This window comes from Scandinavium sp. UTDF21-P1B (genome assembly GCF_040750395.1).
In the GTDB taxonomy this organism is placed as follows: domain Bacteria; phylum Pseudomonadota; class Gammaproteobacteria; order Enterobacterales; family Enterobacteriaceae; genus Scandinavium.
The window spans coordinates 1-115,343 of sequence record NZ_JBFLVD010000011.1; the positions used below are offsets into that span (position 1 = coordinate 1).

The window sequence follows — 115,343 nt, forward strand, 5'->3', positions numbered from 1 at the left end:
GATTATCCGTGGCGATTCAGAGCGAGTGGTGCGTTAATACATTGATTTTTATGAATTAAATTATATATTTGCTTAATGCATTGTTATTAGCCAGGCTGCATGTATAAATAGCACGAGCTAAATTATAATTCTTTAATATTCAGTAGATAGGTGGATTAAGATGCGGCTAATTGTCATGCTGTTAAGCTTTATGATCTCCACGCAGATTTTGGCTGGCGAGCTTCCCAAACCTGCCGGGAAAGTCCTGTTAACGCTGTCCGGTAATATAGAAAATACCAATGAAAATGGTAAGGCTATTCTCGATATTGCGAGCCTCGAGAAGCTCGGTATGGTGAGTTTCCAGACCGCCTCTCCCTGGTACAATGGACGCACAACCTTTACGGGTATTCCAATGCAAAAGCTGATGGATTACGTTGGGGCGAAAGGTTCTGTTGTAACGGTGACGGCGCTCAATGACTACACCACCGTTATCCCTCTCAGTGATTTCAAAAAATACAATGTCATTCTTGCCCTAAAAATCAATGGGGAATACATGCGCGTCCGCGATAAAGGTCCGCTATTCATAGTCTATCCCTATGACAGCAAACCTGAACTGAATAATCAGGTCTTTTATTCAAGGTCAGCCTGGCAGGTTAGCAAAATGAGCATTGAGTAGAGGCTCAGAAGAACAACATGAACAGAATACTGGCTGCCATAATATTTTTCCTTTTTATATCCACAGGATATATATCTTTTCTTGTGCACGAAAGGCAGCAAGAGCTACAAAAACTGACGCACTACGCCAATTCATGGTCTGCAGCACAGCTGGTTTCGGAGTATTACCGGTTCGAATCATGGCTTGGTCTTTACACTATCGATGAGTCGATGACACATCGATGATGTGCGCTTACACCTCGATATTATGCTCAGCCAGAGCGATTTGATGAAAGAAGGTGATTTGGGCCAATATATCAATAGCCATAAATCACTTCATGAACTGGCTGTAAAACTCGAAAATACGCTGAATTATCTCGATGCTCACCTTGATACCATGAGTCGCCCGGAACTTCAGGTATATCTGAAGGCCATGTATTCGCTTGATGCACCACTAAGCCGTCTTTCATCCGGTGCTTTAAATAAAGATGTTAACCTGATTAACAACGCCAACAGCAAAATTCAAACTCTGTACTCTGTTTATTCCGCGATTTCAGTGTTGCTAATAATACTGAGTGCGATACTGGGTGTGCTGATTTTTTATCAGAACAGAAATATTTTGAAGGCACATCTTCAGGTCAGGGGACTTGCGGAAGAGCTTCAGAAGTCTAAAGAAAAGCTGCAAATGCAGAATGCCAGACTGGAGTATGACGTTTATCATGACCCTCTTACAGGGATGAGTAACAGGCTGTTTTTCTGGGATAATTTAAACGAAGCCATCAAAATGGCAGAAGGAAATAACAGCGCTGTGACCGTAATGTTATTTGATCTGGACAGGTTCAAGGAAGTCAATGATACCTATGGTCATGATGCGGGTGATATGTTGCTGTGTCAAATATCCCAGCGTCTGGGCTCGATGAGTTTTCATCCCGATACGTTTTATCGCTTAGGCGGGGATGAATTCGCCTTTATTTCTGGCGATCTGACAGAAGGTCACGCTGTTTCGCTGGCCCAAAAAATATGTGATGCTATTAATCAGCCTTACACAATTTATAGCGCGATTATCAATATAACCACCTGTGTCGGTATTGTTAACTCAGAAACAGAACGTCGCTCTGATTATCTCTATAAATTAGCCGACCTGGCCCTCTATGAAGCTAAAAATGAAGGTGCTGGCAGGGTTACTGTCTTCCGCCAGAGAATGTTAGACAAGCTGCAAGAAAGCAGAACCCTTGAGCATGATATGGCCCTGGCGATAATGAATAAAGAGTTCGTGGTTTATTATCAACCGATTGTCGATTCGTTCAGCCGGGAAATTTACAGCTATGAAGCGCTTATTCGTTGGGTGCATCCGCGAAAGGGGATTTTGTCGCCGGATAGCTTTATCCCTGTTGCCGAAAAAACAGGAATGATTAACGAGGTGGGGAAATCAGTGCTTAGCATGGCCTGTCGGGAAGCGGCTTCCTGGGCAGTTCCGGTTAAAATCTCCGTGAATGTCTCTCCTGTCCAGCTAAGCAGCAAAGCCTTTGCCGGAATAGTGCTCTCTGTCCTGAAAGAAACCGGACTCCCGGCTGATCGTCTTGAGCTGGAGGTGACTGAATCATCCCTCTTTATTGAGAGCAAAACGCCGATGAATACCCTTAACAAGCTCAGAGCTCTGGGCGTGCAAATCTCCATCGACGATTTTGGTACCGGATACTCTTCTCTTTCCCGGCTGAGTCGACTTGCGTTCGATAAAATCAAAATAGACAAATCCTTTGTGCAGTCGATATCGACCCAGGAAGACGCCCTGAATATCATCAAACTCATCACCGGCATGGCGAAGTCTCTCAATATGAAGACCGTTGCAGAGGGTGTTGAAACACAGGAACAGCTTGAGAGTCTTCAGACTCTGGGCTGTGATTTCGTACAAGGATATCTGTTTAGTAAACCTCAGCCCTGTGTCGCCGGGGAGATCAGAAATGGTTTAATCCCGAACGGCGCTGCGCGAGGCTGAGTCATCCCCTTCGCCAGCGCCGGCTCCTTGCTTAAAGCCGACATTCACAAGCCCGCATTGGCGTAGGGATTAACTGACGGAAATTCCTGAGGTATAGCTTTAGCCACTCTGAAAATTCGTTCTTCGCGACTTGCATTGTGCCCTGGCATACCAGAGAAACTCTGGCTGGATTTTAGTCAGAAGCTACAGAGAAATGACTGCCTGGCTTTTACTCCGGGATATTTTATGCGGTGTGTCACAAAAACTGCTACACTCCGCTCCTTGCTGACATTATCGTTTTTGTCTTTTTGCCCTGTCACTATCCCCCTGAAAACGATACCTGTCATGGTCGGGGCGGTTCGGAGTTGTTATGTCTTTTGAAACCCTTGGCCTGAATGCTGAGATCCTGCGCGCGATTGCCGAGCAGGGCTACACGCAGCCGACCCCTATTCAGCAGCAGGCTATCCCTTGCGTATTGCAGGGCCGCGACCTGATGGCCAGCGCCCAGACCGGTACCGGTAAAACCGCCGGCTTTACGCTGCCGCTGCTGCAACTGCTTTCCCAGAGTGAACCTCACGCGAAAGGACGTCGTCCGGTGCGTGCACTGATCCTGACACCAACCCGTGAGCTGGCGGCGCAGGTGGGCGAAAACGTTCGCGAATACAGTAAATACCTCAACATCCGTTCGACGGTGGTGTTTGGCGGCGTAAGCATCAACCCGCAGATGATGAAGCTGCGCGGCGGCGTGGACGTGCTGGTGGCAACGCCGGGCCGTCTGCTGGACCTGGAACACCAGAACGCGGTGAGCCTCGATAAAGTTGAAATTCTCGTGCTGGACGAAGCCGACCGCATGCTGGACATGGGCTTTATCCACGACATTCGTCGCGTGCTGGCAAAACTGCCGGCGAAACGCCAGAACCTGCTGTTCTCCGCCACCTTCTCCGACGACATCAAAGCGCTGGCGTCCAAACTCCTGCACAACCCGCTGGAAGTGGAAGTGGCGCGTCGCAACACCGCCTCCGAGCAGGTGACGCAGCACGTGCACTTCGTCGATAAAAAACGCAAGCGCGAGCTGCTGTCGCAGATGATTGGCGAAGGTGACTGGAAGCAGGTGCTGGTGTTTACCCGCACCAAACACGGCGCCAACCACCTCGCCGAACAGCTGAATAAAGACGGCATTCGCAGCGCGGCAATCCACGGCAATAAGAGCCAGGGCGCCCGTACTCGCGCGCTGGCTGATTTCAAATCAGGCGATCTTCGTGTGCTGGTGGCAACGGATATCGCAGCCCGTGGCCTGGATATTGAAGAATTGCCGCACGTGGTCAACTACGAGCTGCCGAACGTGCCGGAAGACTACGTCCACCGCATCGGCCGTACCGGCCGTGCTGCTGCCACGGGTGAAGCGCTGTCTCTGGTCTGCGTGGATGAGCACAAGCTCCTGCGTGACATCGAGCGTTTGCTGAAGAAAGAGATCCCGCGCATTGCGCTCCCGGGTTACGACGTGGATCCAAGCATCCAGGCAGAGCCGATTCAGAACGGTCGCCAGGGGCGTGGTGGTCGCGGTCAAGGCCAGCCTCGTCGTAACGACGCTGGTCAGCCGCGCCGTAGTGACAAACCGGCGGGCAGCGGTCAGCCGCGTCGCAGCGATAAACCGGCCTCCGGAAATGCGCAGCCTCGTCGTGCCGACGGTGAGCAGCCACGCCGCGAAGGCGCTCCGCGTCGTCGCCGTCCGCGTAAACCCGCCGCTACACAGTAATTCCCGAGCATGGCCGCAAATCGCGGCCATTTTTTTTGCCCCCACCGCCGGAAAGTGCCAGAATAGTGGCTGTTTATACAGTATCCGGATTTATTGATGGCACTCACCGCCGCGCTCAAGGCGCAAATCGCCGCCTGGTATAAGGCGCTTCAGGAACAGATCCCCGACTTTATTCCCCGGGCACCGCAGCGGCAGATGATCGCCGACGTGGCGAAAACGCTCGCCGGAGAAGAGGGCAGGCACCTGGCCATCGAAGCGCCAACCGGCGTGGGTAAAACGCTCTCCTACCTGATTCCCGGCATTGCCATTGCCCGGGAAGAGCAAAAAACGCTGGTGATCAGTACCGCCAACGTCGCATTGCAGGATCAGATTTACAGTAAAGACCTGCCGCTGCTGAAAAAAATCATTCCCGAGCTGCGCTTTACCGCGGCTTTCGGCCGCGGACGCTACGTCTGCCCACGCAACCTGACCGCGCTCTCCAGCACCGAGCCGAACCAGCAGGATCTGCTGGCGTTTCTCGAAGACGAACTCACGCCCAATAATCAGGAAGAGCAGAAGCGCTGCGCGAAGCTCAAAGCCGATCTCGACAGCTACAAATGGGATGGCCTGCGCGATCACACCGACCTGGCCATCGACGACGCGCTCTGGGGCCGCCTGAGCACCGACAAAGCCAGCTGCCTTAACCGCAACTGCCACTATTACCGGGAATGCCCGTTCTTTGTTGCCCGCCGGGAAATTCAGGAGGCGGAAGTGGTGGTCGCTAACCATGCGCTGGTGATGGCGGCGATGGAAAGTGAAGCCGTATTGCCGGAGCCAAAAAATCTGCTGCTGGTGCTCGATGAAGGTCATCATCTGCCGGACGTCGCCCGCGATGCGCTGGAGATGAGCGCGGAGATTACCTCTGGCTGGTATCGGCTACAGCTCGATCTTTTCAGCAAGCTGGTGGCGACCTGCATGGAGCAGTTTCGCCCGAAAACCTTTCCGCCTCTTGCCGCCCCCGAGCGGCTTAAAGAGCATTGCGATGAGCTGTATGAGCACATCGTCTCGCTGAACAATATTCTTTCCCTCTATATGCCTGCCGGGCTGGAAGCGGAACACCGCTTTGCTATGGGCGAGCTGCCGGACGAAGTCATGGTTATTTGCCAGCGGCTGGCGAAGCTGACGGAGATGCTGCGCGGGCTGTCGGAGCTGTTTCTCAACGACCTGAGTGAGAAAACCGGCTCGCACGATATCGTTCGTCTCCACCGTATTTTGTTGCAGATGAACCGCGCGCTGGGCATGTTTGAATCCCAGAGCAAACTGTGGCGGCTTGCCGCGATGGTGCAGGCTTCCGGCGCGCCGGTCACCAAATGGGCAACGCGCGATCTGCGCGACGGCCAGCCGCACGTCTGGTTTCACTGCGTAGGGATTCGCGTCAGCGATCAGCTCGAGAAACTGCTATGGCGGCGCGTGCCGCATATCATCGTCACCTCTGCCACGCTGCGTTCGCTGAACAGCTTCTCTCGACTTCAGGAGATGAGCGGGCTGAAGGAGAAGGCGGGTGACAGGTTCGTGGCGCTCGATTCACCTTTCAACCACGTTGAACAGGGCAAAATAGTGATTCCAAAGATGCGCGTAGAGCCGTCGATGGAGAACGAAGAGCAGCATCTGGCGGAAATGGCGGCCTACTTCCGCGAGCAGGTGGAGGAGAAAAAGCATCTGGGCATGCTGGTGCTGTTTGCCAGCGGTCGTGCAATGCAGCGCTTCCTGGAATACGTACAGGATCTGCGGCTTTTGCTGCTGGTACAGGGCGATCAGCCGCGTTACCGGCTGGTGGAGCTGCACCGCAAGCGGGTCGGGGGCGGCGAGCGCAGCGTGCTGGTGGGACTGCAGTCGTTTGCTGAAGGGCTCGACCTGAAGGGCGAACTGCTGAGCCAGGTCCATATCCATAAAATCGCGTTCCCGCCGATCGACAGTCCGGTAGTGATCACCGAGGGTGAATGGCTGAAAAGCCTGAATCGCTATCCGTTTGAAGTACAAAGCCTGCCGAGCGCGTCCTTTAACCTTATACAGCAGGTGGGGCGCTTGATTCGAAGCCACAATTGCTGGGGCGAAGTGGTGATTTACGATAAACGCCTGCTCACCAAAAATTACGGCCCACGTCTGCTGAACGCGCTGCCGGTATTTCCCATTGAGCAACCGGATGCGCCAGAGGGTATAGTGAAAAGCAAACCTAAACCGACTCGTCGCAAGCGGCGTTGAGCCGTCAGGAGCACTGCATGGATTATCGCAATATTATTAAAGAAGTCGGGCGCGGCAAAAATCACGCCCGCGACCTGGATACAGATACGGCCCGTGGCCTGTACGCGCAAATGCTGAAGGGCGAAGTACCGGAACTGGAGCTTGGTGGCATTCTGATTGCGCTGCGCATTAAGGGTGAAGGTGAGGCGGAAATGCTGGGCTTTTATGAAGCGATGCAGCAGCACACCGTCAAGCTGACGCCGCCGGTGGCAAAGCCGATGCCGATCGTTATTCCAAGCTATAACGGCGCGCGCAAGCAGGCTAACCTCACGCCGCTGTTGGCGATGCTGCTGCATAAGCTCGGCTTTCCGGTGCTGGTGCATGGCGTCAGCCACGATCCAACCCGCGTACTGACCGAAACCATTTTTACGCTGCTCGGCATTGAGCCGGCGCTCCACGCCGGGCAGGCGCAGGCGAAACTGGACGGCCATCAGCCGGTGTATATGCCGGTAGGCGCATTCTGCCCGCTGCTGGAAAACCAGCTGGCAATGCGCTGGCGGATGGGCGTGCGTAACAGCGCACATACCCTGGCTAAGCTCGCAACACCGTTTGCCGAAAATGCCGCGCTGCGGCTTTCCAGCGTATCGCATCCGGAATACGTGCCGCGCGTGGGTAAGTTCTTCGCTGATATTGGTGGCCGGGCGCTGTTGATGCACGGCACCGAAGGCGAGGTGTACGCCAATCCCCAGCGCTGCCCGCAGATAAGCCTGATCGACGCAGCCGGTACGCGCGTGCTGGTTGAGCGCGAAGCTGAGGTACGGGAGGCATCGCTGCCGTCTTCTAAAGATCCTGAAGTGACCGCTCGCTGGATTGAACGCTGCGTAGCGGGCGTCGAACCGGTACCAACATCGCTAAAACGACAGATGGCCTGCTGTCTGGTAGCAACCGGCGAAGCGCCTGACTTCGATGCTGCTTTGCAGCGGATCGATGCGCTCTGGTAATTCACAGGCAAAAAAAAGCCCGTCCAGTGGCCGGACGGGCAAAACAAGGGTTAAACAGGTACAGCAGGGCAATGGTCAATGAGGGGTAAAACGTTGTCCGGCGATTATTTGTAGATCACCGCAGTACCGCTGATTTTGTTATTGGTGTTAGCAGACGTAATGCTGTAACCGGTAGCTCCCGCAGCCGCGGCTTTCTCAGCCAGTTTCGCTTCCAGACCGTCCAGGGTGGTTGCGCCTTCCGCAGACACGGTCCCGATTTTGTTCATACTTTGAGCTTCAGCGCTGGAAACCGGCTGAGCGGCAAATACGCCGAAAGAAAGAGCGGAAAGAGCGATGGCAACAGCAGCAGTTTTGATGGTTTTCATGGTTAATCTCTCGCAGGTTATTCTTTAAAAGTGACGTTGTTCCGTCGATGTGATGAGTATCACGTTTTTCTGCGGGAGATAAAATCGAATAGACTTGACAGACTTCATCGAAAAAATTGAACATTAAATAAATTACTGATTATTAATAAAATAAAATCAGAAAACGGTAACGCAACGGTGGAAGTCAATTTGAGGGCACGGATTGCGACTTTTTTCGGCAAAAACTGTGCTCGTAAAGGAAACCGTTTTTGCTGTGTCTGAAGCTATATTTTTGTCAGTGTGTCTGTGTTTTTTGTATGGGCCAGAACTATACACCGTTTTAAATGCGTATTTAAAGTTTTTACTCTTCGGTTTATTTTTTTTTTGTGAAGCAGAAAAAAGAATGCGCCTGCACGAGCGTGAGGCGCATTTCGGTCAGACAGATTATTTGTAGATGGTAGCCGTGCCGTACATTTTGTTATCACCGCTGGCGGAGTTTACCACGAACCCTTTCGCACCCTGTTCATGGGCTTTTTCGGCCAGTTTATCCTGCAGGTCATCTAAAGTGTACGCTCCGGATACCGACACGGTGCCCGCCGGACGTAGTTGTCCGGTATTACCTTGCGTCAGCTGTTGCGGTTCGGCGGATGCCGAGAAAGAGAGCATCGACAACGCACCAGCAGCAACCAGAATCAACAGTTTTTTCATGTGCACATCCTCTCTGTTTCCCACGGGGGATGCGTTAAGTGTAGGCGCTGAAGAAGTGTGATATGCCGCAAAAAATTGATGATGATCTGCTCGTTTTTTGAACGACATTAATTGACAATAAACTGACAAATCAGCCACATACAAGTGGCTGATAAGATTGTGGATTATCGGGCATCCGGGCGAACCAGATCGAAACGCTGGCTTTCATCGATAGTGTAATAAGCCGTTGGACCACCTGCACGCAGTGCGGGTCTGGCTTTGGCGGTCTGGTAAATGCCGTTTTCCAGCAGTGATTCATCAATATGCACCGCCACGACTTCACCCAGCACCAGCCAGGAATCAACTGCGCTGCCGTCGGCGGCGGTCAACTGGATGCATTGCGACAGGCGGCATTCAAAATTCACCGGGCTTTCGGCTACGCGAGGCGCGCGGACGAGGCGGCTTTCTGCAGGGGTTAATCCGGCGCGAACAAATTCGTCTTCGCCGTGGGGCAGGCTTGCGGAGGTTTCATTCATCGCGCTGGCAAGATCGACCGTGGCGAGGTTCCAGACGAATTCGCGCGTTTCAACGATATTGCGCACGCTGTCCTTCCAGCCGCTGCTGGCGAAACCGATGATCGGTGGGCGATAGTTAAAGCAGTTAAAGAAGCTATAGGGTGCCAGATTGCGATTGCCCTGAGCATCTGCCGACGCAATCCAGCCAATCGGGCGTGGGCCAATAATGGCGTTGAGCGGGTCATGTGGCAGTCCATGTCCGTCTGAAGGCTGATAAAAATACATAGCGCACCTGTCAGTTTAAAGGATTATGCAGACTCACTTATTTACGCCACCCGCGTCAACGGGTATCTTACGCTGCCGCAACAGGAGGATGCCATGAATGCCCAAAAGCCGGGGTTACACCCGCGTAACCGTCACCACGCCCGCTATGATTTACCCGCACTGTGCAAGGACACTCCCGCGCTGTCGGCGTTTATCGTCACCAGCCCGACCGGGGAGCAGACCATTAACTTTGCCGATCCCGAGGCGGTAAAAACCCTGAACCAGGCGCTGCTGGCGCACTTTTATCAGGTGAAAGCGTGGAATATTCCGCAGGGCTTCCTCTGCCCGCCGGTACCGGGCCGGGCCGACTATATGCATCATCTGGCCGATCTGCTGGCCGAAACCAGCGGGGGGAAGGTGCCGAACAATGCCAGCGTGCTGGATATCGGTACCGGGGCGAACCTGATTTATCCGCTGATCGGCAGCCATGAATACGGCTGGCGCTTTACCGGAACCGAAGTGAATGCCGAAGCGATTGCCGCAGCGCAGGCCATTATTGAGGCCAATCCGGGCATGAGCCGCCAGATTCGCCTGCGTCGTCAAAAAGATCCCCAGGCTATCCTCAGCGGGGTGATCCACAAAAACGAGCAGTTTGATGCGATGGTCTGCAACCCGCCGTTCCACAACTCCGCCGAAAGCGCCCGCGAGGGTAACGAGCGTAAGCGCCGTAATCTTGGGCAGCAAACTGAGGCGCTGAACTTTGGCGGCCAGCAGCAGGAGCTGTGGTGTGAAGGCGGGGAAGTGGCGTTTATCCGTAAAATGATCGACGAGAGCCGCCAGTTTGCAAAACAGGTGCTGTGGTTTACCACGCTGGTGTCGAAGGGCGATAATCTGCCGATGCTCTATTCCGCGCTGACCGCCGCAGGTGCGGTGAAAGTGGTAAAAAAAGAGATGGCCCAGGGGCAGAAGCAGAGCCGCTTCATTGCCTGGACCTTCCTTGATGAAGACAAACGCCGTCGCTTTGCGGCCCGCGCACGCTGAATGCTGTCGTGCCGGATGGCGCTGACGCATTGGCCGATTACAGCGTTGGCTGATCCGGTAATGGCGGTTCTGATGCCGCTATTGCCGGGTTACCCGGTGCAGGCAAAACCTGATAAGTCTGCACCGGCGCCCGAATATCTGCCTTGTCGAAATGCTTTTTCACCTGGGTATCCAGCGCGAAGCGCACCGTCCACTGTTTCAACGGGAGCGTAGTGAACGAAACCCGCAGCGTGAACGCCGTGTTGGTCAACCCGACCAGCCCCGCAAACGACGGCTCGCCAATCACCAGCCCGCGAATCTCCTCCTGCTCCATGAGCTCTGCTACCGCCGCCTTAAGCGCATCATTGGCTTTATCCACGTCTTCGCTACGGTCGACGTCGTAATTTGCCACTACCGAGCCAATACCACGCACAAAGTTGGCAAAGGTGGTGATAGATGACCAGGGAATGATGTGGTACGCGCCGGTGTCCTGACGTACGCCAACGGAGCGAATTGACATCCGCTCGACGGTGCCGGTGAGTGGCCCGATGGTCACCAGATCGCCGGTATTCATCCCGTTCTCAAACTGAATGAAAATCCCGGTGATGATGTCCTTCACCAGGGTTTGCGAGCCGAAAGAAATGGCGAGACCTAACGCCCCGGCACCGGCCAGCAGCGGGGCGATATTCACGCCAATTTCCGACAGCAGGATCATCACCGTGATGGTGCTGATGACGACCGCCAGCGCATTGCGAAACAGAGTGAGCAGCGTGCGGGCTCGTGCGCTTGGCAGCGGGCGGCCGTGGATATCAGACGCCAGGCGATTCTCGATAAGGCTTGCCAGCAGCGTCCAGCCAATCGCCGAGAAGAACAGGATCAGCGCGATGCGAATCAGCACGTCCACGGTTTTCTCGCCTGCGCCGTTATGCAGCCAGTTCCAGAAATCAAACAATCCCCAGGCGCTTAGCAGCAGCATTACCGCCACGCAGACCGTGAGGATGCGCGCCGCCTTCAGCGAGGCGGATATCCAGCCGTTAAGACGCTTTTGCAGTTCCGGATAGTTGCGCTGGGTCTCCGGCGACAGGGTGATTCTTTTGGCAATCCATCGCGACAGAATACCTGACACAAACGCCGCAATGCCGATAATAGCCAGGCTTTTAACCGACGCGCCCATCATAAATTTCAGGCTGTTGCCCGGGTCGAAGAGCGAGAAGAAAAACAGCACGATAAAGTATGCGCTGGCGAGCCAGTGCCAGACCAGCGCAAAGGCGCGAATGAACAGGCTGAAAAACGCCAGCGAGCGGTTGGCAAGCCCGAGCAGGCTTTCGGTAATCGCTTTCTTGTTGTGAAAAATGAGCCACAGTGCCCAGACGGTGATGCACAGCATGATAATGACGTTAGCGAGCGCGCCGGTCTGTACGTTTATCTGATTTGAAACGATCGGCACCGCGACGATAAGTCCGTAGCCAATCAGCCCGCTCAGCAGGCTCAGGCGCAGGCTCCAGTAACGTGCTGTGTCATTTTGAATGCTGAAAGGGCGCAGGTCCGGCACGCGGGGGCAGAATATCAGGCGCAGAATGGCTTTGAAGAACTCTATCAGCGCAAAGGCGTTCAGGAACAGGCTTTGCTGAAAGGCCACGGTGCGGCTACCGCCGTTGAGCCTGTCGCTCAGCATCTGCCCGACAAACAGCGTCAGGCTGAGCAGCAACAGGTCGATGATTAACGCGGCGGTAATCATCGCCGGGAGGTGCAGCCAGCTGTTGCGATCCCGGTTTTTTTTGCGTCCCCACTGGCCCATTTTGCGATACAGCGGCAGTGCGCCCAGGCGTAGCAGGGCATAGAACGCGAAGACCAGAACCGCCAGCAGCAGAAAGTGAGTGACGGCGTTGCTGAACGTCTGAGCATTGAACGGTTTATGGGGCGCGGTGGAGATATTTCGCCAAAGCTGTGCGAATCGGGTGGACAGCGCTTCGCCGTAGCGGCGGCTTACATCGGTCACGCTTTCCAGTACGGTCTTTTCCTCCGTCACCGGTGGTGGCGTGAGCGTCGGGACTTTTTCCTGCGGTGGCGTGGCGGCGGCAGTGCGCAACTGCTTAATCAGCTCCTGGCGCGACGCATCGTTTTCCAGTACGTCCGCCAGCGCCGCATAGGCCGCTTTTTTCTGAGCGGCATCAGGTTCGCTGGAGGAAGGCTGGCTGGCGGCGGTGGTCACGCCGGGAATCGTTACCGCCTGAAGCGGCGCACAAAACAGCGTTGCAATCAGCAACAGGATCCACGGCACGGGGCCTCCCTTTCAAATCATCAACAAAATGATAAGTATAGTGGGTGGGGAGAAGTGGCTGGATTTTGGGAAAAATCTCTGAGGGAGATGGCAAGTCCTGGGGGCATTTTTTGCCTGATGGCGCTTCCTACATCATTCACTGAGCATGTTGAACTTGTAGGCCCGGCAAGCCTGCGCCACCGGGCATTTTTGTCGTTTATCAGCGATGCTGATTACGAAACGTGCTGCAGAAACTCCTGCAAACGCTGGCTTGGCGGATTGGCAATCAGCGTTTGCGGGTTGCCGTCTTCGGCAATGCGCCCTTTGTCGATGAAAATCAGACGCGAGGCCACTTTCTCGGCAAAGCCGATTTCGTGGGTGACGATGACCATGGTCATGCCTTCTTCAGCCAGATCCTGCATGACCTTCAGCACTTCATGACGCAGCTCCGGGTCGAGCGCGGAGGTTGGTTCATCAAACAGCATCATTTTCGGCTTCACCGCGAGCGCACGGGCAATCGCCACGCGCTGCTGCTGGCCGCCGGAGAGCTCAGATGGGTAGTGATGGCCGCGTTCGGCGAGGCCCACCTTTGCCAGCAGGCTTTTTGCCAGGGCTTCTGCTTCTGCTTTCGATGCGCCGCGCACGCGCTGCGGGCCGAACATCACGTTTTCCAGCGCCGTCAGGTGCGGGAACAGGTAAAACTGCTGGAACACCATACCCGCTTCCTGACGAATCAGGCGCTCATCGACTTTCGGGTTGTTAACCTTCAGGCCATCAACGATCAGATCGCCGCTGGTGACTTCTTCAAGCTTGTTGATGCAGCGCAGGAGGGTGGATTTTCCCGAGCCCGACGGCCCGATAATCACCACCACTTCCCCCTGTTTGATATTCAGATCGATATTGTGCAGCACCTGAGTCTGGCCGAAGTGCTTGGAGACGTTTTTAAATTCAATCACAGGATTTTCATCCTTCTTTCAAGAATGCGAAGCACGATGTTCAGTACCTGAGTGATGATCAGGTAGATGACACCGACGGCGGTCCAGATTTCCAGCGCGCGGAAGTTACCGGCAATGATCTCCTGACCGCTGCGGGTCAGCTCAGCGGCACCGATTACGATAAACAGTGAGGTGTCCTTGATGCTGATAATCAGCTGGTTACCGAGGGCCGGGAGCATGCGGCGCACCGCCAGCGGCATAATCACGTGGCGAATGGTTTCGCGACGGGAGAGGCCAAGCGCCAGGCCCGCTTCGCTGAAGCCTTTATGAATCGACAGGACCGAACCGCGGGTGATTTCCGCGATGTACGCACCGGAGTTGATCATGATGGTGATCACCGCCGCGGTGAAGGTGTCGATACGAATGTCCGGGAAGGCCATCGGCAGGGCGAAGTAAATGTACATCACCTGCACGACGATTGGCGTGCCGCGGATAACTTCGATGAACACGAGGGCGATATGGTTAGAAATCCAGCCGCCATAGGTGCGGGCCAGACCTGCCAACAGGCCAATTACCAGACCGCCAGCCAGTCCGAGGATCGAAATCCACAGAGTCATTTTGGCGCCATCCAGCAGGATTGGAATGGCAGGCCAAATGACGCTCCAGTCAAACTGCATACGTTATATTCCTGTTACCGTGGTTCAAAAACAGCAGGGGCGAAAGGCCGCCCCTGAACTCATGAGACTTCACTAAAGATAATTATTTTGGTTCAGTGCCGAACCATTTTTTGTAGATTTCGTTGTACTGGCCGTTTTCGTGCAGGGTTTTCAGCGCACCGTTCACTTTTTCACGCAGGTCGTCGCTGCCTTTCGGGAATGCGATACCGTACTGCTGTGCTTCCAGCGATTCGCCTACCGCTTTGAACTGACCGTTGCCGGCCGTTTTGATGAAGTACAGAATGTTCGGAGTATCGTGCAGCACGGCGTCAGCGCGGTTGGTGCCAAGTTCCATATAGGCATTGTCGATGTTCGGGAACTGGCGAAGGTCTTTGGTTTTGATGTTGGCTTTCGCATAGTCAACGGAGCCGGTGCCGCTTTTCACTGCCAGCACTTTACCGTCGAGATCTTTCACGGATTTGATGTCGTTGTTGTTGGCTTTAACCATCACCAGCAGGCCGCTTTTATAGTAGCCATCTGAGAAGTCGATCGCTTTTTTACGCTCGTCGGTAATGGTGATTCCGGCCAGCGCCAGGTCGATGTTTTTGGTCTGCAGCGCAGGAATAATGCCGCTGAAATCCATAGGCTTCAGGGTGTAGTTGAGCTTCAGCTCTTTGGCGATGGCTGCCCACAGATCGACGTCGAAACCTACGTATTTGTCACCCTGCTTAAACTCAAACGGAACGAATGCCGTATCAGTGGCCACAACCAGCTGCTTTTCTGCAGCCTGGGAAGAAACGGCGAAGGCCAGAGCCAGTGCGGCCAGTGAAACTTTGAATACAGACTTCATAGCATTTCCTTTTATAACCACGGGGCAATCCCCTGCGAGAATGATTGGTGTATGAAAAAATCATGCCAACTTTACAACCTGTTGTTTTTCAACGAAGCGGTAACGACTGATTGCACGAAAAAGGTGTTATGAAGGTTGTCGTGCACCACAACGAGGCACCGAATTAGTGCATTAAAACGGGTGGATAAGGCATGCTGATATTTAGCGCAACTTAAGCCGATAAAACAATCTTTCGTTAACGATTGTGTGAAGTGATAGTTACAAATGATTTACTTTTTGGAGCGGGGATGAGGACGGGGTGCACCATAGAAGTGCAAAACCCCTCGGAGGAGGGGTTTGGAAAAATAAGAATAAGCTCTCGTTTATTCGATATTGGATTCGATAAACCACAGGAATTTATCGAGGTCGCGTGAGGCAGCGGTAAAGATATCGGCGGTGTCTTCATCTTTGGCTTCACCAACCGCTTTACGCACGTCGTTAGCCACGATGGCGTAACGATCTGCCAGCTCTTTCAGGTGTTCCTGAACGGTATGGATGTCCAGCGGATAGCTTTTCAGTGGTGTTTTATTGTTGATAACCTGAGTGGTCCCCAGCGCCACGCCGCCCAGTTGAACGGCACGTTCTGCCATCGTGTCGAGGTGATCGATCAGTGCCGTGCGGAAGCCGTCCAGCATCTCATGAACGGCAATAAAGTTGGCACCGCGCATATTCCAGTGGGCCTGTTTGGTGATAAGTGACAGGTCAATGAACTGGATCACCTGGCGATTAAGCAACTCAATGGTCGCTTTTTTCTCGCTGTCCGATACATCGTTACGGGTATAAAGCAGATTAGATGTTTTGGTTTTTACCAGTTTAGCGGTACTCATAATCTCATATCCTCTTGATGTCATTGTCCAATGAATTACCGGAAACAAGTATAGCACCGGCTATTCATGCTGCCGGAACGTTCCTGCCTATCAGTTTAATAGCGCACGTGAAATTGAAAGCAGTTAAATCTTTCACAAACAAAGGGATATTCTGATTTTTGTCGGACGATAACGGCCAGATAAGAAAGGTCTGTTTCTGTTTGGAATATTTTCCCCCGTTGAGCATCGAGGCGGGAGATTAAGGACGGCACCGCAGGGAAATATTGCCCTGCGGCAACATTAATCATTAATCGTGATGTTTTCTATCTTACTGTCTCGCCTGAGCGTAAGCGTTGACCCCATCGACGCAATCATAATCGCGAACAGGGCGAGGCTCTGCGTGCCGGTCAACGTTTCGCCAAGGAAAATCATGCCGGAAACCGCCGCCATGGCTGGCTCCATGCTCATCAGCGTACCAAAGGTGCGGGTTGGCATCCTCGTCAGGGCAATCATCTCGAGCGAGTAGGGCAGCGCTGTGGACAACACGGCGATAGCGATGCCCAGCGGCAGAATTGACCACTGCCAGAGCACTTCTCCCGCCTGCCAGGCGCCGATGGGCACAAATACCAGCGCTGCTATCACTGAGCCCATCGCGACCGTCGCCGGGCCGTGTTCTTCACCTGCGCGCTGGCCGGTGATGATGTAGACCGCCCAGCAGGCGCCGGCACCCAGCGCCAGCGCTGCCCCGGTTAAATCGACGTGGGCAATGCTTTGCCCGAGCGGCAGCAGGAACCAGAGGCCCAGAATCGCAAGCAGCACCCAGACAAAATCGATGGGCCGGCGGGAGCCGAAGAGTGCCACCGCCAGCGGGCCGGTAAACTCCAGTGCCACCGCCACGCCCAGCGGAATGCGCTGGATCGACAAATAGAAAAGGAAATTCATCGCGCCAAGCGACAGGCCATACAACAGCAGGGGCAGACGTTGCTCGCGAGTGAAGCGCAGACGCCACGGTTTGAAGACGCAGACCAGAATCAGGGTTCCAAGCGCCAGGCGCAGGGCGGTGACGCCGGGCGCACCCACCAGAGGAAAGAGCGATTTTGCCAGCGCAGCGCCGCTTTGAATCGAACACATGGCAATCAAGATTACGAGGATCGGCAGCCATACCGGAACTTTACGTGACACCCCTGGCATCCTTTCTCCTGTCAATTTTTGTCAAAGGAAGTAAAAGAGGCAGTGTAAATGAATTACCCCTTTCCGGTTTAGCCATTGTTGAAAAAAAGACGCGAAAAGCGTCTTACAATAAAGTTCAGTCGACGGGTAAAAATTCTGTCTGTTTCGGACTAATCTTGGTGATTGCGCTGGTTGTTGGGCGCCATAATGATAAAATCTGCGAAGAAACGGTTGATTATCAACAGGGATTGTCAGAGCTGGAAACGTTTGGTTACACGATAAACGCTCTTAGACAACACAAATCCGACAGAGTTTCTTAACAAATTTTGATATATTTAAAACTTACGGACTTACTTGAAGCACATTTGAGGTGGTTATGAATAAAATTGCACGTCTTTCCGCACTGGCCATTGTTCTGGCTGCAACCGCAGGTACCGCTGTAGCTGCAACTTCTACCGTTACCGGCGGCTACGCTCAGAGCGACATGCAGGGCGAAGCGAACAAAGCAGGTGGTTTCAACCTGAAATACCGTTACGAGCAGGATAACAATCCACTCGGCGTGATCGGTTCCTTCACCTACACCGAGAAAAACCGTAGCGAAGATGGCGTTTATAACAAAGGTCAGTACTACGGTATCACCGCTGGTCCTGCTTACCGCATCAATGACTGGGCAAGCATCTACGGCGTAGTGGGTGTTGGCTACGGTAAATTCCAGGCTAACGACTTCCCTGCAAGCAAATCCGACATGAGCGACTACGGTTTCTCTTACGGTGCAGGTTTGCAGTTCAACCCAATCGAAAACGTAGCGCTGGACTTCTCCTACGAGCAGTCTCGCATTCGTAACGTTGACGTTGGCACCTGGATCGCAGGCGTCGGTTACCGCTTCTAATCACTTCGGTGATAATAAAAAATCCGCCCACGTGGCGGATTTTTTTTGTCTGAGAATTGGCCCGGTGATATTTCGTTTGCATGGGCCTGAGGGAAGTTCCAGGGCCGGATAAGCACAACGTCATCCGGCAATATTTTACCGCGTCGAAGTCTCAAAAACGTCCGTACCAAGGTGGGTGTAATCCACCTTCTGCAGCTGGAAGTTGGTAATGTAAATCGGGCCTGCTTTTTGGTTCGAGACAAAGCGGTAGGCAGGCTTTATCTCTGCTGCCTGAATCCCCGTCCACTGTGAGAAGAAGCTCAGGAAATCATTCGCGGAACGGCGTGCTTTAATGATCCTGTGCGTTTTATCATCGCTGGAAATGACCATAAACGGCACCTGGAAGTTCTGCTGGAACTTGTCGTCGTGGGCCAGATACTGCACCGATTTGCCACGTTCTTTAAATGCCAGCCCGTGATCGGAGAAATAGACCAGCGAGAAGCTGTCTCCGGAATTACGCAGCTGATCGTAGAGCTTGCTTAACAGCTGGTCGGTCTGGGTCATAGTGTAGAGATAGCACGAGGTCTCTTTTGACTGCACAAAGTCGGTATATTTGCCCTGAGTGCGATCGCACGCCTGCGGATGGGAACCCATCAGGTGCAATACGATAAGCTGCGGCTGCGTGCGCTCGGTGGAGAGCACCTGCGCGGTCATCTTCAGCAGCTCTTCATCTTTGGTGTTTTTATCGGCTTCAAAATCACCGTTTTTCAAAAAATGCACTTCGTCAGCGCGCTTCGCAATGCTGGCGATGGCCGTGTCATATTCACCAATCTGCCCCTGATTGGAGAACCACCAGGTCTGGAAGCCTGCGCGGTTTGCCAGGGTTACAAAATTATTCTGATACTGCGGTTTGCCGTCTTCCACGTGGTTGAGCGTCAGGCCCAGCGACTTCTGCGTGGATCCGCTGGCGGAGATGTAGTCGGTGAATAGCGTTCCGTTCACGCTGCTTTCAAATGGCGTGTTATCCCAGTGACCACCAAACGCGCCCATTGCATCCCGGCGCGCGCTTTCGCCAATCACCACCACATAGGTGTGATACTTCGGCTTCACGGCGACCACGTTCCAGGTATCTTTCTGATTCGCAAACTGCGCGAGGCGCGCCTGTTCATCAAGCACCTGTTGGTTGCTGATAGCCACGTCATGGACAAAACGCACAGCGGGGTAGCCGATTTTGCTGAGGCGGAAGACGCCATCCCAGGCAATTTCCTGTACCGGGCGGACAAAGGCAACGCCGAGGCAAAATACGAGGCAAAGCAGCTCAATCTTTCTCCACGGGCGTTTTGCTTCCGGCTTGCGGCGCACTGCGATCACACCGAGGGCGAAGATAAACAGTGAAATAAAATAGCTGTACCACGGGAAGATGGTCAGAATTTCCGTAGATTCTTCTGCGTTGGTCGAATGGAGAGCCAGCAGGGTATTAAAGTTGGGGGCACCATATGCCTGAGCGAATGGGTAATACAACGCTCCCGCAACGGAATAAATGCCCAGCAGGACTTTTTGCGTTCGCGGCAGCGCGCGCCACAGCAGGTGCAGCACGCAGGTAAACGCGACGGTATACAGGAGGCTGAAAGGGTATCCCAGCGCCAGATTCATCAGCAGCGATTGTAAAAAGTAAAATCCGGTCCATGGGCTAAGCGCCAGGCCACGCGCGGCCAGCGTTTCTTTCAGCGTTACGTTCATAGGTCACAATCAAAAAGCCGCCATGTGCGTCCCCTGGCGTCAAAGGGTAAAACCTGCCTGGCAGTGCGTGAGGAATGGGGTTCGTCGAGGCGCTAAAGCTGCAGGGATGCAAGAAGATAAATTTGATGAATAATTCCGTCAACACCTCATAACAAATTGTTTTGAGAGGGCGACTGCAAATCCGGAAAAAAGAAGGGGGTTTTCAGGTCAAACGGTCAGGATAACGGGGAAAGATGACAGCAAAATGAAGCGGCGTACCGCGACGCCGCATTAGCGTGAAGGTTTGTCCTGCTGCGGTTTTCCGTTGATGATGTCGCAGATCATTGAGATCAGCATCAGGCGTACTTTAAAAGGCGAATGGCTAAACACGTGTAAGCACCTCTTGAGTTCGTTCATAAGACCCTCCTGAACTTTCTGCACCTTCGTTCCCTGAAGGATGTTCGTATTACATACAGATATAGCACAGGCTATATTACTTAGCTATGGCTAAAACGTTAATTTTTTGTGCTGAGGTCACTATCCTATACAATAGGGCTTCTTAAATTGATGCATTGACGCGTCACCGCGAAGAGGAAGCACAATGAGTCGTCGCCCGGCCACCCCAGGATTGAAAAAAGTGACGCAGTTAGTGAATGTCGAAGAGCATGTGGAAGGTTTTCGTCAGGTGCGTGAAGCGCACCGTCGCGAACTGATTGACGACTACGTTGAGCTGATTTCCGATCTTATTCGTGAACTGGGGGAGGCGCGCCAGGTCGACATGGCAGCTCGTCTGGGCGTCTCGCAGCCGACCGTCGCGAAAATGTTAAAACGTCTCGCGGGCGTGGGGCTTATTGAACAGATTCCCTGGCGCGGCGTGTTTCTGACGCCGGAAGGCGAGAAGCTGGCGCAGGAGACCCGCGAGCGGCATCAGATTGTTGAAAATTTTCTGCTGGCGATTGGTGTCAGTCAGGATACCGCTCGCCGCGATGCCGAAGGGATGGAGCACCACGTCAGCGAAGAGACGCTCGAACGCTTCCGCCAGTTTACGCTTCAGTCAGGACTGCACGCTGAATGACTCCCCCTTTTCTGCGGTCGCTTCTGCGCGACCGCTTTTTGCATTTGCTGCTGCTCATTGGTATAGCGCTTTCCTTCTTTATTCCATTTCATCCTTCTGCCTGGCCTGCCGCTATCGACTGGCACACCATCATCACCCTGAGCGGGCTGATGCTGTTGACCAAAGGCGTGGAGCTGAGCGGTTATTTTGACGTGCTGGGGCGCAAAATGGCCCGTCGATTTGCTACCGAGCGTCAACTGGCGCTCTTTATGGTGCTGGCGGCAGTGCTACTTTCGACGTTTCTGACCAACGACGTGGCGCTGTTTATCGTGGTGCCACTGACGCTGACGTTAAAGAAATGGAGTGCTATCCCGGTCAATCGACTGATTATTTTCGAAGCGCTGGCGGTGAACGCCGGATCGTTGCTGACGCCGATCGGCAATCCGCAGAACATCCTGCTATGGGGCCGCTCCGGGCTCTCGTTCCTTACCTTCAGCTGGCAAATGGCTCCGCTGGCGCTGGCGATGATGCTGACGCTGGTGCTGCTGTGCTGGTTCTGCTTCCCGGCAAAAGTCCTGCATTTCCAGCGTGGCGATCGCACGCCAGGCTGGAATCCGAAGCTGGTGTGGTGCAGCCTTGCGTTCTACCTTGTCTTTTTATTAAGCCTCGAATTACGTCTCGAACTGTGGGGGCTCGCGGTGCTTGCCGTCGGTTTCCTCCTGCTGGAGCGCCGTGTGGTGGTCAACGTGGACTGGGCGCTGCTGCTGGTCTTTATGGCGATGTTTGTCGACGTGCATCTGATGACGCAGCTGCCTGCATTGCACCATGTGCTGAGCGGCGTGAGCGGGCTGTCGGACGGCGGGCTTTGGCTGACGGCGATTGGCCTTTCGCAGGTGATAAGTAACGTGCCGTCGACCATTTTACTGATTAACTATGTTCCGCCTTCCTTGCTGCTCGCCTGGGCGGTAAACGTCGGTGGCTTCGGCCTGCTGCCGGGGTCGCTTGCCAACCTGATTGCCCTGCGGATGACGAACGATCGCCGCATCTGGTGGCGCTTTCACCTCTATTCGCTGCCGATGCTTCTGTGGGCGGCGCTGGCCGGATTTGGTCTGCTGCTGCTTGTCAGATAATGCTCAATTGTCAGGATTTCCTGGCAAACGGTAAGCAACGTCCTACGTTTAGTAAACGGCGAAATGGTGACGCCGTTTACTTACAGGACCGTTGCAGGCTATGGCAGAGACGAATTCTTCTTCAGAAAATGAACAAAACAGTGACGCAGAAACGCGCAAGCGTCCGGGTAAAAAGCCGCTAATCATTCTCGGGATCGTGGTGGTGGTCATGCTGGTTATCGCCTTCATCTGGTGGTTCCTGACCCGCAACGAAGAAACCACCGACGATGCCTTTACCGACGGAAACGCCGTCACGATTGCCCCGAAAGCGGCAGGTTACGTCACAGAGCTGAAGGTGATGGATAACCAGCGGGTGAAGCAGGGGGATTTACTGGTGGTTATCGATCCCCGCGATAACGCCGCCCAGCGCGATCAGGCCAAGGCGCAGCTGGGGCTGGCAGAGGCGCAGTGGCATCAGGCGCAGGCGCAGCTCGATCTCTCCAAAGTACAATATCCCGCCCAGCGTGACGAAGCCCGGGCCAACGTGCTGAAAGCGCAGGCCGATCTGGCGAATGCCGAAGCGGCGTATCGTCGGCAGCGCGGCGTGGATCCGCGTGCCACCACTCAACAAAATATTGATTCGGCCAACGCGCAACTGCGGAGCGCCCAGGCGGGACTGGCCAGCGCCAAAGCGCAGCTGGAGGTGGCCGACCAGATACAGTTACAGATTCGTCAGCAGGAAACGAACGTTGAGGCGCGTGCCCGGCAGGTCGATCAGGCCAAAGCACAGCTCGAAACCGCCGAGCTGAATCTCTCTTATACCGAAGTGCGTGCGCCGTTTGATGGCTTCGTCACTAAGCGTAACGTCCAGACCGGCACGCTGGTGCAGGCAGGGACGGCGCTGTTTTCGCTGGTGTCGGCGGACGTGTGGGTTACCGCCAACTTTAAAGAGTCGCAGCTTGAGCGAATGAAGCCCGGGAATAAGGTGAGCGTCTCGGTGGACGCATGGCCGGACATGAAACTTGAAGGACACGTCGACAGCATCCAGCAGGGCAGTGGCGCGAAGTTTTCCGCGTTCCCGGCGGAAAACGCCACGGGCAACTATGTGAAAATTGTTCAGCGCGTACCGGTCAAAATCGTGATTGATAAAGGGCTTGATGCGAACCATCCGCTGCCGCTGGGTCTGTCGGTTGAACCGAAGGTCACCGTGGAATGACCGACGTCAGCCATGAAAACTGGCGTCCGGCCAGTAACCCGTGGGCGGTGGCGATTGTCGTCACCCTTGCGGTGTTTATGGAGATCCTCGACACCACCATCGTCAACGTGGCGCTGCCGCACGTAGCCGGGTCGCTCTCCGCAAGCTATGACGAATCCACCTGGGTGCTGACCAGCTACCTGGTGGCGAACGGGATAGTGCTGCCGATTTCCGCCTTCCTGAGCCGCCTGCTCGGGCGCAAACAGTTCTTCATCATCTGCATCGTGATGTTCACCATTTGCTCCTTTCTCTGCGGTATTGCCACCGAACTGTGGCAAATCATCCTCTTTCGCGTGATGCAGGGCTTTTTTGGCGGCGGTCTGCAGCCGACCCAACAGTCCGTTTTGCTCGATTACTTCAAACCCGAAGATCGCGGTAAGGCGTTTGGCCTTTCGTCCATCGCCATTATCGTGGCTCCGGTCATGGGTCCGACGCTTGGCGGCTGGATCACCGACAGCTACTCGTGGCGCTGGGTGTTCTTTATCAATATACCGGTGGGTATCCTGACGGTGCTGGCGGTGTATCAGCTGCTCGAAGATCCGCCGTGGGAGAAAAAGGCCGAAGGCAAGGCGAGCATCGACTGGACGGGCATTGGCCTGATTGCGCTGGGACTGGGCTGTTTGCAGGTAATGCTGGACCGCGGTGAAGACGATGATTGGTTCCACTCTAACTTCATCATCACCTTTGCGGTGCTGACAATCATTGGCATCGTCGGAGCCATATACTGGCTTATTTACGCCCGCAAGCCGGTGGTGGATTTACGCTGCATGGCAGATCGTAACTTTGCCGTTTCCTGCCTGCTGATGGCCGGAATGGCGATGATCCTTTACGGCAGCTCGGTCGTCATTCCCCAACTGGCCCAGCAGGATTTGGGCTATACCGCCACCTGGTCCGGGCTGGTGATGTCGCCGGGAGCCGTGCTGATCGTGTTGACTATTCCACTGGTGTTGAAGCTGATGCCGGTGGTGCAAACGCGCTGGATCATCGCTTTTGGCTTCACGCTGCTGGCGGCGTCGTTTTTCTGGTCGCGAAACCTGACGCCCGCTATGGATTTTGAAACGCTGATGCTCTTCCGCTGCGCGCAGTCGCTGGGGCTGGGCTTCCTGTTTGTGCCGCTCACGACCATTGCGTTTGTGTCGATTCCCCGCCGCCTGAATGCGGACGCCTCGGCGCTGTTTACCATGTTCCGTAACGTCGCCGGATCGGTAGGCATTTCGCTCTCTACGGCGGCGATCACCGAGCGGGCGCAGACCCATAGCGCTTATCTGGCCTACAACGCCACGCCTTTCGACGAATCCTTCCAGCTCACGCTCAAAGAGGTGGCACAGGCGATCCGCAATTTCACCACCCAGGTGGACGATCCGCTGAGCCTGGCCGGTGGGCAGCTGTATAAAGAGCTGATCGCCCAGTCGCGTTTTCTCGCCTATGTTGATGTTTTTACCATTCTGAGCGTGGTCGCGCTTTGCCTGATCCCGTTTTGTTTACTGCTTTCGCCGATCAAAAGCGAAGGCAGCGCAGGAGCACACTGACGATGCACCGAAGTTTAATTCTTACTCTGACCGCTCTGCTGGCAGGCTGCGCCGTCGGGCCAGATTATCAGCCCGCACAGCCCATAACGCCGTCTCACTGGAACGATCCGGGTGATAAATCCGCGCGCTCACAAACGGCCACCCAGGCGGTAAACACCCGCTGGTGGACGTCGTTTAATTCCGCAGAGCTTAACAGCCTCATCGAGAGGGCCATTATCGGCAACCTCTCGCTTCAGCAAACCGCGCTGCGCATCGCCGGGGCGCGCGAACAGCTGAATCAGGCTAACGGCGCGTTCTTCCCTTCGGTGAACGGTAATTTACAGGCGACGCGTCAGCAGCTCGGGGTTAAAGGTGAGCTGAACTCTCAGGGCGTGTATGACCAGATAGACAACGTAGATCCGAATTTAAAAGGTGCACTTCAGCCGTTGACCGAGCCGATTCATCTCTATCAGGGCAGCTTTGACGCCCAGTGGGAGCTGGATTTGTGGGGTAAGGTGCGGCGTCAGGTGGAAGCGGCGCAGGCGCAGCAGCAGGCGGCGATTGAGCAGCGCAACGATGCGCTGGTGTCGCTGGAGGCGGAAGTTGCCCGAGCCTGGCTACAGCTGCGCGGCACGCAAAGCATTATGGCGACCATGAACACGCAGATTGCCAGCGCGCAGGAAACGCTTGAGTTGACCGACAGCCGCCAGAAGGGCGGGCTCTCTCCGCAGATGGACGTGGAAAATGCGCGTGCGCAGTTGGGGACGCTCCAGGCCCAGCTGCCGCAGTATGAAGCACAGGAACGGCAGGCGATGAACGCGCTGGCTATTCTGCTTGGCAAACCGCCGGGGGCGCTGGACGGCGAACTGAGTTCGCCGCAGCCGCTCCCCAAACTCCCGGACGTGGTGCAGACCGGTATTCCTTCGACGCTTGCCCGTCGCAGGCCGGACGTGCGCGAAGCCGAAGCCAATCTGCACGCCGCCACGGCACAAATCGGCGTCTCCGTGGCGGAGCTGTTCCCGAGCCTGACGCTCAATGGGCAGTTTGGCCTGCGTAATACCGAAACTAACTGGCTGACCGACTGGAGCAGCCATTTCTACAGCGTGGGTCCGCAGATTTCGATCCCGATTTTCCAGGGGGGTCGGCTGGTGTCGAGCGTCAAGCTGGCCCGGGCGCAGCAGGGCGCTCAGGTACTTCAGTACCGGCAGACGGTGCTGACGGCGCTGGGGGATGTGGAGAATTCGCTGGTCAGCTACCGCAGCGATCAGAAGCAGGAGCAGGCGCTGCAACACACTATCGATGCGCTGCAAAACGCCTTCGATCTGGCGAACTCCAGCTACAAACAGGGGCTGGCGACGTTTATCGACGTGCTGGATGCGCAGCGCCAGCTGGCGCAGGCCGAACAGCAGCATGCCCAGGCGCAGGTGCAAAGCCGGATCGATCTCGTGGCGCTGTACAAAGCGCTCGGCGGCGGCTGGGAAACGTACCAGAATGTTCATCTGCCGGAGTATTCCGTTTTCGGCGATGCGCCACGTGGATAAGGTTTGGAGAATTGGGCAAGAAATGCGCAGGATCGCCCCATTCGTAAACGCAGGAGTGTCGCTATAACTATTGAACACTCACCACGACATCCCTTGAGGAGAGAGTTATGCGTTACCAGAAATTAGGCAATACCGGTTTGTTTGTCTCTGAACTGTGCCTTGGCACCATGACGTTCGGCGGCGAAGGCGGCATGTGGGGCAAAATCGGCCAGCTGCAGCAGGCCGACGCCGAGCGGCTGGTGGGCAGCGCGCTGGATGCAGGCATCAACTTTATCGACACCGCCAACGTCTATTCGGAAGGGCGTTCGGAAGAGATAACCGGCCAGGCGCTGAAGAACCTGAAGGTGCCGCGTGAAAACGTCGTTGTGGCAACGAAGGTGTTTGGCGAAACCGGCACGGCGGGCGTGAACTCCCGTGGCAGCTCGCGCTATCACATCATCAATAGCGTAAAAGAGAGCCTGCGCCGCATGCAGCTCGATCATATCGATCTCTATCAGCTGCATGGTTTTGACCCGGCCACGCCGATAGAAGAAACGCTCTACGCGCTGGACAACCTTGTGCAGCACGGTCACGTGCGCTACATCGGCGTGTCGAACTGGTCGGCGTGGCAAATCATGAAGGCGCTGGGGATTTCCGACAGGCTTGGTCTGTCGCGCTTTGCCTCGTTGCAGGCCTATTACACCATTGCCGGGCGCGATCTTGAACGTGAACTGGTGCCGATGATGCAGAGTGAAGGCGTCGGATTGATGGTCTGGAGTCCGCTGGCGGGCGGATTCCTCAGCGGCAAATACGGTCGCGACGGGCAAAATGAAGCGGGCGGACGTCGGCTGGAGTTTGACTTCCCGCCGGTGGACAAAGCGCGCGGCTTCGACTGCATCGATGTGATGCGCAATATCGCCGAAGGTAAAGGCGTGTCGGTGGCGCAAATCGCGCTGGCGTGGCTGCTGCATCAGCCGGTGGTCAGCAGCGTGATCGTCGGCGCTAAACGCCCGGACCAGCTGGCGGATAACATTGCCGCGACGGAGATTCGCCTGACGGAAAGCGAGCTGAAGCAGCTGGATACGGTCAGCGCACTGCCGCGTGAATATCCGGGCTGGATGCTGGAGCGGCAAGGGGAGTACCGCCGTAATCAGCTGAAAGGCTAACCTCTCTGTTGCCGGACGGCAATTGCTTGCCCGTTCCGGAAACCCCAGGTTCGAACATTCACAGGCCGGATACGCATCAGCGCCATCCGGCTTTTTTACGCCCGTTTTCCAGCCCTGCTCACAAAAACAGCACAACCTTTTTGCCTGATTTGTCATTTCGCTCTATATGACTAGTCATTAAATTTAAATGACTAGTCATATAGACGGAGAGCGATGATGAAAACACTGCCGAAGGATTTTTTATGGGGCAACTCGGTATCCAGCATGCAGACCGAAGGCGCATGGAACGAAGGAGGGAAGGGCAAATCGGTCTATGACATTCGTGAGCCGAGTGAGTTTGCCTCTGACTGGAAAGTGGCAACGGATTCTTACCACCGCTTCGAGGAAGATTTTGATTTAATGCAGGATCTGGGCATGAACTGCTACCGCTTTCAGATAGCCTGGAGCCGAGTTTGCCCGATGGGCGACGGTGAGTTTAATCAGGAAGGCATCGACTTTTATCACCGCTTTATCGACGGCCTGATTGCCCGCGGCATCGAGCCGATGATTTGCCTCTACCATTTCGACATGCCGCTGGCGCTGGCCGAAGAGTACAACGGTTTTAACGATCGTCGGGTGATGGACGCCTTTGTTCGCTATGGGCAAAAGATGATCGACTGCTACGGCGACAAGGTGAAGTACTGGCTCACCTTTAACGAGCAGAATATTTTCCATATGCCGATCGCCTTCCGGATTTCAGGCTATATGCGCGGTGAGGAAACGCTCCGCGAGCTGTATGAAATCCAGCATCACACCATGGTTGCGCACGTGAAGCTGACGGCGTACCTGCACGAAACCAAACCGGGCAAGCTGATGGGCGGCATGCTGGCACACCAGCTGATCTATCCGGCGACCTGCAAACCGCGCGATATCTTTTGTGCCCAGCAGCATGATGAATTCCTCAACCAGAACCTGCTGCGCGTCTACGCGGGCCAGGGCTACAGCCCTGAAGTGATGGCGGTGGTGAAGCGTGAAGGCTTCGAAGACATCTATCGCGAAGAAGACCTGGCGCTGATTAACCGCAACAAAAATGACTACATGGCGTTCAGCTATTACGCCAGCCGTACGCTTGATACCGACCCGATTCCGGAAGGCACCGAGGTCAATTACTACCTGAAATACGGCGATAAGAACAACCCGTACCTGAAGGCCACCGAATGGAACTGGCAGATTGATCCGCTCGGTTTTCGCACCATCATCACCCAGTACTACAACAACTGGCGCATGCCGGTCTTCCCGATTGAAAACGGCATCGGCGTGATTGAAGAGTGGGATGGGAAAAACATGATTGCCGATGACTACCGTATCGCCTATCACCGCGACCATATCAACGCCATGAAAGAAGCGATATTTGAGGACGGTGCGGACGTCATTGGCTATCTCGGCTGGGGGCTTATCGACATTCTGAGCTCCCAGGGTGACATGCGTAAGCGCTATGGCGTGGTTTACGTCAACCGCGAAAATCACGATCTGAAAGATCTGAAGCGTGTGCCGAAGAAAAGCTACGCGTGGTTAAAACAGGCGATCCGTTCGAACGGCGAAGAGATGTAAGCGCTGTGCAAACCGGGTTACGAGTGAGTCAACAAAAGGTCTGTGCCAATGTCTGATAACGTATCAACCAGTATGCAGTCTTTTACCGATCGCTTCGTGGAGTTTTCGGCGCGTATCGCCAATCAGGTTCATCTGCGTTCGCTGCGTGACGCATTCGCCGGGATCATGCCGATTTTTATCCTGGCAGGGCTTGCTGTGTTGGTGAACAACGTGGTGTTTCCCTGGGTATTTGAGGGCGAAACCCTGGTGCGATTTAAAGTATGGGGCGATGCGATCATCAACGGGACGCTGAATATTGCCGCGTTGCTGATTGCCCCGATGATCGCATGGTCGTTGGCGCGCAATAAAAACTTTGGTAACCCGGTTTCAGCGGTGGTCATCGCGCTGTGCAGCTTCATTATTATGATGCCGATGCAGGTCGATTTGGTGCCCGTCGGCGGTAAGGCAACGGTGAGCCTGACGTCGGTGCTGACGTTTGCCAATATCGGCACTACCGGCATCTTCGCCGGCGTCATTATTGGCCTGCTGGCGACGGAGATTTTTATCCGTATCGCCCAGTTTAAGCGACTGGAGATCAACCTTGGAGCCAACGTACCTCCTGCGGTCAGCCAGTCTTTTTCATCGCTGCTGCCGACAATTCTGACGCTGTCGCTGTTTGCCGTTTTTGCCGCGTTGCTGAAAAACCTGCTGCACACCGATCTTATCCATCTGATTATCACGCTGATTCAGCAGCCGCTCAGGCTTATCAATACCAGCCTGCCGGGCACGCTGTTTATCTACAGCTTCGGCAACTTCCTGTTTACGCTGGGTATTCATCAGGCGGTGGTGAACAGCGTGATTCTGGAACCCTTCCTGCTGATCAACACCAACGAGAATATGCTGGCCTACGCCGCCGGACAGCCGATTCCGCACATCATCAACAATATTTTCGTGCCGACGTTCGGTATGGTTGGCGGCACCGGCAGCACGATTTCGCTGCTGATTGCCATCTTCCTGTTTTCGCGCCAGAAGGCGTCAAAACAGGTCGCGCGTCTGGCGATCACGCCCGGGCTGTTCAATATCAACGAGCCGGTGATTTTCGGCCTGCCAATCGTGTTTAATATTCCGCTGATGATTCCGTTCGTGCTGCTGCCCGCCATCGGCATTTTCTTTGCCTGGCTGTGTACGACGCTGGGATTAATGTCCCGCTGCGTGGTGATGATCCCCTGGACCACGCCGCCGGTCTTAAGCGCCTGGCTGGCAACCGCGGGCGACTGGCGAGCGGTGGTGGTTCAGTTGATAATCATCGTCTTTGGTGTATTCTTCTACCTGCCTTTCCTCAAGATTGCAGAGCGAGTGGCCTTAAAAAACAACGGGATAAATGAATAAATAAGGACGGGCTGTGGCGGCGAAATACCTTACTATCGCGCGGGAAATTAAGAAGCGCATTATCAGCCAGCGGTATCCCGCGAGCGCCCCGTTGCCCGACCAGTTTGCGCTAGCGGCAGAGTTCCAGACCAGCCGCATGACCATCCAGCAGGCGATGCGCCAGCTGATCGTTGAAGGGCTGATTTATACGCGCCAGGGGCAGGGAACCTTCGTGCGTAAGAACTTCCTCCAGCTTTCGCAGTGGGATCTGCCCGGCAGCGACTATTTTGGTGCCACCAAAACCTGGGAACATCTGGGCACGGTCAGTAGCCAGGTGGTGCGCTTCGAGCTGCGCTTCCCGACGGAAAAAGAGCAGAGCTCGCTGCTGATTAACGCCGATGCGCCGGTGTACGACTTCATTCGTTTGCGCCTGCTGAACGGCGAACCGATGTCGCTGGATGCGACGGTCATGCCGGTGAGCCTGGTGCCCGGTCTGAACAAAAGCCATCTCGAAAGCTCGGTATTTCAGTACGTCGAAACGCTTGGGCTGAAAATTATGGGTTCGTATCGCGTCGTGCGTGCCATCAAGCCCGGCGAGCTGGAGCAGCAGTATTTAGTTTGCGAGGCGGGCGATCCGGTGCTGGAAGTGGAGCAGGTTATCTACCTGGAAGACGGCACGCCGCTGGAGTATGCCCATTGTCATTATCGGTACGATCACGGCGGAATTGTGATTGTGAATAATGGCTGACAGGGCCTACGGGGTTACCGATTTGTAGGCCTGATAAGCGCAGCGCCATCAGGTAATAAAAAAGGCAGGTTTCGCAACCTGCTTTTTTTTGTCCTCAGCGCTGAAGGATCAGTTCAGGCGAACTGGCATCCCTGAGCGATCCTGAACGGCCTGGTCCACAACGGTGGAATCCACATCGCTCTGACCCGTCACTGCCTGCACGGATTTGGTCAGGGTGATTGGTACGACTTCACCGCCGTTGAACTGAGCGTCGGTGGTTGACAGCGGGTTGTGAACCTCAATGTAGCGGCTGCCGTCCGGCTCGGTGGTGGCTTTCACAGGCTCATCGATGAACTGCACGCGCGTCCCAACTGGCACGTTCTGGAACAGGAACTTGATGTCGTCGTTACGCAGACGCACGCAGCCGTGGCTCACGCGCAGGCCGATACCGAAGTTAGCATTGGTGCCGTGGATAGCATACAGACGACCGATATACAGGGCGTACAGACCCATCGGGTTGTCCGGACCTGCGGGAACAACGGCCGGCAGCGGTTCGCCTGCGGCAATATATTCCGCGTGCATTTTCGCAGTCGGCGTCCAGGTTGGGCCCGCTTTCTTACGTTCAACCTTGGTGGTCCAGTTAATTGGGGTATCTTTCCCCAGCTGGCCGATACCGATTGGCAGCACGATTACCGTGTTGGTGCCTTTCGGGTAGTAGTACAGACGCATTTCAGCGCTGTTAATCACGATGCCTTCATGTACCGTATCAGGCAGGATCAGCTGCTGAGGGATGTTCAACACCGTGCCACCTTTTGGCAGGTACACGTCGACGCCAGGGTTGGCTTCGGTCATGTTGGACAGACCCATCTGATACTGCGCAGCAAAATACTCAAGCGGCTGCTTGTTATCTTCCGGGATAGTGACCACCTGATTCTGGCCAATCAGACGGCTTCCGTCGGTTGGCAGAGGATAGGTCACAGCAGATGCAGTTTTGCAAAAGCCCATAACGGCAAAAGCTGCCGCGAAAAGCGTAGATAATTTCATTTTCATGTTGTGCGAAGTATCGATGCCAGCAGGCTGTTGTTGGAGAAAAGGAACCTTTAATGGGAGCGCATTATAGGTGCATTCCACGCCGCAGGGAAATCAGATGTGGACGAAATCACACTTTTTTCACCGTCTGGTTCCATGGTGACAGTGTAGCCCGTGCACGAGCAAGGCGATTTTTATTCGGATTTGTGGCAAAATAGGCCGTTTGTCACATCTTTCAGGATACGCCCGTGTTAGTTACCAGCAACGTCACTATGCAGTTCGGCAGTAAGCCGCTGTTCGAAAACATCTCCGTCAAATTTGGCGGCGGCAACCGTTACGGCCTGATTGGCGCCAACGGAAGCGGTAAATCCACCTTTATGAAAATTCTGGGGGGCGACCTGGAGCCGACCCTCGGCAACGTTTCGCTCGATCCTAATGAGCGCATCGGTAAGCTGCGCCAGGATCAGTTCGCCTTTGAAGAGTTCTCCGTGCTTGATACGGTGATCATGGGCCACGCCGAACTGTGGGAAGTGAAGCAGGAGCGCGATCGCATTTACGCGCTGCCGGAAATGAGCGAAGAAGAGGGCTACAAAGTGGCCGATCTTGAAGTCGCCTACGGCGAAATGGACGGCTACTCTGCCGAATCCCGCGCGGGTGAACTGCTGCTCGGCGTGGGTATTCCGCTGGAGCAGCACTACGGCCCGATGAGTGAAGTCGCACCCGGCTGGAAGCTGCGTGTGCTGCTGGCACAGGCGCTGTTCTCTAATCCGGATATCCTGCTGCTCGATGAACCGACGAACAACCTGGACATCGACACCATTCGCTGGCTGGAACAGACGCTCAACGAGCGCGACAGCACCATGGTTATCATTTCGCACGACCGTCACTTCCTGAATATGGTCTGCACCCACATGGCGGATCTGGACTACGGCGAACTGCGCGTTTATCCAGGCAACTACGATGAATATATGACGGCGGCCACTCAGGCCCGTGAGCGTCTGCTGGCCGATAACGCCAAGAAAAAAGCGCAGATTGCTGACCTGCAATCCTTCGTTAGCCGTTTCAGCGCCAACGCCTCTAAATCTCGTCAGGCAACCTCTCGTGCCCGCCAGATTGATAAGATCAAGCTGGAAGAAGTGAAAGCGTCCAGCCGCCAGAACCCGTTCATTCGCTTTGAGCAGGACAAGAAACTGTTCCGTAACGCGCTGGAAGTGGAAGCGCTCACCAAAGGGTTTGAAGACGGTCCTCTGTTCAAGAACTTCAATCTGCTGCTGGAAGTGGGCGAGAAGATTGCCATCATCGGTGCTAACGGCGTGGGTAAATCCACCATGCTGAAAACCCTGGTGGGTGAAGCTCAGCCGGACAGCGGGACGGTGAAATGGTCCGAAAACGCCAAAATTGGTTACTACGCGCAGGATCACGAGTACGAGTTCGAAAACGATCTCACCGTGTTTGAGTGGATGAGCCAGTGGAAGCAGGAAGGTGATGACGAGCAGGTGGTGCGCAGCTTCCTCGGCCGTCTGCTGTTCAGCCAGGACGACATCAAGAAGCCAGCGAAGGTGCTTTCCGGTGGTGAGAAAGGCCGTATGCTGTTCGGCAAGCTGATGATGGAAAAACCCAACATTCTGGTGATGGATGAACCGACCAACCACCTGGATATGGAATCCATCGAATCGCTGAACATGGCGCTGGAAATGTATCAGGGCACCCTGATTTTCGTCTCCCATGACCGTGAGTTCGTTTCTTCACTGGCGACCCGCGTAATCGAAATTACGCCAGAGCGCGTGATCGACTTCAGCGGCAACTACGAAGATTATCTGCGCAGTAAAGGCATCGACAACTGATTTCCCGTCGTCTTTCACGCTGCAACAGTGTTGGCTGCACCCGCGCACCCCGGTCACTTACTTTAGTAAGCTCCCGGGGATTTGCGGACTTGCCGCCTTGTTGCAGCGCGAAATCCATAGGGAAATATATTCACATTCTCGTGTGCATCTGCGTAACCGGGGTTTTCTCCCGCCCGACCGCCTTATTTTTAAACGCTTCCGCAACACCTTCGTAATCCCACGATCTCCCCATTATTTCTGCACAATTCTGTGAAGAAATAGCGACTGAATTTTCAGTGGCAGGAGGGGCTATGCGTGAGTTTTCTTTTTATTCCGGCGTATCAGAATCCGCTCTTTATCGTTATCACATTCGGGAAACCGGACAGGTTTATCACGTGACGATTTGCCTTCAGCAGGACGATGCCGAAGAGCAGATCATTGGCCACAAAGTGCTGCGTAATATCACTCGTCAGGACGTAATTCGCGAATGTGTCTCGCATTGCCGACGCCGAAGCGTGCAGGACAAATCCTGCGAGCGAACAGAGTGGCTAACCCGCCTGCGTAACTGGGCGCTATGCAGTCTTGCGGTAGTGGCATTTATCCGCCTGATGATGCTTCGGTCCTGACGGGAGAAGGCGATGCTGATTGTGCTGACGCTGACGCTGTACTGCGTGCTGATCGGATTTTTGATTGCGGCAATCTGACGAGAAAAGTGCCCGGTGACTCTGCGCGGGAATAGCGGTAGACCCGGCAAGGCGAAGCCGCCGCCGGGCATCCTGCAACATTAGTGGTGATGCGGAACGGGAAGCGGATAGCCGTTGCTGGTCGTTGCGGTACGGGTAAAGGTGCCTGGTGCATAAGCCTGAGCGATGTCGCCATCATTTTCATCGGCTGAAAAACGGCTCAGCGCGGTGGTTTTGACGGTTGTGGCTGACGCAGCGGCGGCTTCCGGGGACGGTTTTTCCTGAAAGGCCAGTGCGCTGGTGGAGCCAAGGGCAAGAACAACGGCGAAAGCGGTGAATATTTTCATTATGGATTGTCCGCAGATTAAGAGGCCCTTTGACATTATCCTGCGGCTGTAAAAAACGCCATGCGCTGTTACACGCATGACGCAGTTAGTTACAGCTGGACATTAATTTGTTCTGCCCTTCCAAAGGGAAAGGGCCGCCAGGCCTTACTTCAGGCACCACTCATCGCTGGCTTCGCCGTTAATCAGCAGCTGACGCTTCTCGCCCACAGGTAATGTCACCTTCAGCGCATTCCACGCCGGGCGGAAATCACCGCGCGGGTTCAGCTTCAGATTAATGGTGCTACCGGTGCATTCCATTTCCCACTCAAGCCACAGCGCTTTACCCTCTTTGTAGCCCCAGGTTTCGCCGTCATCTTCAAACAGCAAGCCGTGCTCTGACCCCACGCCCTTCAACGGGAACAGCTTCAGTTCGCGGTTGGTGTCGTCCTGCGGTTTCACATGCTTAATGCGATCGCTTAGCGGCAGACCGGCACCGGCGCGAACCAGCAGCGGCAGTTTTTCCAGCGGCGCATCGACGGTGATCCACTGGCCGCCGGAGAACCATTCGCCGGTGTAGAAATCGTACCAGCCCGTTTCGTTGGCTGGCAGCCAGACCGGGCGCTGACGCTGGCCCTGTTCCACCACGCTTGCCACCAGCAGATCGCGGCCCAGCAGGAAGTCATCGCACTCGGCGAAGGTCTGCTCGTCGTGTTCGTGATCGAGGAAAGTAGGGCGCAGCATCGGTTCATCGTCGGCGTGTGCCTGCCACAGCAGAGTGTAGAGATACGGCATCAGGCGGTAGCGCAGCTCAATCGCACCGCGAATGCATGGCGTGATCGCCGGGTACATCCACGGTTCGTTAACGGTATGGTCATCGTTCCAGGAGTGGATGGTAAAGCGCGGATGCATTACGCCGTTCTGCACCCAGCGGACGAACAGCTCTGCATCGGGCTTATCGCCGGAGAAACCGCCGACGTCGTGTCCGACGTTAAACAGCCCGGAGAGGCTCATACCCACGCCCATGCGGGTGTTATAGCGCAGGGTATCCCAGTTGGTGCGGTTATCACCGCTCCAGGTCTGCACGTAGCGCTGCATCCCGGCGCAGCCGGAGCGGGAAATCAGGTACGGGCGTTTTTCAGGTGCGAAACGCTGTTGCGCTTCCATGGAGGCGCGCATCATCAGCAGCGGCATGACCGGGCGAATGTGCTTAATGGCGATTTCCTGACCGAAGCCGAAGCAGCGCGCTTCGCCATCCCAGACTTCATATTCGTTGTTGTCGTTCCAGGTGGAGTCGATGCCCATCTCCAGCAGTTGGGTGGTCACGCCTTCCTGCCACCAGGCTATGGTCGCTGGATTGGTGAAGTCGAGGTGGGAACCTTCGTCATCCCAGAACACCGAGCGTTCCGGCGCGTTGGCTTCGGAATCACGCACGAACAGGCCTTTCTCCGCCACTTCGTTATAGCGTGGGTGATCCTGTAACAGGCACGGCTTGATATTGGCCGCAAGCTTCAGGCCTGCGTTGTGGAACGCCTGGCTCATCACCTTCGGCTGCGGCACTTTGTCGTAGTTCCAGTTAAACACGTAGCGTTTGCCGTTGATCGAGGTATAGCCGGACGAAAGCTGGAATGAATCGCAAGGGATGGCATGCTCGTCGCACAGGCGGATAAAGCTCATCAGCTGGTTCTGCGCGTCCGGCGCATCGGTGTAATGCATAGTTGAACCGCTGTAGCCGAGGCTCCATTTTGGCCCGAACAGTGTTTTGCCGGTCAGGCGTACAAAGGACTTGGTGATATCCAGCACGCGCTTGCCGGTGAACAGGTAGTAGTCGATATCACCCGCTTCGGCCTGCCAGCGGCGATAGGCGGTGTGATAGTTGTCGAGTTCGTTGCCCAGATCCAGCCAGCAGCTGCTCAGGTTATCGTAGAAAAGGCCGACGCTCACGTCATCCCGGCGGGTGATGGTGAACGGAATATGCTTATAGAGCGGGTCGGTGCTGACCGCGTTGTAGCCCATCGCGTCCAGGTTACGCATTTCATAGCGTTTACCGGTGCGCTGTAAATCACCCGCTTTTTCGCCAAGACCGTAGAAGCGCTCGTCCTTCTGACGCTTCAGGTAGTGCGCCACGCCGTCGCCATGGGCATTCACCAGATAGGCGCTGGTCGGACGGTCGCCGGTCAGATACTGCCACTCGCCCGCTTCATTTTTGTAGTGCCACTCCAGCCACAGCGGCTGATGGACGGTGACGCGCAGCTGTGAGGTGCTGATGGTGAGGCTGTCGTCTTTTTTCTCCAGCGTCCACGCAGGCAGACTGAATCCGGAGAGATCGTCGCGGGAACGACCTTCCCACGGCACGTCCTGGCCCGGCGCGATGCTCCAGGTTTTGTCCAGCGCCAGTTTACCCTGACGTTTAAGCAGCACGCGGAACAGATTTTCTTCCAGCATGTACAGGCAGAGCGTGTGCTGGCCGTCGACGGCCAGCTCGACGTGGTGGGCGGATTGTTTTTCGAAGGACCAGTGTTTAAGCGTTTTCATATCACAACCTATACTCAGGCGCGTTTAGCGCGACGTTCAGCAATAAATGCAACCAGGAAGACTGCGCCAATCAGGTCAAAGAAGCCCATGGCGATAAACAGCGGGTTGAAGCCAATCTTGTCGGCCGTTACCCCAATAATCAGAGAGAACAGGAAGCTTGCGATCCACGCCGCGGAGCCACGCATGCCGTTGACGGTCGCCATCTGGCCTTTGTCGAACGACTCGACCACCAGGGCGCTCAGCATGCAGGAGATTATCTGGTGGCCAAAGCCGCCGATGGAGATCAGCGCAATTGCCACATACGGGTTATTGGTGAAGGCCATTGCCGCCAGGGAGAGCATCAGGAACGCCCCGCTGACGGAAGAGGCCACAATAGAGTTCACGCGGGTGCAGCCGAACACGCGGACATAGAGTCGGGTGAGATAGCCACTCGCCACGCTGCCCAGATCGGCGGCGAGGAACGGCAGCCAGGCGAACAGTGCAATCTGCTTGAGCTCCATACCGTAGGCTTTGGCGAGGTACAGCGGTACCCAGAAGCTCATTACCGCCCAGGCCGGTTCCGCCATAAAGGCCGGGATGGCAATGCCGTAGAAACGTTTGTTCTTACCAATCGTGCGCAGCGCGGTGAAGAAGGGCAGCTTGACCGGTGGCGCTTCGTTATCCTGGTTGATGAAGGCCAGCTCTTCTTTGCTCAGGTTTGGGTGCTTATCAGGGTTGTGGTAGAACGCCCACCACAGAACCACCCACACCAGCGCCAGAAAACCGGTAAACATGAACGCGCCCTGCCAGCCGAAGGAGGCGTGGGCAAAGTAGATGATTGGCGGGGCCAGCATTGCACCAATGGAGAAACCGACGCCAGCCCAACCGGCGGCAATCGGGCGCTCAGATTTTGGGAACCATTCGCCGATGGTTTTCGCGTTCGCCGGCGTCGCAGCCGCTTCGGAGGCACCCATGCCAAAACGCAGCAGCGCCATATGCAGCCAGCTTCCTGCGCCCGCGTGGGCGATACAGGCAACGGCCCACAGAATCGCACAAATCATAAAGCCGAGTTTCAGGCCGATAACGTCAATCAGCCAGCCGCAAATTGGCTGGAAGATCGTATAGGCCAGCTGGAAGGCGCCAACGATCCAGGAGTACTGTGCGGTGGTAATGCCCAGTTCGGTTTTCAGCTCGGGCGCGAGAATGCCCAGTGAGTTGCGCGTGATGTAGTTTACGGTAACGCCCAGAAGGAAAAGCACCAGCACCCACCAGCGCAGGTTTTTCACTACGCGGCGCGATTTGCTGACCGTCATATCGTTATTAACACCTTGGCTCATAGAATTCTCCACAAGACGGTTTGTAGGGGGGAAGATGACCGACTCGATCCGTGAGTTGTCACACCAGTTTTCTATTTTCTTGAAATCTAATGGTTTTCTTTTGGTAAGCTCCCATGTAACTAGTATGGAAGTTGTCAGGCCAATTCAGGGTAAGGCAGAAAAATCGGCGCTGATAGCCTGATTTATGCAAGTTTTTTCATAAGATGGGAAAAACTTCCCGGTTAGTCACATTCACCCCTTTTTGGACAGGGTAAATTAACCATGAAAATTCTTTCATTTTCAAAATGGAGGTAGATCACAAATTGGATAAAAAGCTCAAAATCGCCGAAATTGCCGCCCGGACAGGCCTTTCCGGCAGCACCGTTTCCCGGGTGCTGGCGGGCAAAGCCAACACCAGTGAAAAGGCGCGAGAGCGGGTGCTTGCTTGTGCACGTGAGCTGGGCGTGATGGAAGGCATGGCCGCAGGCAGAATGTTGCTGAACAGCCTGATTGTCTTTGCGCCGCAGCGGGCGTTCGATGAGCGGTCCGACATCTTTTACTACCGCGTGATCCAGAGCATCAATAAAGCGCTGTCGCCGCATGAGGTGCGCCTTCGTTACTGCGCGCTGGAGGAAAACGACAGTGATGCCAACCTGTTTCTGGCGCGAATGAATGAGGCCGAAACCCAGGCGGCGATCCTGCTCGGTATCGACGATCCGCACATTCACGATCTGGCGGCGGATTTCGCCAGGCCCTGCGTGCTGATCAACTGTCGCGATGAGCGCATGCGTTTGCCGTCGATCGCGCCGGATCACCGCCTGATTGGCCAGTTTGCTGCCCGGTATCTGTTCGATATGGGTCACCGTTCGGTGGTGAACGTGATGTGCCTGCGCCGCTACACGATGGAGCTCAGATTGATGGGCATTCGTGAGGCGTGGAAGAACGGCAACCTCCGTTTTCAGGACGCCCGCGATTTGATAACCGTGCCGAGCTTCAGTGCAAAAGAAACAGAAGAGAAAGTGGGGGCCTGGCTGGGTGCCCTCGGCGGCAAGCCGCTGCCGACGGCGTTTCTGGTCGGTGGGGATTTTATGGCCGCAGGTACGATAAACGCGCTTCAGCAGCGTGGGCTACGGGTGCCGCAGGATGTGTCGGTGATGAGCATCGACGGTTTCAACCTGGCCGCGATTCAGGATGTGCCGCTGACGGCTATCCACGTGCCGCGTGATGAGCTGGGCGTAGAGGCTGTGCAGATGCTACAGCAGCGGCTGATTCGTCCTGAAGCACCGTGCGGTTCTCTTCTGCTGCATGGCCAGCTTGCCGTGAGGGAATCCGTCCGGCGGATACGTCCAGGAACGCGACGTACCGCCGTTGAACGGGAAGGGCTGTACGATGATTAAACAGGTATGCCCAAGGCGAGCTTTCCGTGAACGTTCAAATCGCTAAGCGTAAAACGATCTTCCCATGTTGTTTCATAATCCTCACGCGGGAAGTCGCCCGGCGAAGCGCCTTTTTCCAGCGCCGCTTTCACCTTCTGCGCATAGGCGAGGTTTTTCTCACACATTGGCGCTGCCGGAATGTACATCACGTTGCCCCAGCCCTGCTGATCGGTAACCGGGGCAACGGCGTGGATCACGTCGCAGTGCCACCAGACTGAATCGCCCGGCTCCAGCGCCGGAATGGAGGTCAGGGCTTTAACCAGCAGCGGATGCCACCGTTCAGAGATGGGCAGCACGCGGCCGGGTGCCACGCCGCAAAGTTCATCTTCGGGGACATCGTCAAGCAGCGGGCGCAGCAGCACGTAGGCCATGGCCTCCGGAATCGGCACGACGTGCAGCAGTCCTTGATCCAGAATCATTTCTGAAAGCGCCGTCCAGCCCTGGAAGGTGCGGAAAACAGAACATTTAGTGGTGTTATCCACCGTATACTCTTCCACTTCGGTGCGATGTGCCGCATCCCATGGGTCGAAATGCGTAAAGTCGCCATTGAACACGTTGGCGAAAACCTGCTGATAAGCAGGCAGCAGCCAGCGCTCCAGCGCCCCGGAATCGGTGTGTGCCCCAAGCCCTTTCGACGTGGTGCCAGGCGGGCGGCGGCGAATGCGATCCGGGTAAATGACGCTGACGTCCGGGTCGAACCACTGTTTACCTTCGCTTTCAAAGCGCCACAGGCGATTCAGGAATGACTGCACGGTCGCCATTTCCGGACTCTGCCGGGCCTGCATTTGCGCCTGCGACCAGTAGATCGGATAGATCTCCGGGCGTGAGGCCGTCAGGGTGCCGAAGAAGTTATCGCCCGGCCCTTTGTACACATCGTCAAAGTGGTTGCGATCGAGGTAGTCGAGCATTGAGCGGTCCCAGCCCAGCGCCTGCTCGCGCGGAAAATGTCCTTTGATCACCGCACAGCCTCTGCGCTTGATCTCCTCACGCTGGGCTTCAGTAATCTTGCCGGCGGCCAGGTCGCTATAAGCAATCACTGGCCAGACCGGTTTGCCGCTGGCCTTTAGCGCCTCGATCTGCGCCACGCGGGCTTCAATGTGGGCGGTGAGTTTGTCGAACACGCCCTGCACGTCACCAATCTGCGCACGCAGCGCTTGTTTCAATTCGCGTATAGCCGCTTTGTGATCGGCAGGCAGGGTTTCACTGGAACAGGTAAGCGTCATGATGGACCTCTCAATCTTTCATTCGAAGGTAATTTAACTTACATGTGATACTTTAAGTTAAAATTAGGTTAATGCAAGTTAAATAACTTGATGCTTCTCACGAACCGGAAAGGGTTTTGAAATGCCTGATGGCGCTGCGCTCATCAGGCCTGTGGAGTATCAGTGCATCAGGGTTTTGTCGGCCGGAAAAGGCCATGCCGCATCCGGCATGGCATAGAGGGGATCAGAAAGGAGAGGTGCCGTCCAGCACGGCCTGAATCACGTTCAGAGCACCGTCGTGGTTGTTATCGTCCGTCTGGTAACGGGCGATGGCTTTGATGCTGTCGGCGGCGTTGCTCATGGCGAAAGAGTATTTCACCAGCTGCAGCATTTCGGCATCGTTGCCGCTGTCGCCAATGCCCACGCACTCCTGCGGTGAGAGCTGCCAGTTTTTCAGCAGGCGGCTGATGCCGTTGGCCTTGTGCAGGCCCGGGATGATCAGATCCACAAAGCCAAAGCCGCTGGTGACGGGCTTCATTATGCCGTCGAGGGAGACGTGCAGGGCGTCAATCAGCTGCGGAATGTCGCTGTCGGGGAGATTCAGCGAGAACTTGAACAGCTTGTCGTCGATCTGCTGATAATCCGACACTGGCTTCAGGCGGTGATAGTGCTTCGACATCAGCTTCACAAAGGCTTCCGGCGCTTTGTCGCTGACGTACGCGCTTTCCAGCCCGCAGGCCACGAAGTTTAGCTGGGGATCTTTGAGCAGCTCGCCGATGACCACCTGAGACTCATGGCGCGTCAGCTCTCCGTGGAACAGCTCTTTGCCGTGCTGATACACCAAAGCGCCGTTTTCGGCGACGAAAGAAATTTGGTCACGAATTTCAGGGAAGAAGGAGATGAGCTGCCAGTACTGGTTGCCGCTTGCCACAACGAATTCAATACCACGTTGTTTAAGCTGCTGAAACTGCGCCAAAAAGCGTTCACGATGGTACTGCTTGGCATCATTAAGAAAAGTTCCGTCCATATCTGTGACGATAACTTTAACGGTCATACGAAGGCTCCTGGCGTTAACTGCGTTCAGGAGCATTCTAGTGATAATGTGACGGAAACCTCAAATTTATTTCATTCGTAAGTGAAGTGAGGCTTAAATGCCGGGTGGCAGCTTCGCCTTACCCGGCCTACTTTCGACCAACGTAGGCCCGGCAAGCGTAGCGCCGCCGGGCATTTAGCCCGCACGAAACCTGGTTTTTGAGCCTTAAAGCGTATGTTCAGTACGAGCGATAATATCGTCCTGAGCATCCGGCGACAGCGCGGTGAAGAATGCTGAATAGCCCGCCACGCGCACCACTAAATCACGATACTGGTCCGGGTGTTTCTTCGCCTCCAGCAGCGTTTCGCGCGACACGATGTTGTACTGAATGTGCCAGCCTTTGTGCTCTTCGAAGAAGGTGCGCAGCAGCACCATCAGCTTCTGGCGGTCAGAATCATTATCCAGCGTTGCCGGATTGAGCTTCTGGTTCAGCAGTACGCCGCCGAGAATTGCAGCGGTAGGCAGCTTGCCAACGGAACCGATCACCGCCGTTGGGCCGAGATGATCGGTGCCGGAAGCCGGGCTTGCGCCTTCCGCCAGCGGCGTATGCGCTTTGCGTCCGTCAGGGGTTGCCATGGTCGCCGCGCCAAACGGTACGTTTGCGGAAATGGAGGACGTCCCTGCGTAGTAGTCACCGCCAATCGGGCCGCGGCCGTGACGTGGGTTGTGGTACTGCTTCAGCTCGTCAATATAGGTCTGATAGGCACGAACCAGCAGGACATCTACGGTGTCATCGTCGTTACCGTATTTCGGCGCGCCGTTAATCAGACGCTGGCGCAGCTGTTCGTGGGTCAGGCCCTCGAAGTCGTCGGCAAGCGCGGCGGCAAGCTGCTGCTGCCCGATAGCCCCCTGCTCAAAGACCAGCTTTTTGACGGCGGCCAGGCTGTTGCCGAGGTTGGCAATCCCCACCTGCAAGCCCGACACCCAGTCATACTTTGCGCCACCTTGCTTAATGCTTTTCGCCCGTTCGATGCAGTCATCCACCAGCGCCGAACAGAGAATGTCATGCACGTTCTCTTCAAGCATGGTGTCGACAACGTACTCAATTTCAATGGACTTGCGGGTGTAGTAGCGAATCTGCGTATCCCAGGAGGCCATGATTTCATCGAAGGTGCTGAAATTGCCCTGCGACAGCGCCTTGCTCTGCGGCAGGAAGATTTCACCGCTGGTGGCATCGCGCCCGCCTTCCATCGCCGCCAGCATCACGCGGGCGAAGTTGATAAAGCTCATGCCGGTGCAGCGATAGCCCCATTTGCCGCCGACGGCGGTTTCAATGCAGCCGATAGCTGCATAGTCGTAAGCGTCCTGTTTTTCCACGCCGAGCTTAATGAATTCCGGAATGACGATTTCGTCGTTGTTAAAGGCAGGCATTCCGAAGCCGCAGCGGATCACCTGCACGCAGGCGTCGAGGAAGTCGTTGCTCATGCCCGCGTGGTAGCGCACGCTCAGATTTGGCTGGGTGGAGCGCAGACGACCGCAGGATTCCAGAATTGCATAAGAGAGCGGGTTGACCGCATCCATCGCTTCATCGTTCACCAGCTTCTGGCCGCCGATGGTGACGTTCTGATACAGCGGGCTGCCGGCGGACGCTTTTGAGTGCGAACCGGAACGGATTTTGTTCACTTCCAGCAGCTTCAGCCAGCAGGCGTGCAGCAGCTCAATGGCCTGTTCGCGCTGGAGAGAATGGTTCAGCTCCACGTCGCGGCGGTAGAACGGATACAGATACTGGTCCATGCGGCCAAAGGAAACTGAGTGACCGTTGGACTCAATTTGCAGGATAAGCTGAATGAAGTAGCTGAGCTGCAGCGCCTGCCAGAAGGTTTTTGGCGGTTCGTGGGCGATAACATCGCAGTTTTCCGCCATTGCCAGCAGCTCGTCGCGGCGCGCTTCACGGGATTCTTCCGCAGCCATTTTACGTGCCAGATCGGCAAAGCGCGTAATGTGCAGGCTGACCGCTTCCAGAACGATATCAATGCCTTTCAGGAACTGTTCGCCGTGCAAATCTTCCAGCACGGTCAGGTTAATGCGCGAGCGACGTTCGGCCACTTTTTCGCGCAGGCCATCCAGCCCTTTTTCCAGCAGCAGTGGGAAGTTCACCGCCAGGTGCGCATCGCCGGAGGTCATATTGCCCTCGGCTTTAATGATGCCCGCTGCCAGCAGCGCTTTCTGCTCGTCGGTGAACATGCCATAGCAGCGATCCTGCACGGTCTGACCGTTCCACCACGGGCAGATTTCATGCAGCACGCGCTTATTTTCTTCGCTCACCGCAAAGCCCGCGCCCGGACGGTCGGCAAGGTCGTCGATCTCTTTTTCAATCCAGCTGACGGTATATTCCGGGAATATCGGCGCGGCGCGCACTTCGCTGGCCTGGTTGCCGATGATCAGCTCATCGTGTTTGATCCAGATGGTGCGTTCCGCCAGATGGTGAGCCAGCGCCAGCGCACGGCGTACCGGAATCGGTTTATCCATATTCTGCTGGTAAACGGTGGTGTAATGACGGGCGCGCTCGGTGCAGACCGGCGGCTTAACGATGTGAATCAGTGCGTCTTTATGCGCCTTGATGCGGTCGGTCAGTTTATCAAGAATCAGAGTGGTCATCGTATTATCCTCGTAGGGTCGCAGTCAGCCCTTTTTCCCGGGCCGTTTGCTGGGCAAAATCCAGCAGTTCCGGGGCATCGAGCGGCTTGTCGGGAGCAGAGTAGGGTACGCCGAGCAGGCTGTACTTATTCATGCCGAGCGTGTGGTACGGTAAGAAGTGGATGTCGCTGACGTGGAGTTGGTCAGCGGCGAAGTCGGTTATGGCCTTGATTGAGGCTTCATCGGCGTTGAAACCCTGAATCAGCGGCACGCGAATGGTCATCTTTTTACCCGCTGCCGCGAGGCGCTTGAGGTTATCCATTACGCGTTTTGCGGAGCCGTCAGTCCATTGCCGGAACTTATCGGTATCAACATGCTTGAGGTCAGCAAGGAACAGATCGATATACGGCAGGGCAGGTTCGATGTATTTCCACGGTACGTGCAGGCAGGTTTCTACCGCCGTATGAATGCCCTGCTCGTGGCTGGTTTTCAGCAGCGAGAGCACCAGCTCCGGGTTCATAAAAGGTTCGCCGCCGGAGAGGGTCAGGCCGCCGCCGCTGCGATCGTAGAAAGGTTTGTCACGCAGCACGGTCGTCATAATGTCGTCCACGCTTTTGACTTCACCGCAGACGGTGAGCGCCTGAGTCGGGCAGCAGCCATTCAGCGCGTTCAACTGCGGCTGTTCAAGTCTTTCGCGATGAATAATGAGGCCATTCAGCGTACGTCCGATAACGCCGGGGGCAGCCTGCTGGCAGAGATCGCAGCCGTCGAGGCACAGACGCGCATCAAACAGCAGATCCTGCGTGCGGGCACGGCTTTCCGGGTTCTGACACCAGCGGCAGCCGAGCGAGCAACCTTTCATAAAGACAACGGTGCGAATACCGGGGCCATCATGGGTCGAGTAGCGCTGAATGTTGAAGATCATAATTCGCCTCTTTGCTTTCGTATAAAGATTAAATAACTTTCGAATGAAAGTGATTTTGACGTGAATCAACAAAGCGCGCGGTTGCGGCGTGGTAGTCTTAAAGCATGCAGAACCTCACATTTTAAGGAACCGGTATGGAACTCTATCTGGATACATCTGATGTTGCCGCGGTCAAAAAGCTGGCGCGCGTTTTCCCACTGGCGGGCGTGACAACGAATCCGAGCATTGTGGCGGCAGGCAAAAAGCCGCTCGAAACGCTGCTGCCTGAATTGCAGGACGCGCTCGGCGGGCAGGGGCGTTTATTCGCCCAGGTGATGGCGAACACGGCTGAAGGAATGGTGAGCGATGCGCGTAAGCTGCGCAGCATCATCGCCGATCTGGTGGTTAAAGTACCGGTAACGGCCGAAGGTTTAGCGGCAATTAAGATGCTGAAAGCCGAAGGGATCCCGACGCTCGGTACGGCGGTTTACGGCGCAGCGCAGGGGATGCTGGCGGCGCTGGCTGGTGCTGAGTATGTGGCACCTTATGTGAACCGCATTGATGCGCAGGGCGGCAGCGGTATTCGTAGCGTGGAAGAGTTACAGCAGCTGCTGGAACTGCATGCCCCGGAATCAAAAGTGCTGGCCGCGAGCTTCAAAACGCCGCGTCAGGCGCTGGACTGTCTGCTGGTGGGCTGTCAGTCCATCACGCTGCCGCTGGACGTTGCTCAGCAGTTTATCGCCTCACCGGCGGTGGATGCCGCTATCGACAAGTTTGAACAGGACTGGATGGGGGCGTTTGGGCGGTCTTCTCTGTAAAAATTGCCCGGTGGCGGCTTTGCCTTACCGGGCCTACAGACTGTCTGGGATCTCGTAGGCCCGGTAAGCGTAGCGCCACCGGGCAACAATCTCACGTGCGACTACAAACCTCACACCCTGCAAACCGCATCAGCTTCATCTCCCGGAACTGGCAGGTCATCGCATCGTACATCACGATTTTTCCGGCGGCGGGTGTGCCATACGCCGTCAGCAGCTTGATGGCCTCCATCGCCTGAAGGGAGCCGATAACGCCGACCAGCGGGGCCATTACGCCCGCTTCCACACAGGTGAGGGCGTTTTCGCCGAACAGGCGGCTCAGGCAGCGATAACAGGGTTCATCCGGCTGATAGGTAAACACGCTGATTTGCCCTTCCATGCGAATGGCGGCGCCGGACACCAGCGGCGTTTTATGCGTAAAACAGCCTGCGTTGAGCTGATTGCGGATCGCCACGTTATCGGTGCAGTCGAGCACCAGATCGTGCGCGGCAATTTGCTCACGTAAAGCAGCTTCATCAAGCTGAGCGTCGATACAGGTGAACTGCACGTGCGGGTTGATGCGTTCAAGCGCCTCGCGGGCCGAAATCACCTTCGGCTGGTCGATTGTCGCATCGCTGTGCAGCGTCTGGCGTTGCAGATTTGAAAGCGACACCGTATCGAAATCGAGCAGCGTCATCTGCCCGACGCCCGCCGCTACCAGATACTGCGCAGCCGCGCAGCCGAGGCCGCCAAGCCCGACGACCAGCACTCGCGAAGCTTTCAGCTTCTCCTGACCGTCAAAGTCGAAACCACGAAGCACAATTTGCCGGTTGTAGCGCAGCGTCTCCGCATCGCTCAGCTCCACGCTCATTACAGCCCTCCGAACAGCGCGTTAAACGGCTCCACGTCAACCCATTCTCCGGCTTCAACGTGGCCGCGGTCGCGCTCAAGCACGATGAAGCAGTTGCCCTGACTGAAGGAGCTGAAGATATGCGAACCCTGATGGCCGGTGGTCGCTACGGTCAAATCGCCGTTCTCATCGCGCGTCAGCACGCCACGCTGGAAGTCGAGGCGGCCCGGCGATTTTTTCAGGCGCGTTGAGGTGCGAACGCGCAGACGTGGCGGCAGGCCTGAAGCGGGATTACCGCCCAGTTTTGCCAGCAGCGGCTGCACCAGCTGATAGAACGTCAGCGCCGCAGAGACAGGATTGCCCGGCAGGCCACAGAACCAGCTGTGGCTCAGTTTACCGAAGGCAAAGGGTTTGCCGGGCTTGATGGCAAGCTTCCAGAAGGCGATTTCACCAAGCTCATCAAGAATAGTTTTGGTGTAATCCGCTTCGCCCACGGAGACGCCGCCTGAGCTGATAACCACGTCCGCTTTGCTGTCGGCTTCGATAAACGCCGCCCGCAGCTTGTTCTGATCGTCCGGAATAATCCCGAGGTTGATCACTTCGCAGCCGAGCTGTTCCAGCATCAGATGAACGGCAAGGCGGTTAGTGTCATAAATTTGCCCCGCAGCCAGCGGCTCACCGGGTAATTTAAGCTCATCGCCGGTGGAGAACACTGCCACGCGCACTTTGCGTACCACGTCTACATTGGCGATACCCAATGACGCTAACACGGGGAGTTCGGCAACTGTCAGGCGCGTACCACGCGGGAATACTGCATGGCCTGCGCGAATATCTTCCCCGCACAGGCGAATGTTCTGGCCAGCTTTGACGCTGGCGGTGAAACGCACGCCGTCGTCGGTCTGTTCGGTTTCTTCCTGCATCACCACGGCCTCACAGCCTGGCGGCACCGGCGCACCGGTCATGATCCGCACGCAGGTGCCCGCAGGCCATTCGCCTTCGAAGGGCTGTCCGGCAAAGGCTTTTCCGGCGACTCTCAGCGGCTTGCCTTCGGCCAGATCGGCCAGACGTACGGCGTAGCCGTCCATCGCTGAGTTATCAAAGCCCGGGACGTCGAGCGGCGACGCCACATCTTCGGCGGTAATACGGCCGAAAGCTTGCACCAGCGGCAGCGTTTCGGTGGCGTTCAGCGGGGAAATACGGTCCAGCATCTCGTTAAGCGCCACGTCGAGCGGCATGAGTCCGGCGTTAAAATCCATTACTACACTCCTGCGACAAATCGTCTGATGCGCCCATTATGGCAGAAAAGCGCGCCGGACTGTACGGTGATGGTCAGCAGGCCTTTACAGCACCGACGACGCTTTCTATATTCAAAAATCATATAAAATAATCGTCAATATGATGATATTTATACCCTAAATAGAAAAAGCATTCCGTCAGATGAAGGGAAGGGCGCAATGAGTAACGCAGTGATCGCCATTCATGGCGGTGCCGGGGCCATTTCCCGTGCCAGCCTGTCGCCAGAGCGCGAGAAAGAGTATGTAGAAGCGCTCGCTTTCATCGTGGAAACGGGCCAGCACATGCTGGAGCAGGGCGCAAGCGCGCTGGACGTAGTCACCGAAGCCGTTCGCCTGCTTGAAGAGTGTCCGCTGTTTAACGCCGGGATTGGGGCCGTATTCACCGCCGATGAAACCCACGAACTGGATGCCTGCGTGATGGATGGCTATTCGCTGCACGCCGGAGCGGTGGCTGGCGTGAAGCACCTGCGCAATCCTGTGCTTGCCGCCCGCCTGGTGCTGGAACAGAGTCCGCATGTTTTGCTGATGGGGGAAGGCGCCGAGCGTTTTGCCGCGGATCGCGGTATGGCGCGCGTCAACAACGATCTGTTTTCTACACCTGAACGGCTGGCGCAGCTGCGTCAGGCCCAGGCGGCGGGGGAAACGCAGCTCGATCACAGCGCCGCGCCGCTTGATGAACAAACTAAAATGGGCACCGTCGGCGCGGTAGCGCGCGATCTGGCGGGGAATCTGGCTGCCGCGACCTCCACCGGCGGCATGACCAACAAACTGCCGGGGCGCGTAGGCGACAGCCCGCTGCCCGGCGCGGGTTGCTATGCCAACAACGCCAGCGTTGCGGTCTCCTGCACCGGGACGGGTGAAGTCTTTATGCGCACTTTGGCGGCCTACGACATCTCCGCCTTGATGGAATACAGCGATTTAAGCCTTCATGACGCCTGCGAGCGCGTGGTGATGGAAAAACTGCCTGCGCTCGGCGGCAGCGGTGGCCTGATTGCCGTTGACCGCGAAGGCAACGTGGCGCTGCCGTTTAACAGCGAAGGGATGTACCGCGCTTACGCTTATGCGGGCGATACCTCAAGCGTGGGGATTTACCGCTGATGAATCATGCTCATGAAATCGACGCCAGCGACGTGCTGGTGGTTCGCGACCTCAACATCGCTTTTGAGCAGGAGCAGCAAACCGTTCAGGCGGTGAAGCACCTCTCCTTCAGCCTTAAACGCGGCGAGACGCTGGCCATCGTTGGGGAGTCCGGCTCGGGAAAATCCGTCACCGCGCTGGCGCTGATGCGTCTGCTGGAGCAGTCCGGCGGACGCGTTAAAAGCCAGTCTATGCTGCTTCGGCGGCGCAGCCGCGACGTGATTGAGGTGACCCAACAAAGCGCCTCACAGATGCGTCACGTGCGAGGTGCGGATGTGGCGATGATTTTTCAGGAGCCGATGACGTCGCTGAACCCGGTGTTTACCGTGGGGGAGCAGATTGCCGAATCAATCCGACTGCATCAGGGACTCGGGCGCGAGGAGGCGCTGAAAGCCGCCAAAAAGATGCTCGACCAGGTTCGTATTCCGGAGGCGGAAACCATCTTAAAACGCTATCCGCACCAGCTTTCTGGCGGCATGCGTCAGCGCGTGATGATTGCCATGGCGTTGTCCTGTCGCCCGGCGGTGCTGATTGCCGATGAGCCAACTACGGCGCTGGATGTCACCATCCAGGCGCAGATCCTCCAGCTGATTGACGTCCTGCAAAAAGAGATGGCTATGGGGGTCATCTTTATCACTCACGATATGGGCGTGGTGGCGGACATCGCCGATCGCGTGCTGGTGATGTATCAGGGCGAGGCGGTTGAAACCGGCAGCGTGGAGCAGATATTCAGCGCACCGCAGCACCCGTACACGAAGGCGCTGCTGGCAGCCGTACCGACCCTGGGCTCGATGAGCGGCACCGATTTGCCGCGGCGTTTTCCTTTGCCGAATGCGCCCATTGTGAAAGGGGAGCAGGATACAGTTGTCCCTGGCGAACCGATTTTACAGGTACGCGATCTGGTTACCCGCTTCCCGCTGCGCAGCGGCTTACTGAACCGCGTGACCCGTGAAGTGCACGCAGTGGAAAAGGTCAGTTTTGACCTTTGGCCCGGTGAGACGCTGGCGCTGGTGGGGGAATCCGGATCGGGAAAATCCACCACCGGACGTGCGCTGCTGCGGCTCGTGGAGTCACAAAGCGGCAGCATCACTTTTAACGGGCAGCGGATAGACCAGCTTGCCGATAGCCAGCTTCAGCCGCTGCGGCGGGATATTCAGTTTATTTTTCAGGATCCGTTTGCCTCTCTCGATCCGCGTCAGACCGTGGGCTATTCGATTCTGGAGCCGCTGCTCGTGCACCGCATGATGTCGGACGAAGATGCCCGTCGCCGTGTCGCATGGTTGCTTGAGCGCGTCGGACTGCTGCCGGAGCATGCGTGGCGTTATCCGCATGAGTTTTCCGGCGGCCAACGGCAGCGAATTTGTATCGCGCGTGCGCTGGCGCTGAACCCGAAGGTGGTGATTGCCGACGAAGCGGTGTCGGCGCTTGATGTCTCTATTCGCGCGCAGATCATTAATCTGCTGCTCGATTTGCAGCGCGAAATGGGTATCGCTTACCTGTTTATTTCTCACGATATGGCGGTGGTCGAGCGAATCAGTCATCGCGTGGCGGTGATGTATCGCGGGCGAATTGTGGAAATGGGTCCGCGCCGCTCTGTGTTTGAAAATCCACAGCATCCTTATACCCGTAAGCTTATGGCAGCCGTACCGGTTGCCGATCCGGCTCATCGTCGGCCGCAGCGCGTACTGCTGTCAGATGAACTGCCGGGTAATATTTATCCGCGCGGCGTGGAGCAGGCCAGCGCGCCGCTGGTTCAGGTGAGCCCCGGCCACTTTGTCGCCCGGGATGATGCCCCCAGCGCGCTTGCGCGTCTATAACCTCAGGAGAACAACATGACACAACAGATTTCAGGTAAATGGCTGCTGGCGCTGGGTGTTGTTTCCGCCCTGGCGACGACGCCTGCGTGGGCGGCAAAAGACGTGGTGGTCGCGGTGGGCTCGAACTTCACCACGCTCGATCCGTACGACGCCAACGACACGCTCTCACAGGCGGTAGCGAAGTCATTCTATCAGGGGCTGTTTGGCCTCGATAAAGACATGAAGATGCACAACGTGCTGGCAGAAGACTACAAGGTTTCCGATGACGGGCGGGTTTATACCATTAAGCTGCGCAGCGGCGTGAAGTTCCAGGATGGTACGGATTTCAACGCTGAAGCGGTCAAAGCGAACCTCGATCGCGCCAGCAACCCTGACAACCATCTCAAACGCTATAACCTGTACAAAGATATCGCCAGCACCGAAGTCGTCGACCCTCAGACGGTAAAAATTACCCTGAAGCAGCCGTTCTCTGCGTTTATCAACATTCTTGCCCATCCGGCGACGGCAATGATCTCCCCGGCGGCGCTGAAAAAATATGGCAAAGAGATTGGTTTCCATCCGGTAGGCACCGGGCCGTATCAGCTTGATACCTGGAATCAGACCGATTTTGTGAAGGTGAAGAAATTTGCCGGATACTGGCAGCAGGGGCTGCCGAAGCTCGATACCATCACCTGGCGTCCGGTCGTCGACAACAACACCCGGGCGGCAATGCTGCAGACGGGTGAGGCGCAGTTTGCGTTCCCGATCCCTTACGAACAGGCACCGCTGTTGGAGAAAAACAGCAAGCTGGAGCTGGTGGCAAGCCCCTCCATCATGCAGCGCTACATCAGCATGAACGTCACCCAGAAGCCGTTTGATAACCCGAAAGTGCGCGAGGCCATCAACTACGCGATTAACCGCCAGGCGCTGGTGAAGGTCGCCTTTGCCGGCTATGCAACGCCTGCAACCGGCGTGCTGCCACCGTCGATTGCGTATTCCCAGTCCTACAAACCGTGGCCATACGATCCGGCTAAAGCCCGCGAATTGCTGAAAGAAGCCGGGTTCCCGAACGGCTTTAGCACTACGCTTTGGTCATCGCATAACCACAGCACCGCGCAGAAAGTCCTGCAATTCACCCAGCAGCAGCTGGCGCAGGTGGGCATCAAGGCGAAGGTCACGGCGATGGATGCGGGCCAGCGCGCTTCAGAAGTGGAAGCCAAGGGACAGAAAGAGAGCGGAGTGAGAATGTTCTACACCGGCTGGTCTGCGTCAACCGGGGAAGCCGACTGGGCGCTGTCACCGCTCTTCGCCTCGCAAAACTGGCCGCCAACGCAGTTCAACACCGCGTTCTACAGCAATCCGCAGGTTGACAAAGATCTGGCCGATGCGCTGAAAACGGATGATACCAAAGAGAAAGCGCGCCTGTATAAAGATGCCCAGGACATCATCTGGAAGGAGTCGCCGTGGGTGCCTCTGGTGGTGGAAAAGCTGGTGTCTGCCCACAGCAAAAATCTGACCGGTTTTTACATCATGCCGGATACCGGGTTCAGTTTTGACGAGGCGGACTTAACGCAGTGATTACGTTGATCCACAGCAGCCTGGCCGCATCTCCTTTTCCCTCCCGCCCCTATGGGGAGAGGGCTGGGGTAAGGGGAAAGGATGCTTAACTACGTCCTCAAGCGCCTGCTCGGCCTGATCCCGACGCTGCTCATCGTGGCGGTGCTGGTATTTCTGTTCGTCCATCTGCTGCCGGGCGACCCGGCGCGGCTGATTGCCGGGCCGGAAGCCGACGCGCAGGTGGTAACGATGGTGCGGCAGCAGCTGGGGCTCGATCAGCCGCTGTACGTGCAGTTTGGTCACTACATTGCCAACGTATTGCAGGGCGATTTCGGTATGTCGATGGTGTCGCGCCGTCCGGTATCCGTGGAGATAGCCAGCCGCTTTCTGCCCACGCTGTGGCTGACGCTCAGTAGTATGATCTGGGCGGTGATTTTCGGCATGGCGATGGGCCTTGCCGCCGCCGTGTGGCGTAATCGCTGGCCGGACAGGCTCGGCATGGCGATAGCCGTTACGGGGATATCCTTCCCGGCTTTTGCCTTAGGGATGCTGCTGATGCAGATTTTCTCGGTACAGCTCGGCTGGCTGCCGACCGTCGGGGCCGATAGCTGGCGGCACTACATCCTGCCATCCATTACCCTCGGCGCCGCTGTGGCTGCGGTGATGGCGCGCTTTACCCGCGCTTCTTTCGTGGATGTGTTCAACGAAGATTACATGCGCACCGCGCGAGCTAAAGGCGTCAGTGAAACCTGGGTCGTGCTCAAACACGGCCTGCGCAACGCGATGATCCCGGTGGTGACAATGATGGGGCTGCAGTTTGGTTTCCTGCTCGGCGGCTCCATCGTGGTCGAAAAAGTCTTCAACTGGCCAGGCCTCGGACGCCTGCTGGTGGATTCAGTGGAGATGCGTGATTACCCGGTGATTCAGGCGGAAGTCCTGCTCTTTTCGCTGGAGTTTATTCTTATCAATCTGGTGGTGGACGTGCTGTATGCCGCCATCAACCCGGCTATCCGGTACAAGTAAATGCGATTGTTAAACTGGCGACGTCAGGCGGTGATCAACGCGCTTCCGGGGATTGCGCCCGGACAGGTGCGCACGCCGTGGCATGAGTTCTGGCGCAAGTTCCGCAAACAGCCGGTGGCAATGGCCGCAGGCGTGTTTGTGCTGTTGTTGATTGTGGTGGCGATTGTGGCGCCATGGATAGCGCCGTTCGATGCGGAAAATTACTTCGACTACGATCGGCTGAACGAAGGACCGTCGATGGTGCACTGGTTTGGTGTGGATTCGCTCGGGCGTGACATCTTTAGCCGCGTGCTGGTTGGCGCACAGATTTCCCTGGCGGCGGGGGTGTTTGCTGTATTAATCGGCGCGGCTGTTGGCACCGTGTTTGGGCTACTGGCAGGCTACTACGAAGGTTGGTGGGACAGAATCATCATGCGCATCTGCGACGTGCTGTTTGCGTTCCCCGGTATCCTGCTGGCGATTGCCGTTGTGGCGGTGATGGGCAGCGGTATGGCAAACGTGATTATCGCGGTGGCGATATTCTCCGTTCCCGCCTTTGCACGCCTGGTGCGCGGCAATACGCTGGTGTTAAAGCAGCAGACGTTCATCGAATCGGCGCGCAGCATTGGTGCCAGCGACGCGACTATTCTGTTCCACCATATTCTGCCCGGCACGGTGTCGTCGATTGTGGTTTATTTCACTATGCGCATCGGTGTGTCAATTATCTCTGCCGCCAGCCTGTCGTTCCTTGGGCTTGGCGCACAGCCGCCGACGCCGGAGTGGGGTGCCATGCTCAACGAAGCGCGGGCCGATATGGTGATGTCACCGCACGTTGCACTGTTCCCGGCGCTGGCGATTTTCTTAACGGTGCTGGCGTTTAACCTGCTGGGCGACGGCCTGCGCGATGCGCTGGATCCGAAGATAAAAGGATAGGAGAGATTTTGTCGGCCGGATAAGCGAAGCGCCATCCGGCAACATCGATAGCGCCCGGTGGCGGCAAACGCTTTACCGGGCCTACAGAGGGAAGATTAAACCCGTGAACCCCACAGGTCGTACTCGTCGGCGTGTTCAACTTTCACACGCAGCACGTCGCCTGGCTTCACGCGGGTTTCACCGTTGAGGTACACCGCCCCGTCGATTTCCGGGGCGTCGGCCATGCTGCGGCCAATCGCGCCTTCTTCATCCACTTCATCGACAATGACCATAATTTCACGGCCAACTTTCTCCTGCAGGCGTTCAGCAGAAATCTGCTGCTGCAGCTGCATGAAACGGTTCCAGCGCTCTTCTTTTACGTCTTCCGGCACCTGACCTTCGAGTTCGTTGGCGGTGGCACCTTCTACCGGGCTGTACTTGAAGCAGCCAACGCGATCCAGGCGCGCTTCCTTCAGGAAGTCGAGCAGCATCTGGAAATCTTCTTCGGTTTCACCCGGGAAGCCGACGATAAAGGTGGATCGCAGGGTCAGTTCCGGACAGATTTCGCGCCACTGCTTGATGCGTGCCAGCTGGCGATCCACGGAGCCCGGGCGCTTCATCAGCTTGAGAATACGCGGGCTTGCGTGCTGCAGTGGGATATCCAGATACGGCAGAATTTTGCCTTCCGCCATCAGGGGGATAACGTCGTCCACGTGTGGATAAGGGTAAACGTAGTGCAGACGAACCCAGATATCGAGCTTCGCCAGCTGTTCACACAGGCCGACCATGCTGGTTTTTACCGGCTCGCCGTTGTGGAAGCCCATGCGGTGCTTGACGTCAACGCCGTAGGCGGAGGTGTCCTGAGAGATCACCAGCAGCTCTTTCACGCCAGCATCCTTCAGACGTTTCGCTTCAGAGAGCACGTCGCCAATCGGGCGGCTGTCGAGATCGCCACGCATGGATGGAATGATGCAGAAGGTGCAGCGATGGTTACAGCCTTCGGAAATTTTTAAGTAGGCATAATGGCGCGGCGTCAGCTTCATGCCCTGTTCCGGCACCAGGCTCAGGAACGGGTTGTGCTGCGGCTTTGGCACATAGTGATGCACGTGTTCCAGCACCTGCTCATAGCTGTGCGGACCGGTGATTTCCAGCACCTTCGGGTGCACTTCACGGATCTGATCGACCTTCGCGCCCAGGCAGCCGGTCACAATTACCTTGCCGTTCTCTTTCAGGGCTTCGCCGATGGCTTCCAGCGACTCCTGCACCGCGCTGTCGATAAAGCCGCAGGTATTGACGATTACCATGTCGGCGTTGTCGTAGCTTGGTACTACGTCGTAGCCTTCGGTGCGCAGTTCGGTGAGGATACGTTCAGAGTCCACCAGGTTTTTCGGGCAACCCAGAGAGACGAAGCCGATTTTCGGCTGCTGTGTCACATTGCTCATAGCTTAAAAATTGTTCGATTTTTGGAATGGTCAGGGCGTGGATTCTACAGAGGTCGGCGGGAAATTTGTACTGAAGAATTGCAGGCCGGGTGGGTTTTCGGCTTAATGACGCGGGTTGACCATTACGATTCGTTTATCAGGAGGGAAAATGAAAACGAACACCTGCATTTCTGTCCTTCAACATCCGCGTTTTATGGCGCTAATTCTTGCCACTTCACTCACTGCTGTGCCGCTGGTGGCCGCTGCGTCCGGGCCGGTTTCAGCGCAAAAATTACAACAGATTGTTGATGATACCGTTAAACCGTTGCTGAAAGAGCAGCAGATTCCCGGCATGGCAGTGGCGGTGATTTATCGCGGCAAGCCTTACTATTTCCACTATGGCCTCGCGGACGTCCAGGCGAAGCGCCCGGTGACTGACGACACTTTATTTGAACTGGGATCGGTCAGTAAAACCTTTACCGGCACCGCAGGTGCTTACGCGGTGGAAAGTGGGATCGTGAAGCTCAGCGATCCGGCGGCAAAATACGAGAATGCGCTGAGCGCACCGCAGTGGCAGAAAATCACCATGCTGGATCTGGCTACCTATACCGCTGGCGGTTTGCCGTTGCAGGTGCCGGAGGAGGTGACAAACCAGGCCGCGCTGTGGCGCTATTACAACGGCTGGCAGCCGCAGTGGACGCCGGGCACGATGCGCAATTATTCCAACGCCAGCATTGGCCTGTTTGGTGCGCTGGCTGTGAGCAAAAGCGGTCTGAGTTTTGAACAGTTCATGCAGAAGAATCTCTTCTCGCCTCTGAACCTGTCGCACACTTTCATCACCGTGCCTGATGCGGAAAAGGCAAATTATGCCTGGGGCTATCGGGACGGCAAAGCGGTGCGCGTGACGCCGGGGATGCTGGATGCAGAAGCCTACGGCGTGAAAACCACTATCCAGGATATGGCGAAGTTTATGCAGGCTAATATCGCGCCGCAGCAGCTACCGGATAGCGATGCCGTGCTGAAAAAAGCCATCGGCATTGCGCAGAGCGGCTATTACAAAGTGGGCGATATGTATCAGGGGCTGGGCTGGGAAATGTATCCGTGGCCTGTCGATTCGCAGCAGGTGATTACCGCCAGCGGCAACGATGTGGCGCTGAAGGCCAGTCCTGCCGCGTTGCAGACCCCACCGCGCCCGGCAACGCCTGCCAGCTGGCTGCATAAAACCGGCAGCACCAACGGTTTTGGGGCTTATATCGCCTATGTGCCGCAGCAGGAGATGGGCATTGTGATGCTGGCGAACAAGAACTACCCGAATCCGGTTCGCGTCACGGCAGCCTGGCAAATTCTTAACGCATTACGCTAAGTTCACAGGCTTCCCCGAACGGGGAAGCCTTGTCAGAGGTGGATCACCTCGGGTTTGCGTTCTTTAATGGTGTGGTGATCCTCACGCAATTCATCGGCGGCATCCCTGAATCTCGCCCGAATATCATCGCTGTCTGCATTGTGACGCATCCAGTGGTCTGCGTTTTCTACCTGATAAAACTCATGTCCGTTGGCGTTCGCCATCAGCTGGCCGGAAAAAAGTGAGCACAGCAGCAGTACGATTGATAACCCTTTCCTGAACATAATGGCACCGTCTGGTTGAGAAGACCGGCGCACTATAGCAATGGTTTCATTGCGTGACTATTCAGTTTTCCAAACAAAGCCTCAACGGATGTTGCTTTTTTGTGCGGGTGAAAAAGCGCAATGGTTAAGTTTTTGTAAAAGTGGAGGTCGCGAGCCTCAGGCTGGCTACCCTTAACGCAGTGATTGCCAAAGGAGTCTGCTATGCCGCGTGTCGCAATGAGTCTTCTTCTTGCTGCTTTTCTTGTTACGCCTGCCGCGTTTGCCGCCGGTGTTCAGGTTGAGGTGCTGCAGCGCAAGCTGGATCATCCCTGGTCGATGGCCTTTTTGCCGGACAATAAAGGGCTGCTGATTACGCTGCGCGGTGGGCAGCTGCGTCTGTGGCAGGAGGGCAAAGGACTTTCTGACCCGTTGGTGGGCATTCCACGAGTATGGGCCAACGGGCAGGGCGGTTTGCTGGATGTGGTGCTTGCCCCGGATTTTGCGCAGTCCCGACGAGTCTGGCTCAGTTATGCCGAGGTGGGCGATGACGGTAAAGCGGGAACGGCGGTCGGTTACGGGCGGTTGAGTAATGACTTATCCCGCCTGGAAGCGTTCAGGGTCGTGTTCCGACAAACGCCGAAACTTTCCACCGGTAACCACTTCGGCGGTCGGCTGGCGTTCGACGGCAAAGGCTATCTCTATATTGGCCTGGGCGAAAATAACCAGCGTTCGACGGCGCAGGACCTCGACAAACTCCAGGGCAAAGTCGTGCGCCTGACCGAAGAGGGCAAAGTGCCGCCGGATAATCCGTTCGTCAACCAGCCCGGAGCTCGGGCGGAAATCTGGTCCTGGGGCATTCGTAATCCACAGGGCATGGCGATGAATCCCTGGAGCCAGGCGTTGTGGCTGAACGAGCACGGGCCACGCGGCGGTGATGAAATTAACATTCCGCAGCGCGGAAAAAACTACGGCTGGCCGCTGGCAACGCATGGCATCAACTACAGCGGTTTGCCGATCCCGGAGGCCAAAGGTGAAAAAGTGGCGGGCACTGAGCCACCGCTTTTCTTCTGGAAACAGTCGCCCGCCGTGAGCGGTATGGCTTTCTATGACGCTGATAAATTCCCGCAATGGCAGCATAAGCTGTTTGTTGGCGCGTTAAAGGATCAGGCCGTAATTGTTCTGAACGTCGACGGTAATAAGGTAACGGAAACGGAGCGCATTCTGGGCGACAGAAAACAGCGCATTCGTGACGTGCGCATCGGACCCGACGGTTATCTTTACGTGCTGACCGACGAGTCCGATGGGGAACTGCTGAAGGTGAGTCCGGCTGCCTGAGATCAGGTGACCGGGATCATGACCACGTTCTGGTACGCCGGGCGGCGCGACAGCTGCTGATACCAGCGCTGTAAATTTGGGTGCGGCTGCCAGGTTTTGACCGTTTCCAGCAGGTTGTAGATGAACGGCGCCACGGCGATATCGCCAGTGCCAAAATTGTCGCCGGAAAGCCAGTTGGAATGCGCCAGCGCGTCGTCCAGAATCGCGAACAGCGCTTCACACTGCGCGATGGCTGCATCAATGGCTGCCTGGTCGCGTTTTTCCGCTGGTGTGCGGACCAGCCCCATCAGGATGACCCGGTGAGCCGGAGAGAGCGTGCCGTTGGCCCAGTCCATCCACTTTTCGCCCTGTGCACGTTGGGCTGGATTGCTCTGCCACAGGCTTTCCTGCCCGTACTGTGCCGCGAGGTAGCGCACGATGGTGTTTGATTCCCATAAGGTGATGTCGGTCGCGTCATCATGCAGCAGCGGCACCAGCCCGTTGGGATTTTTGGCAAGATAGTCGGCGTCATGATTCAGGCCAAACTCCAGCCCGGCAAGGATCTGATTATAGGAAAGACCGAGTTCTTCCAGCGTCCAGCGAACCTTTTTAACATTGGTTGAGTTATTTCTGCCCCAAAGCGTAATCATCATTACCTCAATTCCAGCGCATAAGTGAATGCCCATGGTCAGTTAAATTTAACCTTCACACAACCGCGATCAAAAAAATTGTCCAGTTTTCAGCACAACGCGCCGTTCTTGCGTAAACTTTAAAAACTTTACCAACGCATTGTTTCTTTAAGATCATTTCTACGTTATTACTCACGGCCTGTTGTTGCACGGCGTCGGTGACGTAACGTGTGTTTTGGAATGGATACTTGGGTGGCTTTTATGACGCGTACAGTTGTTTCTCCCCGCGGCCTGGCGGCAGGCTCTCTGCTTTTACTCCTCGTGGCACCTGCTTTACAGGCAGCCGATGCTGTTCAACAACCGGAAGCTCCACCGGTCGATGCCAAAGCCTGGATCCTGATGGATTACAACAGCGGCAAAGTCCTGAGCGAGGGCAACGCTGATGAGAAACTCGATCCGGCGAGCCTGACCAAAATCATGACCAGCTACGTGGTCGGGCAGGCGATAAAAGCCAATAAAATCAAGCTGTCTGATATGGTCACCATCGGCAAAGACGCCTGGGCGACGGGCAACCCGGCGCTGCGCGGCTCATCGGTGATGTTCCTGAAGCCTGGCGATCAGGTTTCCGTTGAGAACCTCAATAAAGGGGTGATCATTCAGTCCGGCAACGACGCCTGTATTGCGCTGGCGGACTACGTGGCCGGCAGCCAGGACGCCTTCATCAGCCTGATGAACAGCTATTCGCAGAAGCTCGGCCTGACCAACACCGTGTTCAAAACCGTGCACGGCCTGGATGCACCGGGTCAGTTCAGTACCGCCCGCGATATGGCGTTGCTGACCAAAGCCATGATCCACGACGTGCCGGACGAGTACGCCATTCACCAGGAAAAAGAGTTCACCTTCAACAACATCAAGCAGCCGAACCGTAACCGTCTGTTGTGGAACACCAGCCTGGGTGCCGACGGCGTGAAAACCGGTACGACAGCAGGCGCAGGCTACAACCTGGTCTCCTCTGCGAAGCAGGGCGATATGCGTCTGATTGCGGTGGTGCTGGGTACCAAAACTGACCGTATCCGTTTCAATGAATCCGAAAAACTGCTGACCTGGGGCTTCCGCTTCTATGAAACCGTCACGCCAATCAAGCCTGACGCCACGTTTATTGAACAGCGCGTGTGGTACGGCGACAGCAGCCAGGCCAGGCTTGGTGCGGGTGACGCCGGATCCATTACGCTCCCGCGCGGCCAGCTGAAAAACCTGAAAGCGAGCTATACCCTGAACGAGCCGCAGCTGACCGCACCGCTGGCGAAAGGGCAGGTGGTTGGCACTATCGACTTTAAGCTGAATGATAAAACCATCGAACAGCGGCCGCTGATCGTGATGGAAGCGGTAAACGAGGGCGGGTTCTTTAACCGGATGGTGGATTTCGTGCTGATGAAATTCCACCAGTGGTTCGGGAGCTGGTTCTCTTAACTGATTGGCAGTTCTTGCCCGGTGGCGGCTACGCCTTACAGGGCCTGGAGAATCGGGCTACCTTTCTGTAGGCCCGCGCAAGCGAAGCGCCGCCGGGCAAAATGTATTATTTATCGAACAGCAGCGCGATCCCGTGCTGTTTAGCCAGCGCCGCCAGTTCGTCATCCGGGCGGCGGTCGCTGGCGATAACGTTAAACTTCGCAATCTCACCCATTCTCGCCGGTCTTACCTTGCCAAATTTACTGTGATCGACCACCAGGACATGCTTCTGCGCGCTGGATAACGCCCAGTGTTTCACCGGCAGTTCATCAAGATTAAAACAGGTTGCGCCCAGTTTGGCATGAACGCCTGCTGCGGAATAAAAGGCGATGTCCGGGCAGAGATGGCTCAGCGTGTCCTGTGGGCTGAGCGGCTTGAAGATAGCATTGCTGGCATGAAATTCACCGCCGCAGAGTATGGCCCGACAAAGTGGCTTATCCTGCAAGGCCAGAAAGGTATTCAGAGAATAGCAGACGCCGGTAAACGGCAGTTCGTCATCAATGGCGTCGATTATCCACGGCGTGGTCGTGCCGCAGTCAAAAAAGGCCATCTGATGGGCTTTCAGCAGCTTTGCCGCCAGGCGGGCAGCCTGGCGCTTTTCGTCCACCAGGCGGGTTTTCTGATCGCTCAGTAAATAATGGCTGGCGCTGCGGGGCTCCAGTACGACGTAGCCACCGAGCAGCACTACGGGACCGCGATGGCTGTTGAGGTCGCGGCGAATGGTCATCTCCGACACGCCGATCAGCGCGGCGGCTTCCTTCAGGTGGAGCTTATCGCTACGTTTGAGAGCCTGAATAAGCTGGCTGATTCGCTCATCGCGCCGTGTTTCCATAAAACCCCTGTAAGCCTTAATGCCCGTCGCGGCAGGCGAAGGGTCCGGCGGCGATTTTACCTCTGCCGCCCGGCTTAGTCACGTATCCAGCCTTTGCGGATAGGCAGCGAGAAGCAGAAGCGGTACATGGCCTGCAACCGGCGGTAGATGGCTTCGCCAAACATCAGCCACAGCACCTGGGAGGCGAGACAGCCGCTGAGTCCGGAGAGGAAGCCGCCGACCATATCAAGCGGCCAGTGCACGCCGAGGTAAACGCGGGACCAGGCAATCGCGCAGCCAATAGCCAGCAGTACTACGCCAGACCACAGGCGATGCCAGAACAGGAACGCCAGCGCAAAGGTAAAAATCACCGTACCGTGGTCGCTTGGGAAGGAGTCATCCGCAGAGTGATGCAGGAAGTTATAGCCGATACCGTCAACAAACGGTCTGTCGTGCGGATAAATGTGACCAACAACCCACGAAAGCAGCAGGCTTACGCCAATCGCCATCGCCACCTTAATCACCAACTGACGCTGGGCACAGACCTGCTTGCGCGGCCCCCAGAGCCAGAGCGCAACCGCCAGCAGCGGCACGATATTGATCAGATCTTTGGCGATGAAAATCGCGAGCGAGATCATCCACTGCGGCGACGCCGGGGTGGCGTTAATCCAGTAAAACAGCGAGGTATTCAAATTTTCCAGCATAGCGTGCGGGCTCTTACAGTTTGATGACGGTGCTCACCTTAAAAAATTAACGCCGGGACAAGTAAGAGGGATTGTCTTAATTGTCAGGCGGTTGAGGTCAGCGTTAATTTTTCTGCTTTCACTGGCGGCAGTATAGGGTCCGCAACTTAAGCGAACCTTAAACGAGTAAATTTGTGCTGTAACAGGGTGTTTCACGCACTTTTCGCTATCGTCATCCACTATCATTCATTACACTTCACGCGATTTTTTACCGTTAAGAGATTGCATGCAAAACCCTTCACTTTCTGGCAAACGCCTCGGTCGTCAGGCGTTACTTTTTCCGCTCTGTCTGGTGCTTTACGAATTCTCAACCTATATCGGTAACGACATGATCCAGCCGGGCATGTTGGCGGTGGTTGAGCAGTTCAACGCCGGGATGGAGTGGGTGCCAACCTCGATGACCGCCTATCTGGCTGGCGGGATGTTTTTACAGTGGCTCCTTGGGCCGCTGTCGGACCGTATTGGCCGTCGTCCGGTGATGCTGACCGGCGTGGTATGGTTCATTGTCACCTGCCTCGCCACGCTGCTGGCGCAAAACATTGAACAGTTCACCTTCCTGCGCTTCCTGCAGGGCATCAGCCTGTGCTTTATTGGTGCGGTGGGCTACGCCGCAATTCAGGAGTCGTTTGAGGAAGCGGTGTGTATCAAAATCACCGCGCTGATGGCGAACGTAGCGCTGATTGCGCCGCTGCTCGGGCCGCTGGTGGGGGCCGCCTGGGTGCACCTTGCGCCCTGGGAAACGATGTTTGTGCTGTTTGCCGCCCTGGCGCTGATCTCCTTTTTTGGCCTGCAGCGGGCGATGCCGGAAACCGCGACGCGGCTCGGCGAGAAGCTATCGGTAAAAGAGCTTGGCAAAGACTATGGCCTGGTGCTGAAGAACCTGCGATTTGTGGCCGGAGCGCTGGCGACGGGCTTTGTCAGCCTGCCGCTGCTGGCGTGGATTGCGCAGTCGCCGGTGATTATCATCAGCGGGGAACAGGCCAGCACTTACGAATATGGCCTGCTGCAGGTGCCAATATTTGGTGCACTGATTGTCGGCAACCTGGTGCTGGCGAAGCTGACCTCGCGCAAAACCGTGCGCTGGCTGATTATCGCGGGAGGCTGGCCGATTATGGCCGGGTTGGTTATCGCCGCAGCTGCAACAGTTGTGTCCAGCCACGCTTATCTGTGGATGACCGCAGGCTTAAGCGTTTACGCTTTCGGCATCGGGATAGCCAACGCGGGCCTGGTACGTTTGACCCTGTTCGCCAGCGACATGAGTAAGGGCACGGTATCAGCGGCGATGGGGATGCTGCAGATGCTGATTTTCACCGTCGGTATTGAGGTGAGCAAGCACGCCTATCAGTCTGGTGGCAACGGCCTGTTCAGCGTGTTTAACCTTGCTAACGGCCTAATCTGGCTGGGGCTGATTGCCTACTTCCTGAAGGATAAAGCGGTCGGTAGTTCGCAGCAGTAAATTGATGAAATGCCGGGCGGCACGTTGTTTGCCCGACCTACAGAAGCGCGATTTGTAGGCCGGGTAAGGCAGCGCCGCCACACGGAAATGACCACCCGTTAACAGAAAGGCGCTTCCCGCCTTAAAACTTTATCAATCACCTGCAGCACGCCTTCGTCATTGTTGTGCGGGGCGCGGTGGTTGGCCGCTTCAATGGCCGCTTCGCACGCATTCTGCATCGCAAAGCCAAACCCCGCCTGGCGCAGCATCTCCAGGTCGTTGCCGCTGTCACCGAACGTCACGACTTCATGATCCTCAATACCCCAGCGCTGTTGCAGGATGCGCAGACCGTTGGCTTTGTGCACGCCCGGAATGATCAGATCGATATTGCCGTGCCCCGTAGTGACGGCGGTCATCAGGTCGCCGACGCCCTCATGCAGGGCTTTCTGGACCTCCGGCACCAGCCTGTCTGGCAGGTTCAGGCCAAACTTCAGGAAGGTATCGTCCAGGTTATCGAAGCTGTCGACAAACTCAAGGCGGTGATAATAGAGCGCGGCCATCGCCTTCAGCTCATCGTTGTAGCGCTTCAGGGTATATGCACTGCGCTTGCCGCAGGCGATGATTTCCACATCCGGCAGGGTGTGCAGAAAATCCACTACCTTACGGAAATGCCCGGCAGGCAGCTCACAGTTGAAGATATCTTCACCCGCATCCCGCACCCAGCCGCCGTTTTCGGCCACGAAGGCTATCTCATCGGCGATCTCCGGAAAGAAGGAAATTAGCTGCCAGTACTGGTTGCCGCTGGCGACCACAAAGCGAATGCCCTGGGCCTGCATCTGCTGATACTGCGCGAGAAAGCGCGCCCGATTGTAGCGCTTATCATCGTTGAGAAAGGTTCCATCCATATCGACGGCAATCAGTTTGATACTCATCATGCTCTCTCCGTAACGGGTTCAGAATCAGGTTTGGCGACCGCGCGTGCCACCAGTGCGGCAACTATGACTAACGACAGTACCGCCAGCATGGCGCTGCGCAGGCCGTAATGCTCACCGAGGAAGCCGAGGAGCGGTGGGCCCACGAGGAATGCCAGGTAGCCGGTGGTGGCAACAACGCTGACGCGGGTTGGCGCGTCCGGGCCGGTGTCGCTGGCGGCAGAAATGGTGAGCGGGAAGCCGAGTGACGCACCGAGCCCCCAGAGAATAACGGAGACGCCGGCAATCCAGTCGACGTCAACAAAGATAATCAGCGCAATGCCGAGTGCGCCCATGATGGCACTGGCGCGAACGACGGCCACGCGGCTGTAGCGGTCGATAAACCAGCCGCCGGTAAAGCGCCCGACGGTCATCCCGAGGGTAAAGCCTGCGTAAATCAGCGAACCGGATGTTGGGCTGAAGCCGTGACCGTCCACCATCAGCAGCGGCAGCCAGTCGTTGGCGGAGCCTTCGGCAAAGGCCATCGCCAGCACCACCACGCCAATTAGCATAAGTTGCCCGTCCCGCCAGAACGGCACGCCTTTTTCATGATGTTCGCTGTTTTCGGCGGAGTTTTTACCGGTGCCTTCGGGAATGGCTTTAATGGCAATCGCAATGGGTGCAATGCCGAAGAGCGCGGCGAGAAGAATATGGATCGTGGCAGGTGTTCCAAACGCCGTCAGCGCCATGCCGATTCCGGCACCGACCAGCGTGCCGAAGCTGTAAAAGCCGTGCATCATGGGCAGCACGGTCTTTTTCATTTCTCGCTCGACGGCGGCACCTTCAACGTTAATGGCCACTTCGGCGGCCCCGAAGCTTGCGCCAAAGACCATCAGACCAAAGGCGAAAAAGAAGGGTGAGGCGAGCCACAGCGCGAGGCTCAGCATGAGCATTCCGACCAGTGCGCAGGACATGGTGGTGCGAATGACTTTGCGGGTGCCAAAGCGCTTAACCAGCCACGCCGAGCAGAGTATGCCGCTCATCGAGCCTATCGACAGGCCAAACAGCACAATACCCATTCCGGCCGTATTGACCGACAGAATGTCACGGATGGCGGGCGTTCGCGTGGCCCAGGAGGCCATCAGCAGGCCTGGCAAAAAGAAGAACATAAACAGCGCCCACATACGCAACTGCAGGGCCCGGCGGGGAGAAAGCGACGTCATCCGTATACTGCCTGTACAAAAAGAGGGAGAGACAACACTAGCAAGGTTGTGTACATTTGTACACAAATCACAAAAGGAAAAATGATGGCCCGTAGACCCAACGATCCGCAACGACGCGAAAGGATCCTGCAGGCGACGCTGGACACCATCGCGCATCACGGTATTCAGGCAGTCACGCACCGCAAAATCGCCAGCTGCGCCGACGTGCCGCTGGGGTCGATGACTTATTATTTCAGCGGCATAGACGCGCTACTCGAAGAAGCGTTCAGCGGCTTCACCGATGACATGCTGGTGCAATACAAAGCGTTTTTTGCCGAAGTGAACTCCCCACAGCAGGCCTGTGACGCAATCACGCAGCTGATTTTCAGCGCGCAGGTCACGACGACGCGCAACATGGAGCTGATGTATCAGCTGTATGCGTTTATCGGCTGCAAACCGGCGCTTAAAAACGTGATGCAAAACTGGATGCAGGGTAGCCAGCAGGTGCTGGAGCAGTGGTTCGATCCGGCAACCGCCCGCGCGCTGGATGCGTTTATTGAAGGGATGACTCTGCATTTTGTGACGGACCGTACTCCGCTGGGTAAAGCGGAGATCCGCGAGATGGTGGGGAGAATTGCCGCGATTTAGCTTGTTGTCGCTCCGGCGGTAACATTCACGACTGTCGCTGTCATGGCGCAGGCGCGTTCGGATGCGAGAAAAACCATGAGATCTGCTACCTGAGCAAGCGTAGGCAGGCGTTGAAGCATTGTGCTTTGCGCCGCGCCACCTAACCACTGCTCAACGGTTATGCCCATCGCCTGCGCCTTTGGTGCAAAGATTTCTGCGGTATAAGACCCGGCGGCGACCGCATCGACAATGGCATGAGAACGCACGCCAACCACCCGAATGTTCTTTGGCCCAAGCTCACTGGCGAGCGATTTAACAAAAGCCTCGGTGCCTGCACAGCCGACAATATGACCCAGGTGATTTGGCATCACCATCGCTCCGGCAGGTGCGATAACAGTCAGAATCACACCTGCCCGATCGCCGCCCATATGTGGCGTCACCGCCTTTGAAATATTGAACATCGCTGATAAAAACGGATCGAATCCTTGCCTGAATTCGGACAGGCTGAGCTCCAGAATCCCTTTACCCTGATCGTGCATAAAACCCGTAGCATTCACGACGATGTCAATTCCGCCGGTTTGTTGGGCCAGTTTTGCCGTCTGGTCGAGCGTAGATTGCTCATCAAGAACATCAACGATGAGGGTATTTGCAGCGAATCCTGCTGCGCGTACTTCGGCCAGAGCATTTTCGAGTCGAGCCTGTTCGCGAGCGAGAAGCCAGACCTGAGCACCTTCCCGCGCCATCGCCAGCGCGACCGAACGGCCTATTGCGCCGCTGCCTCCAAAGATCACAGCAACTTTGCCCTGAAGCATCATCACGGTTCCCCCTCACGTATTCGTTTTTCAGAAGTATGGGTAATATGCAGACTGGTGCAAGTTGGCCGGAAACCGCGATGCTGCGACATACTGAACTATCTGTGGTTAATTTTTCAGCAGGAGTAGTTATATGAAGGCAGACATCAAAGGCGGTATTGATATCGCGTTGAAAGTACCGTCGCACCAGTATCAGCAAACGATAGAATTTTATCGCGACACGCTTGGGCTGGAGGAAATCACTGACAAACCACCAGCTGTGGGATTTGCTTTCGGTCCAAACCGGCTGTGGATTGATGAAGCGCCTGCCCTGAGCCAGGCCGAAATCTGGCTGGAACTTTTTACCCCTAACTTTGCGCACACAGAAAAAGAGCTGGAAGAGAAGGGCGTAATACGCTGCAATGTCGTGGAGCCGTTACCTGAAAGCTTTAAAGGCGGCTGGATTATGAGCCCATGTAATATCGTGCATATGGTTCGGGAGGAGGGGGCGTGGTGATAAATTGATGAGGAAGTTATTTCAGATATTTCGTTGGAGAAATCTTTCCTCTCTCGATTTTCCATGTGTACGATAAGCGAATAAAACATTATTGATAAAAGGATTATTGGCTTATCACGAAGAAAATTATAACCAATAGGAGTCTGTAAAATGTTAATTTCTGCTTATATGTAGCTTAAGCACAACGGAGGCTCTGATATTAAAGAGGCGGTAAATGTTCGGGACTGTGATGGTAGCTTTGAGATTGTTGGTTTTAGTCAAGGTTTAAATATTCCGGCAGGGGGGCTCCCCTATATTCTTGGAATGTTGGATTAGAAAACTATTTTCTGAGGGATGATAAATGGATTTCATAAAATTTATACCTGTCGCTTCATTGATTCTTGGTTTACCTATATTAATCATTTCAATTCGTAAGTGGGTCGATTTTGAATCAAATCGTTATTTCAATCAGTATTCGAAGCAAAGTTCCTTTGCCTACTACATGTATGAAAAAACACACTCCAGCGATTTTGAAAGGCTTGGGAGAGAGTTTGGTATCGCTGCATTTACAGGAGGTCCAACGCTATCCCCTTTACAGCGCGAAAGATTACTATCGGTCACAGATCCGGTTCGTGTTATTCATTCTTTGAAAAAATATAGACAATACATAACGATTGAAGAAAGAGGGATCACGCTTTTTGAATGGAAAAATAAAAGGTATAGGAACAGCGAATATAGAAAGTTTGTGAAATGCCTCTGTTTTTTAACATTTATATTGTTTATAGTCCCACTGTTAGTTGGGCCGTTTTACATCTTTGTCATTCAGCCAGGGATCTCTGATTCTATTAGAGCATTGCCCGTATTAAAACAATTTTTATTCTACACTGTAATGGGGGGAGAATTCTTGATGTGCGGGTTTCTTGCTCTGATTAAAGGTGTGAGAGTATCAGAAGCCGAATGGTTAATTAAGGATAACGTTAAGGCCAGTGATCTGTTGCTTAAGAGTAACGCGTTTTTACAGACCAACAAGGCGGTAAAAAATAGTTAATAGCGCTATGCGGGGGGGCAGCTTGCAGCATGTCTGAAGCCATTCAGTTTTGATCAGATAACTGGTTTTTCAGCAGTGTCTGAATCATCACATCACCTGTTATAGCGCCGGGGCTCAGGGGGGAACGTCAAATTCATTACAAGATGTGCCCTTACTGTACATCTGTGCAGGCACATTGGTATCAGCAATCAGCCGGTGCTTCCGGTTGTTCTTACATGAAGTTGGTTGAAATGTTGCAACTTTAAAATCAGTTGCCGCTTTGCACCACTCACACCAAACCAGCGCTCTAACCACCTGATGTCAAAAGCCTCGAACTCCAGGCAACAAAAAACCCATCAACCTTGAACCGAATCCGGCGGGGTTGATGGGCTCCACAAAATGGGGACATCAAAGAAAAGCAGTGGCATAAGTTATGACTGACGCGCTATCAAAAAGTTCTGCCCGTCAGGCGTTTTTTTTCTGCGTTTGCCTTTCTTCAGATTTATCCCAGGCCAGGCCAGATGACGATAATCAGCGTCCCTGCCAGCGTTAACAACACGTTAGCGATGGCGTAGGTGCCTGCATAGCCCAGTGCCGGAATATTGCTGCGGGCGGTGTCGCTGATAATTTCCATTGCCGGGGCGCAGGTGCGTGCGCCCATCATTGCGCCAAACAGCATGGCGCGGTTCATCCGCAGCACGTATGCGCCGAACAGGAAGCAGATAACGACCGGGCCAAGGCTGACCAGCAGGCCAGCAACCAGCATCTGACCGCCAATCGCGCCCAGGCCGTGGCCAATACCGCTGCCAGCGCTCAGGCCGACGCCGGCCATGAATACCATCAGGCCGAACTCTTTAACCATATTCAGCGCGCCCTGCGGGATGTAGCCAAACGTCGGGTGGTTGGCTCGCAGGAAGCCGAGCATGATTCCTGCGAACAGCAGACCTGCCGCGTTACCTACCGCAAAGCTGAAGGAGCTGAACTGGAAGGTGATCATGCCGATCATCAGGCCGACGATAAAGAACGCGCAGAAGGCGAGCAGGTCGGTGACCTGGCTATGAATGGAGATAAAGCCAATGCGATCGGCGATGGTTTTCACGCGGCGCGCGTCGCCGCTGACCTGCAACACGTCGCCTTTGTTCAGCACGATGTTGTCGTCAATTGGCATTTCAATCTGGCTGCGGATGACGCGGTTCAGGAAGCAGCCGTGATCGGTGAGCTTCATCTGCGCCAGGCGGCGGCCGACTACGTTGTGGTTTTTGACGACGACTTCTTCGGTGACGATGCGCATGTCGAGCAGGTCGCGGTCGAACACTTCTTTGCCGTTACGGAAGCTTGGATCAAGGCGTGCATGCGCATCGGGGTAGCCGACCAGGGCGATTTCGTCACCCATTTGCAATACCGCGTCGCCGTCCGGGTTTGCCAGAATGCCGTTGCGACGAATACGTTCGATGTAGCAGCCCGTCTGGCGATAGATGCCCAGTTCGCGCAGGTTTTTTCCGTCGGCCCAGGCGACCAGTTCCGGGCCAACACGGTAGGCGCGAATCACCGGCAGGTAGACTTTGCGATTGGAATCGGTGTCGAGGCCGCGCTCGCGAGCAATCTGCTGGGCGCTGGTTTGCAGATCCTGATGCTGAAGTTTTGGCAGATAGCGTGCGCCGAGGATCAGGCTCACCAGGCCAATAAGGTAGGTGAGGGCGTAGCCGAGACTCAGATGATCAAGCGCGGTAGCCAGTTCGTTCCCCGCCATGCCGGAGTGGCGCAGCGTGTCCCCTGCGCCTACCAGCACGGGGGTAGACGTCATGGCGCCTGCCAGCATCCCGGCGGTCAGGCCGATATCCCAGCCAAACAGCTTCCCAAGCCCCAGCGTCATGACCAGTGCAGTGCCCACCATGACCAGCGCCAGCATGAGGTAATTTTTACCGTCGCGGAAAAAGATAGAAAAAAAGTTGGGTCCGGCTTCCACGCCGACGCAGAAAATAAACAGCATAAAGCCCAGGTTCAGGGCATCAGTGTTAATACTGAAGTGCTGCTGACCTAATAACAAAGAGACCACTAAAACGCCAATGGAATTACCCAGTTGGATGGATCCAAGGCGCAATTTTCCCAGACACAGGCCCAGCGCCAGTACCACAAATAATAACAGGATGTAATTCCCATTTAACAAGTCTGCGACGTTTATATTCACGGAAGTCAACTTCTTGTTTACGAGTAAGTTGTTGAAAGGAATGGTTATTTGGGCTAATGTCTTCCCTGCGCCGCCTGAGTGTTTTCAATAAAAAGGACGACGGCTTTCACCATCAAATTAAGGCCGCTAGTTTAATCGTTCCTGATTGCTGCGGCTAGTCACAATCGTTTGAGCTTACGTAAGTGCTTTACGGCATGGATTGCCGGAAACTTTATCCAACCGGGTGTCATTGAGTTTGATAGAGAATAATCAGGAGGAATTTTGAGATCTGAGCGAGCCTGGGCAGGGGTTATCTGCTGTTTTATCCTCTTTATTGCGGTATGCCTTATTCTGTTACTGAATGTAAAAGGTGCCTTTCGCGTGTCGGGACGTCCGGAGCTGGGCCTGCTGTTCTTTGCTGTCCCTGGGGCTGTGGCAAGTTTTATCTCAAGCAAGCAGCGTCTGCTGTTTCCTGTGCTGGGCGCCATTCTGGCGGCACCGGTATGTCTGGTGGTGATGCGGGTCGGGGTTTTTACCGATCGTTCCATCTGGCAGGAGCTGGCGTGGATCTTCAGTGCGGTATTCTGGTGTGCGCTGGGGGCGCTCTGTTTCTTATTTATCAGTGGGCTGGTGAACGCAAAGCGTGGGCGCGAGTAACGCCCACGCGGTATCTTAAGCGTAGAGTCCCAGGTTCTCTTTCGCCCAGGCTTCGAAATCGGTGAAGCCACCGATGTGATTCTGATCAACGAAAATCTGTGGCACGGTCTCAACCGGTTTGCCCACGGTCTGCTCAAGGTCTGCCTTGCTGATCCCTTCCGCATGAATATCGATGTAACGGAAGTTAAAATCATCACGCTCGTTGGTCAGCTTTTCAGCCAGTTCTTTAGCACGAACGCAGTAAGGGCAACCCGGACGACCAAAAATAACGGTAAACATTGTTTTCTCTCCTGAAACTGAGCCTGTCGGCGAATGGGGCTTATGATGCCTGCGTGCCCGCTTTCCGGAAAGAAGATTCTGCCTTTCGTTCCGATGGCTTTGCCCGATACAGAGCTTGTTTCGCCAGGTACAGTTGCTATCCTCGACGTTATACTCGTTTTCCGGAGACTGATAATGCGTTCACTCGGCGCTTTGCCCAAAAGCGTGTTGATCCTGGAAGCCCTCGGCATGGTGCTGCTGGTGCTGGCCTGGCTTTCACTCAACCACTACGTCACCTTACCCGCGCCGTTCGCAAGCCCGATGGCCGGGATAATCATGATTTTTGCGGGCATCATGTTGATGATCCCCGCCGCCGTGGCGCTGTTTCGCGGGATGGCACAAACCGTTGCCCCACAGCTGATGCAGCGCCATGATAAACCGATTTCGTCCGACCAGGAAAAACGCGATGACGCCAACCATTGATCTGCTGTTAAGCCACCGTTCCATTCGTCACTTTACCGCTGAGCCCATTACCCAGGCGCAGCGCGAAGCGATTATTGCCAGCGCGCAGGCGGCAGCCAGCTCCAGCTTTTTACAGTGCAGTTCAATCGTGCGCGTCACCGATCCGCAGCTGCGTAAGCAGCTGGTGGAAATGACCGGCGGGCAGCAGCACGTGGCGCAGGCGGCGGAATTCTGGGTGTTCTGTGCGGACTTCAACCGCCATCTGCAAATCTGCCCGGAAGCCCAACTGGGGCGTGCTGAGCAGCTCCTGCTTGGTACCGTCGATACCGCGCTAATGGGCCAGAATGCGATGATTGCCGCGGAGTCATTGGGGCTTGGTGGGGTGTATATCGGTGGGATCCGCAACAGCATCGAGGCGGTTACGGATCTTCTGAAGCTCCCGCAGCACGTGCTGCCGCTGTTCGGCCTGTGCCTCGGCTGGCCTGCGGACGATCCTGGTGTGAAGCCGCGTCTGCCGGCGAGCATTGTCGTGCATGAAAATGCGTATCATCCGGTCGATGAGGTCGAGCTGGCACGCTATGACGAAGAGATGGCGAATTATTACCTCTCACGCGGCAGCAATACGCGGGCGGACACGTGGAGTGACCATATTCGTCGCACTATCGTCAAAGAGACCAGACCGTTTATTCTCGACTACCTGCACAAGCAGGGCTGGGCTATCCGATAAAATTCACTCCGGGTATGATGTGGCTGTTTTATTCAGGTCATCACAGTGAGGTGCAGGGTGAAAATCGCCATTTTGTCCCGGGACGGAACGCTCTGGTCCTGTAAGCGTCTGCGTGAGGCCGCCACGAAGCGCGGCCATCAGGTCGATATTCTCGACCCGCTTTCCTGCTATATGAACATCAGCCCGGCGGCATCTTCTATTCATTACAAAGGCCGCCAGCTTCCGCACTATGATGCGGTGATCCCACGCATCGGCTCGGCCATCACTTTTTACGGCACCGCCGCGCTGCGCCAGTTTGAACTGCTCGGCAGCTACCCGCTCAATGAATCCGTGGCCATTACCAGGGCCCGCGATAAGCTGCGCTCGCTGCAGCTGCTGGCCCGTCAGGGCATTGATTTGCCCGTTACCGGAATCGCCCATTCACCGGACGACACCAGCGATCTGATCGATATGGTCGGCGGCGCGCCGCTGGTGGTGAAGCTGGTGGAAGGCACTCAGGGGATTGGCGTGGTGCTGGCCGAAACGCGGCAGGCGGCGGAGAGCGTGATCGACGCCTTTCGCGGGCTGAACGCGCACATTCTGGTGCAGGAATATATCCAGGAGGCCAAAGGCTGCGATATCCGCTGCCTGGTCGTCGGCGATGATGTGGTGGCAGCCATTGAGCGTCGGGCGAAGGCGGGCGACTTTCGTTCGAACCTGCATCGTGGCGGCGTGGCAACGGTTGCGGATATCACCCCGCTTGAGCGTGAGATTGCCATCAAGGCCGTGCAGACGCTGGGCCTGGACGTCGCAGGCGTGGACATTCTGCGCGCGAACCGTGGTCCGCTGGTGATGGAAGTGAACGCCTCGCCGGGACTGGAAGGGATCGAAAAAACCACCGGTCTGGATATCGCCGGAAAAATGATCGCCTGGATAGAGCGCCACGCCCGGCCTGGTTTTTGTCTGAAAACGGGTGGCTAGCACAGGATTTCACCTGTTTCGTAGCATCTGAGCGCGTTTTTGCGTAACCTGTTACGCGGTTCCGCTATGGTTACGCTTTTCTTTCACTGCAAGAGGTTTCAGGGTTTATGGATTCACTCGTCGTTCCGGGTCTGGATACGCTACGTCAATGGCTCGACGAAATGGGCATCAGCTTCTATGAGTGCGATACCTGTCAGGCGCTGCACCTGCCGCATATGCAGAATTTTGAGGGCATTTTCGACGCCAAACTCGACCTGCTGGATAACGTCGTGCTGTTCTCGGCGCTCGCTGAAGTGAAGCCATCCGCGCTGCTGCCGCTGGCCTCCGACCTCTCTGCGATTAACGCCAGTTCGCTGACGGTGAAAGCATTCCTCGATATTCAGGATGATAACCTGCCGAAGCTGGTGGTGTGTCAGTCGCTGTCGGTCAACGTGGGCGTCACCCGCGAGCAGTTTGAGTGGTTCTTCCGCCAGAGCGAAGAGCAGGTCTCGATGGTGATCCTCGAAGCCGGTTCACATCAGCTGCTGTTTAAAGGCGACGAAGAAGAGCCGTCCGTCGAAGAAACGCAATTCCATTTTCTGCACTAAAGTCCCGCATTCTGAACGCAGTCGCCGCCAGCGCGGCTGCGCACTTCACCGCAATATTCTGTTTTTAACCGCTTGTTAAAGAATTATTCACCACTGCAAGGCGCCTGATGGCTTACGCCATAAAGTGATCTTGCATAAAAAATTGATAAAAGGCGTTTTTTTACCCGAGCTATAGCGGACAACCCTGGCTAAAGTTATTCTTGCGAAACCTCAGCGATGGCGCGCGAAACACTGCGTTTAACGTATTGTAGCGTGAAAAATCCTGACGCAATCGCGAGCAATTCCTGCCGGGAGAGGACCTGGCTCCTTTTCTTTGCAGACTGACAAAATATGCATGAATTTTGCATGCATCACTGTGCCTGGATTTTGGTCCAATTGTTAACGGACGTTGAGAAGGAAAGAGATATGACCGCCTTAAATAAGAAATGGTTAACGGGTCTGGTTGCGGGTGCGCTGATGGCAGTCTCTGCAGGTGCGCTCTCTGCTGAACAAAAAACGCTGCATGTCTATAACTGGTCTGACTATATTGCCCCGGACACGCTGGCGAATTTCACCAAAGAAACCGGCATTAAAGTCGTCTATGACGTCTTTGACTCCAACGAAGTGCTGGAAGGTAAGCTGATGGCGGGCAGTACCGGTTACGACCTCGTGGTGCCCTCGTCGCAGTTCCTTGAGCGTCAGGCGCAGGCGGGTATTTTCCAGCCGATTGATAAGAGCAAATTGCCGAATTACAAAAACCTCGATCCGGACATGCTCAAGCTGGTGGCGCAGAACGACCATGATAATAAATACGGCATTCCGTACATGATGGTGACCACCGGCATTGGCTATAACGTTGATAAAGTAAAAGCGGCCCTTGGTAAAGATGCGCCGGTAGACAGCTGGGACCTGATCTTTAAGCCTGAAAATCTCGAAAAACTGAAAAGCTGCGGCGTTTCGTTCCTGGATGCGCCAAGCGAAGTCTATGCCGCCGTACTGCACTACCTCGGCAAAGATCCGAACAGCTCAGATCCGAAAGATTACAGCGGCGCGGCGAACGATTTGCTGCTGAAGCTGCGTCCTTTCATCCGCTATTTCCACTCTTCTCAATACATTAACGATTTGGCCAATGGCGATATTTGCGTATCCATCGGCTGGTCGGGCGATATTTTGCAGGCGGCAAATCGCGCGAAGGAAGCGAAAAATGGCGTGAATATCGCCTACACCATCCCGAAAGAAGGGGCGATGGTTTACTTCGATATGTTTGCCATTCCTAAGGATGCGAAAAATACCGAAGAGGCGTATCAGTTCCTGAACTACCTGCTGCGTCCGGATGTGGTGGCGAATATCAGTAACCACGTTTATTACGCCAATGCCAACAAAGCGGCGACGCCGTTGCTCAGTGCTGAAGTGCGCGACAACCCGGGCATTTATCCGCCTGCGGACGTCCGTGCGAAGCTGTTCACTCAGTCCGTACTGTCGCCAAAAATTGACCGCGTGATCACCCGCTCGTGGACGACGGTTAAGACCGGTAAATAACGCAGGCCTGCCGGTGGCAAATATTGCCCGGCGGCGCTGAGCTCGCCGGGCCGACAAGTCGGGCTTACGAATGCCTGCAGACCCGGTAAGCGAAGCGCTAACGGGCAATATTCGCACCAGGGCAGTGCAGCTGCACTGTGAAGTTCTTTGTAGGGTACCGGACCCTATAAATGTTCGTTTTTTGCCGGAGAGCACCATCGTGACCGACGCAATCCCACGCCCACAGGCGAAAACCCGCAAAGCGCTGACTCCGCTGCTGGAAATCCGCAACCTGACCAAATCCTTTGACGGCCAGCACGCCGTCGATGACGTCAGCCTCACCATCTACAAAGGCGAACTTTTTGCCCTGCTTGGCGCATCCGGCTGTGGCAAATCCACGCTGCTGCGCATGCTGGCAGGGTTCGAGTCGCCCTCCGCCGGGCAAATTGTGCTGGATGGCGTGGACCTCTCGCAGGTGCCGCCGTACCAGCGCCCCATCAACATGATGTTTCAGTCCTACGCGCTGTTCCCGCACATGACCGTGGAACAGAATATCGCGTTCGGCCTGAAGCAGGACAAGCTGCCGAAGGCTGAAATTGCCGCGCGGGTGCAGGAGATGCTCGCCATCGTGCATATGCAGGAGTTTGCCAAACGCAAGCCGCACCAGCTTTCCGGTGGCCAGCGCCAGCGTGTGGCCCTGGCCCGCAGCCTCGCCAAACGCCCAAAACTGCTGTTGCTTGATGAGCCGATGGGCGCGCTGGATAAAAAACTGCGCGACAGGATGCAGCTTGAGGTGGTGGACATCCTTGAGCGCGTTGGCGTCACCTGCGTGATGGTGACCCACGATCAGGAAGAGGCGATGACCATGGCCGGGCGCATCGCCATCATGAACCGCGGCAAGTTCGTGCAGATTGGCGAGCCGGAAGAGATTTACGAACACCCGACGACCCGTTACAGCGCCGAGTTTATCGGCTCGGTCAACGTGTTCGAAGGCTTGCTGAAAGAGCGGCAGGAGGATGGCCTGGTGATTGACTCGCCGGGGCTGATGCATCCGCTGAAGGTCGACCCGGATGCATCCGTGGTGGATAACGTGCCGGTGTACGTGGCGCTGCGTCCGGAAAAAATCATGCTCTGCGAAGAGCCGCCTGCCGATGGCTATAACTTTGCCGTCGGTGAAGTGGTGCACATCGCCTATCTCGGCGATCTGTCGATTTACCACGTGCGCCTGAAAAGCGGCCAGATGATCAGCGCTCAGCTACAAAACGAACACCGCTATCGCAAAGGTCAGCCGACCTGGGGCGATGAGGTACGCCTGTGCTGGGATGCTGACAGCTGTGTGGTTTTGACGGTATAGGGGAGGGCGCAATGAGCACATTAGAACCTCCGGTCCGCGCGAAACAGCCTGAGGGCTTTGCCGCCTGGCTTGCGAAAATGCAGATGAAGCATGGCCGTAAGCTGGTGATTGCCCTGCCGTATATCTGGCTTATTCTGCTGTTTTTGCTGCCGTTTCTTATCGTTTTCAAAATCAGCCTCGCCGACATGGCGCGGGCCATCCCGCCCTACACCGATTTGTGGGAATGGGCCGATGACCAGATCACGCTGACGCTGAACCTGGGCAACTTCCTGCAGCTGACGGACGATCCCCTCTATTTTGAGGCGTATCTGCAGTCGTTACAGGTGGCGGCGATCTCGACGATTTGCTGCCTGCTGCTGGGCTATCCGCTCGCCTGGGCGGTGGCGCACAGCAAGCCGTCTACCCGCAATATTCTGCTGTTGCTGGTGATCCTGCCGTCGTGGACGTCGTTTCTGATTCGCGTGTATGCGTGGATTGGCATCCTGAAGAGCAATGGCGTGTTGAACAACTTTCTGATGTGGACCGGGATTATTCACCAGCCGCTGGAAATTCTGCACACCAACCTGGCGGTTTATATCGGGATTGTTTACGCCTACCTGCCGTTTATGGTGCTGCCGATTTACACCGCGCTGACGCGCATTGATTATTCGCTGGTGGAAGCGTCGCTCGATCTTGGCGCGAAGCCGCTGAAAACCTTCTTCAGCGTGATTGTGCCGCTCACCAAAGGCGGGATTATCGCAGGTTCGATGCTGGTATTTATTCCGGCGGTAGGGGAGTTCGTTATCCCGGAACTGCTCGGCGGCCCGGACACTATCATGATTGGCCGCGTTCTGTGGCAGGAGTTCTTCAATAACCGCGACTGGCCGGTGGCGTCCGCCGTGGCGGTGGTGATGCTGTTGCTGCTGATCGTGCCGATCATGTGGTTCCACAAGCATCAGCAAAAACAGATGGGGGATCACGGATGAACAACTTACCGGTCGTACGCTCGCCCTGGCGCATTTTGATTCTCCTGATTGGCTTCACGTTCCTCTACGCGCCGATGCTGATGCTGGTTATCTACTCGTTCAACAGCTCGAAGCTGGTGACGGTGTGGGCAGGCTGGTCGACGCGCTGGTACGGTGAGCTGTTCCATGACGATGCAATGATGAGCGCCGTGGGCCTGAGCCTGACGATTGCCGCCTGTGCGGCAACGATGGCGTGTATTCTCGGCACAATCGCTGCGGTAGTGATGGTACGGTTTGGGCGCTTCCGTGGCTCAAACGGCTTTGCCTTCATGATAACCGCGCCGCTGGTCATGCCGGACGTCATCACCGGGCTGTCGCTGCTGCTGCTGTTTGTGGCGCTGGGGCACGCAATTGGCTGGCCGTCAGAGCGCGGGATGCTGACCATCTGGCTGGCGCACGTAACGTTCTGTACTGCGTATGTCGCGGTGGTGATTAACTCACGCCTGCGTGAACTCGACAGTTCGATTGAAGAAGCCGCAATGGATCTCGGTGCAACGCCGCTGAAGGTCTTTTTCGTCATCACGCTACCGATGATTATGCCCGCAGTGATTTCAGGCTGGCTGCTGGCGTTCACGCTGTCGCTCGATGACCTGGTCATCGCAAGCTTCGTCTCCGGGCCGGGTGCAACAACGTTGCCAATGCTGGTTTTCTCAAACGTGCGCATGGGGGTTAATCCGGAAATCAACGCCCTGGCAACGCTTATCCTTGGCGTAGTCGGGATTATTGGTTTAATCGCCTGGCTGCTGATGGCAAGGGCTGAAAAACAGCGGGCGCGTGATATCCAGCGTGCAAGACGCGGCTGAAGCGCATAAAATCTTGTGAGTTGTGTCATCGCCTCTCCCATTCGGGGGAGGCGTTTTCATGGAAGGCCACAATTGCGACGCTTTGCTAAAACCCGACAATCTCATGCCAGTCTGAACGTTCCTGCTCTGGTGCAGGTGGCGGCACTCGCCATTATTCTTATCCGTGCCCTCGATTTGCTGATGATTTTTAACGTGCTGGGTTTACGCGGCACGGAAGAATTCATCCACCGCAGCGTCCAGACCTGGACCTTAACCCTGGTTTTCCTGACCAGTCTTGTCCTGGTCTTTATCGAAATCTGGTGCGCCTTCTCGCTGGTGAAGGGGCGAAACTGGGCGCGCTGGCTCTATCTGCTGACCCAGGTGCTCGCCGCGGGCTACCTGTGGGCCGCCTCATTAGGCTATGGTTATCCTGAGCTGTTCAGTATTGCGGGCGAGTCGAAGCGGGAAATTTTCCGCACGCTGGTGATGCAAAAATTGCCGGATATGACGGTGCTGTTCCTGCTTTTCGTGCCCGCCGCCAGCCGCCGGTTTTTCCGTCTGCAATAACGGTGCTACAATCCCGGCCCCTGAAATCTCAAAGGTCAATCTATGCAGTGCGCACTCTATGATGCCGGTCGCTGCCGCTCCTGTCAGTGGCTGGAACAACCGGTATCCAAACAGCTTGCCGCCAAAATGGCGGATCTCCGGCAGTTGCTCTCCTCGACGACCGTGGAAGCCTGGAGTGCGCCCGTCAGCGGCCCGGAAGCAGGGTTTCGTAACAAAGCCAAAATGGTGGTCAGCGGCAGCGTAGAAAAGCCGCTGCTTGGTATGCTGCACCGCGACGGCACGCCGGAAGATCTCTGCGACTGCCCGCTTTACCCTGATACCTTTGCGCCCGTATTCAGCGCCCTGAAGCCGTTTATCGCCCGAGCGGGCCTCACGCCCTACAACGTAGCCCGCAAGCGCGGCGAGCTGAAATACCTGCTGCTGACGGAAAGCCAGCTTGACGGCGGGATGATGCTGCGTTTTGTGCTGCGTTCGGAAGCGAAACTGGAGCAGCTGCGTGCCGCGCTGCCCGGGTTACAGGCGCAGCTGCCGCAGCTGAAAGTGATTTCGGTGAACATTCAGCCTGTTCACATGGCGATTATGGAAGGCGAGCAGGAAATATTCCTCACTGACCAGCAGGCGCTGCCTGAACGGTTTAACGGCGTACCGCTGTGGATCCGCCCGCAAAGCTTCTTCCAGACCAACCCGTCGGTGGCGAGCCAGCTTTACGCTACGGCGCGAGACTGGGTGCGGGAGCTGCCGGTTAAGCATATGTGGGATCTGTTCTGCGGCGTTGGCGGGTTTGGCCTGCACTGCGCCACGCCTGAGATGATGCTGACCGGGATTGAAATTTCGGCGGAGGCGATTGCCTGCGCGAAGCAGTCAGCCCAGGAGTCAGGGCTGCATAACCTGCATTTTCAGGCGCTGGACTCGACGCAGTTTGCCACCGCTCAGGGCGCCGTGCCGGAGCTGGTGCTGGTCAATCCGCCGCGTCGCGGCATCGGTAAAGCCTTGTGCGATTATCTGAGCGAAATGGCACCGGCGTTTATCATCTACTCCAGCTGCAACGCGCAGTCGATGGCGAAAGATTTTAGCCACCTGGCGGCATACCGCGTCGCCCGCGTGCAGCTGTTCGATATGTTCCCGCATACTGCGCACTATGAAGTGCTGACGCTGCTGATTCGGAAATAAAAAGGTTGGACCCAAAGAGAGGGGGAGAAAGCCAGGATCTGAGCGGGTTCGAAAAAAGCTGCACCGTCCAGATTCCCTCTCCCTCAGGGAGAGGGTTAGAGAGAGGGTGATAAGCGGATGCAGCCTGAATCTACTGACTCATCGCGTCTTTTTTCATCTCGCCTTTTTTCATTTCATCCTTTTTCATCTTGTCCATTTTGTCGTGCTTCATACCGTCTTTGGTCATTCCGTCATGAGACAGCGCCATCTTGTCTTTACTCATGCTGTCAGCGGCCTGAGCGTTAAACATCACCAGGGCAGAAACGGCAGCGGCGGCAATCATTAACTTTTTCATGGTCATTCCTCATTTTGCGTTGTGGGTATATCTGACGAGCGATATACCGCTATCGTGCGCCACGACTCATCCCCACTTCCTCACGAAAGTTTAAATAAAATGTGATAACTCGCGGTGCTCCCCTGCGTTAAGCTTGGAGAAACGACTTACGGTGGAATGCGATGACTACGCCAAAGAAAATACTGCTGGTGGAAGACGATCAGGATATCGCCACCTTGCTGCGGCTGAATCTTCAGGACGAAGGCTATCAGATTGTCCATGAAGCGGATGGCAATCAGGCGCTGGTGCAGCTTGAAAAACAGGTATGGGATGCGGTGATCCTCGACTTAATGCTGCCTGGCGTTGATGGTCTGGAAATTTGTCGCCGCATTCGCCAGATGACGCGCTATCTGCCGGTGATCATCATCAGCGCCCGTACCAGCGAAACGCACCGGGTGCTTGGTCTTGAAATGGGGGCTGACGACTATCTGCCTAAGCCATTTTCGGTGCTTGAATTGATTGCGCGTGTCAAAGCACTGTTCCGCCGCCAGGAGGCGATGGGGCAAAACATTCGCATGGAAGGTGGGTTAATCAGCTGTCACGGCCTGACCATTGACCCGCTGGCGCGTGAAGTGCGGCTGCGCGGTGAGCAGATTGAGCTCACGCCCCGCGAATTCGATTTACTGTACTGGTTTGCCCGTCACCCGGGGGAAGTCTTCTCCCGCCTCTCTTTGCTGGACCGGGTCTGGGGCTATCAGCATGAAGGCTACGAGCACACCGTCAACACGCACATTAACCGTCTGCGTATCAAAATTGAGCACGATCCCGCCGAGCCGGAAATCATTCTGACCGTCTGGGGAAAAGGCTACAAGTTCGCCAGCGACAAAACGGAGCGTACGACATGATCCGCCGTCTGAGCCTCAGCCAGCGGCTGACGCTGGTGTTCACTGCAATCCTGCTGCTTTGCGCGATTGCCGCATGCAGCGTCCAGCTCTACAGCACCAGCCAGTACGGCAGCGCGATGGTACAGCGTCTCTCCGCCGGGCTGGCACAGCAAATCGTCAACAGTGAACCGCTGCTCGACAGGCAGGGCAACGTCAACCGTCAGACGCTTAAAACGCTCTTTGACCGCCTGATGACCCTCAACCCGAGCGTTGAACTCTATCTGGTTTCACCGGAGGGCAATTTACTGGCCGACGCCGCACCGGCGGGCCATGTGAAGCGCCAGAAAATAGACATCGCGCCGCTGCAAACGTTTCTTGGCGGCGCGGCGTGGCCTGTTTTTGGCGACGATCCGCGCAGCCTGGATAAGCAGAAAGTCTTCAGCGTTGCCCCCGTTCGGCTGGACGGTGAACTGCGCTGCTACCTGTACATTATTTTGCAGGGTGAGGATCTGAATGCGCTCTCCGACAGCGCCTGGCAGAAAGCGCTATGGAGTACGGTGCTGTGGTCGCTGCTGCTGGTGGCGCTGTTTGGCAGCCTCGCGGGCGTGATGGTCTGGTACTGGGTGACGCGCCCGGTTAAACAGCTGACCGCAGACGTGCGCGGGCTCGATCAGGACAGCATCAGCGCCATCAAACGGCTGGCGCAGCAAACGCCTGAGCATGAACCGGCCAATGAAGTTGCCATTCTGCATAACACGTTTATCGAGCTGGCACGCAAAATTGCCAGCCAGTGGGATGAGCTATCGGATAGCGACCGCCAGCGTCGTGAATTTATTGCCAACATCTCTCATGATTTACGTACGCCGCTGACGTCATTACTGGGCTATCTGGAAACGCTTTCGCTGAAGGCTGACACGTTAACGCCTGAGGATAATCGGCAGTATCTGGCTATTGCGCTGCGCCAGGGGCACAAAGTTCGCCACTTATCGCAGCAGCTGTTTGAGCTCGCGAAGCTTGAACACGGCGGCATTAAGCCGCAGCTGGAGCGGTTTGCTATCGCCGAACTGATTCAGGACGTGGCACAGAAATTCGATCTGACCATTGAAACCCGGCAGCTTGCGCTTCAGGTCGATATGCCACGAACGTTGCCTCTGCTTAATGCGGATGTGTCGATGATTGAACGGGTGGTGACGAACCTGCTGGATAACGCAGTGCGCCACACGCCGCAGGGCGGAACGATCAAACTGCGCGTCTGGCAGGAGGATGCGCAGCTGCAGGTGGAAGTGGCTGACAGCGGCCCGGGCGTGGAGCAAGGGTTGCGCGATCAGCTGTTCCAGCGTCCTTCGGCGCTGAATACCAAAAGCGCGCGTGAGGACAGAGGAGGGCTGGGGCTGCTGATAGTGCGCCGCATGCTGGAGCTGCACGGCGGGGGAATTCGTCTGATGGATGCGGCGTCTGGTGCTTGTTTCCGCTTTTTTGTGCCTCTTTAAAAACATTGCCCGGTGGTGCTTCGCTTACCGGGCCTACAAAATTAGCATAGCCCCGGTAAGCGAATCGCCACCGGGGAAGATAAATTACTCCGGGAACCACTGCGTGCTGATTTTCTCGTAAGTACCGTCTGCTTTAATCGCCTTCAGCGCACCGTTCAGCTTTTCCAGCAGCGCTTTGTTGTCCGGACGGACCGCGATGCCAAGGCCGGTACCGAAATACTGCGGGTCGGTCACTTTTGGCGTGGCGGTACCGAGCTGTGGGTTGGTTTTCAGCCATTCGTTCACCACCGCAGTATCGCCGAATACGCCGTCGATACGCCCATTTTTCAGGTCAATGATCGCATTCTGGTAGCTGTCATAGGCCACGGTTTTCACTTCAGGATGTTTGTCCTGCAAATACTTCTGGTGCGTGGTGCCGTTCTCCATGCCGACGCGCTTGCCTTTCAGATCGTCAAAGCTCCTGAACTCGCCTTTTTTGGCAATCACCAGCGCCGAGTTGGCGTAGTACGGGTCGGTAAATGCTACCTGCTTGCTGCGTTCCGGCGTGATGTCCATTCCGGAAATCACGGCGTCATATTTTTTAAACTTCAGCGAAGGAATCAGGCTATCGAACGCGTGGTTGGTGAAGGTGCAATCCGCCTGCATCTGTTTGCATAACGCTTTGGCCAGATCGATATCAAACCCGGCAATCTGGTTGTTGGCATCAAGGGATTCGAACGGTGGGTAGGTGGCGGAGACGCCAAAGCTGATTTTCTCGGCTGCGCTGGCGCCTGCGGCTACGGTGGCAAGCAGCGCTGCCAGGATTAATTTCTTCATGGTAAAGCTCCCGTCGGTCAATCTTATCAATTTTGCCCTGCCTGAGGCATGAGCATTACCTTGCTATCGAGTGAATTTATATGCAATAAAAATGATTAAATAGTTTAATTAAGATATAAAAAAAGCGGCTATCCAGAGAGATAGCCGCTTTGCTGTTGTTTTTTTATGCTTTCTAGCTGCGGCGTTCAAACGCCAGCGCTTTGCGTTCGATCAGGCGCATCATCAGGGTCAGCAGACCGTTGACCACCAGATACACCAGACCTGCCGCGCCAAAGACCATCACATCGTAGGTGCGGCCGTACAGCAGCTGGCCGTGACCCATCACTTCCATCAGGGTAATGGTATAAGCGAGAGAAGTACTCTTAAACACCAGCACCACTTCGTTGGAGTAAGACGAGAGGGCGCGCTTAAACGCATACGGCAGCAGGATCGCCAGCGTATCCTTCTTGCTCATCCCCAGCGCGCCGCAGGATTGCCACTGGCCTTCCGGAATAGCGCGGATAGCCCCATAGAACAGCTGTGTGGTGTAAGCGGCGCTGTTGAGCGACAGAGCAATCAGCGCGCACAGCCACGGTTCGGAGAGCAGATGCCACAGCGCCGGATAGTTCTGCAGCTGCGGGAACTGGCCTGGGCCATAGTAAATCAGAAAGATTTGCACCAGCAGCGGCGTGCCGGTAAACAGCGTGATGTAGGCGCGAACGATCCACACCAGCACCGGCGTTTTCAGCGTCAGGATGATGGTGAAAATCAGCGACAATATCAGCGCCACCACAATTGACGCGACGGTCAGCGTCAGGCTGGTGTGCAGCCCTTTCAGCAGTTCGGGTAAATACTCAAGCATCAGCCTGGTCTCCGTTCAAAGCGAGTCGCGCGCAGGTCAATGCGTTTGAGGATGTACTGGCTGAGCAGAGTGATCACCAGGTAAATCGCCGCCGCCACGATGTACCAGGTAAATGGCTCCTGTGTACGGGTGGCGATGCTTTTAGTCTGTAGCATCAAGTCGTTGACGCTGATAAGCGACACCAGCGCGGTATCCTTCAGCAGCACCAGCCACTGGTTACCCAGCCCCGGCAGCGCATGGCGCCGCATCTGTGGCATGACCAGGCGGAAGAAAATAGCCGATTTTGACAGGCCAAGCGCCTGGCCGGATTCCCACTGGCCCTGCGGTACCGCTTTCAGCGCGCCGCGCAGGGTTTGCGAAGCGTAGGCGGAATAAAGCAGGGAGAGGGCGATCACGCCACACAGGAACGGGCTGACGTCGAAGTTTTCGATCTGCATCTGCACCGGGATTTGCACCACGCCGAGGTTAATCGTGAAGCCGTCAGAGAGCAGAAGCAGCAGCTGTGAAGAGCCAAAATAGATAAACAGGACCACCAGAATTTCCGGTAATCCTCGCAGGATGGTGACCAGACCGGTGCCAACCCACGCGACAGGGCGCCATTTGGCTGACTCCCAGACTGCAAAGATCATTGCCAGCACCAGGCCGATCGCCAGCGCACAAACGGCAAGGCCGACGGTCATCCCGGCGGCGCTTGCTAATGGAAACATTTCGTTCATCAAGTCTTACTTCTGGAACCATTTGCTGTAGATGGTCTGGTAAGTGCCGTCTTTCTTCACTTGATCCAGCGCCGTATTCAGCTTCTGCTGCAGGTCGGTGTTGCCCTGACGTACGGCAATACCGAGGCCGGTGCCGAAGTAGTCTTTGTCGGTCACTTTGTCGCCGATGGCGGCCAGTTTCGGATCGGCTTTCAGCCACTCGGTAACGACGGCTGTGTCACCAAAGACGGCATCGATACGGCCGTTCTGCATATCCAGCTTAGCGTTCATGTAGCTGTCGTAAGGCACAACGGTGATTTCCGGGTGCTTGTCAGTGATGAATTTCTGGTGCGTAGAACCGTTCTGCATGCCCACTTTTTTGCCCTTCAGCGCGGCAATATCGGCGATTTTGCCTTTCTGGCCGACGAACAGCGCGGAGTTTTCATAGTAAGGCTGAGTGAACAGCACCTGCTTTTCACGCTCAGGGGTGATGTCCATCCCTGAAATGACTGCGTCGAAGCGGCGGAATTTCAGGCTTGGGATCAGGCTGTCGAAGGCCTGATTGGTGAAGGTACAGGTGGCGTCAATCTGTTTGCACAGGGCATTCGCCAGATCCACGTCGAAGCCGACAATTTTATTGCTGGCGTCCATGGATTCAAACGGAGGATAAGATGCTTCCATCGCAAAACGAATAGTCTGGGCGGCGCCTGCGGAGAGGCTGACGCTGGCAAGCAGCGCGGCAATCACGATTTTTTTCATTGTCATTGTTCCCGAAAACATCAGTGTGAAAGATAGTTTTTAAACGCTTCGGTCTGCGGCGCGGCAAAGCAGCCCGCATCCCCTTGTTCTACAATGTGACCGTTTTCCATATACACCACGCGGCTGGCGGTTTTACGCGCCACTTCCACTTCGTGAGTGACGATCACCTGGGTAATCTGGGTCTGAGCCAGCTCGCGAATAATGCTGACAATCTGGGCGGTGATTTCCGGATCCAGTGCGGCGGTTGGCTCATCAAACAGCAGAACCTGCGGCTCCATCATCAGCGCACGGGCAATGGCCACGCGCTGCTGCTGACCGCCGGATAAATGCAGCGGATAGCGATCGCTGTATGGCTTCAGGCGCAGACGCTCAAGCAATTTTTCTGCACGCGCTAAAGCCTGCTCTTTGGTCAAACCGAGCACGCGGCAGGGCGCTTCAATCAGGTTTTGCAGAACGGTCAGATGTGGCCACAGGTTGTACTGCTGGAAAACCATGCCGACGTTCTGACGCAGATCGCGAATCGCTTTATCGTTCGGTGCTTTGCTGAAATTGAACTGATTTCCCGCAATGGACAGGGTGCCGGAGCGCGGCATTTCCAGCAGGTTAAGCACGCGTAACAGCGAACTTTTTCCCGCGCCGCTAGGGCCAAGCAGCACCAGCGTTTCACCCTGCGGGCAGTCCAGGGTTATGTCGAACAGCGCCTGATGCGCGCCGTAAAAGCAGTTAATGCCTTCTAGTTTTATACTCATCCGGGAAATCTGACACCGATAGCTATTGAGGCCGCAAATAGTAACGTTCACAGAATAGTTATGCAATATTTATGCGTTAAAACTTAACTATAAACCGCGTTTATACTTAAAGTTAGCACAAAATAGCGAAGGCGCAGGGGCATCAGAATAAATGTCAGCATTCATCACAGAATGCCAGACATTTACCCTGAGTTATTAGATGGGAATTTTACTTAGAGAGCGTCTGACGCAGCGTGCCAGCCGGGGCGTGAACGCTGCCGCCGAGGTAGCGGACATCATCCACGGCCCAGCACTGTCCTTCGCGGATCATCAGCACTTCATCCTGCCAGCTCTGTGAACCCTGCTTCAGCGCTACGCGCAGCGGTATGTTGCGTGCATCGGTATTCGGGATGGTGGATGCGCTGCTGACATCGGCGCTGTCCGGTGGCGTTGCGCGGCTGGAGAATGGATCCTGCTGCAGCAATGCGCGTTTATTCGGGTCGTTATTCGCATCGTTAAGCACTTTCGCCAGGTCGTCGCTCAGATACGGGCGCAGCCCGGCCCAGTCGTTATTGCGGTGCTGAATGCGGTAGTCGTAAAATTTCTGGGCCACGGTGTCCGGACCGCCTTCAACGCAAGGGCCCGAGCGGGTGCCGATATCCTTGAAGGCTGGCGTGACGGTGGTGCAGGCGCTGAGCAAAAGTGCACAAGGGACAAGCAGGGCAGCGGCAGAATAGCGCATAGTGGATTTCCTTATAGACTGACTACGGTATTAAGATGTTTTCAAGCATAGCGTATCGGTACGATAATGCGTTTGATAAACAGAGCTAAGGCATTGAAGAAGGAGGCCGAATGCAGTTCTCAACAACCCCGACCCTGGAAGGGCAAACCATCACTGACTATTGCGGCGTCGTGACCGGCGAAGCCATTCTGGGAGCGAACATCTTCCGCGATTTTTTTGCCGGGATCCGCGACATTGTCGGCGGACGCTCCGGTGCCTATGAGAAAGAGTTGCGCAAGGCACGCGAAATCGCCTTTCAGGAATTAGGCGATCAGGCTAAAGCCCTGGGCGCGGACGCGGTAGTCGGCATTGATATTGATTACGAAACCGTCGGCAAAGACAGCAGCATGCTGATGGTGAGCGTCAGCGGAACGGCGGTGAAATTACGGCAATGAAACGTTATCTCCTCATGGCGCTGGTGCTGCTGCTTGCAGGTTGCTCCAGTGAAAGGGAACTGAGTCGCCAGGGGTTGATCAGCAAACCGGGCTATCTGCTCGATACTAACCACCCGGCGCCGAATGCGTACCCTCGAATCAAAATGCTGGTGATCCACTACACCGCCGGTGATTTCGACAATTCTCTGGTTACGCTAACGGGAAGGGACGTCAGTGCACATTATCTGATCCCTGAAACCCCGCCGCTGCGTAAAGGTAAGCCGCTAATCTGGCAGCTGGTGCCGGAACAGGATCTGGCCTGGCATGCGGGCGTCAGTTTCTGGCGTGGTGCCACGCGCATTAATGACACCTCGATTGGCATCGAACTGGAAAATCACGGCTGGCAGAAAACGGCGGGCGTAAAAAGCTATTCGCCGTTTGCCGCCACGCAAATCGACGCCCTGATCCCGCTGGCGAAGGACATCATTTCGCGCTACAAGATTGAGCCGCAAAACGTGGTGGCCCATGCGGATATTGCTCCGCAGCGTAAAGAGGATCCTGGCCCTGAATTTCCGTGGCGGGAGCTGGCACAGCAGGGGATCGGCGCGTGGCCGGATGCTGACCGGGTAGGATTTTACCTGAACGGACGTGCGCCATCGCAACCGGTTGAGATGCATTCGGTACTCGATTTACTGGCGCGATACGGCTATGAGGTCACGCCGGGAATGACATGGCAGCAGCAAAAAAGGGTCGTCGCAGCGTTTCAGATGCATTTCCGCCCCTCGCGCTGGGATGGCACGGCGGATGCAGAAACGCAGTCTATCGCCGAGGCGCTGCTGGAGAAATACGGGCAGGGTTAACGCGGCAGCTTGCCATGGTCTTTCAGCCAGTGTGCCGTCCGGGTGATGCCCTCATCCAGCGTCACAATCGGCTGATAGCCGAGCTCCCGTTCCGCGCGGCTGATGTCGAGGGTGAAATCAAAATTCAGCTTCGACACGCCGTAATGGGTGAAAGAGGGCTCTTTTGCCGCTTTATTGCCGAAGCGCTCCATGCTGCGGGCCACCATGTCCAGCATCGGATACGGCACCGAGCGGATGCGACAGTGAATATCCAGCTCGTCGATAAGCTTTTGCACGATGCTTTTCAGGCTGCGGGGTTCGCCGTTGGTGATGTTGTAGACGCGCCCTGACGGCAGGGAATCACAAACCGGCTGGCTGGCGAGCCACATGGCATGAACGGCGTTTTCGTAATAGGTCATGTCGACCTGTGCCGTGCCGCCGCGCGGCAGCAGCACGCTGCCGTAGTGGTGCATCATCTGTGCCAGGCGCGGAATAAACACTTTATCGTGCGGGCCGAACAGGCTTTGCGGGCGCAGGACGGTAAACCGTGTGTTTGGGTTGGCCTGCGCCAGCAGATTGATCACCTCTTCGCCTGCCGCTTTACTGCGGGCAAATTCGTTGGCGAAGCGGTTGGGGCGGAACTCTTCTTTGATGTCGCGACGGTGATGATAGTCGAAATAGAGCGACGGCGAAGAGATATGCACGAAGTTGCGCACGCCCCAGGCAACGGCCCATTCGCCAAGGCGACGGGTGGCGCGCACGTTTGCCAGATCGAACGCTTCCTGAGTGCCCCACGGCGAGGTAAAGCTGGAACAGTGCCACAGCGTGTCGACGCCGGCGAGCATCACTTTCGCCTGCGAGGATACCAGTTCGGTCAGATCAGCATGGACAAACTCGGCGCCCATTTTTTCCAGCAGGCGTCCCATCGCTTCATTGCGACCGGTTGCTCTGACGCTGATGCCTTTACGGCGCAGATATTCCACCGCATTGCGGCCTAAACCGCTGGTGGCCCCGGTGACCAGTACCTTCATATCAATCCACTGTGTCTGAAAAGAATTTCGTGCGCATTTTTCCGTGAATTACGCTGACTTGCAATGAGAAACTACGAATAAAAACGCTCAATTCGCGGTTTCTCGCGTGATTTCTTCGGCAAGCTTCGCCATGCGCTTTGCCATGCCCCGAAAAATGAACAAATGCGCCGGGATCATCAGCAGCCAATAGAACAAGCCTGGCATACCGTGCGGATGCCACCAGGCCCGAACGTCGATTTCGCGATGGTCGCCTTTATCTTTCATGCTGAAGGTGAGTCGCCCGAGCCCGGGCGCCTTCATGCCAAACAGCAATGAGAGCTGCTTTTGCGGCTCGACGATAATGACCTTCCAGCTGTCGACCGCATCGCCGGTTGCAAGCATTGCATGTTCAGGACGGCCTTTGGCGAGCTTGTGCCCGATCAGCCTGTCCATGCCCGCGCGAATGTCCCACAACATATTGCCAAAGAAATAACGCTCTTTGCCGCCGAGCTGGTTGGCCACCTGCCACAGTGCGTCGAGGCTGGCGGAGGTGCAGACGGTGCAGCCCGCCTGCTTCGGAAAATACCCATATTCGGGGCGCCAGCGGGCAAAGGCCTGAGCGTCATAGCCCCAGTCGCTGGAGTTCATCAGCTGCTCTTCTTCCTTCAGCGTACGCCTGACGGCTTCATCGAAAGAGATCAAATTCTGCGGGACCAGCGCGCGTAGTTCGCGATCGTCCGCCAGCAGGTCGTGCTTTAAGCCCTGGATCAGCGCTTTGGCGGTGGTCGGCGGTACGGAGGTGATGACGTTCAAAAACCACACTGAAATCCAGCTGGTGGGGAAGGGGATGGGGATCAGCGGACGATGGCGGCCGCTGATGCGCATAAAGTGCTCGAACTGTTCCTGATAACTCAGTACTTCCGGCCCGGCGGCCTCCAGCACGCGATGCTGCTGTGCCGGATGATTCAGTAATTCCACCAGGTAGACGAGCAAATTTTCCAGAGCGATGGGCGTGGTGCGTGAACGCACCCAGCGCGGCGGCGTCAGCACCGGCAGGTTATACACCATATCGCGCATGACCTCGAACGCTGCGGAGCCTGCGCCGACGATGATACCGGCGCGCAGTTCGGTTACCGGAATGCTTGCTTCACGCAACAGATCGCCTGTTATCTGGCGGGCGCGCAGGTGATCGGACTGTTTATGCTCTGGGGCCTGGAGCGAGCTCAGGAAGATAATTTGCTTCACCGGCTGTTGGCGCAAGGCATCGCGGACGTTGAGTGCGACCTGCCGTTCATGAGCGATAAAATTGCCGCCTTCGCCCATGCCGTGAACAAGAAAATAGACCGTGTCCACGCCTTCAAGCAGCGCGGGCAGCTCCTTAGGCCAGTTCAGATCCACGTGATGACAGCTGACGCCGGGCAGCGCCAGCTTTTGCAGCCTTTCCGTGTTACGTGCCGCAGCGCGCACGGTAAAACCACGCGCGCTCAGTTCGGTGACCAGATGCTGGCCAATATAGCCGCTGGCGCCAAGCACCAGAATGGTTTGCGGCACGTTATATCCTTATTTATTCAAAAATGATTGCCAGTGGCGAACGACTTCCGTCAGCTGTTCGCGGTTGACGTCCAGATGCATCACTAAACGCACAATGGGCGAGGCGTTGATCAGCACGCCGTTTGCCTTCAGGTGTTCACCCAGCGCTGCTGCGTTTTCTTCACCGACGCGCACGAAGAGCATGTTGGTGTCGTGACGCATCACGTCAGCGCCGATCTCTTTCAGCTGAGCCGCCATCCACGCCGAGTTGTCGTGATCGTCCTTCAGGCGCTGAACGTTGTTTTTCAGCGCGTACAGGCCTGCCGCCGCCAGAATGCCCGCCTGGCGCATGCCGCCACCGGTCATTTTGCGCCAGCGATTCGCGCGCCTGATGTATTCCTCGCTGCCGACCAGCAGCGAACCGACCGGCGTGCCGAGGCCTTTAGAAAGGCAAATCGTGAAGGAGTCGCAATACTGCGCGATCTCTTTCAGCTCGCAGCCATATTCCACAACGGCGTTAAAGATGCGTGCACCGTCAACGTGCAGGCCCAGCTTGCGCTCACGGGTAAATTCCCAGGCTTCTTTCAGGTATTGGCGCGGCAGGACTTTACCGTTGTGGGTATTTTCGAGGCTCAGAAGTTTGGTTCGGGCGAAGTGAATGTCGTCGGCTTTGATTTTAGCGGCGACCTTATCAAGCGGCAGCGTGGCATCCGCAGCGGCATCAATCGGCTGCGGCTGAATACTGCCGAGCACCGCGGCGCCGCCCGCTTCGTAGAGATAGTTATGCGCGCCCTGACCGACGATATACTCTTCGCCACGTTCGCAATGGGAGAGCAGCGCCACCAGGTTCGCCTGGGTGCCGGTTGGCAAAAACAGGGCGGCTTCTTTGCCGCCCAGCTCTGCTGCATAACGCTGCAGCGCATTCACGGTCGGGTCGTCCCCGTACACGTCATCCCCGACCGGGGCGGCCATCATCTGTTCCAGCATGGCGCGGCTCGGGCGGGTGACGGTATCACTACGTAAATCGATCACGGCATTTCCTTTTTTGCATCAGGGGTATGCCTCTCTTTTTACCTGAGCCAGTTGGTTTTCGCCAGTTCGATTACCTCATCGCCGCGTCCGCTGATGATGGCGCGCAGCATATACAGGCTGAAACCTTTGGCCTGCTCAAGCTTAATTTGTGGCGGAATGGCGAGTTCATCTTTTGCCACCACCACGTCCACCAGCGCAGGGCCGTCATGGCTGAATGCCTGCTGTAGCGCTTCGTCGAGATCGGCGGACTTCTCCACCCGAATCCCTTTGATGCCGCAGGCTTCGGCAATGTTGGCGAAGTTGGTGTCATGCAGATCGGTGCCATCGGTCAGATAGCCACCGGCTTTCATCTCCATTGCCACAAAGCCGAGTACGCTGTTGTTAAAGACCACGATTTTAAGCGGCAGCTTCATCTGTGCCACGGAGAGAAAATCGCCCATTAACATGCTGAAGCCACCGTCGCCGCACATTGCCACGACTTGTCGATCGGGAAACGTGGCTTTAGCACCCAGCGCCTGCGGCATGGCGTTTGCCATTGAGCCGTGGTTAAACGAGCCGAGCAGCCGCCGCTTGCCGTTCATTTTCAGATAGCGAGCAGCCCAGACGGTCGGCGTGCCGACATCGCAGGTAAAGATGGCATCATCGTTTGCAAAGTGGCTAATCTGCTGCGCCAGATACTGTGGGTGAATGGCTTTGTCGCTGGGTTTGGCTAAGTCATCCAGCCCTTTGCGCGCCTCACGGTAGTGCTCCAGCGCCTTGTCGAGGAATGCCCGGTCGGTTTTTTCTTCCAGCAGCGGCGTCAGGGCCGCAAGCGTTGCCTTAATGTCGCCGACGAGCGCCATATCGACTTTGCTGTGCGCGCCGATGCTGGCGGGGTCAATGTCTATCTGAATGATTTTGGCATCGGCCGGGTAGAAGGGTCGGTACGGGAAGCGAGTGCCGAGCAGCACCAGCGTGTCGGCATTCATCATGGCGTGAAAACCTGAAGAAAATCCGATAAGCCCGGTCATGCCCACGTCATAGGGGTTGTCGTATTCTACGTGCTCTTTGCCGCGCATGGCATGGACGATCGGCGACTTCAGCTTGCCGGCGAATTCAAGTAACTCTTTATGCGCACCGGCACAACCGCTGCCGCACAGCAGGGTGATATTGCTGGAGTAACGCAGCAGCTGTGCCAGCTTGCGCAGCTCTTCCATTTCCGGCACCACGATGGGCTGCGGAGCATGATACCAGTGGGTGCTGGCGTTCTCTGGCGTGGGTTTCAGCGCTACGTCACCCGGCAGGACAACCACGGAAACGCCACGTTTCAGCACCGCCTCACGCAAGGCTCGTGCAAGTACCTGAGGGATCTGTTCCGGAGAAGAAACCAGTTCGCAGTAGTGGCTGCACTCGCGGAATAGCTCCTGCGGATGGGTCTCCTGAAAATACCCGCTGCCGATTTCGCTCGACGGAATGTGGGCGGCAATCGCCAGCACCGGGACGTTGTTGCGGTGGCAGTCGAACAGGCCGTTAATCAGGTGCAAGTTCCCTGGCCCGCATGAGCCCGCACAGACCGCCAGCTCGCCGGTTAACTGGGCTTCGGCGCCCGCCGCGAATGCGGCGACTTCCTCGTGGCGCGTCGGCATCCACTCAATGGTGCCCATTTTGTTCAGGCTGTCGCTGAGCCCGTTAAGGGAGTCACCCGTGACGCCCCAGATTCGTTTCACCCCGGCTTGTTCAAGCGTTTTCGCAATATAAGCAGCAACCGTTTGTTTCATGGTTTTCCTTCTCCTTTTTGTGATACCGCTTACAAGCTTAGATGAAACTCACTGGCGTGCGCGCCAAAATCCCCTTATTTTCAGCAGGTTTATTTGTTCGATTCTTCAGCATAGGCTGGTTTGGGTACAGGGAAAATAAGGAATAAGGTCAAATGGTTAAATCATTGTTAATGGATAGCCGCCGTTCTGCGGCGAAAGACGATTTTGGCAGGTTGTTGCTGCGTCTGGCGGTTGGCGGGTTAATGCTGTTTCACGGTCTGCATAAGCTTTTTCATGGCGTTGACGGCATCAGCAGTATGCTGGTAGCAAAAGGGCTGCCGGGGTTTATTGCCTACGGCGTGCTGGTGGGGGAAGTGATTGCGCCGTGCCTTATCATTCTCGGCATTCTGACCCGACCTTGTGCACTTGTGCTGGCGTTGACGATGGTGGTGGCGTGGCTGATGGTAGGGACCGGCCAGACCTTCGCGCTTGATGCGGTGGGGGCGTGGGCCATTGAAAGCCTGGTGTTTTATTTCGTGGCGGCGTTGGCTATTGCCTGTCTGGGGGCAGGGCGCTATGCGCTGGGAAGTCAGTCAAAATGGAATTAAAAATCCCCGCGGTGAGGCTGGCCGCAGGGATTTTTTGCCGGAGCTAACCCGGCCTACGGTTTGAGATGCCGCAGGCCAAGAAAACGCAGTGCTGCCGGGTATTTTGATCAGGCCAGGACTAAATCACCCTGAGGATGGCAGGAGCAGGCCAGCACATAGCCCTGCTTCTGCTCTTCATCCGTCAACGTCATGGTGCTGGTGACGCTGTACTCACCGCTGACCACGCGGGTTTTGCAGCTTCCGCACACGCCAGCGCGACAGGCGGCATTCACCGGTACTTTATTGCTTTCCAGCGCCTCCAGCAGCGTGGTGCCCACCGGAGCATAAAACTCCTTCGCCGGTTGCAGTTTGGTGAATTTCAGGCCGCTGGTCGCCGCTTCGGCAACGGGCGTGAAGAATTTCTCTTTGTAGAAATGCGTCACGCCAAGCGCCTTCACGTGCTCTTCCACCCAATCCATATAGGGCGCAGGGCCGCAGGTCATTACCGTACGGGCAGCCAGATCCGGCACGCATTCCAGCAGTGAGGTGGTCAGGCGACCTGCCACAAAACCGTGAGTGGCATTGTTTTCCGCCACCAGAGTGACCGGATAGTTACGCCACTCATCGGCAAAAATGACGTCTTCTGGCGAACGAACGCTGAAAATGACCTGCACATCGGCTTCAGGACGGTTTTTTGCCAGCCAGCGACGCATCGACATCACCGGCGTAACGCCACAGCCCGCCGCCAGCAACAGCAGCTTGTCAGCAGGTTTATCGTCGCAGGTAAACTCACCTTGTGCGTCGGAGAGCCACAAATAGTCACCGCGCTTAACGTCGCGGGTTAACCATTCCGATCCCTGACCGTCGGCAATTCGGCGAACGGTCAGCGTAATATATTCGCTCACGCCCGGCGTGGAGGAGATCGTGTAGGCACGCAGCGTTTCGGCTGAATTGCGGATGCTCACCAGCGCATACTGCCCAGCGCGATACGGGTAATAGTCATGGCAGAGCAGGGACAGCGTCCACACATCCGGCGTTTCCTGCTGGATGTGGTGCACCTGCATCCGCCATTTGCATTGAGAAGTTGGCATCGTCATGATTTTCTCCTCAGGCGCACAGCATCTGCTGCAGATCCTGTTCAACGGTTGTGATCGAGCGCAGACCAAATTTCTCGTTCAGCACTGCAAGCAGATCCGGCGTCAGGAAGCCCGGTGCGGTTGGCCCGGTAACGATGTTTTTCACGCCGAGGGACAGCAGCGTCAGCAGGATCACAATCGCCTTCTGTTCAAACCAGGAAAGCACCAGCGACAGCGGCAGATCGTTCACGCCGCAGCCCAGTTTTTCGGCCAGCGTGACCGCCAGAATGATGGCTGAGTATGCGTCGTTACACTGTCCGGCATCCACCAGACGCGGCAGGCCTTCGATATCCCCGAAGTCCAGCTTGTTGAAGCGGTATTTGCCGCAGGCGAGCGTCAGCACCAGGCAGTCGTCAGGGACGCTGGTGGCGAAGTCGGTGAAGTAGCTACGTTCGGTGCGTTCGCCGTCACAGCCGCCGACGAGGAAGATGTGACGAAGTTTTTCGCGGCTGACGAGGTCAATCAGCGTGTCGGCGGCACCCAGCAGGGTCTGACGACCAAAGCCAACGGTGATCAGATGTTCGATTTCATCGTACGGGAAGCCCGCCAGCTGTTGAGCCTGTTCGATAACCGGGGTGAAGTCATCGCCTTCGAGGTGGCTGACGTTTGGCCAGCCGACAATGCTGCGGGTCCAGATACGGTTGTCATACTCGCCGACGGTCGGGTCGATGATGCAGTTAGACGTCATCACCACCGGGCCAGGGAAGCGGGCGAACTCAACCTGCTGGTTCTGCCAGCCGCTGCCGTAGTTACCGACCAGGTGTTTGAATTTACGCAGCTCCGGGTAACCGTGCGCAGGCAGCATTTCACCGTGGGTATAGACGTTAACGCCGGTGCCTTCGGTTTGCTGCAGCAGGTTGTAGAGATCTTTCAGGTCGTGGCCGGAAATCAGAATCGCTTTGCCGGCGACCGCTTTGACGTTGACCTGGGTTGGCGTCGGGTGACCATAGGCGGTGGTTTCACCGGCGTCCAGAATGCTCATCACCTTGAAGTTCATCTGACCGATTTCCATGGAGCACTCGAGCAGCGCATTCATGTCCGCAGGCCAGGTACCGAGCCAGGCCATAATTTTATGGTACTGGGCGTAGATATCGTTGTCGTACTGGCCAAGCACGTGGGCGTGTTCCATATACGCCGCCGCCCCTTTCAGCCCATACAGGCACAGCAGGCGCAGGCCGAGAATGTTCTCGCCAATCGCCGCTTTGTCTTTGTTCGGGGTGAACATCTCTGCCTGACGCTGTAAATCACCGAGATCGTCGCTCACCAGCTGTAAATCAGCCATCGGGTTATCTACTGCTGCGCTGGCGTCTTTTGCCAGGCACTGTGCTTTAAGCATTTCGCGCAGGGCGATGGCTTCGCGGGCGTAGCCGACGATGCGCGGGGAGTCGAAGTTGACGTTTGTCAGGGTAGAGAAGAAGGCGCGTGGGGCGAAGCTATCAACGTCATGGCTGACAATGCCGTATTCGCGGGCTTTTACGGCCCAGGCAGATAAGCCCTGCAGCGTAGCAATCAGCAGATCCTGAAGGTCAGAAGTTTGCGCCGTTTTACCGCACATCCCCTGCGCGTAAGCACAGCCGTTGCCTGCCGGAGTACGAATCGTTTGTTCACATTGCACACAGAACATGGTCACACCTTTTAAAGTTATATTTAATATACATGTTTAAGGGTAAGCCTGTGACGCAACGCTGAAAAGGGAATTGTCGGATAAATGACAGGGAGATTGATTTAACGCAATTTTGGCGGCACGGGCGTACCGCCATCGGAGTATTACGCGGAGAAAAATGCCATCAGCAGCGGCACCAGCAGGCTCAGAATAAAGCCGTGAACGATGGCTGCCGGAACGATTTCCACGCCGCCGGAACGCTGTAATACCGGCAGAGTGAAGTCCATCGAGGTGGCACCGCACAGGCCCAGAGCGCTGGAACGGTGGCGCAGTACAAGACCGGGAATTAACATAATTGCAATTAGCTCGCGCGCCAGATCGTTAAAGAAGGCCGCGCTGCCGATGACCGGACCAAAGGATTCGGTGAGTAAAATACCGGAAAGAGAGTACCAGCCAAACCCTGAAGCCATAGCCAGACCTGTTTTTAGCGGCAGATCGAGAATAAAGGCATTAATGACGCCGCCGGCCATTGAGCTGGCAACCACCACTACGGCAACAATCATTCCCCGACGGTTCAGGACAATCTGCTTAAGGGTCATTCCATTATTACGCAGCTGAATGCCGATCAGGAATAACAGGAAGATTAGCGTATATTCGCTGGCCTCCGTGGCGTGATGCAAAATGGACCATCCGGTGAGCCCCAGTAAAAAACCAAGCAGTACTACGCCGCACAGCTGCAATGATTCCAGCGCCATTGCAATACGGGAGGGTAATTTCTCCTGGCTGTGGTGATGCTGCCAGGGAAGCGTGCGTTCGAGCCACAGCAGGGCAATAATATTGCACAGCAGAATAACCACAATGGTGACCGCGGAATAATGAAAAATAGCGAGCAGGTTGCTGGCCAGATTATCCAGAAAGGCAAGGCTGATGCCCATAAAGAAAAGAATGACGTAAACAATCCAGCTCAGCAGGCGATTAATAAGCCGCAGCGCAGATCGGCTGCGCAGAGGAATCAGATAGCCGGCAATCAGCGGCACAAGAATAATCAACAATCCCGAAAACATGAACGACCCGGTCCTTTAGAGTGGCAAAAGCGCTCCTGACACTACCGAAAGCTCGCAAGGGAGTAAAGCCAGCAGAAAAAAGAAAAGGCCCGGCGATTGCCGGACCTTTGCGCATTCTATGGGAGAAGCTTATTTTTTCTCAAGCAGAGTGCGGTACAGCACGCCGCCGAGGATGCCGCCGATGATTGGCATAACCCAGAAAAGCCACAGCTGCTGCAGCGCCCAGCCACCCTGGAAGATAGCTACCGCGGTGCTACGTGCCGGGTTAACTGATGTATTGGTCACCGGAATGCTGATCAGGTGGATCAGGGTCAGCGCAAGGCCGATAGCAATTGGCGCGAAGCCTGCCGGGGCGAACTTATCGGTGGAACCCATGATCACCAGCAGGAAGCCGCAGGTCAGCACGATTTCAATGACGATAGCGGACAGCATAGAGAAGCCGCCAGGTGAATGTTCGCCGTAGCCGTTGGAGGCGAAGCCGCTTGCTGCCGCGTCGAAGCCGGTTTTACCGCTGGCAATCAGATACAGAATGGCTGCTGCAATAATGCCGCCGACAACCTGTGCCACGATATAACCAATAATATCTTTCGCCGGGAAACGACCGCCGGCCCACAGACCTAAAGTAACTGCCGGGTTAAAGTGACCACCGGAAATATGGCCTACCGCATAGGCCATGGTCAGTACGGTTAAACCAAATGCCAGCGCGACGCCTGCAAAACCAATCCCTAATTCCGGGAAACCTGCCGCCAGTACGGCGCTACCGCACCCACCAAATACAAGCCAGAATGTACCAAAACATTCCGCAGCCAGTTTTCTGAACATAACCACCTCAAAAATATAACAGTGACGGTAACAGGAAATCCTGTACCGGACTTTATTTATCGTCGCAAAGGGAAGACGACATAATTTAGCGTTCATATTTTAAGAACGAACGCTATCCCTTCACCAGTGAAATAAAACCGTTAATTTTGATTTAAGTTAATATCTGGTCGTTCCTTGTACAGAGATAAGGTTCCATAAGTGTAGTTTACTTTTTTCCGGATTAATCCTGTATAAGATTAAATTCATAGATAGCCGTTATTATTTGTGTGGTTATTAGTTTACCGAGGAAAGAGTGAAGGCTTCCTTTTAATCGTAACATTGCTTTAGCCCGGCTATCACCGCCAGACGCCTGCCGCTATACTCCTGTTAACGAAAGGGAAGTTTTCAGGGGGAGGGCGTATGCTTCTCGAACGAGTGGAGATTGTTGGCTTTCGCGGTATCAATCGTTTATCGCTGATGCTCGAACAGAACAATGTATTAATCGGTGAGAACGCCTGGGGTAAATCCAGCCTGCTGGATGCGCTGACGCTGCTGCTCTCGCCGGAATCCGATCTCTACCATTTTGTCCGCGAAGATTTCTGGTTTCCGCCGGGTGATATTCAGGGGCGCGAACACCATCTGCATATCATCCTGACGTTTCGGGAACTGGAACCCGGCCGCCACCGCGTGCGGCGCTATCGCCCGCTGGAACGCTGCTGGGTGCCCTGCGAGGACGGATATCAGCGTATCCATTACCGCCTGGAGGGCGAGCTTGCGGAAGACAACAGCGTCATGACCCTGCGTAGCTTCATTAATGGCGCGGGAGAATCGCTGCCGCTGGACGATATTGATATTCAGGCTCGCCATCTGGTGCGGCTGATGCCGGTTCTGCGCCTGCGGGATGCCCGCTTTATGAGGCGAATTCGCAACGGTACGGTGCCGAACATGCCGGATGTTGAAATCACTGCTCGCCAGCTCGATTTTCTTTCCCGTGAGCTGGTTACCAGCCCGCAAAATTTGTCCGACGGGCAGATTCGTCAGGGATTGTCGGCGATGGTGCAACTACTGGAGCACTATTTTTCCGAACAGGGCACCGCCGAATCCCGCCATCGTCTGATGCGTCGTCGTTCTCATGACGAGCAGCGCAGCTGGCGCTATCTCGATATCATTAACCGGATGATCGACAAGCCCGGCGGGCGTAGCCACCGGGTGATCCTGCTGGGACTGTTCTCTACATTGCTGCAGGCCAAGGGTACGGTGCGGCTCGATAAAGACGCGCGGCCATTGTTGCTGGTGGAGGATCCGGAAACGCGGCTGCATCCGATTATGCTGTCGGTGGCGTGGAACCTGCTAAATCTGCTGCCGCTTCAGCGTATCACCACCACCAATTCCGGCGAGCTGCTGTCGATGACGCCCGTTGAGCACGTCTGTCGTCTGGTGCGCGAATCGTCACGCGTTGCGTCGTGGCGGCTGGGGCCGGATGGACTCAACGCTGAGGATGGTCGACGTATCGCTTTTCACATTCGCTTTAATCGTGCCTCCTCGCTGTTCTCCCGCTGCTGGCTGTTAGTGGAAGGGGAAACAGAGACCTGGGTTATCAACGAACTGGCACGTCAGTGCGGGCACCACTTTGATGCCGAGGGAATTAAGGTTATCGAGTTTGCTCAATCGGGGTTGAAGCCGCTGATTAAATTCGCGCGGCGAATGGGCATTGAATGGCACGTGCTGGTGGACGGCGACGAAGCCGGAAAAAAATATGCGGCTACGGTCCGCAGCTTGCTCAATAACGATCGCGAGCTGGAACGGCATCACCTGACAGCACTCCCTGCGCTGGATATGGAACACTTTATGTACCGGCAGGGGTTTGACGACGTTTACCATCGGGTAGCGCAGATCCCGGATGGTATTCCGATGAATATGCGGCGGGTCATCGTGAAGGCAATCCACCGATCGTCGAAACCTGATTTGGCGATTGAGGTGGCAATGGAAGCGGGGCGCCGTGGCGTGGAGGCCGTGCCGGGATTACTGCGGAAGATGTTTTCCCGCGTACTGTGGCTGGCACGCGGGCGGGCAGATTAACGCTGACAGCTACTGATGGTCTGCGCGTGCAGGCCGTCGAGCAGTTCATAGCGGCGGCGATATTCCGAGCGCTTCTTGCTGGCAATCTCTTCCATCGGCTTACGCGGCATTTCCAGCGGCAGCAGGTAGTCTCCGTTGCTGTCTAAGGTTGCACCCAGTGACGCCCAGAAGCTGTTGTAGTCAGCGTGCAGCTTGTCCTGTTTTTTCTTACGATAGCGAACGTTACGGTAGATGTGCGTTTCATTGCTGACCGTACGCAGGGCTTCAATTCCCATCAGCTGGCCCAGCACCATTGCGGCTTCGACCAGCAGGCGCTTAGGGAACAGGCCGTTGCAGGATTTGGTGGCAGCCTGAATCAGCTCGTGAGGCACGTGGGATTTCGCCCCCTGCATCCCGCCGACATAAAGCGTTCGTTTGCCGTTAAACTGGCACAGCGTAAACGTCAGCTCAGACAGGACCGTGTCTTGTGCGTCGCAGAATGTCAGGGTCGCTTCGCCCTCTTTATCCATCATGGCGTCCGCACACAGGCGAATGCTGAAGGTCTGCGCATCACGGCCGGTCAACGTCGCAAGCGTAGCGCCGTCCTGGCTGAGGTAGGCGTTCATTACCCGACGTGGCAATCTCTGCGCGAAAATCTGATAGTGTGAGATCAGGGCTTCGGCGGCATTCTGGTGCGCCATATTCATGGAAATCCAGGGGCGGTGTATACGGCAGGGTAAACCCGGCTGCACATTCAGCATGGCCTCCAGCTGTGGCTGAACGGCAAGGTGAGAAAGCAGCCTGGTGGTCGCCAATGGCGTCAACAGAGAGCGCAGCATAAACTTGCGGCGATACGCGGGGTTCTGCCAGGCAAGTCCTGGCTGCAGCTGCCCTTTTGCAAGCTGGCGAAACAGCCGCCAGGCGGATTTCAGCGTGGGGCGTTCGGAGTAAGAAAGTTCTGCAATGAGTGACATAGAAACAGGCCTTGCCCAAGGAAAAGGCTATTTCATCAACGCTTCCTTCAACGCAGATGCAACGGCTCCCTGACTATCGGCAAAGACAGGGTTTCGTTGAGAAAATGTTTAGATACAATCATCCCCGGTAAACACATATTTAGGATTGTTATGAAGCTTAAGGGAAAGCGCAAAAGCCTGTATCTGCTCCTCATTGCGGCTGTTCTGCTGGCCGGATTCTGGCTGTGGCGGACGCTGAACGCGCCGCTGCCGAACTACCAGACGCTGATTGTGCGTAAAAGCGATCTGCAGCAAAGCGTGCTGGCGACCGGCAAGCTGGACGCTGTGCGCAAAGTGGACGTCGGTGCGCAGGTGAGCGGACAGCTGAAAACCCTGTCGGTGGCGATTGGCGATAAGGTGAAAAAAGACCAGCTGCTGGGGGTTATCGATCCGGAGCAGGCACAAAACCAGATCAAAGAAGTGGAGGCGACCCTGATGGAGCTGCGAGCGCAGCGCCTGCAGGCTATCGCCGAACGTAAACTGGCGCAGGTGACCTACGCGCGCAATCAGCAACTGGCAAAAACGCAGCTTATTTCCCGCCAGGATCTGGACACCAGCGCGACGGATGTGGCGGTCAAAGAGGCGCAGATTGGCACCATTGATGCGCAGATCAAGCGCAATCAGGCCACGCTCGACACGGCCAAAACGAACCTCGACTACACCCGCATCCTCGCCCCAATGGCAGGTGAAGTGACGCAAATTACCACGCTGCAAGGTCAGACGGTGATTGCCGCGCAGCAGGCGCCAAACATTCTGACGCTGGCGGATCTCAGCACCATGCTGGTGAAAGCTCAGGTGTCTGAAGCCGACGTGATTCATCTTAAGCCTGGTCAAAAAGCGTGGTTTACGGTTCTGGGCGATCCGCTGACCCGTTATGAAGGCACGCTGAAGGATATTCTGCCGACGCCGGAAAAAGTGAATGACGCCATCTTCTATTACGCACGTTTTGAGGTGCCTAATCCGCAGGGCGTGCTGCGTCTGGAGATGACCGCACAGGTGCATATTCAGCTCTCCGGCGTGACGAATGTCCTGAGTATTCCACTGTCGGCGCTTGGCGATGCTACGGGAGATAACCGCTATAACGTGCGCCTGCTGCGCAACGGTGAGGTTAAAGAGCGCGAAATCAGCATCGGCTCACGCAATGACACGGATGTGGAAGTGGTGAAAGGCCTGGAGGAAGGGGATGAAGTGATCACCGGTGAGAGCAAACCAGGGGCGGTGAAATGACGGCGTTGCTGGAACTTAGCCAGATTCGCCGCAGCTATCCCTCCGGGGATCAGAGCGTTGAGGTGCTGAAGGGGATTACGCTCAGCATCAACGCCGGTGAAATGGTGGCGATTGTCGGTGCCTCAGGTTCCGGCAAATCGACGCTGATGAATATTCTTGGCTGTCTCGATAAACCGACCAGCGGTACCTACAAAGTGGCCGGCACGAACGTCGCCACGCTCGATGGCGATGCGCTGGCGCGCCTGCGTCGTGAGCATTTCGGCTTTATTTTTCAGCGCTACCATCTGCTGGCACATTTAAGCGCTGTGCAAAACGTGGAAGTACCGGCCGTGTACGCAGGAACGGAGCGAAAGCGGCGGCTTGAGCGTGCGCAGCAGCTGTTGCAGCGCCTGGGGCTTGGCGATCGCGTTGATTATCAGCCGTCTCAGCTTTCAGGGGGCCAGCAGCAGCGCGTGAGTATCGCCCGTGCGCTGATGAACGGCGGGCAGGTGATTCTTGCCGATGAACCGACCGGGGCCCTCGACAGCCACTCTGGCGAAGAAGTCATGGCGATCCTGCATCAGCTGAAAGCGCAGGGGCACACGGTGATTATCGTGACCCACGACCCGGTGGTGGCGGCTCAGGCAGAACGAATCATTGAAATTCGCGACGGCGAGATCATCAGCAATCCGCCTCCGCTTGTCGGCGGGCAAAATGCCGGAAACATTGCGGCATCGACTGAAACTGCCGGATGGCGACAGTTCATCAGCGGCTTTCGTGAGGCGTTGACCATGGCCTGGCTGGCGATGACGGCCAACAAAATGCGCACGCTGTTAACCATGCTCGGCATTATCATCGGCATCGCCTCAGTGGTGTCTATCGTGGTGGTGGGGGATGCGGCTAAACAAATGGTGCTGGCAGATATCCGGGCAATTGGCACCAACACCATCGATATTTATCCCGGCAAAGATTTTGGCGACGACGATCCGCAGTACCAGCAGGCGCTGAAATATGACGATTTGCTCGCTATCCAGAAGCAGCCCTGGGTGCGTTCGGCAACGCCCGCAGTATCAAAAAGCCTCCGCTTGCGCGTGGGCAACACGGATGTGTCGGCAAGTGTGGAAGGAGTGGGCGCGCAGTATTTCAACGTCTACGGCATGACCTTCAGCGAAGGGAATACCTTTAACGACGTACAGCTTAACAGCCGTGCGCAAGTGGTGGTGCTCGACGGCAATACCCGCCGCCAGCTTTTCCCGCACAAAGCCAGCGTGGTAGGGGAAATCATCCTTGTTGGAAATATGCCAGCTACCATTATCGGTGTGGCTGATGAAAAACAGGGCATGTTTGGCAGCAGTAAAATCCTGCGCGTCTGGCTGCCTTACACCACCATGGCCGGGCGCGTTATGGGGCAGTCATGGCTGAATTCCATTACCGTGCGCGTTAACGAAGGCTATGACAGCCAGCTTGCTGAACAGCAGCTGACCCGGCTGCTGATGCTGCGTCACGGTAAGAAAGATTTCTTTGCCTGGAATATGGACAGCATCTTGAAAACCGCGGAGCGGACCACACATACACTACAGTTGTTCTTAACGCTGGTGGCTATAATCTCGCTGGTGGTGGGCGGAATTGGGGTGATGAATATCATGCTGGTGTCCGTCACAGAACGTACCCGGGAAATCGGTATTCGTATGGCGGTGGGGGCACGAGCCCGCGACGTGCTACAGCAGTTTTTGATTGAGGCCGTGCTGGTTTGTCTGGTAGGCGGTGCGTTAGGCGTTTCGCTTTCGCTAATGATCGCCTTTACGCTCCAGCTGTTCCTGCCTGACTGGGGGATTGGTTTTTCACCGCTGGCGCTGCTGATGGCGTTTATCTGTTCGACGCTAACCGGCGTGCTGTTTGGCTGGCTGCCAGCGAGAAACGCCGCAAGGCTTGATCCGGTGGACGCGCTGGCCCGCGAATAACGGGCATAAAAATGCCAGTCGTCAGGACTGGCATTTTGAGTGGGGGATAGTCACAATGGACCAAAAGCGTTACGCGACTGCGGCGGCTTCCGCTTCAACCGGGACAATCACGCTGGCGTGGTTGCCTTTGGGTCCCTGGTGGACATCAAACCGAACGGCTTGTCCGGCTTTTAACGTTCTGTAACCATCCATCTGGATGGTCGAGTAATGGGCGAAGATGTCTTCGCCACCGCCTTCAGGGCAGATAAAACCGAACCCTTTAGCATTGTTGAACCACTTAACAGTACCCATTTCCATACATCGACATCCTTCGAGAATCTTCTATTTCAGATGGAAAGAACCGGTGGTGAAATCGACGGGCTGTTCAAAACCTCGCCAACTCTCGCCTGTACAATTTAGATAAATCAGGCAACGCGTCAAGCGACAGATAGCGAAGTATGGTGAAAAATGCACCAAAATTTGAAGCAGTTAACGCTATTGCAAGGAATGTGACCAAGGTCGCGAATAGCAGGAATAGCGAATGGCAGTAATAGAGGATAGTTATCTACGCTTTACTGTAGATTCAATGTAAACCGGCTCTGGTCAGTGACGGGACGTTTCCCGCCGGAGCGTAACTGAAGATGAACACTGACAATGGGTAAGACGCGTGACTGGCTGGACTTCGACCAGCTAACCAAAGACCAGGTACGCGATGCGCTAAAACCGCCGTCGATGTATAAAGTGATTTTGCTCAATGATGATTACACGCCAATGGAGTTTGTTATTGACGTGTTACAGAAATTCTTTTCTTATGATGTAGAACGTGCCACACAGTTGATGCTCGCGGTTCACTATCAGGGGAAGGCGATTTGCGGGGTGTTTACCGCAGAAGTTGCTGAAACTAAAGTTGCGATGGTGAACAAGTACGCCAAGGAGAACGAGCATCCTCTGCTGTGTACGCTGGAACAGGCCTGATTTCAGGCATTCAAATTGGGGGAGGTGCCTATGCTCAATCAAGAACTGGAACTCAGTTTAAACATGGCTTTCGCCAGAGCGCGCGAGCACCGTCATGAGTTTATGACCGTCGAGCATCTGTTGCTGGCTCTGCTCAGCAACCCATCTGCCCGCGAAGCGCTGGAAGCCTGCTCCGTGGATCTGGTGGCGCTGCGTCAGGAACTCGAAGCCTTCATCGAACAGACCACGCCAGTACTGCCTGCCAGCGAAGAGGAGCGCGACACTCAGCCGACGCTTAGCTTCCAGCGCGTACTGCAGCGTGCCGTATTCCACGTTCAGTCTTCCGGTCGCAGCGAAGTCACCGGTGCCAACGTGCTGGTCGCTATCTTCAGCGAGCAGGAATCACAGGCGGCCTATCTGCTGCGTAAACATGAAGTGAGCCGCCTCGACGTGGTGAACTTCATCTCCCACGGCACGCGTAAAGACGAGCCGAGCCAGTCTTCCGATTCCGGAAGCCAACCGAACACTGAAGAGCAAGCAGGCGGGGAGGATCGTATGGAAAACTTCACCACCAATTTGAACCAGCTTGCTCGCGTGGGCGGCATAGACCCGCTGATTGGCCGCGATAAGGAACTTGAGCGTGCCATTCAGGTGTTGTGCCGTAGGCGTAAAAACAACCCGTTGTTGGTCGGGGAATCCGGCGTTGGGAAAACCGCGATTGCCGAAGGGCTCGCCTGGCGTATCGTGCAGGGCGACGTGCCGGAAGTGATCGCTGATTGCACCATTTACTCGCTCGATATTGGCTCGCTGCTGGCGGGCACCAAGTACCGCGGCGATTTTGAAAAACGCTTCAAGGCGCTGCTGAAACAGCTGGAGCAGGATACCAACAGCATTCTGTTCATCGATGAGATCCACACCATTATCGGTGCGGGTGCGGCGTCTGGCGGCCAGGTGGATGCAGCAAACCTGATCAAACCGCTGCTTTCCAGCGGCAAAATTCGCGTGATCGGCTCCACGACGTATCAGGAGTTCAGCAACATTTTCGAAAAAGACCGCGCGCTGGCGCGTCGCTTCCAGAAAATCGATATTACTGAACCGACCGTCGAAGAAACCGTACAGATCATCAACGGCCTGAAGCCGAAGTACGAAGCGCACCACGACGTGCGTTATACCGCGAAAGCGATTCGTGCGGCGGTGGAGCTGGCGGTGAAATACATCAACGATCGTCACCTGCCGGATAAGGCGATTGATGTGATTGACGAAGCGGGCGCGCGTGCGCGCCTGATGCCAGTCAGCAAACGCAAAAAAACCATCAACGTGGCGGATATCGAGTCCGTAGTGGCGCGTATTGCGCGCATTCCGGAGAAGAGCGTCTCGCAAAGCGATCGCGACACGCTGAAAAATCTGGGCGATCGCCTGAAAATGCTGGTCTTTGGTCAGGATAAAGCCATTGAGGCGTTAACCGAAGCCATCAAGATGAGCCGTGCAGGCCTCGGTCAGGATCACAAGCCTGTCGGTTCCTTCCTGTTCGCCGGTCCGACCGGGGTCGGTAAAACCGAGGTCACCGTGCAGCTGTCGAAGGCGCTCGGCATTGAGCTGCTGCGTTTCGATATGTCTGAATATATGGAACGTCACACGGTGAGTCGCCTGATTGGTGCGCCTCCGGGCTACGTGGGCTTTGACCAGGGCGGGCTGCTGACGGATGCGGTAATCAAACATCCTCATGCGGTACTGCTGCTCGATGAAATCGAGAAGGCGCACCCTGACGTCTTTAACCTGCTGCTGCAGGTGATGGACAACGGTACGCTGACCGATAACAACGGGCGCAAAGCGGACTTCCGCAACGTGGTGCTGGTGATGACCACCAACGCCGGTGTGCGTGAAACCGAGCGTAAATCCATTGGTCTGATCCACCAGGATAACAGCACCGATGCGATGGAGGAGATCAAAAAGATCTTCACGCCGGAATTCCGTAACCGTCTGGACAACATCATCTGGTTCGATCATCTGTCAACGGATGTGATCCATCAGGTTGTCGACAAGTTTATTGTCGAACTTCAGGTGCAGCTGGATCAGAAAGGCGTGTCGCTGGAAGTGAGCCAGGAGGCCCGCGACTGGCTGGCCGAAAAAGGCTACGACCGTGCGATGGGTGCCCGACCGATGGTGCGCGTGATTCAGGACAACCTGAAAAAACCGCTCGCCAACGAGTTGCTGTTCGGCACGCTGGTGGACGGCGGTCAGGTGACGGTGACACTCGACGCGAAGAAAAACGAGCTGACCTACGACTTCCAGGCGGCGCAAAAGCGCAAACCGGAAGCAGCGCATTAAGCGGTTCTTTTTGATGACGAAACCGGGCTCAGGCCCGGTTTTTTTATGGCTGAAAAAATGCGCTTCCAACCTGAGAACAGTCGTCAGAGAAAAACTGTGCCGGACGATTTCCGAAAGTTCATTGTGTTATTTCTGAATAAAACGACAGCGAGAAAAGCGGGCTGTTAGCGGATTCAAATATTGAGAGTGACTCTTGCCGTATCCTTGTTAAAGACAAACGAAGAAGCGCCCCCGATAACCTTCCCTTCGCACTCATCAGCTATCTCTCCAGACCCTTTTATTTTTTGCTATTTTTAACTTATTGATTTTGTGAAATATAAAAACCTATCTGAAAAAAGGGTCTTTAACCCAGAAATTGATTTTCTCTTTGTAAGACAATAGGATATGCCATGTGGCTTCCAGTTCACTGCCGTACAGGCAGCTTAGAAAATTGTGAAAAGCATTGATGCAGAGCTTAATCCGTTCACTGCCGTACAGGCAGCTTAGAAAATGAGGTCAGAGAAGCGCTCGATGTAGTCCTCGTTCACTGCCGTACAGGCAGCTTAGAAATCAATGGAAATTCAGCCGAATTTTGCCAATACGTTCACTGCCGTACAGGCAGCTTAGAAAAGAATTCGCCCATGTCTCCCATAACTTCCTCCGTTCACTGCCGTACAGGCAGCTTAGAAATCTGAGGCGACAGAGCGACGTGAACCGGTCCTGTTCACTGCCGTACAGGCAGCTTAGAAATTGCGTAAGTCTCCCTCAATAGAATCGGTGAGGTTCACTGCCGTACAGGCAGCTTAGAAAGGGTCGGAGCCTTATCAAGCCCATTCGATTCAGTTCACTGCCGTACAGGCAGCTTAGAAAACCTCCCGCAGCTGCTTTGCGAAACCACGGAAGTTCACTGCCGTACAGGCAGTACAAAACCTCTGCTCCGGTGAGTACTATTTAATCGCATAGAACTAACCCTATTTATAATGAATGAATTGAATCCTGGATGTTGGATTCGTTAATCCCAGCATAAAGTACATCGGAAAATAGTTTTTAACTTTATTATTGGGTGATTGTTGCCCTAGTGGTGAAGCAAAGAGTTGAGTTTATGCGGTAGCAATATTACATTGCTGAATGCTTTGCTCTTTGCCAGGCGCCTTATTCATTGGTTTTATCATTGGTCAATATAAAAGTATTATCAGTGATTGCATTTCATTTGCTTTGTATGCAACGTGCTGTTTTATTTGATGTAGAACACCACATGGTAAACTCGAACGTTACTGAAGATGACGGGGTTTTATTATGAGGTATTCATCACGGAGTTAAACATGGAAAATGTTAAGATGTCTGCGACGCAAGTTGTACGTTTTCGGAGATGAGAAATATATATGGATATTATGCCGTCAGATTTGAAGACTATCCTCCACTCTAAACGCGCGAATATTTACTACCTGGAAAAGTGCAGGGTACAGGTGAACGGCGGCAGGGTCGAATATATTACTAATGAGGGCAAGGATTCCTGTTATTGGAATATCCCAATCGCAAATACCACCGCGGTGATGCTTGGTATGGGCACCTCTGTGACTCAGGCTGCGATGCGCGAGTTGGCCAGAGCTGGAGTGATGGTTGGGTTTTGCGGGACCGATAGCACACCTCTCTTTGCCGCAAACGAAATAGAAATCCCTGTCTCATGGCTTTCGCCTCAAAGCGAATATCGTCCTACGCAATATCTCCAGCAATGGGTGTCATTCTGGTTTGATGATGAGAAACGCCTGTTAGCCGCAAAACGATTTCAGCAACTGCGATTACAGCAAATTGAAAGGCAATGGCTCGGCTGCCGGATGCAGCGTGAATCTTCTTTTCAGCCAGACGAAACTCGGCTGCGCCCGCTGTTAAATAAAGCAGCAGAGGGCATGAGTGAGGCGGGTGATCATACGGTACTGATGCTAAAAGAAGCTCAGTTGACCAAAGCGCTGTATAAGCTTGTCAGCCAGACGGTGGGATATGGCGATTTCAGTCGGGCAAAACGAGGGAGCGGCATTGATCTGGCCAACCGCTTTCTCGATCAGGGAAATTATCTGGCATATGGTCTTGCGGCAGTTGCTGCGTGGGTAACGGGAATACCGCACGGGCTGGCGGTGATGCACGGGAAGACGCGTCGTGGCGGCCTGGTTTTCGATCTTGCTGACTTAATTAAAGATGCTCTGGTGATGCCGCAGGCTTTTCTCTCCGCCATGCAGGGTGAAGATGCCCAGGCTTTCCGGCAGGCTTGTATCGCGACATTTCAAAGATCAAATGCGCTCGATTTTATGATTGAGACGCTGCAACAAACCGCCTCTGAGATAGCCGGGGACAGGATATGAATATCCTCCTTGTTTCACAGTGCACCAAAAAAGCCCGTGAACAAAGCTGTCGTATTATCGATCAGTTTGCCGAACGCATGGGCGACAGCTGTTGGCAAACAGCCATCACGCTCGAAGGGCTGACAACGCTCCGTAAGCTTTTACGTAAAACCGCTCGTCGTAACACTGCGGTCGCCTGCCACTGGTTAAAGAAAAGCGGTCAGTCCGAATTATTATGGATAGTGGGTAACCAACGACGGTTTAATGCTCAAGGCAGAGTGCCAACGAATCGCACCTTACGTTCAGTGGACATCAATGACAGCCTGCACTGGCAATGCGCTGAAAGTATTGCTCTGCTGGCGGCTATCGCAGGGCTGTTTCATGATTTCGGTAAAGCCGGAAAATGTTTTCAGCAAACCCTGTTGGGGAAAAGCTCAAAGCGCTATCAGCCCTACAGGCACGAATGGATATCTGTACGCCTTTTTCAGGCTTTCGTGGGTGAGTTATCTGACTCACAATGGCTGGAAAAACTTGGTTCTCTTTCACCAAAAGATGAGCCCGCTCTGCTTGCCAGACTGATAAAAGATCACCCTCAATTTACCGACAGCCCATTTTGTTCATTGCCACCGCTGGCGACAGCGGTGGCCTGGTTGATTGTGTCTCACCACCGCCTGCCGCGAAATTTGCTTGATAACGTAGGGAATATGGATGTTTCTCGCGGTAAAACCTGGCTTCAAAACCAGTTTAACGCCGACTGGAATTCGCTGAATCAGCGTGACGAAGAGTGGGGGAGTCGTGCCTTCCGCGATGTCTGGCATTTTCCGGCTGGAACGCCATTACAAAGTAAAAAATGGCTGGACAAGGCGCGACAAATCTCCCGTCGAGCGGTCAATGCCGGAAGCCTGATGCAGTATGGAAGCATGGAGCAGCCTTTTGTCATGCACATGGCTCGCTTATGCCTGATGTTGGCCGATCATTTTTATTCTTCAGCAGATGCTCAACCCAAATGGCAGGATCCTGATTATGCCGTGTGGGCAAACACCGTGCGTGAAACAGGAGAATGTAAACAGCGGGTTGATGAGCATCTCTGCGGTGTGGCACATCATGCTTTACTGCTCGGCAGACAATTGATGCACGTACGTGCGTCGCTTCCCGCCATTGCCAGACATAAAGGTTTTCGTGAGCGGGTAACGAGTGAGCGTTTTTTGTGGCAGAACAGGGCGTGGGATATAGCAGCCGCACTCAGGGAGCGAAGCCGCGAAGAGGGCTTTTTTGGCGTCAATATGGCCTCAACGGGCTGTGGTAAAACCTTTGCCAATGCCCGCATCATGTACGCGCTTGCAGATGAACAAACCGGCTGCCGTTTTACGGTCGCGCTTGGGCTTCGTACCCTGACGCTACAGACCGGCGATGCATTGCGTGAACGTCTGAAGCTGGCCGAAGACGATCTGGCTGTGATGACGGGCTCTGCTGCGGTAAAGACGCTGTGGCAACAGTCGCAGCAAAAAGAGGATGCATTGGATGCAGGCAGCGCTTCTGCTGAGCCTTACGATGAGGAGCACTCCTACGTTCACTATGAAGGCAGCAGTCAGGCTGGTGTTTTACAGAAATGGCTGGAGGGGGATAGCAAGCTGGCCACGTTGGTTAGCGCGCCCGTTCTGGTCACCACCCTTGATAACCTGATCCCCGCAACCGAAGGGGTGCGCGGTGGACGGCAGTTGCCCGCAATGCTGCGCTTGCTGACCAGCGATCTCGTGCTTGATGAACCTGATGACTTTGACATTAATGACCTGCATGCCGTCTGTCGGTTGATGAACTGGGCAGGCATGCTGGGCACGCGAGTATTGCTCTCGTCCGCAACCTTGCCGCCAGAATTGATTCAGGCGCTCTTTGCCGCTTATCTGGCTGGGCGAAAAAGCTGGCAGATGGCTTGTGGGATCACCGGCAAGGCGACCTCAGTTTGCTGCGCCTGGTTTGATGAGTATCACGCCAGCACTTTTAAAACAGGAGAAGGCATTCAGTTCAGGCATCAGCATGACGAATTTGTGCAGAGGCACGCGAAGAAGCTGCTGGATAAAGAGCGGCTGAATTTTGGGCGGATAGAGCCTCTTTCATCCGTGACACCCGCTGTTACGGACGCGATCGCTGCTGTGGCGAAATCCCTACATCAGCAAATGCTTGTGCTGCATTCGGCGCATAAAGAAATGCATGAAGGTGGCAAAAGCGTATCTCTGGGGCTTGTGCGTTTCGCCAATATTAATCCTCTGGTCGCGGTGGCCCAGGCACTCATGGCATTACCATCGCCAGATGATGTACGCATTCACTACTGTGTGTATCACAGCAGACAGCCGCTGATTGTGCGATCGGCAATGGAAAAATGCCTCGATCGTATCTTTGCTCGTCACCAGCCTGAAGGGCTATTTCTTCATCCGGAGATCGGTGCTGCACTGGAATGCTATCCGGAAAAACACCATTTGTTTGTGGTTGCTGGAACATCCGTTCTCGAGGTTGGCCGTGACTGGGATGCCAGTTGGGGCATTATAGAGCCCAGTTCGATGCG

General features: G+C 55.6%; 103 protein-coding genes, 1 pseudogene and 1 CRISPR repeat array (1 of these 105 running past the window's edge). Of the genes and pseudogenes, 56 read left to right on the forward strand and 48 right to left on the reverse strand.

The genetic code is table 11. The annotated features are described in order from the left end of the window. The first annotated feature begins 160 nt into the window (after positions 1-160). The 5 genes and pseudogenes from AB1287_RS06600 (at position 161) to ybiB (ending at position 7,585) form a co-directional block, all read left to right on the forward strand. On the forward strand, positions 161-655 hold the full coding sequence (locus tag AB1287_RS06600; RefSeq protein ID WP_312627269.1) for a molybdopterin-dependent oxidoreductase: 495 nt from the start codon (positions 161-163) through the stop codon (positions 653-655). A 17-nt stretch (positions 656-672) separates the two neighbouring features. After that, positions 673-2,629 (forward strand): annotated as a pseudogene (locus AB1287_RS06605) (putative bifunctional diguanylate cyclase/phosphodiesterase). Positions 2,630-2,978: 349 nt separating this feature from the next. Next, positions 2,979-4,364: an ATP-dependent RNA helicase RhlE gene (gene rhlE, locus AB1287_RS06610; protein ID WP_435617302.1), complete on the forward strand. Its 1,386-nt coding sequence runs from the start codon at positions 2,979-2,981 to the stop codon at positions 4,362-4,364. A 96-nt stretch (positions 4,365-4,460) separates the two neighbouring features. After that, the gene (dinG, locus tag AB1287_RS06615) at positions 4,461-6,605 is read left to right on the forward strand and encodes an ATP-dependent DNA helicase DinG (protein WP_435617303.1); all 2,145 of its coding nucleotides are present in this window, start codon (positions 4,461-4,463) and stop codon (positions 6,603-6,605) included. A gap of 17 nt (positions 6,606-6,622) precedes the next feature. Next, the gene (ybiB, locus tag AB1287_RS06620) at positions 6,623-7,585 is read left to right on the forward strand and encodes a DNA-binding protein YbiB (RefSeq protein ID WP_435617304.1); all 963 of its coding nucleotides are present in this window, start codon (positions 6,623-6,625) and stop codon (positions 7,583-7,585) included. A gap of 104 nt (positions 7,586-7,689) precedes the next feature. Here the strand turns inward: ybiB and ybiJ are convergent, their stop codons facing one another. From ybiJ to AB1287_RS06635, 3 genes are all read right to left on the reverse strand, one after another. Next, a complete protein-coding gene (gene ybiJ, locus AB1287_RS06625; RefSeq protein ID WP_312627279.1) occupies positions 7,690-7,950 on the reverse strand; it encodes a DUF1471 family protein YbiJ in 261 nt (86 codons plus the stop codon). A gap of 423 nt (positions 7,951-8,373) precedes the next feature. After that, positions 8,374-8,637 carry a DUF1471 family periplasmic protein McbA gene (gene mcbA, locus AB1287_RS06630; protein WP_312627280.1) on the reverse strand — a complete coding sequence of 88 codons (264 nt, stop codon included), beginning with the start codon at positions 8,635-8,637 and terminating at the stop codon, positions 8,374-8,376. Between the two features lie 164 nt (positions 8,638-8,801). Then, positions 8,802-9,416, reverse strand: coding sequence for a flavin reductase family protein (locus AB1287_RS06635; protein WP_435617305.1), 615 nt, complete (start codon positions 9,414-9,416; stop codon positions 8,802-8,804). A 93-nt stretch (positions 9,417-9,509) separates the two neighbouring features. Here AB1287_RS06635 and rlmF point away from each other — a divergent pair, with 93 nt between their 5' ends. Beyond that, entirely contained in the window at positions 9,510-10,436 is a 927-nt protein-coding gene (gene rlmF / locus AB1287_RS06640) for a 23S rRNA (adenine(1618)-N(6))-methyltransferase RlmF (RefSeq protein ID WP_435617306.1), read from the forward strand. 37 nt (positions 10,437-10,473) lie between these two features. Here rlmF and ybiO read toward each other — a convergent pair whose 3' ends face one another. From ybiO to rhtA, 6 genes are all read right to left on the reverse strand, one after another. Beyond that, entirely contained in the window at positions 10,474-12,696 is a 2,223-nt protein-coding gene (ybiO, locus tag AB1287_RS06645; protein WP_435617307.1) for a mechanosensitive channel protein, read from the reverse strand. Positions 12,697-12,908: 212 nt separating this feature from the next. Further along, positions 12,909-13,631 (reverse strand): glutamine ABC transporter ATP-binding protein GlnQ, encoded by a 723-nt coding sequence (glnQ, locus tag AB1287_RS06650; protein WP_435617308.1) that lies wholly within the window; start codon positions 13,629-13,631, stop codon positions 12,909-12,911. After that, positions 13,628-14,287 carry a glutamine ABC transporter permease GlnP gene (glnP, locus tag AB1287_RS06655; RefSeq protein ID WP_435617309.1) on the reverse strand — a complete coding sequence of 220 codons (660 nt, stop codon included), beginning with the start codon at positions 14,285-14,287 and terminating at the stop codon, positions 13,628-13,630. Before glnP ends, glnQ begins: the two co-directional genes overlap by 4 nt. 82 nt (positions 14,288-14,369) lie before the next feature. Continuing rightward, the gene (gene glnH, locus AB1287_RS06660) at positions 14,370-15,116 is read right to left on the reverse strand and encodes a glutamine ABC transporter substrate-binding protein GlnH (RefSeq protein ID WP_312627286.1); all 747 of its coding nucleotides are present in this window, start codon (positions 15,114-15,116) and stop codon (positions 14,370-14,372) included. 362 nt (positions 15,117-15,478) lie between these two features. Continuing rightward, positions 15,479-15,982, reverse strand: a complete 504-nt coding sequence (gene dps / locus AB1287_RS06665) for a DNA starvation/stationary phase protection protein Dps (RefSeq protein ID WP_312627288.1) — start codon at positions 15,980-15,982, stop codon at positions 15,479-15,481. Positions 15,983-16,261: 279 nt separating this feature from the next. Then, positions 16,262-17,152 (reverse strand): threonine/homoserine exporter RhtA, encoded by an 891-nt coding sequence (gene rhtA, locus AB1287_RS06670; protein WP_435617310.1) that lies wholly within the window; start codon positions 17,150-17,152, stop codon positions 16,262-16,264. On the opposite strand from rhtA, the gene AB1287_RS06675 reads away from it, so the two are divergent. Both AB1287_RS06675 and ompX read left to right on the forward strand, forming a co-directional pair. After that, positions 17,137-17,451 carry a hypothetical protein gene (locus tag AB1287_RS06675; protein WP_435617311.1) on the forward strand — a complete coding sequence of 105 codons (315 nt, stop codon included), beginning with the start codon at positions 17,137-17,139 and terminating at the stop codon, positions 17,449-17,451. The genes rhtA and AB1287_RS06675 overlap by 16 nt on opposite strands. Positions 17,452-17,507: 56 nt before the next feature. After that, positions 17,508-18,020, forward strand: coding sequence for an outer membrane protein OmpX (ompX, locus tag AB1287_RS06680; protein WP_312627291.1), 513 nt, complete (start codon positions 17,508-17,510; stop codon positions 18,018-18,020). A 135-nt stretch (positions 18,021-18,155) separates the two neighbouring features. On the opposite strand, the gene AB1287_RS06685 is transcribed toward ompX, so the two are convergent. Both AB1287_RS06685 and mntS read right to left on the reverse strand, forming a co-directional pair. Then, positions 18,156-19,739 carry a phosphoethanolamine transferase gene (locus AB1287_RS06685; protein ID WP_435617312.1) on the reverse strand — a complete coding sequence of 528 codons (1,584 nt, stop codon included), beginning with the start codon at positions 19,737-19,739 and terminating at the stop codon, positions 18,156-18,158. A 270-nt stretch (positions 19,740-20,009) separates the two neighbouring features. Continuing rightward, positions 20,010-20,135 (reverse strand): manganase accumulation protein MntS, encoded by a 126-nt coding sequence (gene mntS / locus AB1287_RS06690; RefSeq protein ID WP_312627295.1) that lies wholly within the window; start codon positions 20,133-20,135, stop codon positions 20,010-20,012. Between the two features lie 184 nt (positions 20,136-20,319). Here mntS and mntR point away from each other — a divergent pair, with 184 nt between their 5' ends. The 9 genes from mntR to AB1287_RS06735 all read left to right on the forward strand — a co-directional run bounded on the left by mntR (position 20,320) and on the right by AB1287_RS06735 (position 31,015). After that, on the forward strand, positions 20,320-20,793 hold the full coding sequence (gene mntR / locus AB1287_RS06695) for a manganese-binding transcriptional regulator MntR (RefSeq protein WP_312627296.1): 474 nt from the start codon (positions 20,320-20,322) through the stop codon (positions 20,791-20,793). Beyond that, the gene (locus AB1287_RS06700; RefSeq protein WP_435617313.1) at positions 20,790-21,902 is read left to right on the forward strand and encodes an anion transporter; all 1,113 of its coding nucleotides are present in this window, start codon (positions 20,790-20,792) and stop codon (positions 21,900-21,902) included. Before mntR ends, AB1287_RS06700 begins: the two co-directional genes overlap by 4 nt. Positions 21,903-22,002: 100 nt before the next feature. Next, a complete protein-coding gene (locus tag AB1287_RS06705; RefSeq protein ID WP_435617314.1) occupies positions 22,003-23,097 on the forward strand; it encodes an HlyD family secretion protein in 1,095 nt (364 codons plus the stop codon). Then, a complete protein-coding gene (locus AB1287_RS06710; protein ID WP_435617315.1) occupies positions 23,094-24,665 on the forward strand; it encodes a DHA2 family efflux MFS transporter permease subunit in 1,572 nt (523 codons plus the stop codon). The genes AB1287_RS06705 and AB1287_RS06710 overlap by 4 nt, the downstream gene beginning before the upstream one ends. Positions 24,666-24,667: 2 nt before the next feature. Then, positions 24,668-26,185 carry an efflux transporter outer membrane subunit gene (locus AB1287_RS06715; protein WP_435617316.1) on the forward strand — a complete coding sequence of 506 codons (1,518 nt, stop codon included), beginning with the start codon at positions 24,668-24,670 and terminating at the stop codon, positions 26,183-26,185. A gap of 107 nt (positions 26,186-26,292) precedes the next feature. Beyond that, positions 26,293-27,330, forward strand: a complete 1,038-nt coding sequence (locus AB1287_RS06720; RefSeq protein ID WP_312627301.1) for an aldo/keto reductase — start codon at positions 26,293-26,295, stop codon at positions 27,328-27,330. A gap of 213 nt (positions 27,331-27,543) precedes the next feature. After that, complete coding sequence (locus AB1287_RS06725; protein WP_435617317.1) at positions 27,544-28,920, forward strand: glycoside hydrolase family 1 protein; 1,377 nt, start codon at positions 27,544-27,546, stop codon at positions 28,918-28,920. Positions 28,921-28,968: 48 nt separating this feature from the next. Then, complete coding sequence (locus AB1287_RS06730; protein ID WP_435617318.1) at positions 28,969-30,288, forward strand: PTS sugar transporter subunit IIC; 1,320 nt, start codon at positions 28,969-28,971, stop codon at positions 30,286-30,288. Between the two features lie 13 nt (positions 30,289-30,301). Beyond that, the gene (locus AB1287_RS06735; protein WP_435617319.1) at positions 30,302-31,015 is read left to right on the forward strand and encodes a GntR family transcriptional regulator; all 714 of its coding nucleotides are present in this window, start codon (positions 30,302-30,304) and stop codon (positions 31,013-31,015) included. Positions 31,016-31,123: 108 nt separating this feature from the next. Here the strand turns inward: AB1287_RS06735 and ldtB are convergent, their stop codons facing one another. Then, positions 31,124-32,044, reverse strand: coding sequence for a L,D-transpeptidase (gene ldtB, locus AB1287_RS06740; RefSeq protein ID WP_312628845.1), 921 nt, complete (start codon positions 32,042-32,044; stop codon positions 31,124-31,126). Positions 32,045-32,271: 227 nt separating this feature from the next. Between ldtB and AB1287_RS06745 the strand changes: the two genes are divergently transcribed. Then, positions 32,272-33,867: an ABC-F family ATPase gene (locus AB1287_RS06745; RefSeq protein WP_312628846.1), complete on the forward strand. Its 1,596-nt coding sequence runs from the start codon at positions 32,272-32,274 to the stop codon at positions 33,865-33,867. Between the two features lie 290 nt (positions 33,868-34,157). Beyond that, positions 34,158-34,472, forward strand: coding sequence for a hypothetical protein (locus AB1287_RS06750; RefSeq protein WP_435617320.1), 315 nt, complete (start codon positions 34,158-34,160; stop codon positions 34,470-34,472). Between the two features lie 158 nt (positions 34,473-34,630). On the opposite strand, the gene AB1287_RS06755 is transcribed toward AB1287_RS06750, so the two are convergent. From AB1287_RS06755 to AB1287_RS06765, 3 genes are all read right to left on the reverse strand, one after another. Next, positions 34,631-34,876, reverse strand: a complete 246-nt coding sequence (locus AB1287_RS06755) for a hypothetical protein (RefSeq protein WP_312628849.1) — start codon at positions 34,874-34,876, stop codon at positions 34,631-34,633. A gap of 144 nt (positions 34,877-35,020) precedes the next feature. After that, positions 35,021-37,387 (reverse strand): TIM-barrel domain-containing protein, encoded by a 2,367-nt coding sequence (locus AB1287_RS06760; RefSeq protein WP_435617321.1) that lies wholly within the window; start codon positions 37,385-37,387, stop codon positions 35,021-35,023. A gap of 14 nt (positions 37,388-37,401) precedes the next feature. Next, positions 37,402-38,703, reverse strand: coding sequence for an MFS transporter (locus AB1287_RS06765; RefSeq protein WP_435617322.1), 1,302 nt, complete (start codon positions 38,701-38,703; stop codon positions 37,402-37,404). Between the two features lie 284 nt (positions 38,704-38,987). On the opposite strand from AB1287_RS06765, the gene AB1287_RS06770 reads away from it, so the two are divergent. Beyond that, positions 38,988-40,079, forward strand: coding sequence for a LacI family DNA-binding transcriptional regulator (locus AB1287_RS06770; RefSeq protein ID WP_435617323.1), 1,092 nt, complete (start codon positions 38,988-38,990; stop codon positions 40,077-40,079). On the opposite strand, the gene AB1287_RS06775 is transcribed toward AB1287_RS06770, so the two are convergent. The 4 genes from AB1287_RS06775 to AB1287_RS06790 form a co-directional block, all read right to left on the reverse strand. Continuing rightward, positions 40,076-41,341, reverse strand: coding sequence for a DUF1479 domain-containing protein (locus AB1287_RS06775; RefSeq protein WP_435617324.1), 1,266 nt, complete (start codon positions 41,339-41,341; stop codon positions 40,076-40,078). The genes AB1287_RS06770 and AB1287_RS06775 overlap by 4 nt on opposite strands. 223 nt (positions 41,342-41,564) lie before the next feature. Beyond that, on the reverse strand, positions 41,565-42,374 hold the full coding sequence (locus AB1287_RS06780; protein WP_435617325.1) for a Cof-type HAD-IIB family hydrolase: 810 nt from the start codon (positions 42,372-42,374) through the stop codon (positions 41,565-41,567). Positions 42,375-42,578: 204 nt separating this feature from the next. Further along, positions 42,579-45,011, reverse strand: a complete 2,433-nt coding sequence (locus AB1287_RS06785) for a formate C-acetyltransferase/glycerol dehydratase family glycyl radical enzyme (RefSeq protein WP_435617326.1) — start codon at positions 45,009-45,011, stop codon at positions 42,579-42,581. Between the two features lie 4 nt (positions 45,012-45,015). Beyond that, positions 45,016-45,915, reverse strand: coding sequence for a glycyl-radical enzyme activating protein (locus AB1287_RS06790; protein WP_435617327.1), 900 nt, complete (start codon positions 45,913-45,915; stop codon positions 45,016-45,018). A 134-nt stretch (positions 45,916-46,049) separates the two neighbouring features. On the opposite strand from AB1287_RS06790, the gene fsa reads away from it, so the two are divergent. Then, positions 46,050-46,712, forward strand: coding sequence for a fructose-6-phosphate aldolase (gene fsa / locus AB1287_RS06795; RefSeq protein ID WP_435617328.1), 663 nt, complete (start codon positions 46,050-46,052; stop codon positions 46,710-46,712). Between the two features lie 91 nt (positions 46,713-46,803). Here the strand turns inward: fsa and moeB are convergent, their stop codons facing one another. Beyond that, complete coding sequence (gene moeB, locus AB1287_RS06800) at positions 46,804-47,559, reverse strand: molybdopterin-synthase adenylyltransferase MoeB (protein WP_435617329.1); 756 nt, start codon at positions 47,557-47,559, stop codon at positions 46,804-46,806. Further along, positions 47,559-48,794, reverse strand: a complete 1,236-nt coding sequence (gene moeA, locus AB1287_RS06805; RefSeq protein WP_435617330.1) for a molybdopterin molybdotransferase MoeA — start codon at positions 48,792-48,794, stop codon at positions 47,559-47,561. Before moeA ends, moeB begins: the two co-directional genes overlap by 1 nt. 198 nt (positions 48,795-48,992) lie before the next feature. Between moeA and iaaA the strand changes: the two genes are divergently transcribed. The 5 genes from iaaA to gsiD all read left to right on the forward strand — a co-directional run bounded on the left by iaaA (position 48,993) and on the right by gsiD (position 55,258). Next, on the forward strand, positions 48,993-49,931 hold the full coding sequence (iaaA, locus tag AB1287_RS06810) for a beta-aspartyl-peptidase (RefSeq protein ID WP_435617331.1): 939 nt from the start codon (positions 48,993-48,995) through the stop codon (positions 49,929-49,931). Continuing rightward, positions 49,931-51,787 (forward strand): glutathione ABC transporter ATP-binding protein GsiA, encoded by a 1,857-nt coding sequence (gene gsiA / locus AB1287_RS06815; RefSeq protein ID WP_435617332.1) that lies wholly within the window; start codon positions 49,931-49,933, stop codon positions 51,785-51,787. Before iaaA ends, gsiA begins: the two co-directional genes overlap by 1 nt. Before the next feature lie 15 nt (positions 51,788-51,802). Then, positions 51,803-53,344 (forward strand): glutathione ABC transporter substrate-binding protein GsiB, encoded by a 1,542-nt coding sequence (gene gsiB, locus AB1287_RS06820; protein WP_435617333.1) that lies wholly within the window; start codon positions 51,803-51,805, stop codon positions 53,342-53,344. A gap of 81 nt (positions 53,345-53,425) precedes the next feature. Next, entirely contained in the window at positions 53,426-54,346 is a 921-nt protein-coding gene (gene gsiC / locus AB1287_RS06825) for a glutathione ABC transporter permease GsiC (RefSeq protein WP_312628873.1), read from the forward strand. Continuing rightward, entirely contained in the window at positions 54,347-55,258 is a 912-nt protein-coding gene (gsiD, locus tag AB1287_RS06830) for a glutathione ABC transporter permease GsiD (protein ID WP_435617334.1), read from the forward strand. 95 nt (positions 55,259-55,353) lie between these two features. On the opposite strand, the gene rimO is transcribed toward gsiD, so the two are convergent. After that, positions 55,354-56,679, reverse strand: coding sequence for a 30S ribosomal protein S12 methylthiotransferase RimO (rimO, locus tag AB1287_RS06835; RefSeq protein ID WP_435617335.1), 1,326 nt, complete (start codon positions 56,677-56,679; stop codon positions 55,354-55,356). Positions 56,680-56,872: 193 nt separating this feature from the next. On the opposite strand from rimO, the gene ampC reads away from it, so the two are divergent. Then, the gene (ampC, locus tag AB1287_RS06840) at positions 56,873-58,021 is read left to right on the forward strand and encodes a class C beta-lactamase (RefSeq protein ID WP_436799826.1); all 1,149 of its coding nucleotides are present in this window, start codon (positions 56,873-56,875) and stop codon (positions 58,019-58,021) included. Between the two features lie 32 nt (positions 58,022-58,053). Here ampC and AB1287_RS06845 read toward each other — a convergent pair whose 3' ends face one another. Beyond that, a complete protein-coding gene (locus AB1287_RS06845; protein WP_312628884.1) occupies positions 58,054-58,284 on the reverse strand; it encodes a DUF2554 family protein in 231 nt (76 codons plus the stop codon). 201 nt (positions 58,285-58,485) lie between these two features. Between AB1287_RS06845 and AB1287_RS06850 the strand changes: the two genes are divergently transcribed. Next, on the forward strand, positions 58,486-59,598 hold the full coding sequence (locus AB1287_RS06850) for a PQQ-dependent sugar dehydrogenase (RefSeq protein WP_435617336.1): 1,113 nt from the start codon (positions 58,486-58,488) through the stop codon (positions 59,596-59,598). 2 nt (positions 59,599-59,600) lie between these two features. Here AB1287_RS06850 and AB1287_RS06855 read toward each other — a convergent pair whose 3' ends face one another. Next, entirely contained in the window at positions 59,601-60,227 is a 627-nt protein-coding gene (locus AB1287_RS06855) for a glutathione S-transferase family protein (RefSeq protein ID WP_435617501.1), read from the reverse strand. Between the two features lie 240 nt (positions 60,228-60,467). On the opposite strand from AB1287_RS06855, the gene dacC reads away from it, so the two are divergent. Beyond that, a complete protein-coding gene (gene dacC, locus AB1287_RS06860) occupies positions 60,468-61,676 on the forward strand; it encodes a serine-type D-Ala-D-Ala carboxypeptidase (RefSeq protein WP_312628886.1) in 1,209 nt (402 codons plus the stop codon). Between the two features lie 106 nt (positions 61,677-61,782). Here dacC and deoR read toward each other — a convergent pair whose 3' ends face one another. Together deoR and ybjG are read right to left on the reverse strand one after the other, a co-directional pair. Next, the gene (gene deoR, locus AB1287_RS06865; RefSeq protein ID WP_312628888.1) at positions 61,783-62,547 is read right to left on the reverse strand and encodes a DNA-binding transcriptional repressor DeoR; all 765 of its coding nucleotides are present in this window, start codon (positions 62,545-62,547) and stop codon (positions 61,783-61,785) included. A 74-nt stretch (positions 62,548-62,621) separates the two neighbouring features. Continuing rightward, a complete protein-coding gene (ybjG, locus tag AB1287_RS06870) occupies positions 62,622-63,230 on the reverse strand; it encodes an undecaprenyl-diphosphate phosphatase (protein ID WP_312628889.1) in 609 nt (202 codons plus the stop codon). Positions 63,231-63,495: 265 nt separating this feature from the next. Between ybjG and AB1287_RS06875 the strand changes: the two genes are divergently transcribed. Then, positions 63,496-64,725: an MFS transporter gene (locus AB1287_RS06875; protein WP_312628890.1), complete on the forward strand. Its 1,230-nt coding sequence runs from the start codon at positions 63,496-63,498 to the stop codon at positions 64,723-64,725. Positions 64,726-64,823: 98 nt separating this feature from the next. Here AB1287_RS06875 and AB1287_RS06880 read toward each other — a convergent pair whose 3' ends face one another. Then, positions 64,824-65,636 carry a Cof-type HAD-IIB family hydrolase gene (locus AB1287_RS06880; protein ID WP_435617502.1) on the reverse strand — a complete coding sequence of 271 codons (813 nt, stop codon included), beginning with the start codon at positions 65,634-65,636 and terminating at the stop codon, positions 64,824-64,826. Continuing rightward, the gene (locus tag AB1287_RS06885; protein WP_435617337.1) at positions 65,636-66,838 is read right to left on the reverse strand and encodes an MFS transporter; all 1,203 of its coding nucleotides are present in this window, start codon (positions 66,836-66,838) and stop codon (positions 65,636-65,638) included. The genes AB1287_RS06880 and AB1287_RS06885 overlap by 1 nt, the downstream gene beginning before the upstream one ends. Before the next feature lie 84 nt (positions 66,839-66,922). On the opposite strand from AB1287_RS06885, the gene AB1287_RS06890 reads away from it, so the two are divergent. Next, positions 66,923-67,465: a TetR/AcrR family transcriptional regulator gene (locus AB1287_RS06890; RefSeq protein ID WP_435617503.1), complete on the forward strand. Its 543-nt coding sequence runs from the start codon at positions 66,923-66,925 to the stop codon at positions 67,463-67,465. On the opposite strand, the gene AB1287_RS06895 is transcribed toward AB1287_RS06890, so the two are convergent. Continuing rightward, positions 67,462-68,259 (reverse strand): SDR family NAD(P)-dependent oxidoreductase, encoded by a 798-nt coding sequence (locus tag AB1287_RS06895; RefSeq protein WP_435617504.1) that lies wholly within the window; start codon positions 68,257-68,259, stop codon positions 67,462-67,464. The genes AB1287_RS06890 and AB1287_RS06895 overlap by 4 nt on opposite strands. Positions 68,260-68,389: 130 nt before the next feature. Between AB1287_RS06895 and AB1287_RS06900 the strand changes: the two genes are divergently transcribed. After that, a complete protein-coding gene (locus AB1287_RS06900) occupies positions 68,390-68,752 on the forward strand; it encodes a VOC family protein (RefSeq protein ID WP_435617338.1) in 363 nt (120 codons plus the stop codon). A 340-nt stretch (positions 68,753-69,092) separates the two neighbouring features. After that, complete coding sequence (locus tag AB1287_RS06905) at positions 69,093-69,779, forward strand: hypothetical protein (protein ID WP_435617339.1); 687 nt, start codon at positions 69,093-69,095, stop codon at positions 69,777-69,779. A 481-nt stretch (positions 69,780-70,260) separates the two neighbouring features. Here AB1287_RS06905 and AB1287_RS06910 read toward each other — a convergent pair whose 3' ends face one another. Beyond that, on the reverse strand, positions 70,261-71,946 hold the full coding sequence (locus AB1287_RS06910; RefSeq protein ID WP_312628899.1) for an aspartate:alanine antiporter: 1,686 nt from the start codon (positions 71,944-71,946) through the stop codon (positions 70,261-70,263). A gap of 261 nt (positions 71,947-72,207) precedes the next feature. Between AB1287_RS06910 and AB1287_RS06915 the strand changes: the two genes are divergently transcribed. Beyond that, complete coding sequence (locus tag AB1287_RS06915) at positions 72,208-72,582, forward strand: inner membrane protein YbjM (protein WP_312628900.1); 375 nt, start codon at positions 72,208-72,210, stop codon at positions 72,580-72,582. A gap of 15 nt (positions 72,583-72,597) precedes the next feature. Here the strand turns inward: AB1287_RS06915 and AB1287_RS06920 are convergent, their stop codons facing one another. Further along, on the reverse strand, positions 72,598-72,861 hold the full coding sequence (locus AB1287_RS06920) for a GrxA family glutaredoxin (RefSeq protein WP_435617340.1): 264 nt from the start codon (positions 72,859-72,861) through the stop codon (positions 72,598-72,600). Between the two features lie 174 nt (positions 72,862-73,035). On the opposite strand from AB1287_RS06920, the gene AB1287_RS06925 reads away from it, so the two are divergent. The 10 genes from AB1287_RS06925 (at position 73,036) to rlmC (ending at position 81,950) form a co-directional block, all read left to right on the forward strand. Beyond that, positions 73,036-73,323, forward strand: a complete 288-nt coding sequence (locus tag AB1287_RS06925) for a DUF1418 family protein (protein ID WP_312628903.1) — start codon at positions 73,036-73,038, stop codon at positions 73,321-73,323. After that, a complete protein-coding gene (gene nfsA / locus AB1287_RS06930) occupies positions 73,307-74,029 on the forward strand; it encodes an oxygen-insensitive NADPH nitroreductase (RefSeq protein ID WP_312628905.1) in 723 nt (240 codons plus the stop codon). Before AB1287_RS06925 ends, nfsA begins: the two co-directional genes overlap by 17 nt. Before the next feature lie 57 nt (positions 74,030-74,086). Then, the gene (gene rimK, locus AB1287_RS06935) at positions 74,087-74,989 is read left to right on the forward strand and encodes a 30S ribosomal protein S6--L-glutamate ligase (protein WP_435617341.1); all 903 of its coding nucleotides are present in this window, start codon (positions 74,087-74,089) and stop codon (positions 74,987-74,989) included. 107 nt (positions 74,990-75,096) lie between these two features. Then, entirely contained in the window at positions 75,097-75,576 is a 480-nt protein-coding gene (locus AB1287_RS06940; RefSeq protein WP_312628909.1) for a YbjN domain-containing protein, read from the forward strand. A gap of 405 nt (positions 75,577-75,981) precedes the next feature. After that, on the forward strand, positions 75,982-77,094 hold the full coding sequence (potF, locus tag AB1287_RS06945; RefSeq protein WP_435617342.1) for a spermidine/putrescine ABC transporter substrate-binding protein PotF: 1,113 nt from the start codon (positions 75,982-75,984) through the stop codon (positions 77,092-77,094). A 199-nt stretch (positions 77,095-77,293) separates the two neighbouring features. Continuing rightward, on the forward strand, positions 77,294-78,427 hold the full coding sequence (potG, locus tag AB1287_RS06950) for a putrescine ABC transporter ATP-binding subunit PotG (protein ID WP_312628912.1): 1,134 nt from the start codon (positions 77,294-77,296) through the stop codon (positions 78,425-78,427). An 11-nt stretch (positions 78,428-78,438) separates the two neighbouring features. Next, positions 78,439-79,392, forward strand: a complete 954-nt coding sequence (gene potH, locus AB1287_RS06955) for a putrescine ABC transporter permease PotH (protein WP_312628913.1) — start codon at positions 78,439-78,441, stop codon at positions 79,390-79,392. Then, a complete protein-coding gene (gene potI / locus AB1287_RS06960; protein ID WP_312628914.1) occupies positions 79,389-80,234 on the forward strand; it encodes a putrescine ABC transporter permease PotI in 846 nt (281 codons plus the stop codon). Before potH ends, potI begins: the two co-directional genes overlap by 4 nt. A gap of 72 nt (positions 80,235-80,306) precedes the next feature. Then, positions 80,307-80,780: a YbjO family protein gene (locus AB1287_RS06965; protein WP_312628915.1), complete on the forward strand. Its 474-nt coding sequence runs from the start codon at positions 80,307-80,309 to the stop codon at positions 80,778-80,780. Between the two features lie 42 nt (positions 80,781-80,822). Further along, positions 80,823-81,950, forward strand: coding sequence for a 23S rRNA (uracil(747)-C(5))-methyltransferase RlmC (rlmC, locus tag AB1287_RS06970; protein WP_435617343.1), 1,128 nt, complete (start codon positions 80,823-80,825; stop codon positions 81,948-81,950). A gap of 130 nt (positions 81,951-82,080) precedes the next feature. Here rlmC and AB1287_RS06975 read toward each other — a convergent pair whose 3' ends face one another. Continuing rightward, complete coding sequence (locus tag AB1287_RS06975) at positions 82,081-82,284, reverse strand: hypothetical protein (RefSeq protein ID WP_435617344.1); 204 nt, start codon at positions 82,282-82,284, stop codon at positions 82,081-82,083. A gap of 161 nt (positions 82,285-82,445) precedes the next feature. Here AB1287_RS06975 and AB1287_RS06980 point away from each other — a divergent pair, with 161 nt between their 5' ends. Together AB1287_RS06980 and AB1287_RS06985 are read left to right on the forward strand one after the other, a co-directional pair. Beyond that, positions 82,446-83,168 carry a response regulator transcription factor gene (locus tag AB1287_RS06980; protein ID WP_312628918.1) on the forward strand — a complete coding sequence of 241 codons (723 nt, stop codon included), beginning with the start codon at positions 82,446-82,448 and terminating at the stop codon, positions 83,166-83,168. Next, entirely contained in the window at positions 83,165-84,637 is a 1,473-nt protein-coding gene (locus tag AB1287_RS06985; RefSeq protein ID WP_435617345.1) for a sensor histidine kinase, read from the forward strand. The genes AB1287_RS06980 and AB1287_RS06985 overlap by 4 nt, the downstream gene beginning before the upstream one ends. 84 nt (positions 84,638-84,721) lie before the next feature. Here the strand turns inward: AB1287_RS06985 and artJ (AB1287_RS06990) are convergent, their stop codons facing one another. The 6 genes from artJ (AB1287_RS06990) to AB1287_RS07015 form a co-directional block, all read right to left on the reverse strand. Further along, entirely contained in the window at positions 84,722-85,453 is a 732-nt protein-coding gene (gene artJ, locus AB1287_RS06990; protein ID WP_435617346.1) for an arginine ABC transporter substrate-binding protein ArtJ, read from the reverse strand. Positions 85,454-85,625: 172 nt separating this feature from the next. Continuing rightward, positions 85,626-86,294, reverse strand: coding sequence for an arginine ABC transporter permease ArtM (gene artM / locus AB1287_RS06995; protein WP_312628922.1), 669 nt, complete (start codon positions 86,292-86,294; stop codon positions 85,626-85,628). After that, positions 86,294-87,010, reverse strand: a complete 717-nt coding sequence (artQ, locus tag AB1287_RS07000; protein ID WP_435617347.1) for an arginine ABC transporter permease ArtQ — start codon at positions 87,008-87,010, stop codon at positions 86,294-86,296. The genes artM and artQ overlap by 1 nt, the downstream gene beginning before the upstream one ends. 6 nt (positions 87,011-87,016) lie before the next feature. After that, the gene (gene artJ, locus AB1287_RS07005; RefSeq protein ID WP_435617348.1) at positions 87,017-87,748 is read right to left on the reverse strand and encodes an arginine ABC transporter substrate-binding protein; all 732 of its coding nucleotides are present in this window, start codon (positions 87,746-87,748) and stop codon (positions 87,017-87,019) included. A 20-nt stretch (positions 87,749-87,768) separates the two neighbouring features. Continuing rightward, positions 87,769-88,497: an arginine ABC transporter ATP-binding protein ArtP gene (gene artP / locus AB1287_RS07010; RefSeq protein WP_312628926.1), complete on the reverse strand. Its 729-nt coding sequence runs from the start codon at positions 88,495-88,497 to the stop codon at positions 87,769-87,771. A 208-nt stretch (positions 88,498-88,705) separates the two neighbouring features. Next, complete coding sequence (locus AB1287_RS07015) at positions 88,706-89,218, reverse strand: lipoprotein (protein ID WP_312628927.1); 513 nt, start codon at positions 89,216-89,218, stop codon at positions 88,706-88,708. Between the two features lie 110 nt (positions 89,219-89,328). Between AB1287_RS07015 and AB1287_RS07020 the strand changes: the two genes are divergently transcribed. Both AB1287_RS07020 and AB1287_RS07025 read left to right on the forward strand, forming a co-directional pair. Then, a complete protein-coding gene (locus AB1287_RS07020) occupies positions 89,329-89,652 on the forward strand; it encodes a heavy metal-binding domain-containing protein (RefSeq protein WP_312628928.1) in 324 nt (107 codons plus the stop codon). After that, complete coding sequence (locus AB1287_RS07025; RefSeq protein ID WP_312628930.1) at positions 89,649-90,491, forward strand: N-acetylmuramoyl-L-alanine amidase; 843 nt, start codon at positions 89,649-89,651, stop codon at positions 90,489-90,491. The genes AB1287_RS07020 and AB1287_RS07025 overlap by 4 nt, the downstream gene beginning before the upstream one ends. Here the strand turns inward: AB1287_RS07025 and AB1287_RS07030 are convergent. From AB1287_RS07030 to poxB, 4 genes are all read right to left on the reverse strand, one after another. Further along, positions 90,488-91,501 (reverse strand): NAD-dependent epimerase/dehydratase family protein, encoded by a 1,014-nt coding sequence (locus AB1287_RS07030; RefSeq protein ID WP_312628932.1) that lies wholly within the window; start codon positions 91,499-91,501, stop codon positions 90,488-90,490. The two genes, AB1287_RS07025 and AB1287_RS07030, sit on opposite strands and share 4 nt — an antisense overlap. Before the next feature lie 87 nt (positions 91,502-91,588). Further along, the gene (locus tag AB1287_RS07035; RefSeq protein WP_435617349.1) at positions 91,589-93,031 is read right to left on the reverse strand and encodes a DUF2867 domain-containing protein; all 1,443 of its coding nucleotides are present in this window, start codon (positions 93,029-93,031) and stop codon (positions 91,589-91,591) included. A 9-nt stretch (positions 93,032-93,040) separates the two neighbouring features. Continuing rightward, complete coding sequence (gene ltaE, locus AB1287_RS07040) at positions 93,041-94,042, reverse strand: low-specificity L-threonine aldolase (protein ID WP_435617350.1); 1,002 nt, start codon at positions 94,040-94,042, stop codon at positions 93,041-93,043. A 38-nt stretch (positions 94,043-94,080) separates the two neighbouring features. After that, positions 94,081-95,799 (reverse strand): ubiquinone-dependent pyruvate dehydrogenase, encoded by a 1,719-nt coding sequence (poxB, locus tag AB1287_RS07045; protein ID WP_312628937.1) that lies wholly within the window; start codon positions 95,797-95,799, stop codon positions 94,081-94,083. A gap of 152 nt (positions 95,800-95,951) precedes the next feature. On the opposite strand from poxB, the gene AB1287_RS07050 reads away from it, so the two are divergent. Next, entirely contained in the window at positions 95,952-96,386 is a 435-nt protein-coding gene (locus tag AB1287_RS07050) for a DoxX family protein (protein WP_435617351.1), read from the forward strand. A 107-nt stretch (positions 96,387-96,493) separates the two neighbouring features. Here AB1287_RS07050 and hcr read toward each other — a convergent pair whose 3' ends face one another. From hcr to aqpZ, 4 genes are all read right to left on the reverse strand, one after another. Beyond that, positions 96,494-97,462 carry an NADH oxidoreductase gene (gene hcr, locus AB1287_RS07055; RefSeq protein ID WP_435617352.1) on the reverse strand — a complete coding sequence of 323 codons (969 nt, stop codon included), beginning with the start codon at positions 97,460-97,462 and terminating at the stop codon, positions 96,494-96,496. A gap of 10 nt (positions 97,463-97,472) precedes the next feature. Beyond that, entirely contained in the window at positions 97,473-99,125 is a 1,653-nt protein-coding gene (gene hcp / locus AB1287_RS07060) for a hydroxylamine reductase (RefSeq protein WP_435617353.1), read from the reverse strand. Positions 99,126-99,268: 143 nt separating this feature from the next. Next, positions 99,269-100,168 carry a lysine exporter LysO family protein gene (locus tag AB1287_RS07065; protein ID WP_312628943.1) on the reverse strand — a complete coding sequence of 300 codons (900 nt, stop codon included), beginning with the start codon at positions 100,166-100,168 and terminating at the stop codon, positions 99,269-99,271. Positions 100,169-100,297: 129 nt separating this feature from the next. Then, a complete protein-coding gene (gene aqpZ, locus AB1287_RS07070; protein WP_312628945.1) occupies positions 100,298-100,990 on the reverse strand; it encodes an aquaporin Z in 693 nt (230 codons plus the stop codon). A 399-nt stretch (positions 100,991-101,389) separates the two neighbouring features. Here aqpZ and AB1287_RS07075 point away from each other — a divergent pair, with 399 nt between their 5' ends. Then, positions 101,390-103,048 carry an ATP-dependent endonuclease gene (locus AB1287_RS07075; protein ID WP_435617354.1) on the forward strand — a complete coding sequence of 553 codons (1,659 nt, stop codon included), beginning with the start codon at positions 101,390-101,392 and terminating at the stop codon, positions 103,046-103,048. On the opposite strand, the gene AB1287_RS07080 is transcribed toward AB1287_RS07075, so the two are convergent. Beyond that, a complete protein-coding gene (locus AB1287_RS07080; RefSeq protein WP_435617355.1) occupies positions 103,045-104,001 on the reverse strand; it encodes a VirK/YbjX family protein in 957 nt (318 codons plus the stop codon). The two genes, AB1287_RS07075 and AB1287_RS07080, sit on opposite strands and share 4 nt — an antisense overlap. A 150-nt stretch (positions 104,002-104,151) precedes the next feature. On the opposite strand from AB1287_RS07080, the gene macA reads away from it, so the two are divergent. Together macA and macB are read left to right on the forward strand one after the other, a co-directional pair. Beyond that, positions 104,152-105,267 (forward strand): macrolide transporter subunit MacA, encoded by a 1,116-nt coding sequence (macA, locus tag AB1287_RS07085; protein WP_435617356.1) that lies wholly within the window; start codon positions 104,152-104,154, stop codon positions 105,265-105,267. Then, entirely contained in the window at positions 105,264-107,207 is a 1,944-nt protein-coding gene (macB, locus tag AB1287_RS07090) for a macrolide ABC transporter ATP-binding protein/permease MacB (RefSeq protein ID WP_435617357.1), read from the forward strand. Before macA ends, macB begins: the two co-directional genes overlap by 4 nt. A 69-nt stretch (positions 107,208-107,276) precedes the next feature. Here the strand turns inward: macB and cspD are convergent, their stop codons facing one another. After that, on the reverse strand, positions 107,277-107,504 hold the full coding sequence (gene cspD / locus AB1287_RS07095) for a cold shock-like protein CspD (protein WP_312628953.1): 228 nt from the start codon (positions 107,502-107,504) through the stop codon (positions 107,277-107,279). Between the two features lie 336 nt (positions 107,505-107,840). Between cspD and clpS the strand changes: the two genes are divergently transcribed. The 4 genes from clpS to cas3f form a co-directional block, all read left to right on the forward strand. Further along, positions 107,841-108,161, forward strand: a complete 321-nt coding sequence (gene clpS, locus AB1287_RS07100; RefSeq protein WP_312628955.1) for an ATP-dependent Clp protease adapter ClpS — start codon at positions 107,841-107,843, stop codon at positions 108,159-108,161. A gap of 30 nt (positions 108,162-108,191) precedes the next feature. After that, positions 108,192-110,468 carry an ATP-dependent Clp protease ATP-binding subunit ClpA gene (gene clpA / locus AB1287_RS07105; RefSeq protein WP_435617358.1) on the forward strand — a complete coding sequence of 759 codons (2,277 nt, stop codon included), beginning with the start codon at positions 108,192-108,194 and terminating at the stop codon, positions 110,466-110,468. Positions 110,469-110,868: 400 nt separating this feature from the next. Further along, positions 110,869-111,317: a CRISPR direct-repeat array (repeat unit 29 nt; unit sequence CGTTCACTGCCGTACAGGCAGCTTAGAAA). A gap of 512 nt (positions 111,318-111,829) precedes the next feature. Beyond that, positions 111,830-112,804 carry a type I-F CRISPR-associated endonuclease Cas1f gene (gene cas1f, locus AB1287_RS07110; protein WP_435617359.1) on the forward strand — a complete coding sequence of 325 codons (975 nt, stop codon included), beginning with the start codon at positions 111,830-111,832 and terminating at the stop codon, positions 112,802-112,804. Then, a protein-coding gene (gene cas3f, locus AB1287_RS07115) for a type I-F CRISPR-associated helicase Cas3f (protein WP_435617360.1) crosses the window boundary here: on the forward strand, positions 112,801-115,343 show its 5' portion. Its footprint extends 700 nt past the window's final position; 2,543 of the gene's 3,243 nt are visible here — the first part of the coding sequence; it begins with the start codon at positions 112,801-112,803; the stop codon falls past the right edge of the window. The genes cas1f and cas3f overlap by 4 nt, the downstream gene beginning before the upstream one ends.

Excerpts from the sequence above, each read along its gene's own strand:
- AB1287_RS06600 (WP_312627269.1), top strand. The coding sequence starts at position 161 with ATGCGGCTAATTGTCATGCTGTTAAGCTTTATGATCTCCACGCAGATT.
- rhlE (WP_435617302.1), top strand. The coding sequence starts at position 2,979 with ATGTCTTTTGAAACCCTTGGCCTGAATGCTGAGATCCTGCGCGCGATT.
- dinG (WP_435617303.1), top strand. The coding sequence starts at position 4,461 with ATGGCACTCACCGCCGCGCTCAAGGCGCAAATCGCCGCCTGGTATAAG.
- ybiB (WP_435617304.1), top strand. The coding sequence starts at position 6,623 with ATGGATTATCGCAATATTATTAAAGAAGTCGGGCGCGGCAAAAATCAC.
- ybiJ (WP_312627279.1), bottom strand. The coding sequence starts at position 7,950 with ATGAAAACCATCAAAACTGCTGCTGTTGCCATCGCTCTTTCCGCTCTT.
- mcbA (WP_312627280.1), bottom strand. The coding sequence starts at position 8,637 with ATGAAAAAACTGTTGATTCTGGTTGCTGCTGGTGCGTTGTCGATGCTC.
- AB1287_RS06635 (WP_435617305.1), bottom strand. The coding sequence starts at position 9,416 with ATGTATTTTTATCAGCCTTCAGACGGACATGGACTGCCACATGACCCG.
- rlmF (WP_435617306.1), top strand. The coding sequence starts at position 9,510 with ATGAATGCCCAAAAGCCGGGGTTACACCCGCGTAACCGTCACCACGCC.
- glnP (WP_435617309.1), bottom strand. The coding sequence starts at position 14,287 with ATGCAGTTTGACTGGAGCGTCATTTGGCCTGCCATTCCAATCCTGCTG.
- glnH (WP_312627286.1), bottom strand. The coding sequence starts at position 15,116 with ATGAAGTCTGTATTCAAAGTTTCACTGGCCGCACTGGCTCTGGCCTTC.
- dps (WP_312627288.1), bottom strand. The coding sequence starts at position 15,982 with ATGAGTACCGCTAAACTGGTAAAAACCAAAACATCTAATCTGCTTTAT.
- rhtA (WP_435617310.1), bottom strand. The coding sequence starts at position 17,152 with ATGCCAGGGGTGTCACGTAAAGTTCCGGTATGGCTGCCGATCCTCGTA.
- ompX (WP_312627291.1), top strand. The coding sequence starts at position 17,508 with ATGAATAAAATTGCACGTCTTTCCGCACTGGCCATTGTTCTGGCTGCA.
- AB1287_RS06685 (WP_435617312.1), bottom strand. The coding sequence starts at position 19,739 with ATGAACGTAACGCTGAAAGAAACGCTGGCCGCGCGTGGCCTGGCGCTT.
- mntS (WP_312627295.1), bottom strand. The coding sequence starts at position 20,135 with ATGAACGAACTCAAGAGGTGCTTACACGTGTTTAGCCATTCGCCTTTT.
- mntR (WP_312627296.1), top strand. The coding sequence starts at position 20,320 with ATGAGTCGTCGCCCGGCCACCCCAGGATTGAAAAAAGTGACGCAGTTA.
- AB1287_RS06700 (WP_435617313.1), top strand. The coding sequence starts at position 20,790 with ATGACTCCCCCTTTTCTGCGGTCGCTTCTGCGCGACCGCTTTTTGCAT.
- AB1287_RS06705 (WP_435617314.1), top strand. The coding sequence starts at position 22,003 with ATGGCAGAGACGAATTCTTCTTCAGAAAATGAACAAAACAGTGACGCA.
- AB1287_RS06710 (WP_435617315.1), top strand. The coding sequence starts at position 23,094 with ATGACCGACGTCAGCCATGAAAACTGGCGTCCGGCCAGTAACCCGTGG.
- AB1287_RS06715 (WP_435617316.1), top strand. The coding sequence starts at position 24,668 with ATGCACCGAAGTTTAATTCTTACTCTGACCGCTCTGCTGGCAGGCTGC.
- AB1287_RS06720 (WP_312627301.1), top strand. The coding sequence starts at position 26,293 with ATGCGTTACCAGAAATTAGGCAATACCGGTTTGTTTGTCTCTGAACTG.
- AB1287_RS06725 (WP_435617317.1), top strand. The coding sequence starts at position 27,544 with ATGATGAAAACACTGCCGAAGGATTTTTTATGGGGCAACTCGGTATCC.
- AB1287_RS06730 (WP_435617318.1), top strand. The coding sequence starts at position 28,969 with ATGTCTGATAACGTATCAACCAGTATGCAGTCTTTTACCGATCGCTTC.
- ldtB (WP_312628845.1), bottom strand. The coding sequence starts at position 32,044 with ATGAAAATGAAATTATCTACGCTTTTCGCGGCAGCTTTTGCCGTTATG.
- AB1287_RS06750 (WP_435617320.1), top strand. The coding sequence starts at position 34,158 with ATGCGTGAGTTTTCTTTTTATTCCGGCGTATCAGAATCCGCTCTTTAT.
- AB1287_RS06755 (WP_312628849.1), bottom strand. The coding sequence starts at position 34,876 with ATGAAAATATTCACCGCTTTCGCCGTTGTTCTTGCCCTTGGCTCCACC.
- AB1287_RS06760 (WP_435617321.1), bottom strand. The coding sequence starts at position 37,387 with ATGAAAACGCTTAAACACTGGTCCTTCGAAAAACAATCCGCCCACCAC.
- AB1287_RS06765 (WP_435617322.1), bottom strand. The coding sequence starts at position 38,703 with ATGAGCCAAGGTGTTAATAACGATATGACGGTCAGCAAATCGCGCCGC.
- AB1287_RS06770 (WP_435617323.1), top strand. The coding sequence starts at position 38,988 with ATGGAGGTAGATCACAAATTGGATAAAAAGCTCAAAATCGCCGAAATT.
- AB1287_RS06775 (WP_435617324.1), bottom strand. The coding sequence starts at position 41,341 with ATGACGCTTACCTGTTCCAGTGAAACCCTGCCTGCCGATCACAAAGCG.
- AB1287_RS06780 (WP_435617325.1), bottom strand. The coding sequence starts at position 42,374 with ATGACCGTTAAAGTTATCGTCACAGATATGGACGGAACTTTTCTTAAT.
- AB1287_RS06785 (WP_435617326.1), bottom strand. The coding sequence starts at position 45,011 with ATGACCACTCTGATTCTTGATAAACTGACCGACCGCATCAAGGCGCAT.
- AB1287_RS06790 (WP_435617327.1), bottom strand. The coding sequence starts at position 45,915 with ATGATCTTCAACATTCAGCGCTACTCGACCCATGATGGCCCCGGTATT.
- fsa (WP_435617328.1), top strand. The coding sequence starts at position 46,050 with ATGGAACTCTATCTGGATACATCTGATGTTGCCGCGGTCAAAAAGCTG.
- moeB (WP_435617329.1), bottom strand. The coding sequence starts at position 47,559 with ATGAGCGTGGAGCTGAGCGATGCGGAGACGCTGCGCTACAACCGGCAA.
- moeA (WP_435617330.1), bottom strand. The coding sequence starts at position 48,794 with ATGGATTTTAACGCCGGACTCATGCCGCTCGACGTGGCGCTTAACGAG.
- iaaA (WP_435617331.1), top strand. The coding sequence starts at position 48,993 with ATGAGTAACGCAGTGATCGCCATTCATGGCGGTGCCGGGGCCATTTCC.
- gsiA (WP_435617332.1), top strand. The coding sequence starts at position 49,931 with ATGAATCATGCTCATGAAATCGACGCCAGCGACGTGCTGGTGGTTCGC.
- gsiB (WP_435617333.1), top strand. The coding sequence starts at position 51,803 with ATGACACAACAGATTTCAGGTAAATGGCTGCTGGCGCTGGGTGTTGTT.
- gsiC (WP_312628873.1), top strand. The coding sequence starts at position 53,426 with ATGCTTAACTACGTCCTCAAGCGCCTGCTCGGCCTGATCCCGACGCTG.
- gsiD (WP_435617334.1), top strand. The coding sequence starts at position 54,347 with ATGCGATTGTTAAACTGGCGACGTCAGGCGGTGATCAACGCGCTTCCG.
- rimO (WP_435617335.1), bottom strand. The coding sequence starts at position 56,679 with ATGAGCAATGTGACACAGCAGCCGAAAATCGGCTTCGTCTCTCTGGGT.
- ampC (WP_436799826.1), top strand. The coding sequence starts at position 56,873 with ATGGCGCTAATTCTTGCCACTTCACTCACTGCTGTGCCGCTGGTGGCC.
- AB1287_RS06845 (WP_312628884.1), bottom strand. The coding sequence starts at position 58,284 with ATGTTCAGGAAAGGGTTATCAATCGTACTGCTGCTGTGCTCACTTTTT.
- AB1287_RS06850 (WP_435617336.1), top strand. The coding sequence starts at position 58,486 with ATGCCGCGTGTCGCAATGAGTCTTCTTCTTGCTGCTTTTCTTGTTACG.
- AB1287_RS06855 (WP_435617501.1), bottom strand. The coding sequence starts at position 60,227 with ATGATTACGCTTTGGGGCAGAAATAACTCAACCAATGTTAAAAAGGTT.
- dacC (WP_312628886.1), top strand. The coding sequence starts at position 60,468 with ATGACGCGTACAGTTGTTTCTCCCCGCGGCCTGGCGGCAGGCTCTCTG.
- deoR (WP_312628888.1), bottom strand. The coding sequence starts at position 62,547 with ATGGAAACACGGCGCGATGAGCGAATCAGCCAGCTTATTCAGGCTCTC.
- ybjG (WP_312628889.1), bottom strand. The coding sequence starts at position 63,230 with ATGCTGGAAAATTTGAATACCTCGCTGTTTTACTGGATTAACGCCACC.
- AB1287_RS06875 (WP_312628890.1), top strand. The coding sequence starts at position 63,496 with ATGCAAAACCCTTCACTTTCTGGCAAACGCCTCGGTCGTCAGGCGTTA.
- AB1287_RS06880 (WP_435617502.1), bottom strand. The coding sequence starts at position 65,636 with ATGAGTATCAAACTGATTGCCGTCGATATGGATGGAACCTTTCTCAAC.
- AB1287_RS06885 (WP_435617337.1), bottom strand. The coding sequence starts at position 66,838 with ATGACGTCGCTTTCTCCCCGCCGGGCCCTGCAGTTGCGTATGTGGGCG.
- AB1287_RS06890 (WP_435617503.1), top strand. The coding sequence starts at position 66,923 with ATGGCCCGTAGACCCAACGATCCGCAACGACGCGAAAGGATCCTGCAG.
- AB1287_RS06895 (WP_435617504.1), bottom strand. The coding sequence starts at position 68,259 with ATGATGCTTCAGGGCAAAGTTGCTGTGATCTTTGGAGGCAGCGGCGCA.
- AB1287_RS06900 (WP_435617338.1), top strand. The coding sequence starts at position 68,390 with ATGAAGGCAGACATCAAAGGCGGTATTGATATCGCGTTGAAAGTACCG.
- AB1287_RS06905 (WP_435617339.1), top strand. The coding sequence starts at position 69,093 with ATGGATTTCATAAAATTTATACCTGTCGCTTCATTGATTCTTGGTTTA.
- AB1287_RS06920 (WP_435617340.1), bottom strand. The coding sequence starts at position 72,861 with ATGTTTACCGTTATTTTTGGTCGTCCGGGTTGCCCTTACTGCGTTCGT.
- AB1287_RS06925 (WP_312628903.1), top strand. The coding sequence starts at position 73,036 with ATGCGTTCACTCGGCGCTTTGCCCAAAAGCGTGTTGATCCTGGAAGCC.
- nfsA (WP_312628905.1), top strand. The coding sequence starts at position 73,307 with ATGACGCCAACCATTGATCTGCTGTTAAGCCACCGTTCCATTCGTCAC.
- AB1287_RS06940 (WP_312628909.1), top strand. The coding sequence starts at position 75,097 with ATGGATTCACTCGTCGTTCCGGGTCTGGATACGCTACGTCAATGGCTC.
- potF (WP_435617342.1), top strand. The coding sequence starts at position 75,982 with ATGACCGCCTTAAATAAGAAATGGTTAACGGGTCTGGTTGCGGGTGCG.
- potH (WP_312628913.1), top strand. The coding sequence starts at position 78,439 with ATGAGCACATTAGAACCTCCGGTCCGCGCGAAACAGCCTGAGGGCTTT.
- potI (WP_312628914.1), top strand. The coding sequence starts at position 79,389 with ATGAACAACTTACCGGTCGTACGCTCGCCCTGGCGCATTTTGATTCTC.
- rlmC (WP_435617343.1), top strand. The coding sequence starts at position 80,823 with ATGCAGTGCGCACTCTATGATGCCGGTCGCTGCCGCTCCTGTCAGTGG.
- AB1287_RS06975 (WP_435617344.1), bottom strand. The coding sequence starts at position 82,284 with ATGAAAAAGTTAATGATTGCCGCCGCTGCCGTTTCTGCCCTGGTGATG.
- AB1287_RS06980 (WP_312628918.1), top strand. The coding sequence starts at position 82,446 with ATGACTACGCCAAAGAAAATACTGCTGGTGGAAGACGATCAGGATATC.
- AB1287_RS06985 (WP_435617345.1), top strand. The coding sequence starts at position 83,165 with ATGATCCGCCGTCTGAGCCTCAGCCAGCGGCTGACGCTGGTGTTCACT.
- artJ (WP_435617346.1), bottom strand. The coding sequence starts at position 85,453 with ATGAAGAAATTAATCCTGGCAGCGCTGCTTGCCACCGTAGCCGCAGGC.
- artM (WP_312628922.1), bottom strand. The coding sequence starts at position 86,294 with ATGCTTGAGTATTTACCCGAACTGCTGAAAGGGCTGCACACCAGCCTG.
- artQ (WP_435617347.1), bottom strand. The coding sequence starts at position 87,010 with ATGAACGAAATGTTTCCATTAGCAAGCGCCGCCGGGATGACCGTCGGC.
- artJ (WP_435617348.1), bottom strand. The coding sequence starts at position 87,748 with ATGAAAAAAATCGTGATTGCCGCGCTGCTTGCCAGCGTCAGCCTCTCC.
- artP (WP_312628926.1), bottom strand. The coding sequence starts at position 88,497 with ATGAGTATAAAACTAGAAGGCATTAACTGCTTTTACGGCGCGCATCAG.
- AB1287_RS07015 (WP_312628927.1), bottom strand. The coding sequence starts at position 89,218 with ATGCGCTATTCTGCCGCTGCCCTGCTTGTCCCTTGTGCACTTTTGCTC.
- AB1287_RS07020 (WP_312628928.1), top strand. The coding sequence starts at position 89,329 with ATGCAGTTCTCAACAACCCCGACCCTGGAAGGGCAAACCATCACTGAC.
- AB1287_RS07025 (WP_312628930.1), top strand. The coding sequence starts at position 89,649 with ATGAAACGTTATCTCCTCATGGCGCTGGTGCTGCTGCTTGCAGGTTGC.
- AB1287_RS07030 (WP_312628932.1), bottom strand. The coding sequence starts at position 91,501 with ATGAAGGTACTGGTCACCGGGGCCACCAGCGGTTTAGGCCGCAATGCG.
- poxB (WP_312628937.1), bottom strand. The coding sequence starts at position 95,799 with ATGAAACAAACGGTTGCTGCTTATATTGCGAAAACGCTTGAACAAGCC.
- AB1287_RS07050 (WP_435617351.1), top strand. The coding sequence starts at position 95,952 with ATGGTTAAATCATTGTTAATGGATAGCCGCCGTTCTGCGGCGAAAGAC.
- hcr (WP_435617352.1), bottom strand. The coding sequence starts at position 97,462 with ATGACGATGCCAACTTCTCAATGCAAATGGCGGATGCAGGTGCACCAC.
- hcp (WP_435617353.1), bottom strand. The coding sequence starts at position 99,125 with ATGTTCTGTGTGCAATGTGAACAAACGATTCGTACTCCGGCAGGCAAC.
- AB1287_RS07065 (WP_312628943.1), bottom strand. The coding sequence starts at position 100,168 with ATGTTTTCGGGATTGTTGATTATTCTTGTGCCGCTGATTGCCGGCTAT.
- aqpZ (WP_312628945.1), bottom strand. The coding sequence starts at position 100,990 with ATGTTCAGAAAACTGGCTGCGGAATGTTTTGGTACATTCTGGCTTGTA.
- AB1287_RS07075 (WP_435617354.1), top strand. The coding sequence starts at position 101,390 with ATGCTTCTCGAACGAGTGGAGATTGTTGGCTTTCGCGGTATCAATCGT.
- AB1287_RS07080 (WP_435617355.1), bottom strand. The coding sequence starts at position 104,001 with ATGTCACTCATTGCAGAACTTTCTTACTCCGAACGCCCCACGCTGAAA.
- macA (WP_435617356.1), top strand. The coding sequence starts at position 104,152 with ATGAAGCTTAAGGGAAAGCGCAAAAGCCTGTATCTGCTCCTCATTGCG.
- macB (WP_435617357.1), top strand. The coding sequence starts at position 105,264 with ATGACGGCGTTGCTGGAACTTAGCCAGATTCGCCGCAGCTATCCCTCC.
- cspD (WP_312628953.1), bottom strand. The coding sequence starts at position 107,504 with ATGGAAATGGGTACTGTTAAGTGGTTCAACAATGCTAAAGGGTTCGGT.
- clpS (WP_312628955.1), top strand. The coding sequence starts at position 107,841 with ATGGGTAAGACGCGTGACTGGCTGGACTTCGACCAGCTAACCAAAGAC.
- clpA (WP_435617358.1), top strand. The coding sequence starts at position 108,192 with ATGCTCAATCAAGAACTGGAACTCAGTTTAAACATGGCTTTCGCCAGA.
- cas1f (WP_435617359.1), top strand. The coding sequence starts at position 111,830 with ATGGATATTATGCCGTCAGATTTGAAGACTATCCTCCACTCTAAACGC.